Here is a 115343-nt window from a genome sequence, read left to right on the forward strand (position 1 = left end):
AGCTAAAGAAAATTGTCTCCGGAACTTTTATACTTCCGGCAGTTTTTCTTGAGATAGCAGCATTACTATGGAATTTGAATTCACTAGAAACACATTAATGGGTGAATACTACGTTAAGTGCAGTATGGGTCACGAGATCATTGGGCGGTGGCTTCAAGAAGAAATCGGTAAAGACCGAAATAAGATAGAACAGGTGATCGCGTTAATCGAGCAATCACGATCAAATATGAGTAAAGAGTATTCCTTGTTAGGAAAAGAAATTAGTTTATCGATCAATGCTGATGAAGTAACGGTTCAAGAGAACGTACTTGGGCATGACATGGAAATGGAAGAAGGCAGCGAGTTCGACTTTTACAATTGTGAAAGTACGGCTGATTGCGGCATCGATGATTTTGAGTTGTTAATGGAGCAATGGATGGATTTCCTTGGATTATAAGTAGGATCATTTTAATGATTCCCGATCTTGGGGCATTAACTTAGCGTCGCTTTAAATTAGTGAAAAGGCCGCACCATACTGGTGCGGTCTTTTTGTTTATATGGTCCAATATTTTTATTATTTATTACATATCAATGATTTAAGTGTTTGGCACGCTACTTGATTGTAATGTAACTGTTAACGGATTACAGCGTGCAGCTTAGAGGAAATGCTATGAAACTTATTAACGCCATTGTTAAACCATTTAAATTAGACGACGTTCGCGAAGCCCTAGCGGATGTTGGTATTGAAGGTATGACCGTATCTGAAGTTAAAGGCTTTGGACGTCAAAAAGGTCACACAGAGCTTTATCGTGGAGCGGAATACCAAGTCGACTTTCTGCCAAAAGTAAAACTAGAAATCGCAACGCAAGCAGAGAATGTCGATCGAGTGATTGAAGCAATTACCAAAGCGGCACACACCGGAAAAATAGGTGACGGTAAAATTTTCGTTTACGACATGAGCCAAGCGGTTCGTATTCGTACCGGCGAAATGGATGCTGAAGCACTTTAAGAATTAATGGATTAGGAGATATGAATATGGAACTTTCAGCAACAGTAACGGAATTACGTTACGCACTAGACACTTTTTTCTTCCTCATTTCAGGTGCGTTAGTAATGTGGATGGCAGCTGGTTTTGCCATGCTTGAAGCTGGGCTTGTACGCTCAAAGAATACAACAGAGATTTTAACTAAGAACATCTGCCTTTATGCTATCGCTTGTACTATGTATCTGATTGTTGGCTATAACATCATGTATGTCGACAACGGTGAAGGCGGTTGGTTGCCATCTTTTGGTACATTAATTGGTACACAAGGAGAGGGGGCCGATCACTCTTTAGAATCGGACTTTTTCTTCCAAGTAGTATTCGTAGCGACAGCAATGTCAGTGGTTTCTGGTGCTGTGGCTGAACGAATGAAATTATGGTCGTTCTTAATCTTCTCGATGGTGTTAACAGCGTTTATTTACCCAATGGAAGGCTACTGGACATGGGGCGGCGGTTTCCTTTCTGAAGCAGGCTTCAGTGACTTTGCTGGCTCGGGTATCGTTCATATGGCGGGTGCAGCAGCAGCACTTGCAGGTGTTCTACTGTTGGGGGCACGTAAAGGTAAATATGGCAAAAATGGTGAGATCTACCCTATTCCTGGTTCGAACATGCCATTAGCAACCTTAGGTACATTTATTCTGTGGTTTGGTTGGTTTGGCTTTAACGGTGGCTCTCAGTTGATGGTTTCTGACTTTGAAAACGCAACAGCGGTTGGTCAAATCTTCTTGAATACAAACGCAGCAGCGGCTGCTGGTGCAATTGCAGCACTATTTGTGTGTAAAACAACTTGGGGTAAAGCTGATTTAACTATGGTGTTAAACGGTGCGTTGGCTGGCCTAGTTGCTATCACAGCAGACCCTCTTTCTCCGTCTCCACTGTACGCAGTTTCAATCGGTGCGGTCGCAGGTGCTCTTGTTGTGTTCAGCATTATCGGTCTTGATAAAATCAAGATTGACGATCCAGTCGGTGCTATCTCAGTGCACGGCGTATGTGGCTTCTTTGGCTTGATGGTTGTACCACTAAGCAACGGTGATGCAACATTTGGCGCGCAGCTATTAGGTGCCGCTGTCATCTTTGCTTGGGTGTTCGGAGCGAGCCTAGTGGTATGGGCGGTATTGAAAGCGACTATGGGTATCCGTGTTAGTGAAGATGAAGAGCTTGAGGGGATGGATATGCACGATTGTGGTGTAGGTGCGTACCCAGAGTTTGTGACTGTAAAGTAATAGTGTGAAGTAATAAACATTTACAAAATATACACTTAAAAACCTGCCAACAAAGGCAGGTTTTTTTGTCTATGATCATTGTAATTACCTTATTGATGAATATAATAACGCAACTGATAGACATTATCATTTCGATATAAAGGACTTTACCAATGAAAAAACTGCTAACTCTTTCAGCAATTGCTTGTAGTGCAATCGCACCATCAGCGATGGCTGCAGAAGAAGTAAACGTATACTCTTACCGCCAACCATTCCTAGTTGAACCGATGTTCAAAGAGTTCACTAAAGAAACTGGCATTAAAGTAAACGTTAAGTTTGCTAAAAAGGGTCTAGCAGAGAAGTTAGCTCAGGAAGGTGAGTACAGCCCAGCTGACGTTATCCTAACTGTAGATATCAGCCGTCTTGCTGAACTAACTAGCAAAGATTTAGTTCAAGCTGTAAACAGCGACGTAATTGAAGCAAACGTTCCTGCTCAATACCAGGACACTGACAACGAGTGGTTTGCACTAACAACTCGTACTCGTTCTGTTTACTCTTCACGTGACCGTGTTGGTAAGCTAGGTGAAGACTTCACTTACGCTGATCTAGCTAAGCCAGAATTCAAAGGTAAAATCTGTACTCGTAGCGGTAAGCACCCTTACAACGTTTCTCTAGTTTCTTCTATGATTGCTCACGAAGGTGAAGCAGCGACTAAAGAATGGTTAGAAGGCGTTAAATCTAACCTAGCTCGTAAGCCTCAAGGTAACGACCGGGCTCAAGTTAAAGCTATCAAAGAAGGTCTATGTGACGTATCTCTAGGTAATAGCTACTACCTAGGTAAGATGGTTAACGATGAGAAACAAAAAGCTTGGGCTGATTCTGTTTACATCAACTTCCCTAACCAGAAGACTGAAGGTACTCACGTAAACATCTCTGGTATGGCGATGGCTAAATACGCTCCAAACCAAGATAATGCAGTTAAGCTTATGGAATTCCTTACGGGTGATGTAGCACAAAGCATGTACGCTGAAGTGAACTATGAGTACCCAGTAAAAGCAGGCGTTAAGCGTTCTGACCTAGTTGCTTCTTGGGGTGATTTCAAATCAGATAAAGTTTCTCTAGATGAAATTGCAGAGCACCACGCTGCGGCAATTAAGCTTCTAGATGAAGTGAAATTTGACCTTTAATAGAAACTAGGGGTATAACTGTACCCCTATTTTTTTAAAGGGATATGAGATGTATTTGCAGACGCATTTATATTTCATACAGCCTTGTTGTAATTAGGCTATGAAAGAAAAAAACTCTCTATTAAAAACCAGTAGTCTAAGCTTTGCTTTGCTGCTGGTTTTGCCGATCTTAGCGATCTTCTATACAGCCATCGGTGAAACTGATGAAGTATTCAGTCATTTATTATCGACGGTGATGCCAACGTATACCTACAACACCATAGTCCTTGTACTTGGTGTCATGGTGCTTTCTCTTATTCTTGGCATTCCTAGCGCATGGTTTATGGCGATGTGCCGCCTTCCTACCGAAAAATGGTTGCAATGGGCTCTTGTTCTTCCGTTGGCTATGCCGGGCTATATCATAGGTTACATATTTACCGATTGGTTTGATTTTGCTGGGCCGATTCAGGTTTGGTTGAGGTCGTTCACTGGTTGGGGACCTGGAGAATATTGGTTTCCAGATATCAGAACATTAACAGGTGCAACCTTTGTGCTGGCCTTGGTGCTGTATCCATATGTGTACCTACTGTGTCGCGCAGCTTTTATGGAACAAAATGTAACACTTTTACAATCAGCTCGATTGTTGAAATGTTCGCCATGGGAAAGTTTTCGAAGAATCTCGTTACCGTTAGTTCGCCCCTCTATGGCAGTGGGCTTGTCGCTAGTCGCGATGGAAACGATCGGTGATTTTGGTACCGTAAGCTATTTTGCGGTAAATACTTTGACTACTGCAGTGTATGACACGTGGCTAGGTTACTCTAACCTTACCGCTGCGGCTAAGATATCAGCGTTGATGCTTGTAATAGTGATCCTATTATTGAGCGCTGAGCGTTATAGCCGTAGAAAACAAAAGCTATTTCAAAGCCAATTCTCCAGCAATGAAGACTTCCGTTATGTACTGACTGGCTGGAAAAAGTGGGGTGCATTAACTTGGTGTTGGGGGCTAGTCGCGATTGCCTTTATCTTTCCGCTATTGCAGCTCATTATTTACTCGTATCATTACTTCGCACAAAGCTGGACTGCTGAGTTTCGTGAGTACGCCATTAACAGCCTATTAGTGTCGTTGGCGGCTGCAGCTATTGGTGTGTTTGTCGCGCTTGTTGTTAATTTCTATCACCGCGTGAGTCCAAGTAAGCACAGTGTCAGTTTTATGCGTTTGTCCTCTATGGGTTATGCTGTACCGGGTACAGTACTTGCGATCGGTGTTATGGTGCCGGTGATAGCAATGGATCACTTCGTCAATGACTTTGCAAAATTGATGGATTGGGGTAGGCCTGGGCTTATTTTTTCCGGTTCGATGTTTGCACTCATTTTCGCATTAGTAGTTCGTTTCTCAGCTGTAGCCATTGGCAGCGTAGAAAGCAGTTTAAGTAAAGTGTCGCCTTCTTTGGATATGGCTTCTAAGACCATGGGTTGTAACACCAATCAAATGCTGCGAAGGGTTCATTTCCCGTTGATTAAACGTGGGGCCTTGATTGCCGCGCTATTGGTCTTTATTGAATCAATGAAAGAGCTAAATGCGGCGTTGTTATTACGCCCATTTAACTTTGAAACACTAGCAACCTATGTTTATAACTATGCTTCCGATGAGCATTTGGAACTGGCAGCGATGCCTGCAGTTTTATTGGTGCTAGTTGGGTTGATCCCTTTGGTTATTGTTAACCGTTCTTTGGAGCAGAAACACTAATGAGCTGTGCATTATCAATTACAAATTTGACCTGTAAATACGAATCTCAAACAGTATTAGAGTCTCTGTCTCTTGAGGTCGCCCACGGTGAGATCGTATGTCTGCTCGGCGCGAGCGGCTGCGGAAAAACTACCTTATTAAAAGCGGTCGCAGGTTTACTTCCATTAAGTAGTGGCGTGATGAGTCTGAATTGCCAAACTATCGATGATGGTAAAAATTGGCTCCCTCCAGAGCAACGTAATATCGGTATGATTTTCCAGGATTATGCGTTGTTCCCTCATCTTACCGTTGCGGAAAACATTGCGTTTGGTCTTCGTAAAACTTCCGAAGTTAATAAAAAGGAAAAAGTGAACGAGATGCTAGAGCTTGTTCACTTAGCTGGGTACGGCGACCGGTACCCACATCAGCTTTCTGGTGGTCAACAACAACGTGTTGCGATTGCGCGTTCACTCGCGTACAAGCCAGACTTATTACTTTTGGATGAACCATTCTCGAATATTGATACTCAGGTGCGTCATGAACTGATTGCGGAAATTCGAAAGATTTTTAAAAAGCAGGGTGTGACAGCTATTTTCGTTACCCACAGCCGTGAAGAGGCGTTTGCATTTTCAGATAAAATGGCAGTGATGAACAATGGGGTTATCGAACAATACGGCTCAGCGTCTGAACTGTATTATCGACCTTCGAGTAAGTTCGTTGCAGATTTCCTAGGTGGCGGCAGCTATTTGAAAGCGAAACGTTTATCTACCCAAGAGTTTGAAACGGATCTAGGCGTTATTGAAGCGAAACCGCAAACCCATATTGAGTTAGATTCCGACTGTGAATTGTTACTGCGTCCTCAGCACATTCAAGTGACTGCAGGCGAAGAAAGCGCTATATCGGTGTTAGAGCAACAGTTTATGGGTGATCATTGTCGTTATGTCATCGAGGCAAATGGCCAAAAACTGTTGGCAACTTCTGCTGAAGCGCTTGAAGTCGGTCAACCTGTCGCGGTGAAAGTCGACACGAATGGTGTTTTAGCTTTCTAGTGAGCACAAAAAGGCCCAGTAATCGGCATCGGAACCAATTACTGGGCAAGCGCTCTTCACCTATAGGGTTCTCATAAGAGACAGGCAATGAAAGGTTCTCACTGGTTAGAGTGACAGAAATTCTTTCACTTGTTGAAGAACACGTTCAGCAGTGTCTTTGTCTGCCATTTCTGCAAAAATTCGCAGTAACGGCTCTGTTCCAGAGAAACGTGCGATGACCCAACCGCCATTCTTAAAGTAAACTTTGGCGCCATCTTCGTAACTGACTTTTTCGATTTCATATTCGAATTTTGGTAGTTGTTTCTCAACGTATATCTTGTTGTAAAGCGTCTCTTTTTCAGAAGGTTTAAAAGTGCAATCGCCTTCCGCGGTGTAGGCATAGCCATATTTCGAGTAGATCTCATCAAGTAATTCAGACAATTTCTTACCCGTTACACTGATCATCTCAACCAGTAGGCTAGATGCGAAGACTCCATCTTTACCTTTGATGTGGCCACGAATGGTTAAACCACCCGAACTTTCACCACCAATCAGAGAGTCGTCGGCTTCCATTTGCGAGCTGATATGCTTAAAGCCTACTGGAACCTCAAAGCTCTTTTCACCATGATCGGCCGCTACTTTATCGAGTAGATGAGTGGTTGCGATATTACGAACCACAGACCCTTTCCAGCCTTTGTACTCCAATAAGTAGTAGTAAAGCAGCAATAACACTTCGTTAGGGTGAATGAAGTTACCTTTTTCATCGATAATACCTAGGCGGTCGGCATCGCCATCTGTACCAATACCAATGTCGTAACCTTCAGCTGCAACCAAGTGCTTCAGGCGATATAGAGTGGCCGCGCTCGGTGACGGCATTAATCCGCCAAAATCAGGGTTTTTACCATCGTTAATAACATCCACATCACAACGACCGTTGATAAGAACGGTTTGAAGAGCATTTTTTGCCACGCCAAACATAGGGTCAATTAGGACTTTTAGATTGGCCTGCTTGATCGCATCGATATCAATAAAGTCGATGATCGAGTCAACGAACTCGTTCATTGGGTTAATAATGGTTACAGTTCTATCATTGAGGGCTTGCTCGAAGTCTACCCATCTCACGTCATTAATAGATAGGTTTGCTATCTGAGCTTCGATCTTTTGAGTGATTATTTCATCGGCGTCACGTCCACCTTCGATGAAGACTTTGATTCCGTTGTAGTCTGCTGGGTTGTGAGACGCAGTAATACATGCGGAATATGTACATCCCATCTCTTTTGCCTTAAACATGACAATGGGGGTTGGAACAAACTTATCGATGAAGCTAACGTTTACTTCATTTGCGGCTAATACTTCAGCAAACCAGCAGGCAGCCTTATCTGACAGAAAGCGACGGTCGTAACCAATAACAAAACCATTCTGTGCAGCGTTTTCCTGGTTGATGATATTTGCTAGTGCTTGAGCAACTAAACGTACGTTATCACGAGTGAACTCTTCACCAATGAAAGCGCGCCAGCCACCGGTACCAAATTTAATCATTAGAAAATCCTTTTAGTCTCTTTGCCTCAAACCTAATAGGCTTGAGGCAAGAGTGGTTGGTTAAGTGGCGTGACTAGCCTAGAACAACGACAACATCGTTCACGCTGCCTTCTGCTTGCACTGGAATTGCGCCTTCTACTGACTCACCGTTGATAGTGATAGAGGCAACCCCTTTGCTTACTGCATTCGGGTTCTGTACCGTGATGTTGTATGTCGCACCGCGCCATTGGCGAGTGACCTCGAATTCTGGCCAATCTGTCGGGATACATGGATCAACCGTTAAGCCTTCAAAGCCAGTGCGAACACCAAGAATAAAGTTGGTTACCGCAAAGTAAGCCCAACCAGAGGTACCGGTTAACCAAGGGTGGTTTGCACGGCCGTGGTCTTGGTGGTCTTTACCCATGATGAATTGCACGTACGAGTATGGTTCTGCGTAACGTGTTTCAATCATGTCGTTTTGGTTGTATGGGTTAAGTGCATCGTAGAATTTCATCGCACGGTCACCACGACCGAGTTTCGCTTCTGCTACCCAAGCCCATGGGTTCGGGTGAGAGAAGATTGCGCCATTCTCTTTTACGCCTTGGTAAACGCGAGTGACGAAGCCGATATCATCGTTTGGTGTCGCGAATGATGGAGAGTTTAAGTGCAGGCCGTATTCAGAGAATAGGTTCTCATCGACTGCATCCATCGCTTTCTCACCACGCTCTTGAGAAACCGCACCAGACAGAACGGCTAGTGTGTTTGACTCAAGGTGTACACGACCTTCTGCTTGTTGAGCAGTGCCGATCTTGTCACCATTTTTGGTTAGACCACGGATGTACCAGCCACCTTCTTCATCCCAAAGGTGTGTTTCACACGCTTCACGTACGTTCGCTGCCATTTCTGTATATTTCGCAACGTCAGCATCGTTATTGCGGAACTTAGCAAGGTCTAAGAACTCTTGTAGCGCCCAGAAGTGCAAGAATGAAACCATTGAAGATTCACCGCCACCTAGGTTCAAGCAGTCATTCCAGTCAGCACGTAGGCCTTTACAGATGCCTGTTTGACCAACGTATTCTGCAGAGAAGTTCAGTGCTGCTTTCATGTGTTCGTAGACAGTTGCTTCACCGCCGTCTGCGTAAGGAATCACTTCATCAAAGAACTCATGTTCACCGGTTTCCATCACGTATTTGATGATGGTCGGAACGATCCATAGATGATCATCAGAACAAGTATCTTCAATACCGTGGATCTTGTCGTCGTCTGATGGAGTCGGAACTACCGTTGGTGACTTCGAAGGCTTAACGTCCGCTTTCTCTGGATCGAACCAGTCTGGATCGAATAGGTGTAGACCGTAGCCTGCTTTAACTTGGCCGCGTAGTAGATCGACGATACGTTTACGAGTCATCGCTGGGTTAGCGTGAGGTACTGAGATTGCATCCTGAGCTGTGTCACGGTAGCCAAGACCTGTACGGCCGCCAACTTCAATGAATGATGCAAAGCGCGACCAAACCACACAAGTTTCTGCTTGGTATAGTGTCCAGGTGTTGATCATGGTGTCCAAGCCTTCGTTTGGAGACTTAACTTGGAACTTGTTGCAACGTTCGTCCCAGTGATCTTTGATACCTTGGAACGCAGCATCTACGTTTGTTGTGTCTTGGAATTTTTCACGTAGGCGTTCACCGTTACCTTTGCCGATACCTAGTACGTAAGCAAAACGAACTTCTTCACCCGGTTGAATGGTGAATTGCTTATGCAGAGAACCACAGTGGTTGTAACAGGTTTGAGCGCTGTTCGAACATTTACCGTTTTCGACCGCAATTGGGTTTGCTTCATCGCGGTACATGCCAAGGAAGTTGTCACGCTGACCGTCGTAGCTGTCTGGTGAGAAGGTTGATGCTAAGTAGTAGAAGCCTTCAAAGTCGTTAGTGTTGTAGTACAGATCGTATTTCAACACACCTTCTTGGTAAGACGTGCCCGCAGAGTACAGAGACATCTGGTGGTTTTGGTTGTCTGATTGAATATGACTGAACGAGAACTCTACAAATGAGAATGTGCTGATAGTACGTGGCTTATCCGTGTTGTTCTTTAGTACAACGTCCCAAACTTCTGCATCTTCGCCCTTAGGAACGAATAGCGTTTTGGTTGCGGTAATGCCGCTGTATTCACATTTGAATTTTGAGTACGAAAGGCCATGACGAACTTCGTAGTTTGCTTCATCTAGGCTCTTTGCCACTGGCTGCCAAGAGATAGACCAGTAGTCACCCGTCTCATCATCACGCAGGTAAACATAGTGCCCTGGGCGGTCAAAGGTGCCGTTCGGACGGAATTTAGTAACACGGTTGTATTCCGGAGAATTGTAGAACGAGTAACCGCCCGCATTGTGCGAAATTACAGTACAAAACTTTTCAGTACCTAGGTAGTTAGTCCAAGGTGCTGGTGCATCAGGGCGAGTGATGACGTATTCGCGATTGTCGTTATCGAAATAGCCGTATTTCATTGTCATTTCCTTTTTAACAAACTGCATCTATGCAGCTAATTTTTAAATAGTGATGCTGAGTTTTGTTGGACTGAGCATCTTAATTTGAGTCAGCTATCACTCGGTATGAGCATGCTGTGGTTTTGTTTTATTCCGCTTTCCAAGGGTTGCGGTAATCAACATTGAGTCTGTCGAGTAGCGGCAAGTGACCCTTTAGGCGAGACAGGTAATCAAGCCAGTTTCGGTTGTTTTTGTGTGTCCAACATCCTTCAGCTAAAGCGATAATTCTTGGGAATACCATGTAATCCATACGCTTTTGGTTGGTGACGATCTCACACCAGAGAGCACACTGAATTCCGCGGATCCGCTTACGAATTGGGTCGGTGTCGGATATCTCAGAAAGCGCTTCATAGGTATAAGCTTGTTCTAATGGGATAACGGCAGCCCAATCTACGCCCGGTTCTTCCGGTGCATAATCTTGGGTCATGTCGAGATAAGTAAATTGTGCCGGTTGCAGAACCACATCAAAGCCTTGGCGAGCACAGTTCACGGCGGCTTCTTCGCTGAGCCACGAGTAGATGATGGTCTCTTTGCTCACCTTGTCGCCGTGTTGTGCCTCTTCCCAGCCCACCATGCGCTTGCCTAGCTGCTTAAGTTTGTTCTCGGCATAGCGGAACAGGTGGCCTTGTAGATCTTTGCTGTCTTGGTATTGATGTTCTTTCATCAGTGCCTGAGCTGCAGGGCTGTTGGTCCACACTCCAGGTGGCACTTCGTCTGCGCCCATGTGAATCAATTCACTCGGGAAGAGTTCTGCGACTTCTTCAATAACGATATCTAAGAACTGATAAGTACCCGATAAACCTGGGTTTAGTACATTGTCGTTGTAGTGTTGAATGCTCTTGTATTGAGTGGTGTCCGCTTGCTCTACCAACATGTCAGGCAGTGATTTTATCGCGGCGCGGCAGTGTCCCGGGATATCGATCTCAGGGATCACAGTGATGCTGCGTTGCTCTGCGTATTCAATAACTTCGCGAATCTGTTGTTGTGTGTAGAAGCCACCATAATTCTCTGCAATGTGGGTATATTGCGGCTCTAATGCATGGTCAGGACCACGCCAAGCTCCTATTTCTGTTAGCTGAGGTAGTCGCTTAATCTCGATTCTCCAACCTTCATCATCGGTTAGGTGCCAATGAAAAACGTTGAATTTGTAGTGGGCGAGTTGGTTGATTAAACGCTTCACTTGCTCCACAGAGTGGAAGTGACGTGCACAGTCCAACATCATGCCGCGGTATTTGAAACGAGGTTGATCGGCGATTTTGCAACATGGCACAGAGAAGTCTTCAGCATCTTGTTGTTGAACCAATTGGATCAAGCTGGCGACGGCATGCGTGAAGCCTGATTGACTGCCTGATTCTATGACCACTTGCTCTGCTGTGATCTTTAGCTTGTACTCGGCTTCATCTAAAGTTGGGTTGCTGCGAAATAGAATGTCTCCGCTAGCTTCTGGTGATAGTTCTGTTGAAACCGCTAGCTCAAACGTAGTCAGTAATTCTTGTTGTAGCCAAGCACTGGCTTTCTCGGCCAAGTGAGACTGAACTTCAACTTTGCACGCCTTGTTCAGTGCAAAACTGCCTTGTTTCAGCTCGAATTGATTCGGTTGGGGGATCAGTGCTACCGCTGCCGCATCTACTTCTGGGATTTGGCTGCGCTCACGATATGGTGAAGCCAGCACTATTGGTGATATTGCTACTGGCAGTACCGAGGTTTCGCCTTGGTTATGCGTTTGGATAAAGGCGTCATTGAGACCATCAGAATAGAAACGGAATGGGGCACTTTGAATACTAAATTCTAGATAGTAATGGTTGTTCGCCTTTAACACGGTGGCACTTGGCTGGTAAGAACAAAAGCTTCCTACCTGAGTTAATTCGCCTTGCGACAGACTCTCTGGAAGGATGAATCGGTCAAATGCAAAGTGGAGTGACCAATCTGTAACGTCAATATCACTTAAGTTATGTACCGTAAGGCCAAATCGGCAGTTATTTTTTTGTTCAGAAAGAACAGCTAAGTCGATGCGATAATTCATATAACTTCCCTGCTAAGCCTGTTGATACAAGTTGTGTTGTGGTTTTCCGGCAAACATCAAAGCGCCTTCGATAGCGTCAAATTGAGGTTCAACGATCCATTGTTGTACCGGTGGTGATAGCCAGTTGAGAATGCGCTCTGCGATACTTCCCATTAGGCACACCTTGTCTGCACCTTTGCGATGCAGTGCTAGTACAAACATTTCGATATCAGCGGCGGTTTGCTTGAGCATCTCAATCGCGAGCTCATCGCCTTCGTTAGCCAGTTGAAAAATCACTGGCGAGAATTGACCGTAGTCTTTTGGAATGGCGCCTTTTGACCATTCGACGATGGCATCAACATCATTGCCAAAGTGGTTCATTACGTGTTGAGTCAGTGGTGTCTTGTTGCGAATGCCATCTTCTGCAAGCAGGACTTGTTGAATCAACCGAAGACCCATCACCGCGCCACCACCTTGGTCGGAAATTGGAAACTCACGGCCACCAACGACATGTTGCTCACCATCTTGTAGGTAGATGCCGCATGAGCCTGTTCCACCTATCATGATGGCGCCGTTTTGGCCGTTGTGAGCACCAATACAAGCACCGTAAGCATCTGTGTTTAAAGTCATGCTGGCGAAAGGGTGCGGTTGTGCCATGAAGTCGAACCATGCTGACTTTTGCTCAGCACCTGCCAGCGCTAGACCAACATGCATATTTGAAAAATGACTTGAATCGAGTTGCCCTTGCTGTGCCGCTTGAGTAATAGCATCGACAATTGAGCTCATCGCCACATCAACACCCAAAAGGATGTTAGCGCTGCCGCTTTTCGCTTCACCAATGAGTGTGCCTTGGTCATCGCGAATACGAGCACGACAAGAGGTGCCGCCACCATCAATACCTACGTAGTAAAGCGTCATGATTATTGCTCCTTACGTTGTGTTAGGTAATTGAATTGCGCAGCGGTTGCCAATAGGAACCATGCGCCGTGAGGGATCCATTGTTCGCCCCAGCGCCAGTTTTGAAGCATGTCATCTTTTTGGGCTGGTGGATTGAACGCAATGTCTTGATCATCTTCAAAGCCAGCGGTAATGCCGTTACAGATACCGCCTTTGGCATTGAAAAAACCAAGTTGAGGTAAGTAGTCAGGGTTGTTATGACCGTGACCATCAAGCATGCACATGTGGTAAGGGTTGAGGCCTAAGATCCAGTCGAGGCTGTTCTGTGAAAGCTGGATCAAGCGTTCCTGCAAGTCGCTATTTTGAATGTGTGGTTGAACGAGGTAAGCCATGGTTGCTATTGAACCAAGACGAGCGTTTTCGCCTTGCCACCAGTAGCCGGTTTCGTTCTTCTGAGCGACGAAGAAAGCATCGCGCTTTTCACCATCCACATTCTTAACGTATTGTCTTGGATAGCCAAATGGGTTGGTGACTTTATCGGTGATATCGATTTCAAACTGACACGCCTGCTCAACAACCGCACGAGCTTGTTCTTTCAGCTCTGCGTCAGTTTCATTATTGATGTATTCGCACAGGGCTATCACTGGTAATCCAGCTTCGGCGGCGTGGAAGTATGGGCGAGAGCCATCAGAATTAGCTGACCAGAAGTGTTCAAATGAATCATCAGATTGCTGACGGGCGCTCAATCTCGTAGCCCAAGTTCTGGCTTCTGAAAGGTATTGTTCGTCTTGTGTTACTCGGTAAAGCTCATTGGCCGCGAGTAGGGCGCAATACTCATCGATGATGTTCTCTTCACCATCGTTTAGGTACTGCAAGTTATATTCTTTTAGGTGCCAGTAACCTTTGGTCGCGGTATCAAGATAGGTTTGGCTCGAGTAGCTACCCGATATGTCTAGTTCAGACGCTGCGGCAAGTGCTGCAATAGCCACACCTGCTCCTTGTCGGTAACCGGCTTGCAAGTCTGTTGATTTATGGCCTTCTTGAGTGGAGTATGCGCAGATGTCGCGTTGATTGATATCTTTGCTCCACTTGTCGAATACAGTCATGTAGAAGTAGCCGGCCGCGTCTTGCATACGTACTAAGAAATCAGCACCGAATAGCGCTTCTTCCGTTAGTCGTGTCATAGAAAATTTAGGGAAGTCTGGGTTGTTGCTGGTTAAGCGCACGCTTTTTAGCATGTTCCAAACTACCATTGGAATCTGTTGCGGATTTAGGTAATTGCCATACGACAAGTGACTAAAGTACTTACTTACATCGCCTGATGCGTCGTACCAACCACCATGCACATCAACGTATCGGTCGGTGCCAAGAATTTGGGCTTGACGATCTTTCTTATCAAAGATGCCGCCGCAACGTTGCGACTTAAAGTAGTGAAGTACGTCAGAGAATGTGTGGTTCACTAGCAGGTTATTACCAATCTCGAACACTTCTGAACGAAGGTTGTCAAAGCGCAGGTAGTAACGACCGGGCTCGGTAACCGAGCTGAAATCGATAGTGAAGAATTGCCCTTGATGCCAGTTTGCTACACGGCCTTGTTTCTCAATGTCAAAACTTTGTACCGTGACATGATTGTCAGCACAAACCAGAAGGGCGGTATAGCTTGATAGGCGCTCTTTTCTTGTCTGCAATACAGCTTGCTTTGGTCCTTGAGATTCGTAACCGATATGATTGGTAAGTAGCAGCATCAAACTTCTCCGACAGTCCTAGTTTCTATTGGCTAGGTATCTTTTTATATTGAATTTGATGGCTAGAGCGATGGCTCACTCTAGCCAGACTTGTTGGTTAACTTTCGTGTAGATAACAACGAACAAAGTGGTTTTCACCGAGCTGGGTAACACCTGGTAACTGTTCTTTACACTTGTCGGTGGCGTGGGTGCATCGACCTGCAAATGGACAACCCGCAGATTCTGGCGTCCAAAGTGGGATTTCCCCTTTGTTGCCCGCTAGTTTCTCGTGGATAGACTTTTTAGGGTCTGGTACGGCTGAAACTAGAAGTTGAGTGTATGGGTGTTGAGGGTTTGCGATGACTTCATCAGTGTCACCCCATTCGACCATGTGACCAACGTACATTACTGAAAGGTCTTCAGCGATATAACGAGCAGTTGCGATATCATGGGTGATGTAAAGCAAAGACATTTGTTTCTCAAACTTCATCTCTTCCATTAAGTTGAGAACACCTGCACGAATAGATACATCCAGCATTGAAGTAGGTTCGTCGGCAAGTACCACTTCTGCTCCTACCGCGATGTTACGCGCAAGGTTGACACGTTGACGCTGGCCTCCAGAAAGTTGGTGCGGGTATTTCGCTGCTGTTTCTTTTGGTGGGATCAAACCAACCTGCTCTAAAAGATCGTATACACGTTCTTCAAGTTCTTTCTTGTTGCCCGGAGTGACCTTTTTATGGATCAGCAATGGACGGGCAATATGGTGAAATATGTTGTGTGTTGGGTTTAGTGAACCAAATGGGTCTTGCCATACCATCTGCACGCCTTCGCGGTAGTGCATGAGATCTTTCTTGCTTGATATTTCTTGAATATCACGACCTTTATACTCAATGGTGCCACCTGAGGGAGCGTACATTTTTGCAATCATTTTCGCGGTTGTGGATTTACCAGAACCGGATTCACCAACCACAGCCAGGCCGCGGCTTTTGTACATTTTGAAAGACACGTCATTGATTGCACGCATCATTGGGGTTTGAATAGTGGTGCTACTGATTGGAAAGTCTTTTACGACGTTCTTGCCTTCCACTAATAATTGACCAAAGTCTTTGCTCATAATTGTCTCCAGAAAATCCTTTATTACTACCAAACTTGCTTTAGTTATTTATGAGTCATCAAGCCTTTACTTGTGCTATTGGATCACCGTAAAGGTGGCAATTGGACAGGTGGCCGTGCTCTATTTGGCGTAATGTTGTTGGTACTCGTGTACACGCTTCATGCACGCGATCACAGCGAGCTTGGAAGCGGCAACCTTGCGGTATTTCAAGCAGGTTAAGTGGGTTACCAGGAATACCGGTTAGCTTGGTTTTTGGACCAACTAATGGTGGAAAAGAACTACCCAGCCCTTTGGTATATGGGTGATAAGGGTTCTCTAGAATATCTTGAGAGTTAGCAACTTCGATCAATTCACCTGAGTACATAATGCCGATGCGGTCAGAGAACTCGACCATTAACGACAAGTCGTGGGTGATGAACAGAATCGAGAAACCAAACTCTTCTTTCAATGCATAGATCTTTTGTAGGATTTCACGTTGTACAACCACATCGAGTGCCGTTGTTGGTTCATCCATGATGATCATTTTAGGGTTTAGCGCGAGAGCTATTGCAATCACAAGGCGTTGGCGCATACCCCCAGAAAATTGGTGTGGGTAGTCACTCAAACGGCTTGGGTGGATGTCTACGATTTCCAGTAAACCTTCAGCTCGTTTCTTAGCTTGTTCGCGAGTCATGTTGGTGTGACGCATAATCACGTCACAGAACTGCTCTTCCATTGGAAGTACTGGATTCAAAGCATTCATAGCACTTTGAAATACCATCGACATCTCGCTCCAGCGGAACGCTTGCATGCGTTCATCGCTGTAGTTAAGGATGTTCTCACCGTTGAAGATGACTTCGCCGCTAGTGATAAATGCTGGTGGCTTATGTAGGCGCATGAGTGAGAAAGCAACGGTTGATTTACCACATCCAGACTCACCAGCAAGACCGAACACTTCTCCAGGGGCAATATCGAAGCTTACGTTATTACAAGCGCGGACATCACCGGCTTCAGTTATGTAGTCAACGCATAAGTTGCGGACAGAAATTAGTGGTTCAGACATGATTATTTATCTCCGCTCCAAAGTGCATTTTGTGGTGGTAGTTCTGGTTCGCGCTCGTTTTTGTCTTGCGCTGCTAGCTTTTTCCAACGTTTCATACCTTTGTGTGAGCGAAGTTGCGGGTTAGCAATTTCATCTACTGCAAAGTTCAGAAGAGCTAGCCCAGTAACTAGTAAAGTCAAAGCGATACATGGAGCTAATAGTTCCCACCAAGCGCCGATTAGCATTGATGAGGAAGTTTGTACGTTGTACAGCATGATGCCCCAGCTGATGGTGTTCGGGTCGCCAAGACCTAGGAACGAAATAGTTGCTTCCATCATGATTGCGTACATCACTGAGCCAATGAAGCTTGCGCCAACGATAGAGATTAGGTTAGGTAGAATTTCAACAAAGATGATTCGGAATGAAGATTCACCTAATACTTCAGCTGCTTTAACAAACTCTTTTTCACGCAGTGCTAAGGTTTGAGAGCGGACAACACGTGCCCCCCAAGCCCAGGACGTACAACCAATAATGAGAGCTATTGTCAGTGGACCTGCTTCCCCAATAAATGCCGCGACCACGAACAACAATGGATACTGAGGAATAACTAGCATGATGTTCATTGCTGCGGTTAGGATGTCGTCGACACGTCCGCCAAAGTAACCAGCAGATACGCCGATGACAGTTGCTAAGAAACATACTGTTAGACCAGCACCGAAACCGACAGCAAGCGATACGCGAGCTCCATAAACTACTTGAGACCAAATATCACGACCCATACGAGAAGTACCTAGTACGTGATCGGCTTTCTTAGACATGATTAGAGTACGGCGGTCATCAGCTAAATTTTCAGCAATCCAACCTGTAGGGTTTGATTGAGCAGACTTCACTACGAACCCAGGGTACTCATGAGGGTTACCTGTTCTTTTATCTGGTGCGTGCTTAGTAATTAATGGCGCGGCTAGCGCGATGAATAGGAATACACTTAGAATCGAAACACCGATTAGAGCAACTGGGTTGCCCCAGATTAGTTTAAGAATACCTTTCATGATTATTTGCCTCCCTTACGTAGGCGAGGGTCAAGAACAACATAAAGCATGTCTGCTAGAAGGTTAAAGAACAGCATGAACAGCGTCATAATAAGTAACTGACCTTGAAGTACTTGGTAGTCACGAGCAGTAATTGCGTTGAAAAGTACGCTGCCTAGACCTGGGTAGTTAAAGATGATTTCGATGATAAGTTGACCACCAATTGCCATACCAAGTGACATTGATAGTGCGGTTACACTTGGAAGCATTGCGTTACGTGCTGCGTAGTTAAAAACCACTCGGTTTTCACTCAGGCCTTTGCCCTTCGCCATCGTGATGTAGTCTTCAGCTAGCAGGTTAATCATGTTGTTACGCATGTTTACTAGGAAGCCACCGATTTGAACGACTGATGCACAGAAAAGCGGTAATACAGCGTGGTAAGCGACATCTTTGATGAACTCCCAGCTAGTCCAATCAGGCATTGTACCTGCGGTATAAGCGTAACCTGTAGGGAACCACTTTAAGCCAATTGCGAAGGTAAACATCGCAATCATAGCGATTACAACTTGTGGTACGGCTTGGATAATCAACATCCCCGGGGTAACAAATGTGTCGTATTTACTCCCACGTTTCCATGCGGCGAAGATGCCCAAAATGGAGCCAATAGAGAAAGAGATGATTACCGCAGTACCTGCTAAAAATAGCGACCAACCAAAAGCGCTACCTAATAGGGCATTTACTGAAAGTGGGTAGAATTGAATTGAAGTACCTAACTCCCAGCTAAGAATGTTTTTCATGTAAGCACCGTATTGGACGAGCAAGCCGCCGTCTACGAAGCCTAAAAGTTCTTTCATTGCTGCGATACGTTCAGGTGTTACTTGAACTGAAGCATTTGCGAACATCATGGTAACTGGGTCACCAGGCATCGCTCGAGGAATAATAAAGTTTAACGTCGCTGCAACTAATAGCGCGACAAAATAAAATGACAAACGTCTTAAAAAATAACCCATAACTCACACCTTACTCACCCAGATTGTTTCCCTGTTTCTGGATTCAGGTCGTCCCTAGCGAAAATTTGGAACGAAAAACCCCCTGACGACGAGCGCCATACATTCAATATGAGTGCGGGGGATTTTTATAAGCGGCGTAAGGAAGTTACGCCGCGAGGATTGAACGATTACTTATTTAACTGGTTTTAGGTCCAGTACGTGAAGTAGACGCTCAGGGATACCAGCCCAGATGTTTGGACGGCCCTTAGGATTTTCTTCGTTCCACCAACCAGTGAAACGAGTTGTGTTGTATTGGTACATGTAAGCGCCAGACATCACAGGGATAGTAACTTGGTCTGCAGCGATGATTTGCTGAATACCGTGAGCAATTTCTAGCTGCTCGTTCTTATCTGCTGTTTTGTAGAAGCTATTTAGTAGGCCATCAAGCTCGTTGTTTTTGTAGAAGTGCATTGCGAAACGAGGCATACCATCACCAGATTGTAGTGAAGAGTTGTACGCGCTGTTCCAGTACGTGTATGGATCCGCACCGTGGAAGTAGTTCGTGTAAGCTACGTCGTACGTACCTTCAAGCATTGCTTGGTTGTACACAGAGAAATCTGGAGTACGAGCCTTCGCTTTAATACCCACTTCGTTTAGCTGCTCTACTGCTAGTTGAACTGTGTTGTTGAAGTCAGTCCAGCCGTTAGGAGATTGAATTAGAAGTTCGAAAGACTTACCTGATGGAGTGTCTACAAAACCATCTTTGTTTACATCTTTGAAGCCTGCGTCAGCAAGAAGCTTTTTCGCGCCTTCAGCGTTGTAAGTGTTGAAGCCTTTGTATTTGTTATGAGTCTTTTCATCAGACCAAGCTTCGAATGCGTAGCCAAGGCCAGATGCGAAGTCATTCACAGTACCGCCGCCGTAGAAAGCGATATCGATAATTGTTTGACGGTCAAGAGCCATAGAGAATGCACGACGGAACTCAACGTTGTTTAGTGCTTCGTTCTTCGCAGCATCAGGGTGCTTGAAGTTAACTACGAATGCTTGAGTACCTGCTGGCGGGTACCAGTAGTGGTGCTTAGGACTCGCCGCTGCGTACGTACGGTCGATGTCTGGAACGAACGAAGATGTCCAGTCCATTTCGCTGTTTACAACTTTACCTAGGAATTGGTCGTTGTTAGCAATTTGAGGTACACGTAGACAGTCAACATCTAGGTTGTCTGCATCCCAATAGTTAGGGTTAGCACACTGGATGTAAAGTTGAGCTGTGAAAGTATCGATCTCAGTGAATGGGCCTGAACCTACAGGATTTTCGTTAGTGAATGATGCTGGATCTTTTACATCTTTCCAGATGTGCTTAGGCACTACAGGTACTTTAGCGATCTCGTAAGGTACGTTTGAGTTTGCTTCAGTCAGACGGAAACGAACTTGGTAATCATTCAGTTTCTCAACACTTGATACCCAAGAGTTGATGCCGCTTTGATCTAGCTCCGGTTTCTCTTTTACTAGGTTGAAAGAGAATACTACGTCGTCAGCTGAGAACGATTCGCCATCAGACCACTTAACACCTTTACGAATATCAAAAGTAACGCTCATTAGGTCGTCAGACATTTTGAAGTTTTCAGCAAGACGGAAAACTGGAGTGTTACCATGCATTTCGTTAAATACAACTAGAGGCTCGTATAGGAAGTCTGTTGTTGTATGAAGGTTAGTAGCACCTAGGTACGGGTTAAAGTTGCGTACAAAGGTGGTGTACTCTTTAGGGTGGATAGTCAATTCACTGCGTTCTGCAGCGTTTGCTACTGATGCAAAACCTGTAGTAGCGGTTGCAATAATTGCTGTTGCTAGTGCTGTTTTTTTAATATTGGCAAGCATAGCTGTTCCTTACTATTTGCTTTCATTTCACTTATGGATGGAATGTTATCCAGTGATAACCATTCTTTAAGACCTACCTCTTGAACTACTTAATTCTAAACAAGCGGTATAGAGTGGCCTGTAGGCCTTAGGCACGACTAAGAAAACACCTTACCGAGTAAATAATCAAATTGGATTCCCGTTAAAATCGTTAAAAACTCACTTCCTCACGTTGAAAACGTTAATTTTGCCCCAGGTGTTTGTTTTTTGAACGAGTTTTATAACTTGATTCCAGTCGCAACTTTATCCCGAATAGTTTTATTTTGTTGGTAGTCACTAACTGTCTGTCTATTTAAATTAGGGCTTCCATTTCTTTTTTTATAAAAGGTAGATCCTGCTCACCCCATTGTTTTACGTTAATTTCTTATGAAAAATTAAATCTGCCGTTCTGTTGTGACCAAGTTCGCAAACTAGGACGAATAATGAACGTTAAGGGTCATCTAGCGGTAATTCTACGTTTTTATCGGAAGATTTTAACACCCTATTTTATCTTTTTTATCGCTGGCAAATAAGCGTTATGGAGGAAAGATAAGTGGAATATTGATTTCCTTATAGCCCAACCTTTAGGTAGAGCTTTAACCGATTGATTTGGTTTTTTGTGAAGGCCTGTGAACGGAAATTCGTTTTCTAGGGGTAAAAAAGCCCGCGTTAGGCGGGCTAATTGATTGAAGGGTTGTTAGCTAGTGAGAAGCTTTTGCAGCTTGTCGCGTAGCGCTTCGATATGACTGCGCTCTGGGCTCTGTTCTTTACAATGTTCGAGGATAAACTCTATAGAGCTCAGCACAGTTCGCCAGCGCGGAGTTTTAGGGAGTGTCTCGACACGTAGATATTTATCTAGAGTCCGAGTTTGCAGCGTGCTTCTGTCTAAATATACACGCCATAAGCCGCTTTTTTCTGCGAAGGTAAACTTACTTTCTCCTGTGACAGATTCCCAATATTCAATCGAATTGGTCATGGCTTCGACTAAAACTTCGCGCATGATTTCTTGTTTGTTTTTGCCTTCTCCCGCTGCTTTATCGGCGATACGCGTAAACTCACCACCAAGCTCTTTGAGTTGTTGCAGTTTATCTTTGTCACCTTCAAAGGCGTAGCTAGATAATGCTTCAATGGCAGTTTCTAGGTTATTGATGCGTGTTGCATTGATTCCGCCACCAACATTGAAAATGTACATGGCATTGAGCCCTGAGCCATCAGGAAGCTTGAGTATGTCTGTTGAGATGTGCTGACGAGTATCTTCAATGTAAATATCAATTTCACCGCAATAGTGAGGCTGTTCCACGACTAAGTATTTCGGCGCGATAATTTCATCGGCTGTTGAGCGCTTTAATTGCTCTTGGCTTCGGCGGAAGAGTTTCGCTGCCGCTTCATTAGCGAAGCGGATCTTGTGGTCATCTCTGACGCAAATGATGGCTTCTGGAGCGGATTCTAATTGTTCTAAGAGCCTGCCTTGTGTTTCTAATAAGCTGGCTTCAACGATAGCTCGCTGTTTAAGCTCTAGTTGAAGTCTATCGTTTTCAACTCTGCGCTGCTCTGCTTTGCTAGCCGAGAGGTGCGCAGTAATACGAGCAGCCAGCTCCTGTTTATTGAAAGGTTTAGACAAGTAGTCGTTTGCTCCAGACTCAAACCCTCTGACTCTGTCTTCTGCCTGGTTGAGAGCGGTAAGCATAATAATTGGTAGCTCTGCGTGGTCGTATTCTTTACGCAACGTTTCACAGACCTGATAACCGCTCATTCCTGGCATCATAATATCGAGTAACAATAGTTCAGGCTTTTCTTTCTCTATGAGTTCAATTGCTTCTGGACCGTCATTGGCTGTGCGAACTCGGTAACCTTCTAGTTTAAGGAAGCTGTCTAGGACTCGTAGATTCACTGGTTCATCATCGGCTACGACTAATAATGGGCCGTTAGGATCTTCTTCTATCGGCGCGATGTCATGATGATTACTATCGCTTGAATCAGGTGCTTGGAAGTGCGAATGCGATGTCGTGGCTTTGGTTTCGGCTATTTCCTCTGCATTAGCCAATGGCAGCGTAAAACTAAATGTAGTGCCTACCATAGGTTGGCTACTTACATAAAGTGAACCGCCCATCAACTCTATGAGCTGTCGGCTAATCGATAAACCTAGGCCCGCTCCTTGGCGGTAACGACTTGCGTCTTGCCCCGCTTGGATGAGTGGCTCAAAAATATGTTCAAGGTATTCGGCTGGGATACCTTGCCCGGTATCGACGACTTGTACACGAATGTTGTCGTCGATGATACTTGCCGAAATAACAATCTTACCTTCAGTGGTGTATTTGATCGCATTCCCGATCAAGTTATACATAATCTGTTCAAGACGTTGCGGATCGGAAGATACCAACGCCAGGTCAGTAGGTACTTGGTTGATGATTCGGATTGGCTTGGTACCCAATAAATGGTTCGATAACTCAAGAACTAGGCTAGTGGCGCTGGCTAGATCAACGGCCGACTTTTGAATGTCTAAGCTGCCGTAACGCATTTTATGGTAATCCAGTAAATCGTCGACCAAAGTGGCAAGACGCTGGCCGCTGTTAATGATGATATCCAGCTGATACTTTTGATTAGCAGGGATAGGACCATTGGCACCAGAGATCAAAGCTTCTGCAATTCCGACCATTCCATGTAGCGGTGTCCTTAGCTCATGAGAGGTCGTCGCTAGGAATTCATCTTTCAATTTGTTTGCGAGTTGTAAGTCTTCGTTTTGTTTCTGAATAAGTTTGAGATTGTCTTCCAGTTCAACATTCTGGTTTTTGATCAGCTGCATTTTTTCTCGAATGGAACGCTGCATTCGTTCAAAGCTGACTGCAAGTCGCCCAATCTCATCTTTTCGGTCTGTGTTGATCATGGTTTCATCGAGATCGCCAGCGGACACTTTTTCTGCGGCCCAGGTCAGTTTTAATAGCGGTGATGTGATGAAGTTCGATAGGTAATGCGAGGCAATGACAACCAGTATGATGGCAGTTAACATGGCAATTACGAACAGTTTTTCGAGCTGATGTATACGAGCAAAAGCTTCTTTTTCGGGTAACTCTACCACCAGAGCCCAAGTCGCATACTTAAGCTTAATTGGGGCGTACGCGGCAATGATCGCTTGGTCTAAGCTATTGCTAAAGGTGCCGACGGCTGTCTCACCGGATAGAGCTTTATCCACAACTTCTAAGCTGAGGTTAATCGCTTCTTGGTCGTGAGCAAGGCTGCGAGGTGAGTAATCACTACCAACGAGTAAGGTTTGCATGTTGGAAGATTTGTTAATTTCGGCAATCAGCTTAGTAATACCATTGATTGGTAATCTGAACATCGCGTAGCTGTGTAGGTAGCCTTGTTGGATGATTGGAGCCCCTAACCATGCGCTTTGCTTACCGTTTTCAAATGAAAAGTCGGAAACGATCACAGGGGTATAATCTTCATTGGTTTTACGTTTTTCTGTGACTTCATCGGCCAATCTTTGGAAGGTTTTTCCTAGATTGGAATCTTTATAGCGACCTGAAAGAAGGTTGGTTCCGTAGTTGTCACGTTTGTATACTGAGTAGGCAACGTTACCGTTAATATCGACCAATAAGATATCGTCAAAATCAGAGCGTTTTAATAGCTCTAAATAAGTAGCGTGATAGCGTTTGTGCAGCAGCCGGTAACGCTCACTTCCCACATAGCTACTCGATTCAGGAAGAATTGATGTTTTTATTTGATTACCCGACCCCTTAATGTAGCGCTGTTGAGCATTCTCTCGAGACTGCTCGATATCGACCCCTAAGCGCTGGAAAGCATTAACCAACCCATAAAAACGACCACCACTGGCGTTGGCTAATTCAGAGCGAACAAAGCCCATAACTTGAGACTCTTGGGCTTGTAAGTAATCTAATATTTGAGTTTGCTTAGTATCTCGAACTGACACAAGGTGAGAGGTGCTTTGTTCCTGGAGATCTTTACTGTGAGATTGAAGAAAAAAGATCGCGATAACAGTCACAGGGGTAATACTAAGTGCGAGAAACGCCATCATTAACGTGTTTTGTAGGCGTTTAAACTTCTGCTTTCGATAAAATCTAAACATAGGTGAGGTACTGCTTTCCTTAAGTGCGCTGTTCTAAGGAGGTCTAGAACAGAACTAAATAACAAATGAGACGGATCCTAATTTAACGAAATTAACGAGTTTTTTTACTTTGACAAGTAAGTGGCATTTAAAGCGTGTGCGGATACGCATTTTTGTTATTTAAAGCAGAATAACTAGGCGGGAATAGTGCAGGTTTTGGCCTGCACTAATAATAAAGTACTACTTTGCAGCGTGGTAGATAGCGAACTTAGTGGTCTTATTTAGTGTCGCGCATTTACCAAAAGCTTGTTCGATAATTGGTTGATATTTTAGGAAGCTATTTGCGACGATGATTAGCTCACCTGATGACGTTAAGTGCTTCGGAGCGTCGGCTAGTAAAGTTTCTGTCGCGCTATAGCTGGTTTCTAGGCCTGAGTGGAATGGAGGGTTGCTGATCACAAACTGGTAATTATTTGCCGTATCGGAGTAAACATCAGAGGCGAATACTTTTCCGGACAACCCGTTGGCTTGCAGAGTAGCTTGCGTAGAAGCGACAGCAAACGCACTGATATCACACATCTCAAGTTCTATGTTCGGGTTTCGCGAAGCCATTACCGCGCCTAACACGCCCGCACCGCACCCAAAGTCTAGAACTTTACCCCTAAGAGCTGGCAAAGTATCGAGCAATAGTTGACTACCAATATCGAACTCACCGTGGCTGAAAACTCCGGGCAAGCTTTTCACTGTAAGTGCTTGGTCATCGATGCTTACCGAGTAAGTTTTAAACCAATCTTGCAGAGAAAAGGCCTTAGGTTGCTCAAAGCATTGTCCCCAATAGAATGAGCAGCGGCGAGCCGAGTCATATTTGGTCACTTTCCCGTATGGGCTGAACATTTTTTCGACACTTTTAACGCCTGAGCGGTTTTCACCAACCACCACAATTTCGGTATCTTTTCCTAATTTTGCAAACAGCATGGCGAGAAGGTACTCCGCCTCAGCTTTGGCTTTTGGCCAGTACAGTAAAACTAAGTCGGCGTTCGTATCTTCGGTGAACTCTGCTCCGTAAAAGCGCTGAATCTTGCTTTGGCCTTCAAGTTGACGGTAGTAGCTGTAATTTGAAGTAAAGACTGAGACGGATTCACAATGCTTAGCAAGTTCTACAGGGAATAGATCTTCAGCTTCTCCGGCAACTAAGACATGCTTTCCTTCAAAGTAGGCTAATTGACGTTGAGCGATTTGGCTTGGAGCTATATATGCAGACATGAGAGCACTCGTGAGTGATTGGCAAAAAATGAGGGCGGATTTTCGCATAATCCGCCAAAACCTTGAAGTCTTTTAGCTGTTGTCTTGGGTATCTAAGAAGGTTTTAAACTCTTCTTCGTAGATATTAAAGAGAACGATAGTTACTGCAAAAATCAGAGGGCCATAAATTAAGCCGATCAAGCCGAATAACTGAATACCTCCGAGTAATGAGAAGAAGATCATTAGGGTATTCATGCCTGCACTGCCTTGCATCAGTAACGGACGCAGTAAATTATCGATAGAACCAACAACAGCGATACACCAAATGGTTAGAACAATAGCCCAGGTTGTGTCACCTGTTAGGAATAAATATGCGGCTGCAGGAATCCAAATCAGTGCGGTACCAACGACAGGGATAAACGATGCAAAGCCCATCATGGTGCCCCAGAATAGCCCTGGGAAACCCGCAATCCACATACCGATACCACCGGCAAAACCTTGAGCTATAGCCGTTAGAAATGATCCCATCACAGCGGATTTAGACACTTGCTCGATCTCAGACAGTAGCTTGTCTTCTTGACTACGAGATAGTGGTAAAATATGGCGTATCGCGTTAATGATCTTGTCGTGATCGCGCAGTAAGAAAAACAGCACGAATAGCATCAGGAAAAAGTCCATCAAGAAGTTGGTTGCGTCACCTAAGATCTTGGCGCTGAGAGCCACCAATTTAGAACCAAATGAGGTCGCAAATTCTCCGACTTTCTGAGCAATCGCTTGTGGTTCTATATTGTCGAACGGAAGGTAATCGTTAACGAAAGCGAGCGCTTTAACAACAAGCGGGTGTTCAAACAATGTTTGGATGCCACCGTGAGTTACCCATTGGTAAGTGTTCTGAGAAAACAATGAACCCTGCTGAACAATGGCTGCAAATACTGCGAGCAGGGGGATCACTATGATGAAAGTTAAAATAATGCACGAAAGCAGTGAAACGATATTGGCTTTGTTTGGTAGTTTCTTTTCAAGCCAGTTGTGAATTGGAAACATGAGCAGAGAGATAATGAAAGCCATGATGATCGAGTTAACATAAGGCTCGATTAACAAATAGCAGGCATAAGCGGCGGCGAGCAGCGCTACCACAATTACCCAATGGCTAGAGGTGATTTTAATTTTTTCTGACACAGTAATGATCTCTCAAGTAACGTTCTGAGTTTATAATGGCTTCAAAACAGTAAGTTAGCAATGAGGAGTTTTATATAATGGGTTGCTGTAATAAAGATGAAACGTGTTCTAAAGAAGCGGAAAAGAAAGATATTCCTTGGTTTCGGATGCTGCTAGGTACAATTATGCTGTTGGTGTTTTTACTTTGGGATTAAAAAAGGGCTGTTGAATAACAGCCCTTTGTACATCTAGTTACTCATTCTTCAACGATTACGCTTCTGCTGCAATCATTGCAAAACAACGGTCTGCGGCTTCAAGAGTCGCTTCGATTTCCTTAGAGCCGTGCGCTAAAGAAGTAAAGCTTGCTTCGAATGCTGAAGGTGCTAGGTATACGCCATGATCAAGCATTAGGTGGAAGAAGCGTTTAAAGCGTTCAACATCACACTTAGTTACATCTTCGTAGCAAGTTACCACTTCTTGATCTGTGAAGAAGAAGCCAAACATACCGCCAACTTGAGTAACAAGCAGTGGAACGCCGTGCTTATCTGCTAGCTGCTTAAAACCATCTGCAAGCTGTTTAGTTTTTGAAGCAAGACGCTTCTCATTACCTTCTTCTTTTAGAAGAGATAGACATGCATAGCCCGCAGCCATTGCTACAGGGTTACCTGAAAGCGTACCCGCTTGGTAAACAGGTCCAGTTGGGGCGATGTACTGCATTACGTCTTTACGGCCACCAAATGCGCCGACTGGCATGCCGCCACCGATGACTTTACCAAGACACGTTAGATCTGGTTTGATGTTGTAGTAAGCCTGCGCACAACCTTGAGCAACGCGGAAGCCTGTCATTACTTCATCAAAAATTAGTAGTGCGCCTTCTTGGTCACAGATTTCACGAAGACCTTCATGGAACCCTTCTACTGGTGGAATACAGTTCATGTTGCCCGCAACAGGCTCAACGATAATACAAGCGATTTCGCCTTTGTTCGCTGCGAACAATTCACGAACAGAATCTAGGTTGTTGAATGTAGCGGTTAGCGTGTGCTTTGCAAAATCAGCAGGAACGCCTGGAGAGCTTGGTTGACCAAGCGTTAGTGCGCCAGAGCCAGCTTTTACTAATAAGCTGTCTGCGTGACCGTGGTAACAGCCTTCAAATTTAAGAATTTTGTCGCGGCCAGTGAAGCCACGTGCAAGACGAATCGCACTCATGGTCGCTTCAGTACCTGAGCTAACCATACGTAGTTGTTCCATTGATGGCACCATTTCTGATACTAATTCTGCCATCTTAATTTCTAATTCTGTTGGCGCACCAAAGCTTAGGCCTCGTTGAGCTGCTTCGATCACAGCATCACGAATAGCGCCGTGGTTGTGGCCTAGGATCATTGGTCCCCAAGAACCTACATAATCAATGTATGCTTTACCATCAGCATCAAAAATTAACGGGCCATCTGCACGTTCAACAAAGATTGGTGAACCGCCTACGCCATTGAATGCGCGAACTGGTGAGTTAACACCACCTGGAATGGTTTTCTGCGCTTTTTGATACAGCTCTGCTGATTTGGTCATTGATATATCCTCTTTTGATTGTCGGACCAATTTGCTCGCATTGTACCTATCCACAATCGAACTAGGAATAATTTCACCAAGATAATCACTCGAATGTGATGTTTTAGCGGTATTGAGCAATTTAATTGTTCAGAGAAACTACGAATAAACGGAAAAAGGGTAATCCTATTGGACAATACTTGAACGTATCACTCAGGTATTAGATAATCAGACCAATATAAAAAAGAATTCAACAACTATGATCTCTGAGAATTTGTATCAGGTTGTTTTTGACACGAAGTGAGAGAGGTTGTCGTGAGCGAAGCAAATATCCCATTATCTTTTTCTGATGCAGCAGCTACCCGCGTACAAACGCTGATTGCTGAAGAAGAAAATCCAGAGCTAAAACTACGTGTTTACATTACGGGTGGTGGTTGTAGCGGTTTTCAGTATGGTTTTACTTTTGATGAAAAAGTAAACGATGGCGACACTACGATTGTAAACAGTGGCGTGACGTTAGTTGTGGATCCAATGAGCCTACAATACTTAGTGGGTGGCGTAGTGGATTACACTGAAGGTCTTGAGGGTGCTCGTTTCTTCGTAAACAACCCGAATGCGACAACTACATGTGGCTGTGGTGCTTCATTTAGCGTGTAACATTACGCGATTTAAGTCGAATTGAAGAAAAGCGCTGAACTTAGTTCGGCGCTTTTTTATTGGATGTCGTTTAATCACTACCGTATCCAAATGGAGATAAAAGTAGGTTGTTTAGTAAACGCCGTATTCATTAAACTGTCGATATCATCTCACTTTTAATAAATACAGTTCTGTTATGGTTAACTCAATGTATCAGGAAGTTACACGGATTTATTACCTGATACCGATTTAGGTTATCGCTCTGACAAGGACTGTTTATGCCGACTTTATCTTTCGGGGGCTTTTTCGCAAAGCGACCTTGGCTCGTATCTATTTTTCTTATTGTATTGCTTTCTGTGTGGCTTGGATTGGGTGCGCTGCAAGCAGAAGAAAGCACTAAGCTTACCCCGCCTTCTGTGCCTCTTGCAAAGGTTACATATCAAACCTTTGTTGCTCAAGATACCCATAAGACGATCGAATTGTACGGAAGAACTGCACCAGATCGCCATGCTCGCTTGGGGGCGGAAATAGCCGGTAAAGTGGTAAAACTGAACGTTTCTAAAGGAGATGAGGTTAAACAAGGGCAAGCTATCGCACAAATTGATAAAGGCGACCTTGAGATTCAGCTAGAACGAGCATCTGCGTTGTTAAGCCTTAAACAGAAAGAATTCAAAGCGGCACAATCGTTAAAAGACAGAGGGCTTCAAGGAGAAATTGCTTATACCTCTGCTCAAGCTTCTTTAACGGAAGCGAAAGCGATGAAGAGTAACGCTAAGCTTGCTTTGAACAACACGACCATCCGTGCTCCTTTTTCTGGGATCGTACAAGATCTGCATGTGGAACTCGGAGACTTTGTAGGTGTAGGGGATCCGGTTGCCGGTATTATTGACCTTGATCCTCTTGTCATTGAAGCCGATGTCAGTGAGCGTCACATTCAGCTGCTCACTCGTGATCAGGTTGCAACGGTACGTTTACTTGGAGGGAATATTGTCGAAGGTAAACTTCGTTATATCTCACGAGTGTCGTCAGTATCAACCAATACATTCCCTATCGAAATAGAGATCCCCAACCCCGACCGACAACTTCCTGCAGGAGTCAGTGCAGAGCTAGCCCTGAATTTAGAGACCCAACCTGCTATTAAGATCACTCCAGCGATGTTAGCTCTGGATGAATCAGGAAACCTTGGCGTCAAAACCGTATCCACCAACGGTGGTAAGCAAACAGTGTCTTTCATTGGTATTCAATTGGTTAAAGCGGAACAGGACGGAGTGTGGTTGACAGGGTTAGGCAGCCAAGCGGATATCGTCACTGTCGGACAAGGTTTTGTGCGCGATGGTGATGAAGTGCTGGCTATTCAAGCTGTGTCTGGCGCGAACTAGAAGGAGCTCACATGTATTCACTGATTGATGCTGCGATCTCCCGTGCGCGGACCATGCTGAGTTTGTTGCTACTTATCTTGATTGCTGGGATAGGGACCTATATTGCTATCCCTAAAGAATCGAGCCCTGATATTACTATCCCAATTATTTATGTGTCTGTTGGCCACCAAGGCATTTCACCATCTGATGCAGAGCGTTTGCTTGTTCGACCAATTGAACAAGAGTTACGCTCGATAGAAGGGGTTAAAGAGATGAATTCCACCGCAGCGGAGGGACATGCCTCGGTAATGTTGGAATTCAATGTCGGCGCAGACTTAACTAAAGCGATGGCAGATGTTCGTGATGCGGTTGATCTTGCCAAACCAAAATTGCCTGCAGATAGCGATGAGCCGACGGTGAACGAGGTGACACTCGCGACAGAGCAGCCTGTTTTGTCGGTGGTGTTGTACGGTACATTACCTGAGCGTTCTATTGTGCAAATCGTCCGCCAATTGCGCGATAAATTAGAAAGTTATCGTCAAGTCTTAGAGGTAGATATCGCTGGCGACAGGGAAGACATTGTGGAAATCATTGTCGATCCGCTTCTGATGGAGAGTTACAGCCTAGACCAAGCGGATATTTACAACTTAATAGCGTTGAATAACCGCGTGGTGGCAGCTGGTTTTGTTGATACAGGTTATGGACGATTTTCAGTCAAAGTTCCTTCAGTCTTTAATTCATTAAAAGATGTCCTTGAACTTCCTATCAAAGTCGACGGTAAGCAAGTGGTGACATTTGGTGATGTGGCGACGGTGAGGAGAGCGTTTCGAGATCCAGAAAGTTTTGCGCGTTTAGATGGAAAGTCAGCTGTGGTGTTAGATATCAAAAAGCGTGCTGGTGAAAACATTATTGAAACCGTTGAGTTGGTTAAAGCGGTGATGGCAGGAGCTCAAGAACGGGCGGATTGGCCAACTAATTTATTGGTCAAGTACACATGGGATGAATCGAAAGATGTGAAGATCATGCTTAATGATCTTCAAAATAACATTCTGTCAGCGATTATTTTAGTGGTGATTGTGATCATCGCTATTCTTGGGGTACGTACAGCATTGTTAGTTGGGATATCCATCCCTGGCTCTTTTCTCACCGGGTTATTAGTGCTTTCGGTATTTGGCCTTACGGTCAATATTGTGGTGTTGTTTTCTTTGATCATGGCTGTGGGTATGTTGGTTGATGGTGCAATTGTTGTTACCGAGTTTGCCGACCGAAGAATGCAGGAAGGGGAGCCAAGAAAAGAAGCGTACCGTGACGCTGCAAAACGGATGGCTTGGCCTATTACAGCGTCGACGGCGACGACTTTAGCGGCGTTTGCTCCCTTGCTATTTTGGCCGGATATAACCGGTGAGTTCATGAAGTTCTTACCGCTAACATTAATTGCAACCTTGACGGCCTCGTTGATGATGGCGTTGTTGTTCGTACCGGTTTTAGGTGGGTTAATCGGTAAGCCTCAATATGTATCTAATGCTAATCAACAGCGTATGGTTGCGTTGCATGATGGTGACTTTGGCCAGGCCAAAGGTTTGACTAAGCTCTATTTCCATACGCTCTCATTCGCAATTAAGCACCCTTTGAAAATTTTGTTTAGCGCGATATTGCTCGCGATCGTTGTTGGCTTTACCTATGCCAAGGCGGGGCTTGGAGCGGAATTTTTCCCCGAAGTCGATCCGCCTTTCTTTAACGTTAAAGTCCGATCTCATGGTGACCTGTCAATCCAAGAAAAAGATCGGATTATGAGTGATATTGAACAGATCATGTTAGGTCATGACGAGTTTGAGAGCGTATATACCCGAACTGGCGGCGATGACGGAATTGGTCAAATCTCGATTACTCCCGTTGATTGGCAGCATCGCCGCAGCGTGAAAGCAATCATTGAAGAGCTCAAACAAACGACCGATCAATATGCAGGAGTCGAGATAGAGTTTAAATTCCCAGACGCTGGCCCTCCGGTTGAAAATGATTTGGTGATTGAGCTTTCGGCTCGAGTCCCTAGCGAACTAAATGCAGCGGCGAGAGTTGTACGAGAGTGGGCAGACAATAACCAAGCGCTCAAAAACATTAGTGACACTGCCAGTAAGGATGGAATTGACTGGAAAGTTGATATTCGCCGGGATGATGCTGCTAGGTTTACCGCTGATGCTACTTTGGTTGGTAATACGGTTCAATTTGTGACAAACGGGCTAAAAATTGGTGACTATTTGCCAGATGACTCTGCAGAAGAAGTCGACATTTTAGTGCGCTATCCAGAAGACAAGCGTGATATTGGCCGTTTTGATCAGCTACGAGTGAAAACGCCTTCGGGGTTGGTCCCGATTACTAATTTCGCTCAGATTATCCCAGATCATAAGCAAGATACGATCAAACGTATCGATGGTGAGCGGGTGATTAATATCATGGCGGATATGGAAGAGGGCTATAACCTCGCACTTGAACTGCCCAATATTGAACAAGCACTTACAGAGTTAGGGCTGCCGAATAGTGTTGAGTTCAAAATACGTGGTCAAAATGAAGAGCAGGAGAATTCGTCTGCGTTTTTGCAAAGTGCATTTATGGTGGCTTTAGCCGTAATGGCGCTAATTTTAATCACGCAATTTAATAGTTTTTATCAGGCGTTCTTAATTCTAAGTGCGGTACTGTTTTCTACAGTTGGCGTGTTTGTAGGATTACTGATTTTCCAGCGCCCGTTTGGGATTGTGATGTCGGGGATAGGGGTTATTGCTTTGGCTGGGATAGTGGTCAATAACAATATTGTTTTGATCGATACATATAATCAGTTGATAAAGCGTGGCCTTGAAAAGCGTGATGCGATCTTGAGGACTGGGGTGCAGCGTTTAAGGCCTGTGATGTTAACGACGGTGACCACCATTTTGGGCTTGATGCCAATGGTACTAGAGATGAATATCGATCTAATTAACCAGAAGATTGAATTTGGTGCTCCAAGCACCCAATGGTGGTCTCAGTTAGCCACCGCGATTGCTGGTGGGTTAGCATTCGCAACGGTGTTGACGCTGGTTCTGACTCCTTGCTTGTTAATGCTCGGGCGTACCAAGCAAGCTAACGATTAGCGAGCACTCTAAAATACAAAAAAAGCGACTCCAGAGAGTCGCTTTTTATTGGTTTACTGATTGGTTGCCAGTAGCTGCCCGTACCTTTCCAACTTATCTAAACGAATTTTAGAATTGGCGACAAAGGTGCTTTTGGCTTTACCTTGAAGCGACTTGGATTGAGGTAGCTTAACGGTTCGCGCATTTTTGTGTACGCCATTAACTAAGAATTCATAGTGTAGGTGTGGACCTGTCACTCGCCCAGTTCCACCTAACGTGCCTATGGTTTGTCCTTGTTTCACGCGTTGCCCCGTTTTAACTAAGCGTTTTTTCATATGTAGGTACTTAGTAATGTAAGTATTACTATGGCGGATGAACACATAGTTGCCGTTGAATTGGTTATAACCTGACTTTTGTACGATTCCGTCACCAGCAGCCCAGATTGGCGTACCAACTGGCGCGGCATAGTCGGTACCTCTGTGGGCTCTGACTTTACCTGTTACTGGGTGTTTACGACGAGGGTTGAAGTTAGACGTAACACGACGGAAATCGATTGGTGAACGTAGGAAGGCTTTCTTCATCGCACGGCCATCTTCGTCGTAATAGTTACCACTTTTATCATCTAAAATAGCGGTAAAGGTATCGCCTTGATTTTGGAAAATAGCCGCAATGATTTTACCGCGGCCGATCACTTCACCTTCTACGACTTTTTCTTGATACAAGATTTTGAAGCTGTCTTTTTGGCGAATATCGAGTGCGAAGTCGATATCCCAACCGAAAATGCCGGCGAGTTCCATTATTTGGTTAGCAGTAAGGCCTGCGCTAATTCCTGCATTCCAGAAATTAGAAGTAATGTCCGCCTGTGCGAAATTATATTGGTAGTTCACTTCTTTTTTATCAAATTTAGACGTGAACTTGTCATCTGATTTGGTAATTCGGAAGGTTTCAAACGCACTGAGTTGACGCTTTAGCTGAATGAGGTCGTTGTTTTCATCGAACCCAAATTGCAGCACGTCTCCTGGTCGTAAGTTAGAAAGTTGGTTCTTCGTATCTTTATTAGTATTGACCAAGTTATGTAATAAACGAGGAGACAAACCAATACGTTTAAATAACACTGCTGTGCTTTCACCAGAGCGAACCGTGTACTTCTCCCACTTTAATACTGCTGTTGGAGAGACTTCAGAACCTGAAGCGAGCGCTTCGGCATTAATCGTGAGTGGGTAGTGTTCACCCACTTTAAGACGATTACTGGTATCTCGTAAGCTGTTTACGTCTGGGAGCAAAAATAGAGCGATAAAAATTACTGCACTAAAAAATGCAATAAAGGCCCGGTGCAATAGGGGAAGGCGTGCAAAAATAGACAACATGTTCCGGTTCGTTCTGTAAATATTGTGAAAATAGACAACAGAATAGTTTAACTGGTTTCAAAATGTATCGCTATTCAAGTAAGATGTCGAACTATTATATTTTTGCCAAATCTGTGGGAGTGAACAAGAATGGCGAGTATTGAAGCTGCATTAGCCGAGATCAAACGTGGCGTAGAAGAGCTGATTCCAGAAGAAGAGCTAATCGCTAAATTAAAAGAAGGTCGTCCTCTACGTATTAAGCTAGGTGCCGATCCGACAGCGCCAGATATCCATCTTGGTCACACAGTTATCTTTAATAAGCTGCGTGCATTTCAAGAGCTTGGCCATGAAGTAACTTTCCTTATCGGTGATTTCACTGCAATGGTTGGTGACCCTTCAGGCAAAAACTCAACTCGTCCTCCACTAAGCCGTGAAGACGTACTAAAGAATGCTGAAACGTACAAAGAGCAAGTATTTAAGATTTTAGATCCTGCTAAAACTCAAATCCGTTTCAATTCAGAGTGGCTATCTGAGCTTGGTGCTGAAGGTATGATTCGTCTAGCTTCTAACCAAACTGTTGCGCGTATGCTTGAGCGTGATGACTTTAAAAAGCGTTATGCTGGCGGTCAACCGATTGCTATCCATGAATTCATGTACCCACTTCTTCAAGGTCATGACTCAGTAGCGCTAGAAAGCGATGTTGAGCTTGGCGGTACGGACCAGAAGTTTAATCTTCTAATGGGTCGTGAACTGCAGAAAGCGGCAGGCCAAAAACCACAAGCAGTACTGATGATGCCACTACTTGTTGGTCTAGACGGCGTTAAGAAGATGTCTAAGTCTGCACACAACTACATCGGTATTAGCGAAGCACCAAGCGAAATGTTTGGTAAGATCATGTCTATCTCTGATGATCTAATGTGGAGCTACTACGAGCTACTGTCTTTCCGCCCGCTTGAAGAAGTGGCAGAGCTGAAAGCTGGCGTTGAAGCGGGTAAAAACCCACGTGACGTTAAAGTACTTCTGGCTAAAGAGATCATTGCTCGTTTCCACAGTGAAGCAGATGCTGATGCAGCTGAGCAAGAGTTCGTTAACCGCTTTGCTAAAAACCAAGTGCCAGATGATATGCCTGAGTTCGAATTCGAAGCGGGTCTACCAATCGCTAACGTTCTAAAAGAAGCAGGCCTAGTAAACTCGACTTCTGATGCGATGCGTATGATCAAGCAGGGTGCCGCTAAGATTGAAGGCGAGAAAGTTGAAGACAACAAACTAGTACCTGAGGCCGGTACTGCGGTTTACCAAGTAGGTAAGCGTAAGTTTGCTCGTATTACTATCAAGTAATAACGTACATCAATGATTGAATAAAAGGCATCTACGGATGCCTTTTTTATTGCCCCCTATTTATTGACAGAAAGTTGACGAAGAATTTTTTGCAGGATTGCTACACTATGCGCGCTGTCGAACTGGCAGTAATTTTGGAGATTTTTATGAACAATACCGACCATCCTCCTAGTTTGAATGGAGAAGAATAAGCTGTCTCGGTATTGATCTATTGTCCTGCCGTTCAGGTAGGGTATCTTTGTTTTCCCCCTTATTCTTTTCCACACTCTAGATTCTAACAAGTAGACACATCAGTGCTTTAAGCTCTTGGTGCGTTTAGTTATGTACGCCGATGTATAGAGTTATGCGCTCTTTACGTACACAGCTTGATGCTCTTGGACTACTCTCTATAGGCTACTTGTTTTGATGGTCGTTACCTTTGCCAATCGGGAGATTCGCCATGACGGTAATGAACAACACTTTAAATTCTATAGAACACCTATTTTCTGAAAATGATATTAGAGCGGTCGCGAACGCGTTTAAGCAGTATGAACAACCACAGCAAGCCCATTTACTGACGGTGATGCCGATCGAGGAAGCGGTAATGGTGCTGACTCAGTGCCCACTTTCTCATATTCAAAAGTTGCTACGGCATTTAGAAGAACAAGGACACGAAAAACGGTCTAGACACTTCGCACATCAACTTGGCCTGATTCATTCGGAAGTGGAACCAACTCAAGGGTATTTGACTACAGGGGTGATGGAGCACGTGCGTCAACGTATAGGGTGGATCATTGCACTTGCGTTGTTGGGGATCGTTTCAGGCTTGATTATCGCTCAATATGAAGACACGTTAAGTCAGTTGGTATTACTAGCCATTTATATGCCGGTGATTGCTGCTGCTGGTGGTAATACTGGGACACAAGCCGCCACCTTGGTGATCCGCGCTTTGGCTACTGGAGAGCTTAAAAAACGCCAATGGTTACATGTTCTTTGGAAAGAGTGCCGAGTAGCGATTTGTTTAGCATCAGCTATCGCGTTAGTGATGGTCGCTAGAATTATGATGTTTAGCGATGGAGGCTCAACAGGTGGTTATGAGATTGAATTGATTGCAACGGCAATCGCTGTGGCTTTGTTTATTCAAGTTACTATTTCAACGACTCTGGGTGGGGTACTTCCTATCATTGCACGTTTATTTAAATTAGACCCTGCAGTTCTAGTGAGTCCAGTTTTAGCGTCGATTGTTGATATTTCTGGGATGTGGATTTATTTCACGGTAGTGAACACTTTTCTGGGCATTGCGTAGAAAAGTGTTCACTCTGGAATCATCTAAATAGATTTATTGAGACTGGCTGAAGTCGATAATATCTTTATAGAATGCCTTTTCAAACTGAACGATAGGGGCGATGACAGGAATGTCGTTGTCCCTTTTTTGCGGGTGGTAGTCACTAACAAACTGCACAAATAAGCTTGTCGGTGCCCCTTGTGCATTTAATCCATACCCAGCCATGTTATAGCTTCCATATAGTGAGCCACTTTTAGCAATAATGTGCCCTTCGATTGGTGCCTTACGCATGCTTGAACGGTACTTTAGCGTACCACTTTGCCCAGAGGTTGGCATTGCACTGATTAGCCCTAATTTCTGATCGTTTTGCCAGATATAGCGTAGGACTTTGCTCATGTCTTCAGATGTCATCCGATTATTTCTTGAGAGCCCTGAACCATCAGCTAGCTGAGCATCACGAATATCTATGTTCGCCTTACTTAGTAATATTTGTTTGATTGCTTCTGTGCCGTTATTGAAGCTGCCTGATTGTATAAAGAACTTAGCTCCCAATGCTTTGGTTAGGTTATCTGCGATAAGGTTGTCCGACTTTTTCAGCATCACATCAATGAGTGCTGGCAGCTTTTCTGATTTGTGCTCAGCAATTAACGTCGAAGTGGTGTTACTTGTAAAGTGACCGATGCGAACTTCTCCCTTGAGGTCGATCCTGAGCTCTTTTATCAGTTGCTCTACAATTTTCTTGGTATAAAGCTCAGGGTTCTGAATGGCAAACTTAAGAGGGAGTGGTTTGTCGCGCTCGATTAAGCATCCAGATAGTTGATATTCGTTTTGTGGTGATGTAGTGAGCTCTAAGTCACACTGTGTAGCTTTCTGGCCTGACTTTGTCACTGTTGCAGCTTGGCTTGAAACATCAATAGGGTAATGGGCGGGTATGTAAACGCGAGTGTTACCATTCTCTTGAGTATAAATTGATGCTTGGGCGCAATTTTCATCTAATGTAATCGCAGTTGCTGGGGCACTGTAACAAACACCTAAAATATCCCATGGCCAGCCTACAGCTCGCTGGTAGCCAGTGAAAGCGCTATTATCAAGCCATACGTCGCCTTCAATTTTTCTCGAACTCTGAGTTATATAACTTTTCAGTAGTTGCTTGAGATGCTTTGTTTCAAGAGTCGGGTCACCGCTAAAGTGAATCAGAACATTGTTATTCTGCTGGGATAGTGAAGTTGAAAATTGAAAGTCATTACCTAACTCGAGCTTTGCTGCGAGAGCGGTAACCAGTTTCAAGGTGCTCGCAGGTGGGTAAAGTTGTTCGGTATTCAGTTTTATCTCAGTAGGGGATTGATTTAGCGATTCAAGCAATAAGCTTGTACGACTTCCTTGTGGGAGAAAAGATAAGGGTGAATACGCCAGTGCCGTTGTTGAAATGCAAAGCAAGGATAAAGTCGCTAGTAGTCGCATAGAATCTTTGGGGTTATGAGCATTAGTTTTAGTATACAGATATAAAAAACGCCTGCTACAAGAGCAGGCGTTATCAATTGGTCGTTAAGGTTCTAAATTAGAAGTCGTAACGTAGACCTAGAGCTAGTTCGTCTTCAGCGTCAGCCTTAGAAATGCCAGCGTCGCTAGAGCTTAATAGGTTGAAGTTGTATGAAACGTAGCCACGGAAGTTAGGCTTGAAGTAGTAAGTTGCGTCAACAGCAAAGTTGTCAGCTGCGTCAGACTTAGTACCAGAAGCGTCTTCTTCTAGGTAGTTGTAAGTAGTACTGAACACTGTTTGACCCATAGTGTACGCAGCAGCTAGTTCATAACCAGTTTTGTCTGTTTTAGTTGAACCGTCTTTGTCTGTACCTGATACGAATGTACCTGCGAAGTACAAATCGTTAAGCGTGTAAGAACCCGCTAGCATGTATTGGTCTGAAGACGCGTTTGTGTCAGTGTTTTGATCTGCGTAACCAGCACCTAGGTTGAAGCCAGTGTCACCAATTGCGTAGATACCAGATAGAGAGTAACCATCTTTATTGTTATCTTTGTATTCACCGTTTGCATCTTCGCCATCACGATCTGCAAAGCGGTAGCTTGCTTTAACGCTTAGATCTTGGAATTGACCTTTGTAAGACAACATGTTGTCAGTACGGTCAGCTACTGCTAGTTTGTATGCTGCAGAGTTACCATGGTATGCCATGATATCAGTGAAATCTGTGATTACGCCTAGTGCGCCATCATTTTTACCGTAAGTTACTTCACCGAATGCGCCACCAAGACCCGCGTAAGTGTAACGATGCTCGATGTCATTGCTGTTTGCACTGTTTGCTGCGTTGTCATTAGCATTGTATTCAGCTTCGTAGAAACCTACACCATATAGACCGTCTTGAATCTCAACTTTACCTAAGAAGTTTAAACGGATGCGGGTTCTGTCTTCTGCTTTGCCATCTTTCAGAGAAAGACGAGCTTCAGCACGACCACCCATATCTAAAGAAGTGCCATCTTGGTTGTAAAGTTCAGCAGCGTTAGCGCCAGTTGCTAGTGCAGCAGCTGAAACAGCTAGAGCGATCATAGTTTTGTTCATGTTATAAATCCTAATTACTGTCCATAAATAGTTATTATTTGCGAGTATTCTTGGGCGCAAAAAACATATTTCTCGCGCATTCTCGCCGTATTGCTCAAGTTAATCAAGTTTCATATGCAATAAGTTTTGAAAATCATAAATTTCCATCAATATGCATGAGCAATCCATGAGCTATGTTTTACTCCTAAAGTTCCTTATTAGTTAGTAAAATGATATAAATCAGACTTATGAACAGTGTTTTATTGTGCTTGGTTTTTCTGTAACTTGTTGTTTTATTTGTGTTTCTGTTTATTCTTTTGTGTCTGGGTTAAATTTGGGTTTTAGTTCTTTTTAGGTTTATTTTTCTGATTAAGCCTGATTAACGGGGTTTGGTAGGGGATGTACTTGTTAAGAAACGAGAGATAGCCAAGGCTTTCCTAAGCTTGGAAATGAATTAAGATGATTTAGATATAAAGTTTGTTTACACTAGGCCCAATATGTTTGTTATCTACTACCTAATCGTATGGTTGGGTGGGATTATTTTGTCCAAAGGTAGCTTTGGGATAGAGGTAGAAAATGGAAAAGGTTCCAATGACTGTACGTGGCGAACAACTGCTACGTGACGAATTAGAAAGATTATTAAAGTTACGCCCAGTTATCTCTGCAGCGATTGGTGAAGCTCGCGAGTTGGGTGACCTAAAAGAGAATGCTGAATATCACGCCGCTCGTGAAGAGCAGGGTATTTGTGAAGCACAGATTCGTGATATTGAGTATAAACTTTCAGTTGCTCAAGTGATTGATGTTACTCAGATGGAAAACACCGGAAAAATTATTTTCGGTACAACAGTAACATTGATTGATGTTGATACTGATGAAGAAGTGAAATATCAAATTGTTTCTGAAGACGAGGCGGATATTAAGTCTGGTCGTATTTCAGTTAAATCACCGATTGCTCGCGGGTTAGTGGGTAAACATGAAGGTGATGAAGTCGTTATCTCAACACCGGGTGGTGAAAAAGATTTTGAAATCGACAAAGTAGAATACATTTAATTGTATCTTGATAATTGAAGTATTAAAAAAGGTCGCATCATGCGACCTTTTTTCTCACCGTAGCAATAGAAACTATTACTTGCGTGGGATTTCGATCTTACGTTCTTCAGTCTGACGAAATAGTACTAACACTTTACCAATGGTTTGTACTTTTTCAGCGCCTGTTTCGCGAACAATTGCATCGATAATCAATTGCTTAGTTTCACGGTCTTCTGAAGCAACTTTAATTTTGATCAGTTCATGGTGATCTAAAGCAATTTCGATTTCCGCTAGAACAGCTTCAGTTAGTCCGTTTGCGCCCATTAGCACAACAGGTTTTAAACTGTGAGCTAGGCCTTTTAGATGCTGCTTTTGTTTGGTGCTTAGGTTCATTACGCGGCCAATTTTCTTTACTATTAGGGTTGAAAAAACCTATTTTAACGCCATCTAATGCTGAAGACTATAATTTATTAGTCATAGTATTTGGCAATTCAGTTTTTACCCACCGTTTTAGGTATCTAATGAGCAAACAGAAACACTCGGCCAGCTCTGGTCGTTGGTTGAAGGAACACTTCGACGACAAGTATGCAAATGAAGCTAGAAAAAAAGGCTATCGTTCGCGTGCTTACTTTAAAATGGAAGAAATCCAAACTAAAGACAAATTGTTATCTCCTGGAATGACGGTTGTCGATCTGGGCGCTGCTCCTGGTGGGTGGTCTCAATATGCTGCTAAAATTGTTGGTGACAATGGTCAAATCATTGCATGTGATTTATTGCCCATGGATCCGATTGCTGGTGTAAGCTTTTTACAAGGTGACTTTCGTGATGATGCAGTGCTTGAGGCATTATTAGAAAGAATCCAGCCAAGCATGGTTGATGTTGTTATGTCTGATATGGCACCTAACATTGCTGGTAACAATTCAGTTGACCAGCCTAGAGCTATGTATTTAGTTGAATTGGCGTTGGATATGTGTCGACAAGTTCTAGCCACAAATGGTAGCTTTGTTGTTAAAGTTTTCCAAGGCGAAGGGTTTGATCAATTCGTGAAAGACGTCCGTGATATGTTTAAAACCGTTAAGGTTCGTAAACCCGACTCTTCTCGAGCTCGTTCCCGTGAAGTGTTCGTCGTAGCCACTGGTTACAAAGGTTAACGATTCAATAGTTTTTGGAAAAGTTAACACTATAGCTACAGGTTACAAACTGTAGTACCCTACCTTTAATTACAATTAGTTATCGAGAGGCTGACACCTTGAGTGACATGGCAAAAAATTTAATTCTGTGGCTAGTTATCGCTGTAGTATTGATGTCGGTATTCCAGAGCTTTGGCCCTGGTGAAAGTAACGGCAGAGCAGTAGATTACACCACGTTTGTACAGGAAGTTGGCCAAGGCCAGATTCAAGACGCGCAGTTTAATAACAGTGAGATCACATTTACCCGTCGTGGTGGTGGAGCAAAGTATGTAACTTACATGCCTGTTTACGATCAAAAGCTTCTTGATGATTTAATTAACCAAAATGTTCGAGTTCAAGGTACACCACCAGAAGAGCAGAGCCTACTTGGCACTATCTTTATTTCTTGGTTCCCTATGATCTTACTGATTGGTGTATGGATTTTCTTCATGCGTCAAATGCAAGGCGGTGGCGGTAAAGGCGCTATGTCTTTCGGTAAGAGCAAAGCTCGTATGATGAGCGAAGAACAAATCAAAACGCTTTTTGCTGATGTTGCTGGCTGTGACGAAGCAAAAGAAGATGTGAAAGAGCTGGTAGATTACCTGCGTGACCCAAGTCGATTCCAGAAACTAGGTGGTAAGATCCCTACTGGTATTTTACTTGTTGGTCCTCCGGGTACAGGTAAAACGCTACTTGCAAAAGCGATTGCAGGTGAGGCGAAGGTACCATTCTTTACTATCTCTGGTTCTGACTTCGTAGAAATGTTTGTTGGTGTTGGTGCATCTCGTGTGCGTGACATGTTTGAGCAAGCGAAGAAAGCAGCACCTTGTATCATCTTCATTGATGAGATCGATGCGGTAGGTCGTCAGCGTGGCGCTGGTGTTGGTGGTGGTCACGATGAACGTGAACAAACATTGAACCAAATGCTTGTTGAGATGGATGGCTTCGAAGGTAACGAGGGTATTATTGTTATCGCTGCGACTAACCGTCCAGACGTACTTGACCCTGCGCTACTTCGTCCTGGTCGTTTTGACCGTCAAGTTGTCGTTGGTCTACCAGATGTACGTGGTCGCGAACAGATCCTTAAAGTACATATGCGTAAAGTACCGCTAGCGGGCGATGTAGAGCCTTCTCTAATTGCACGTGGTACACCAGGTTTCTCTGGTGCTGACCTAGCTAACTTAGTTAACGAAGCGGCGCTATTCGCTGCTCGCGGTAACAAACGCAACGTTTCTATGGTTGAGTTTGAATTAGCGAAAGACAAAATCATGATGGGTGCAGAACGCCGCTCAATGGTGATGTCCGAAGAGACGAAAGAGTCAACGGCATACCACGAAGCGGGTCACGCGATTGTTGGTCGCCTAGTACCTGAGCATGATCCGGTGTACAAAGTATCTATCATCCCACGTGGCCGTGCGTTAGGTGTGACGATGTACTTACCAGAGCAAGATCGTGTGAGCATGTCTCGCCAACACTTAGAATCGATGATCTCTAGCTTATACGGTGGCCGTCTCGCTGAAGAGCTGATCTACGGTAAAGATAAAGTATCGACTGGTGCTTCAAACGATATCGAGCGTGCGACAGATATCGCTCGTAAGATGGTTACTCAATGGGGTTTCTCTGAGAAACTAGGCCCTCTTTTATATGCTGAAGAAGAAGGCGAGGTGTTCTTGGGTCGTAGTGTTAGTCAAACTAAACATGTATCAGATGATACGACTAAGCTAATCGATGAAGAGATTCGTATTCTGATCGACCGTAACTACGCTCGAGCGAAGCAGATTCTTGAAGATAACATGGATATCATGCATTCAATGAAAGATGCGTTGATGAAGTACGAAACCATTGATGCAGGTCAGATTGATGACCTAATGGATCGTAAAGATGATATTCGTGAGCCAGCTGGCTGGGGTGATGAAGCTAAAGCGGAACCTACTAAAGCGGAAGCTAAGCCAGAACCTAAAGCTGATTCTGAAGATGCTCCTAAAGTTGATTCCGAAGAGTCTTCTGATACTAACAGTGATGCGTCAAACAAAGATTCTTAATTTTTGATGTTTTGAATAAAACCCTGAGGAAACTCAGGGTTTTTCTATTTGTATGCTTATAGATTTCATGAAGATGACGAAACTATGAAGATCCGAGCGAATAATAAAACTCTTACTCTTAATAAGCCTCATGTGATGGGGATACTGAATGTCACGCCTGATTCATTTTCTGATGGTGGTAAGTTCGATACGCTTGAAAATGCATTAACTCAAGTGCGAAAGATGATCGAAGCGGGTGTGTCGATCATTGATATCGGTGGTGAGTCGACTCGCCCTGGGGCGCCTGAGGTTAGTCTCGAAGAAGAGCTGAGTCGTGTTATACCAATCATTAAACTCATTCGTGAAAAGTTTGATGTGTGGATTTCTATCGATACTAGTAAAGCGGAAGTCATGCGTGCAGCGCTTAACGCTGGTGCGGACTTGATTAATGATGTCAGAGCGCTACAAGAGCCTGGTGCATTAGAAGTAGCTGCTGAATTTGATGTGCCGATATGCCTAATGCATATGCAAGGGCAACCGCGCACGATGCAAAGTAATCCACATTATGAAAATGTCCTAACCGATGTTTCGGAGTTCTTGGAAGAGCGAGTAAGTGCGTGCGAAAAGGTAGGGATCACAAAAGATCGGCTAATTCTTGACCCTGGCTTTGGTTTTGGTAAAACACTTGCCCATAACTATCATTTACTAGCTCATTTAGAGCGATTCCATACTCTAGGCTTCCCGATACTTGCGGGGATGTCTCGAAAATCTATGATATTTAAATTGTTGGATAAGAAACCAGCTGATTGTATGGTCGCAAGCGTTACTTGTGCAACTATTGCTGCTTTAAAAGGTGCTCAAATTATTCGAGTTCATGATGTTGAAGACACGCTCGAAGCGATGAAGATCATCGAAACTATGAATGAAAATATTGAGACAATATAAATAATAAGGAAAAACGCATGTCTGATAAGCGTCGTTATTTTGGTACAGATGGTGTTCGTGGCAAAGTGGGACAGTATCCTATTACTCCCGATTTTGTATTAAAGCTTGGTTGGGCCGCGGGCCGCGTACTTGCAAAGCAAGGTACAAAGAAAGTCATTATAGGTAAAGATACGCGCATCTCAGGTTATATGCTTGAATCAGCTCTGGAAGCTGGTTTGGCTGCCGCAGGGTTAAAAGCTACTTTCACGGGGCCAATGCCAACTCCTGCTGTTGCTTATCTTACTCAAACGTTTCGCGCTGAAGCTGGGATCGTAATATCAGCATCTCATAACCCTTACTATGATAATGGCATCAAGTTCTTCTCATCGGAAGGAACTAAACTACCTGATGACATCGAATTAGCGATTGAAGCTGAACTTGATAAAGATATCGAATGTGTAGAGTCAGCAGAATTAGGTAAAGCTGTCCGTTTAGATGATGCTGCAGGCCGATACATCGAATTTTGTAAGAGCACATTCCCGCACCAAATGACATTAGCGGACTTAAAAATTGTTGTCGACTGTGCTCACGGCGCTACTTACCACATCGCACCTTCTGTTTTTAAAGAGCTTGGAGCAGAAGTCATTGCAATGGGGGTTGAACCTAATGGCACTAACATTAACCATAAAGTGGGCGCGACGGACGTTAAGGCACTGCAAGAACGTGTTGTTGAAGAAAAAGCACACTTAGGTTTAGCGTTCGATGGTGATGGTGACCGCATTATTATGGTCGATGAGCTTGGCAATAAGATTGATGGTGATCAGATTGCTTATATTATTGCCCGTGATGCACTGCGCCGCGGCGAGCTTAAAGGCGGCGTCGTAGGGACACTAATGACTAACCTGGGTATGGAAAACGGCCTGAAACAGCTTGGTATTCCATTTGTACGTGCCGCTGTAGGCGATCGTTACGTTATGGAGCAGTTACTTGCGAAAGGTTGGAAAATTGGTGCCGAAAATTCAGGTCATGTAATCCTACTTGATAAGGTGACTACTGGTGATGCTATTGTTGCTGCGCTGCAAGTACTAGCGTCAGTGGTTGATAGTGAAATGTCGTTGAATGAATTATCTCAAGGGATGACGTTATACCCTCAGGTATTAGAGAACGTGCGCTTTAGTGGCGATTCGAATCCATTGGAAGCAGAAGCAGTAAAGGCTGCTGTTGTTGAAGTGGAAGCTGAACTCGGTGAGAAAGGTCGAGTTCTGTTACGTAAGTCAGGTACGGAGCCTCTGCTTCGTGTAATGGTTGAAGGTGAAGATGCTGACTTAGTTCAAAGTTCAGCTTTAAAAATTGCTGAAGCTGTAAAAGCTAACTGCTAAGTATTAGTCGAGCCGCTGGTTTTCATTTGAAAAAGAATGAATTAACCAGCGGTTATTAGTCTAATAGTAACCATGTGTTCTTTTTTTGGTCGATCAAGTCCAGCTGCACGTGTTTTTAGAAAAATTCGCTTGTCAGCCTCTTAGGGTTTCGCTAGTATTGCTCGGCCTTCAGTTAGGAGGACGCTAGCCTTGTTCTTAAAAATGTTTTTAGAACGGCGCTGGCTCAACAATTAGGAACATAGGTGGAAAAATGTTTACAGTTCTACTTGTGATTTACCTGTTGGCAGCGCTTGGTGTAATTGGCCTAGTGTTGATTCAACAAGGTAAAGGCGCAGATATGGGAGCCTCTTTCGGTGCTGGCGCTTCAAACACTGTGTTTGGTGCTAGTGGCTCAGGAAATTTCCTAACCCGAATGACTGCAATTTTTGCAACAACATTTTTTATCCTTAGCTTAGTGCTTGGCAATATGTCTACTAGTAAGACTGAGTCACAATGGATTGACCCAACTCAAGGTCAAGTTATCCAGCAAGCTGAAGATGCAGCAAGTGAAATTCCAGCGCAAGGCGATGAAATTCCACAATAAGCGATAAAAAGCTTTTGATGCCGAGATGGTGAAATTGGTAGACACGCTAGCATGAGGTGCTAGTGCCTTAGGTGTGAGGGTTCGAGTCCCTCTCTCGGCACCATATTTACAAACTTGTAAATCATCTTGTTGAGCGTATAATGCTCGCAAGTCGGACGCGGGATGGAGCAGCTTGGTAGCTCGTCGGGCTCATAACCCGAAGGTCGTCGGTTCAAATCCGGCTCCCGCAACCAATTCTTTATTATTTTATTTAGAGATTGGTAGCAAGTTTGCGCAGTGTGAACCTCACTGCGAGTTAAGTGTAAATCAATCTAGATAAACGCTTAACACATCAGGGTCCAGCAACAAAAACCCCGACTTATTCGGGGTTTTTTGTTATCTGTGCATTTGTAAATGCATATTGATAATGTTTGCTTGGAATTTAAATTGGGCTCTGAGCCCTTTTTTTGTTTCTGGAGTGGTTAAATGACTGGTTTAGAAAGACAACTTACTGAAATGCTTGACGCTCCAGTAGCGGCATCAGGTTATGAGTTAGTTGGATTAGAATTTATTCGTGCTGGTGAGCACTCAACGCTACGTATTTATATTGATTCTCCAAACGGTATCAATGTGGATGATTGTGCTGAAGTAAGTCACCAAGTAAGTGCAGTAATGGATGTTGAAGATCCAATTTCAGTGGCTTATAACCTTGAAGTGTCTTCTCCAGGTTTAGAAAGACCACTGTTCAAAGCAGAGCATTACCAACAATTTATTGGTCACGAGGTAAGCATCGTTTTGAAAATGGCAGTAGCGAACCGTCGTAAATGGAAGGGTGATATCCAGTCTGTTGATGGTGAAACTATTACGGTATTGGTTGAAGGAAAAGAAGAAGAATTCGTCCTTAGCAATATTTCAAAAGCTAACCTGATCCCTAAATTTTAGTTCTCCTAGAGAGAAGAGCTTAAGAGGCTAGATTAATGAACAAAGAAATTTTAGCGGTAGTAGAAGCTGTTTCTAACGAAAAAGCAGTTCCTCGTGAGCGTATCTTTGAAGCGCTTGAAATCGCGCTAGCAACAGCAACAAAGAAGAAAAGCGAATTTGAAATCGAAGTTCGTGTTGAAATCGATCGTAAAACTGGTGACTTCGAAACTTTCCGTCGCTGGGAAGCGGTAGAAGAAGTTGAATTCCCAACTAAGGAAATCTCAATTGAAGCTGCAAAATACGATGACGAAACAATCGAATTAGGCGGTTTCATCGAAGACGAAATCGAATCAGTTACTTTCGACCGCATTACAACTCAAACGGCTAAGCAAGTAATCGTACAGAAAGTACGTGAAGCTGAGCGTGCACAAATTGTTGAGCAGTTCATCGACAACGAAGGCGAGCTAGTAACTGGCGTAGTTAAGAAAGTTAACCGCGATACTATCATCCTAGACCTAGGTAACAACGCTGAAGCGGTTATTTTACGTGATGATCAACTTCCACGTGAAAACTTCCGTCCAGGTGACCGTGTACGTGGTTTACTGTATGCAGTTAAGCCTGAAGCTCGTGGCTTCCAGCTATTCATCACTCGCTCTAAGCCTGAGATGCTCGCTGAACTATTCCGTGTAGAAGTGCCAGAAATCGGTGAAGAGCTAATCGAACTGAAAGGTGCGGCGCGTGATCCTGGTTCTCGTGCAAAGATTGCAGTAAAAACTAACGACAAGCGTATTGACCCTGTTGGTGCTTGTGTTGGTATGCGTGGTGCACGTGTACAAGCTGTATCTGGCGAGCTTGGCGGTGAGCGTATCGATATCGTTCTTTGGGATGATAACCCAGCTCAATTCGTTATCAATGCAATGGCTCCTGCGGATGTTGCTTCTATCATCGTTGATGAAGATGCGCACTCAATGGATATCGCAGTAGAAGCGGATAACCTAGCACAAGCAATCGGCCGTAGCGGTCAAAACGTACGTCTAGCATCTCAACTAACAGGTTGGGAACTAAATGTAATGACAGTTGCTGACCTTCAGAAGAAGCACCAAGAAGAAGCTGTCGCTTCTATCGAAAACTTCATGAAGCACCTAGATATCGAGCAAGACTTTGCCGAACTTCTTGTAGAAGAAGGTTTCTCAACTCTTGAAGAAGTAGCTTACGTTCCTGTAAATGAGCTTCTTGAAGTTGACGGCCTTGATGAAGGCATCGTTGAAGAGCTACGTAGCCGTGCGAAAGATGCACTAACAACGCTTGCACTTGCTCAAGAAGAAACATTTGACGGTGTTGAACCAGCTGAAGACCTACTAGGTTTAGAAGGTTTAGAGCGTGAAATGGCTTACAAGCTAGCGTCAAAAGGTGTTGCAACACTAGAAGACCTAGCAGACCAAGGTGTTGACGAACTAGAAGGTATTGAAGGATTGACAGAAGAACGCGCTGGTGAGCTTATCATGGCAGCACGTAACATCTGTTGGTTTGGCGACGAAGAATAATTCAGCAAGGAGAGAGCGGTATGACACAATTAACAGTTAAAGCACTGAGTGAAGAGATTGGTACGCCAGTTGACCGCTTAATTGAACAACTTGCTGATGCAGGCATGAAGAAAGCTGGTTCGGACCAAGTTTCAGATGCAGAGAAGCAAACACTGCTAACTCACCTGAAAAAGGAACACGGCGACACTACTGGTGAAGCTGAACCGACTCGCTTAACTCTTCAACGCAAGACCCGCAGCACACTAAGTGTTGCCGCTGGAGGCGGTAAGAGTAAGGATGTTCAAGTAGAAGTACGTAAGAAGCGTACTTACGTGAAGCGCAGCGCAATTGAAGATGAAGCAAAACGTGAAGCTGAGGAAGCAGCTAACCGTGAAGCTGAAGAGAAAGCACAACGCGAAGCTGAAGAGCAAGCGCAACGTGCAGCTGCAGAAAAAGCACAACGCGAAGCCGAAGAAAATGCGAAACGAGAAGCGGATGCAAAACGTGAAGCGGAAGAAAAGGCAAAACGCGTACAAGCTGATAAGGCTAAAAAAGACATGAATGCAAAAAATGCGGACGCAAATACGCAAGCTAAAAAAGAAGCTGACGAACTAAAACGTCGTCAGGAAGAAGAAGCACAACGTAAAGCAGAGCAAGAAGCTGCTAAGCTAGTTGAAGAAGCTCGTAAACTAGCAGAAGAAAACGAAGCGCGTTGGACTGAAGAAGAGAAGAAGAAGAAAGAACAAGAGAAATCTGCGGATTACCATGTGACTACTTCTACTTACGCTCGTGAAGCAGAAGATGCTGCTGATCAAAAAGAAGAGAAAGCTCCTCGTCGTCGTAAAAAGAAAGCGGCACCAGCTAACCAACCTGGTAACAACCGTGGCGGTCGTAACCAACGTGGTCGTGGCGGTAAAGGTAAACTGGCTAAGCCAACTTCAATGCAGCAAGGCTTCGATAAGTCTGCAACTGTAGCGAAATCTGACGTTGCTATTGGCGAAACTATCGTAGTTTCTGAGCTAGCGAGCAAAATGTCAGTTAAAGCAACTGAAGTAATTAAAGTAATGATGAAGATGGGCGCTATGGCGACTATCAACCAAGTGATCGACCAAGAAACAGCACAACTTGTTGCTGAAGAAATGGGTCACAAGGTTATCCTACGTAAAGAGAACGAACTAGAAGAAGCAGTACTAGCAGATCGCGATAGCGATGCAGTGGCTGAAGGTCGTGCTCCAGTTGTTACTATCATGGGTCACGTTGACCACGGTAAAACTTCTACACTTGACTACATCCGTAAAGCACACGTTGCTTCTGGTGAAGCGGGCGGTATTACACAACACATTGGTGCATACCACGTAGAAACTGAAAACGGTATGATCACTTTCCTTGATACTCCTGGACACGCGGCGTTTACTGCTATGCGTGCACGTGGTGCTCAAGCGACAGATATCGTTGTACTTGTAGTAGCAGCAGACGATGGCGTAATGCCACAAACAATCGAAGCAATCCAGCACGCAAAAGCGGCGGGTGTACCTCTGATTGTTGCAGTGAACAAGATCGATAAAGAAGACGCTAACCCAGACAACGTTAAGAACGAGCTAGCTCAATACGACGTTATTCCTGAGGAATGGGGTGGCGAGAACATGTTTGTTCATATCTCTGCTAAGCAAGGTACAAACATTGAAGGTCTTCTAGAAACTATCCTTCTTCAGTCTGAAGTTCTTGAGCTAACAGCTGTTAAAGAAGGCATGGCTTCTGGTGTTGTTGTTGAATCTCGTCTTGATAAAGGTCGTGGTCCAGTTGCAACGGTTCTAGTTCAGTCTGGTACTCTAAACAAAGGCGATATCGTGCTTTGTGGTCAAGAGTATGGCCGTGTTCGTGCAATGCGCGATGAGAACGGTAAAGAAATCCAAACTGCTGGTCCTTCTATTCCAGTTGAGATCTTGGGTCTATCTGGCGTTCCTGCATCAGGTGATGAAGCGACAGTAGTACGTGACGAGCGTAAAGCACGTGAAGTAGCGAACTACCGTCAAGGTAAATTCCGCGATGTTAAACTAGCTCGTCAGCAAAAAGCGAAACTTGAGAACATGTTCTCTAACATGGCTGCTGGTGAAGTTGCTGAACTTAACGTTGTTCTTAAAGCTGACGTTCAAGGTTCTGTTGAAGCAATCGCAGATTCTCTACGTAAACTTTCTACTGAAGAAGTAAAAGTGAACATCGTTGGTTCTGGTGTTGGTGGTATTACAGAAACTGATGCAGTACTTGCAGCGGCTTCTAACGCTATCATCCTAGGCTTCAACGTACGTGCTGATGCAACTGCTCGTCGTACTGTTGAAAACGAAAACCTAGATCTACGTTACTACTCAATCATCTACCAACTGATCGATGAAGTGAAACAGGCGATGGGCGGTATGCTTGCTCCTGAATTCAAACAAGAAATCATCGGTCTTGCTCAAGTTCGTGACGTATTTAAGTCGCCTAAACTTGGTGCAATCGCAGGTTGTATGGTTACAGAAGGTCTGATTAAGCGTAACAACCCAATCCGCGTACTTCGCGAAAACGTTGTTATCTACGAAGGTGAACTAGAGTCACTACGTCGCTTTAAAGATGACGTTCAAGAAGTTAAGAATGGCTACGAGTGTGGTATTGGCGTTAAGAACTACAATGATGTTCGCGTTGGTGACCAAATCGAAGTATTCGAGATTGTTGAAGTAAAACGTACTCTTGATTAATTGACTAAAATTACTAATGTAATCTTTTATAGATAGTTGGTAATTGGTTGTTGAATACGCCATGGGGGGCTGGTTACGACCATCCCCCCATTCTTTCTATTAGTGAGAAAAGAAAATGTCAAAAGAATTTAGCCGCACGCAACGTGTGTCTCAGCAGCTCCAAAAAGAGCTTGCTTTAATCCTTCAACGTGAGGTGCGTGACTCGCGCATCGGCATGGTAACGATTTCAGACGTAGAAGTGTCTCGTGACTTAGCTTACGCAAAAGTTTTCGTGACTTTCTTATGTATTGGCGAGCAAACGCCTGAATCTTGCCTAGCTGCTCTTAAAGAGCATGAAGTGCCAATTCGTATGGCGCTAGGTAAGCGTATCCGTCACCGCCTAACACCAGAAGTTCGTTTTACTTACGACAACACTTTGGTTGAAGGTATGCGTATGTCTAACTTAGTAAGTGAAGTACTGAGTGAAGATAAGCGTAAGCAGCAAGAAGCTGGCCGTGATGAAGGTACTGAACCAAAAGGTGAAGAGTAATGGCTCGCCGTCGTAAAGGTCGCCCTATTAACGGGGTAATTCTATTAGATAAGCCAACTGGCATTTCATCTAATGATGCACTGCAAAAAGTAAAGCGTATTTACTTTGCAGAGAAAGCGGGGCACACCGGAGCTCTGGATCCTCTTGCGACTGGCATGCTGCCAATTTGTCTTGGCGAAGCAACCAAGTTTTCTCAGTTTCTTCTCGATTCTGATAAGCGTTATGTTGTGATCGCTAAGCTTGGTGAGCGTACCAATACTTCTGACTCTGATGGTGAAGTAGTTGAAACTCGTGAAGTGAACGTGACTCAAGAACAACTTGAGCGCTGCATTGAAAGCTTCAAGGGTGAAACTGACCAAGTTCCATCAATGTTCTCTGCGTTAAAATATCAAGGTAAGCCTTTGTATGAATACGCGCGTGCGGGTATTGAAGTACCACGTGAGTCGCGTAAGATCACTGTGTATTCTATTGAACTGCTTCGCTTTGAAGGTGATGAAGTTGAAATGGAAGTTCATTGTTCTAAAGGTACTTACATCCGTACTATCACTGATGATCTTGGTGAGATGTTAGGTTGTGGTGCTCACGTGACTATGCTTCGTCGCACTGGTGTAGCGAAGTACCCATACGAGCGTATGGTAACGCTTGAGCAGCTGAATGAGATCTTAGAGCAAGCGCAGGAGCAAGAGATTGCACCGAAAGAGCTGCTTGATCCACTGCTGATGCCAATGGACACTGCCGTTGAAGATTTACCAGAAGTAAACCTCAATGCAGAGCTGACTGATCTTGTTCAGCATGGTATGCCAGTTCAGGTTTCTGGTGCGCCTACTGAAGGTACGGTTCGCATGACAAGTGGTGAAGAGAAGCTGTTTGTGGGTGTGGCTCAGATTGCCGATGATGGCAGAGTAGCACCGAAACGTTTGGTGGTTTTCAGAGAAGAAGAACCACAAGCGTAATTAAGTCGATACTTAGCCTATTTGGTAAAAAGCGAATGCCGATAAATGGTATTCGCTTTTTTGTTTTATAGGGTGTTCGATTGTTATTGCACCACTTCGTAAACTTCCCTATAATCCTCGGCTCGCGTAGCGGCTGAATCAGAGATTGGCTGCTACAAATATTAAACTACTCTTATCAGGAGAGAATTATGTCTCTGAATGCAGAAACTAAAGCAGCAATCGTTGCAGAATACGCACGCGCTGAAGGCGATACTGGTTCACCAGAAGTACAAGTAGCACTACTAACTGCTTCTATCAACCACCTTCAAGGTCACTTCAAAGCACACAAAGGCGATCACCACAGCCGTCGTGGTCTTCTACGTATGGTTTCTAGCCGTCGTAAGCTTCTTGACTACCTGAAAGGTAAAGACCTTTCTCGTTACCAAGATCTAATCAAGCGTCTAGGCCTACGTCGCTAATAGCGATGTCTGCAAAGACAGTTTGAAGAAAAAGGAGCATTTATGCTCCTTTTTTTGTGCCTGCGAAACAGATATGAAATCTATGCTGTGTACAACTAGGTTTTTGGCTCTGAAAATGTCTCTTCTTAAAAAAATAGTTTATACTCTTGCACGCTCATAATTCTTTCAATTATGCGCTTTCACTTTGCTCAACAATTACAGTCACAGATGTCGGCCAATAGGTCGCGACTATTAAAAGTAGATGGCGTTATTTTATAAATAACCTCCGTCTTTTTTTACTAGTCGCGATTAGTAATTGCTGAGTACTCATTCACTAATTCTGAAGATGACTCTTCAGAAGAAGGAAATACAATGTTCGAAAAACCAGTAGTAAAAACGTTTCAGTACGGTAACCACACCGTAACTCTAGAAACAGGTGTTATTGCACGTCAAGCAACGTCTGCAGTAATGGTAACAATGGACGATACGTCAGTATTCGTTTCAGTTGTTGGTAAAAAAGAAGCGGTAGAAGGTCAAGACTTCTTCCCTCTAACAGTTAACTACCAAGAGCGTACTTACGCTGCTGGTAAAATCCCTGGTGGTTTCTTCAAGCGTGAAGGTCGTCCATCTGAAGGCGAAACATTAACTGCTCGTCTTATCGACCGTCCAATTCGTCCTCTTTTCCCGGATGCATTCAAAAACGAAGTTCAAGTTATCGCTACGGTAATGTCTGTAAACCCAGACGTTCAACCTGATATGGTAACTATGATTGGTACTTCTGCTGCTCTAGCTATTTCTGGTATCCCATTCAACGGTCCTATCGGTGCTGCACGTGTTGGCCACATTGATGGTCAGCTAGTACTTAACCCAAGCAACACTGAGCTAGAAACATCTAAGCTTGATCTTGTTGTTTCAGGTACAGATAACGCTGTACTTATGGTTGAATCTGAAGCAGACAACCTGACTGAAGAAGAAATGCTTTCTGCAGTAGTATTCGGTCACGATCAACAACAAGTTGTTATCAATGCTATCAACGAGTTTGCTGCTGAAGTTGCAACTCCTGCATGGGATTGGACTGCGCCAGAAGAGAACACAGTTCTTAATACTCGCATTGCTGAGCTAGCAGAAGCTAAGCTAGTTGAAGCGTACCAAATCACTGAAAAAATGACTCGTTACGACCGCATCCACGCGATCGCAGCAGAAGTTAACGAAGTTCTAGTATCTGAAAACGAAGAAGTGAACCTAAAAGAAGTTCACTCTATCTTCCACGATCTAGAGAAAACAGTTGTACGTCGCAGCATCATTGCGGGTAACCCACGTATCGATGGTCGTGAAAAAGACATGGTTCGTGCGCTAGACGTACGCACTGGTGTTCTTCCTCGTACACACGGTTCTTCTCTGTTCACTCGCGGTGAAACTCAAGCTATCGTTACTGCTACTCTAGGTACGCAGCGTGATGCTCAAATCATCGACGAGCTAACTGGTGAGCGTAAAGATCACTTCCTACTACACTACAACTTCCCTCCATACTGTGTTGGTGAAACTGGCTTTGTAGGTTCTCCTAAGCGTCGTGAAATCGGTCACGGTAAACTAGCTAAGCGTGGTATTGCTGCAGTAATGCCTTCTGTTGAAGAATTCCCATACACAGTTCGTGTTGTATCGGAAATCACTGAATCTAACGGTTCTTCTTCAATGGCTTCTGTATGTGGTACATCTCTAGCACTTATGGATGCTGGTGTTCCAATTAAGTCTTCTGTTGCGGGTATCGCAATGGGTCTAGTTAAAGAAGGCGACGACTTTGTTGTTCTTTCTGACATCCTTGGCGACGAAGATCACCTAGGTGACATGGACTTTAAAGTAGCGGGTACTAACGAAGGTATCACTGCGCTACAGATGGATATCAAGATCGAAGGTATCACCAAAGAAATCATGCAAATTGCTCTTAACCAAGCGCAAGGTGCACGTAAGCACATCCTTTCTGTAATGGATGAAGCGATTTCTGGTGCTCGTGAAGATATTTCTCAATTTGCTCCACGTATCCACTCAATGAAGATCAACCCAGACAAGATCCGTGACGTTATCGGTAAAGGTGGCGCAGTTATCCGTTCTCTATGTGAAGAGACTGGTACAACTATCGAGATCGAAGATGACGGTACAGTGAAGATCGCTGCAACTTCTGGTGAGCAAGCTGATGATGCAATCAACCGCATTAAAGCGCTAACTGCTGAAGTTGAAGTTGGTACTATCTACACGGGTAAAGTTGCTCGTTTAGCTGACTTCGGTGCATTCGTAACGATCCTTCCTGGTAAAGATGGTCTAGTACATATTTCTCAAATCGCTGACAAGCGTATCGAGAAAGTATCTGACTACCTAACTGAAGGCCAAGAAGTTCAAGTTAAAGTACTTGAGATCGACCGCCAAGGCCGTGTACGTCTAAGCATGAAAGAAGCAGTAGAAAAGCCAGCTGAAGACGCAGCGCCAGCAGCTGAATAATTCTATTGTGCCTGAATCGATGAGCTTATCGCTTTTTAGCGTTTTCTAGCCCATACGATTAAAAGCATGTTATAAAGGGAGCATTATCGCTCCCTTTTTTATTGCGGTCATAACAGGAGTATCTATTTGTGAAATGGTTTCAAACCGCGAGTTTGTTTTTACTCATTACATTAACTGGGTGTGCTTCCACAACAGAATCACCGAGCCAGTGGGTGTACCCTCCAATGGCGGTACCACTTCAGGCTAGCGTGCAGCAAGAAGTTCAGATTGCTCGGCTTACTCAGCTACTACAACGTACTGATTTAAAAAATGAAGTACGAGCTAAAATGCTCTTTGAACGTGGCAATTACTATGACAGTGTAGGCCTACGAGATTTAGCGCGTTTGGACTTTAATCAGTCGCTTTCGTTAAACCCTGCTCAGCCAGATATTTTTAACCTGCTAGGTGTGTACTTCACGCAAGTGGGTGAGTTTGATGCGGCTTATGAGGCGTTTGACTCAACGTTAGAGCTGGATCCGTCAAACTCTTACGCAGAGCGTAATCGCTCAATTGCACTTTATTATGGCGAGCGTTATGAATTAGCCAGCGAAGAGATGGCAAAGCATTACTCTGATGACCCAAGCGATCCATTTAGAGCCTTATGGTCTTACATTATTCAATATGAATTAGAACCAGAGCAAGCCAAGCTTGATTTACAAGCTCGCTACGCTGAACGTGATGAATCCTGGGGCTGGGTACTCGTAGCCATCATGCTTGAAGACATCACTGAAGAACAAGCCTTTAAAGCGATTCTAGCAGGTACTCGCGATAATACTTTGCTTGCACAACGACTAACGGAAACCTATTTCTACTTAGCGAAGCGCTACCACATGCAAGGAGACTTCGCGAATGCGATTTCTTTGTATAAATTGGCGTTGTCGTTTAATGTTTATGAGTACGTTGAACACCGTTACTCTTATTTAGAGTTAGCTCGTATTTTCGAACAAGTTCAAGCAGATAGAATTGCACAAGCGAAAGCACAGCAAGCCGCTGCAGAATAAGTAAAAGCTTGACTATTAAAACCGCTGCTCAGTCAGCGGTTTTTTGTTGTCCAAATTTTAATAATTGAGTAATATAGTTAGCCTTGCTAACTATATTGGGTGCGTGATGCTAGCGAAAAACTTAGAGAAAATAGAGCGTTTTGCCTCTAAAATTTGGCGCGTACACAGTAAGGAAGATCCGATTGGTCAGTTAAGCTTTAATGAATATGACTATCTTAAAGTCATACAGTCGGCTCCTGAACCTATTCGTTTAACGGATCTCGCGAAAGAAATGGAAGTGACGAAGCCTTCTGCAACCAACATGGTTCAGCGCTTAGAAAGGAAAGGGCTGGTAGAGCGTAAGGCGTGTGTGGAAGATGCACGGGCCAAGCGGGTAGCCTTGACGGAAAAAGCTGAACTAGGGCTAGAGGAAGAAAGTCGTGTATATGGAATTATGGCTCAAGGTATTGAGAAAAGACTCTCGAAAGATGAAGTGCAGCAACTGAATTTATTGTTGAACAAAGCACTCAAGTAATACATTTAATTTTTTAGTTAGCTTGGTTAACTAAATGAGAAAGAACAGAGATACGTTGATGAGTAATTCAATTTACCGCCAGTTTTGGCGTTACACAATTCCGACCGTAGCCGCGATGCTCGTAAACGGCCTTTACCAAGTAGTTGATGGTATTTTCATTGGTCGCTATGTTGGCGCAGATGGGCTAGCTGGGATTAATGTCGCATGGCCTGTGATTGGCACGATTCTAGGTTTGGGAATGATGATTGGGGTTGGTACGGGGGCTCTGGTATCGATCAAACAAGGTGAAAAGAAATCATCTGAAGCAAAGCAAACGCTAGCGACTGGCTTATTAATGTTAGTGATACTAGCACCTATTGTGGCGACGGTATTATGGTTCTTCTCCGATGACTTCTTGATCATGCAAGGTGCTGAGGGAAGGGTACTTGAATTAGGTGTTCAATATTTGGATATTCTGATCGTCGCAAGTGTGTTTTCACTAGGCTCTATCGCAATTCCTTTCTTGCTAAGAAATGATGATAGTCCGAACTTAGCGACCATTTTGATGATTGTTGGGGCAGTAATAAATATTGCACTCGACTATGTGTTCATCGCATTGCTTGATTGGGAGCTGACTGGCGCGGCGATCGCGACTGGTATTGCTCAAATGACGGTAACATTATTAGGTGTAGGGTACTTTTTCTCGAAACGAGCTAAGGTACGTTTGACCAGAAAATGTTTGGTCATGCGAACTGAGTTTGTTCCTACCATCATGACTATCGGTATTTCAAGCTTCTTTATGTACGCTTATGGCTCGATGATGGTGGCGTTACATAATGTCTTGTTCACCGAATACGGCAGTACGTTGTTGATCGGTGCTTATGCCATCATTGGATACATAGTGACGGTCTACTACCTGACTGTTGAAGGGGTTGCGAATGGTATGCAGCCTTTAGTGAGCTATAACTATGGCGCTAAAAATAGTGCCAATATTCGCAAACTTCTAAATGTGGCAATGATAACTTCAGTAGTCGGTGGAATTGTATTTGTAGTGGTGCTGAATTTATTCCCTTACCAAGCGGTATCGGTATTCAACTCTAGTGATACAGAGCTAATTGAACGTGCTGTGATTGGCCTAAGATTACATATGTTTTCATTGTTTTTAGATGGTTTCTTAGTGGTAGCTGCCGCCTATTATCAGTCAGTCAATAAAGGCAGTAAAGCGATGTTCGTAACGATAGGCAATATGTTAGTTCAGCTGCCATTCCTTTATATCCTGCCAAAGATATGGGGCATTACTGGTGTTTGGATCGCGTACCCAATTTCAAACATTGCGTTAAGCTTGGTGGTGATTGTAATGTTGATGAAAGATGTAAATAAGCTGAAATCAGACAACTTACAACCGGTAGCGGCATAAAAATAAAAGGTCTAGCTTGTGCTAGACCTTTTGCATATTGAATGTGTTAGATATTTTTGACTTCTAGGCCCGCGAGCTGGTGCCAATAGCCGTTACATTGACGGTCGTTGATTACTTGTGGGTTCTCGCCTTGCTCATTGGCTTTGAATTTATCGACTTCAGAGAAGGTATCGATGCCTAATGGACTTAGGCGAACGACATCAACAAGCTGAGACATGCTCGGTAAGTCATTAATCAAGTTATAACAGTAACCAGATTGAGTTTGGATGCCATTGAGGTTAAACACAGATTGGCCTTCTTGGCTGTCTACTTGAAGCCCTGTTGGGTATTTGATGCAGCAGGTCTCACAGTCATCCTTAGCTTTGTTTTCGGCTCTTGCGGTAAAGCAGCGCGCAGAATAAGCCAAAGGCAGATAACCATGGCTGAACACTTCAACTTCAAACTGATTGCGAATACCCAGTGTGTCACATTGCTCTAATACGTTGGTAAGCCACTCTCTTGAGAGTTCAACCGGCATGCACCAGCGGGTCATCCCTTGTTTCAAGAATAAGTTCAGTGTGTGCGCGTTGTAAGTGTTTACTGCGGGGCCCACTACAAAGGGTACTTTGTTAGTGCTTGCTAACTGAATCGCAGAGACATCGTTAGCTTCAATCGCGAAGTCGCCATTGTCGATGTATTTTTTCATGATGCTAACTTCGCTTGGTGCTTCGAGCAGCGCCATCGTGGATAGCACTACTTGTTTGCCTGAAGCGGACAGCTCTTTCGCGATATCTAACCAGTTTTTGACTTTCATTTCTCGGCGCTTAGAGCATACGGACTCGCCTAGATAAATGATATCTGCGGAACTTGATTTCGCTTGCTCATAAAAGCTTTCCACGTCTTGTTTAGGCCAAAAGTACAGAAGTGGACCTAACGCGTATTTCATTGAATTCTCCATTCTCTACCCTTATTGCCATTTACGGTGGTATGCACCGAGTGTCGTTTGAGTGCCTTCTGAGACATTCGCTAGCGCAGCATCCCATGCTTGTTCAACGTGATATTGCTCAGGATTTGCCATATAGCGATCAATAGCTGCACGCCAAGTGCGAGTGACTTGTTCTACGTAAGCGGGGCTGCGTTGACGACCTTCGATTTTAACCGAAGCAACGTTAGCTGCGAATAATTCTGGCAGCATAGATAGTGTGTTTAGGCTCGTGGGTTCTTCAAGTGCGTGATAGCGCTTACGCTCACCATCGATATCCGCTTCAAAACGGCCTTTGCATAAGGTTGGATAGCCGGCATTTTCACCCGCGGAATATTTATCAATTAAAATTTCATTGAGTCGTGATTCCAGCCCTGAATCTGTTTCTTGCCAGCGAACGTATTTGGCTGGAGAGCAGGCACCTACGGTATTCGGTGACTCACCCGTCATGTATGAAGAAAGGTAACAACGCCCTTCAGACATGATGCACAGACTGCCGAAGGCAAACACTTCTAAGTCGACATCTGAAGTGATATTACGCGATAGTTGCTTAACCTGCTGGATAGAAAGCACTCGCGGTAAAACGACACGTTTGACATTAAAATTTTGCTGATAGAAGTCTATTGCAGCGACGTTAGTGGCAGAGGCTTGCACCGAAAGGTGGAGTTCTAAGTTGGGGTATTTATTGGCAGCGTACTCTAGCACAGCGATATCGGCGACGATCAGCGCATCAACACCAAGAGCGGCTGCATTATCGACAGCGTTTGTCCAGCGCTCGAATCCATGTGGATGAGCGAATGTATTGAGTGCTACGTGAATTTTTTTATTGCGGTCATGCACGTACTGGACAGCACGGTCCAGTTTTTTACCTGCGAAGTTGAGACCTGCAAAGTGTCGTGCGTTTGTGTCATCTTTAAAACCGATGTAGACCGCATCTGCCCCGCAATCAATTGCTGTTTTTAATGCAGGTAAGTTACCTGCAGGACATAGGAGTTCCATGTGCTCACTACCAATAGGGAAATCAAGACCCGCATTTTATGAAGGATTATGAATAGCAAAATTGATGTGAGGCAGGTTTAGTTGAATAAATCGAGTTTTACTCAGTAAGAGGTAGCGTGGCGCTAGTTTTTATGGCGACGATTTTGTGCGAAGAGTTCTTCTACTTCATCTTTAGGCTGAGGGCGATAAAAGTGAAATCCCTGAATGGAGTTACAATTGAGGTTAGATAGCAGTGTTGCTTGCTCGCGCGTTTCTACCCCTTCTGCGACAACGGTTAGGTTCAGTGATTTACCTAAATTGATGATGTTTTCAATGACCGTGACTTGCTTCGGCAGAGTATCAATATCGGTAATGAATGCTCGGTCTATCTTAAGCTCATCAATCGGGAATCGTGCTAGATAAGACAGCGAAGAATAGCCCGTTCCGAAATCATCAATAGACAGTGCGAAGCCCAGTTTTTTGATGGCGTTAAGCATTTGCAGAGTATGATCGCTGTCGCTCATCACTGCACTTTCAGTGAGCTCAAACGTAATCGCGCTTGGATCAAGATCGGTGGTGCGCAGTAATTTCTCCATGTAGTCGATCAATTTTGGGTTACCAAATTGTTCTGGAGATAAATTGATGGCGACTCTGCCAGGCAGGATACCTTGCATCTTCCAACGTTTAACCGTGCTAAACACCTCGCGCATGACAACACGACCAAGGTGTTCAATTAGGCCTGCACGCTCTGCTACGGGAATAAACGCGCCAGGGCTAATGTAGCCTTCTACAGGGTGTTTCCAACGGACCAGTGCTTCTGCGCCGTTGATACTGAAATCACGAGCATTAACCTTAGGTTGGTACCACACCTCTAGGCCGTTTTGTTGTAGCGCTTTCTGCAATTCGATCTCAAGCCAAAGGCGCATACGCGCTTCTTTGTTCATTTGGTCATTGAACTTGATTAAGCGGTTACGGCCACGATCTTTGGCTTCGTACATGGCGGTATCGGCATTTTGTAACAGAATTCGAGCGTCATTGCCGTCTTGTGGGAAGAGCACACTACCGATAGAACAAGCCAGTCTCTTGCTAAAGTGGTGTAGGTCAAAAGGCTGATTAATCAAAGAGATAATTCGCTCTGCGAGCATTTCGGCCATTCGGTTGTTTTCTGGCTCAGGCAGAATAATACCGAATTCATCACCGCCTAGGTGACCAAGTACCGCGTGGCGTGGCAGTAAGCGTTTTAAGCGAGAAGAAACTTCTTTGATCACTTTGTCACCGATGTGATGACCTAATGAATCATTAATGTTTTTGAAGTTATCGATATCTAGATAGAGCATCACAACAGGAGTTTCATTGTAAATGAATTGCTCTAAGCGCTTGGTAAATCCAACACGGTTATACAGTTTGGTTAGATCATCGATATAAGCGTCTTCATTTTCTGTTGCGGCAAGCTGCTTAGGAGATTCCTGGGCATCTTGCACCAACACGATTTGTGACTCGCTGCCAAGTAGGGCGGTGGAGTCGACGTGAAGCTGGATTTTACGCTCAAAACCACAGCGTGGTCCTGTTAAACAAACCAAACCAGACTCAGTAACAATAGACCCAATTTTATTGTTAAAGACCGTTTTGGTTTGTGCATCAATAAAAAGTCTGCCTAATTCCTCGCCCACAAGTTCTGTTGCAGAATTAAAGCCGAGCAATCGTGCGGCGGCTGGGTTCGCCGACAAAATGTAATCATCTTCGACTTGCAGTAACCCATCAGGTAATAAATGCGTGAGCTTGTGAAACTTAGATTCAGATTCTTCGAGCGAGCGGATAAGAACTTGGTTCTCTGAGGTATCAATGGCGTGAAATACGATGTATTCGGTCGTACTGTCTTTATCGATTGGCGAGAGACTAAAGTGAATACTGGTTTCGAGATCCGTTTCATTGAGGGTGATTTCGGCTTCAATAGTTTCACCGTTGAAGGCGCGATCGTAGTATGGCTTGATGTGGTTGTAGAACTGTTCACCGAGGGTTTGGCTATCATTCATGCCGACCAGTTCAGCTTGGCTTAAGCCTGCAATATCACAATAACGCTCATTAACCATACAGTAGTTATGTTGAGCATCGATAACCGCGAAAAAAAATGGGCTATTAGACGTGAGTTTTGCAAACCAGTGCTGTAGTTGCTGGGGAAGCATCAAAGTACTACCAATTCTCCAAGAGCTTGAGTTTTCACCATAAGTGAAGTCGATATAAGGTAACTATAACTGTGATTTTATATATATAAAAGGGTCAATACCAAAGCGAGTTTGTTTGATTCACAACAGGAATCTAGGTTGGCATATCATCTATGATGGATCAATTGTTATTGATAAAGTTACGGATAAGTCACGTGATAAACAAGATACGCGCTCAACTAGTTCAAAATGCAGCATCAATTTTGCGATCTCCAGTCCACTTATTACCGAAAAGCGTTCAAAAAAGAGCCTTATTAGAAGGTTTGAAAACGGTATTCAAAGAAGCCTTAGAAGATGGTGATTTCGAGTTTCTTGAAGATAAGTGGTTGAAAGTTTCAATAAAAGATATGGGGTTAAATTGGTGTATTAGTTATCAGGATGAAAAACTAGTCGTAGCGGACAAAGAAGTCGCTGAAGATGTGAGCTTTAGCGGTAACTTGAACGACCTTGTTTTAATCGCTGGCCGAAAAGAAGACCCTGATACTTTATTCTTCCAGCGCCGTTTAAGCATAGAAGGTGATACTGAGCTTGGTTTAGAGGTGAAAAACCTAATGGATAGTGTTGACCTTGAGTTATTACCGGTTCCTGTTCAAAGACTATTAAATCAATTAGCTGATTTTGTGCAGAAGGGGGTACAATCCCCTCATACACAAAATGAGGTATTGAATGCTTATTCGAACTGAAGCGCCTGCTGACATTCTTGCAGTAGACCGTTTATTGAAATCTGTTTTTGAAACAGAGGCCGAAGCCAAGCTAGTCATGAGCTTGCGTGAAAATAGCCACTTAACCCTGTCATTGGTCGCTTGTGCTGATGATGGTGAAGTGATTGGCCATGCAATGTTTAGCCCAGTATTACTGCAAGGTGAAGACTACAATTGGCAAGGTTTGGCTCCGTTAGCCGTGAAAGCAGAACATCAAAACCAAGGCATTGGCGGCTCTTTAGTAAAAGAAGGCTTATCTTCATTAGCAGAATTTGGCTATCCTGGATGCGTGGTGCTTGGTGACCCAAACTACTACGGTCGATTTGGGTTTAAAGCGGCGAGCCTTTTTAACTTTGACTGTAAATGGGATGTGCCTGAAGGTGCCTTTCAAGCTGTAGAGTTAGCAGAAGGCAGTTTTTCTGGGAAGTCAGGAACGATAGAATATAGCCCTGAATTCGACGAACTGTAATTGTTCGATATGGATGAGAAATAAAGGAGCTTGATGCTCCTTTATTTTTTGTTAGTATCAGCGCGTTCAATAAGGGTCATTTTATGCCACAAACCGAGTTGCAATACTTACAAGAAATGGGAATCAGCTATTGGGAATTAGAACACCCAGAGCGATTAGCTGGTTATAACGTTCAACCATTATCTTTACCTGAGAGCTGTAAGCTTTTATTGGTGTCTTCTGAGAAGCCTAGCGGTGAGTTAGCGGTGATGTTTGAGCGGGTGTTAAAAAGTATTAAGTTAAACCTCGACCAAGCGCTGCACATCACCCCAAGTGAGTTTTCTGCCGTTGACGCAAGTTCATTGGAGTGGGTGTGGTTTGCGGGTTGCTCTGCACCGGATAGCGCATCCGGCAAAGTATTACAATCTCCTTTACTGTCAGATATTGATGGTAATAACCAACAACGCCGCGCTCTGTGGCAACAGATATGCAGTTATGACTAACCAATTTATTCCATTAACTTCTTCTCATGTCGATGCCATTTGGAGCATTGAACAAGCGGCCCACTCTCACCCTTGGAAGCAGTCTATGATTGCCGACGTGGAGAGCCGCGGAGCCTGTCATCATGTTCTTTTAGTTGATGATAAGGTGGTAGGGTATTTCTATGCGCAAAATATCGTTGGGGAAGTGACTCTACTCAATATTGCGGTCAGCCCTAATGAACAAGGAAAGGGTTACGGGAAAGCTCTGATCGAATTCTTTTTGCAAATGTGCGACAAAGCAAAAGCAGAAAGTGCGTGGTTAGAAGTACGCGAGAGTAACCAAAGCGCTTTTGGCCTCTACGAATGGGTTGGATTCAACGAAGTCGATCGCCGCCGCAATTATTACCCAACCGCTAATGGCAAAGAAGATGCTATTATCATGAGTTACATATTCTTCTAAAAAGGGACGCTAGCTGCTTTTGGCCAGTGGCGTAGAGTCGATATCATAGTGAGGTTGCAGCAAACGCTGAGTGACCTCACTGACAGGTAACGGTTTATCAAACAGGTAGCCTTGGAACTGTTTACAACCAAGAGATTTCAAGGATTCCAATTCAAAGCAATCTTCCACACCTTCTGCGATAACCTCTAAGTTCAAACGGCGCGCCGTCATGATGATGGTGTCTACCAACGCTTGGTCACTTTCATCTAAGTGCAGCTGCGTAACGAAGGAACGGTCAATTTTTAATACGTCTACCGCCAAGTGTTTTAGGTAACGCAGTGAGGAATATCCAGTACCAAAGTCATCGATAGAGATTTGCAGATTATGCTCTTTTAGCTGTGCCATTTTTTGAATGGCGTCATCAACGTTTTCTAACAGCAAGCTCTCGGTGATCTCGAGTTCAATGTGATCTCCCTTGATCCCTGCTTGAGACAAGGTATGAGTGATGTGCTCCACAAATGAATCTTGTGAAAACTGTAAAGTACTAATGTTAATCGCTAGTCGATGAAAACTCTCAGGTAGTACGCCTTGCTTTTCCCACTTCGCATATTGGAAACAGGCCTGTTCAATGATCCAATCGCCAATTTGCAGTATTTGACCTGTCTCTTCGGCGATAGGCATGAAGACACCAGGAGGTAACAACCCACGCTCTGGATGGTTCCAACGTATCAAAGCTTCAACGCCAATAATCTCGTGTTTATCATTAACCTGAGGTTGGTAATAGAGCTCTAGCTGCTCTTTACTAAGCGCTTCGTGTAAGCCTTTCTCTATGTCGAGAAACGACTCAACTTGAGCCTGCATTTCTGGCTCGTAGAACATGTATTTGTTTCTGCCAGCCACTTTGGCGCGGTATAGAGCAGTATCCGCTTGTCTCAGTACATCAATGCTGGTGGCATCGACCGATGGGAATACTGAAATGCCAATACTCACGGTGCAATACAATTGGTGGTCATCAATCGAGTACGGGTTAGAGATTAATGCGAGCAATTGTTTTGCTAAGTCAGGCGCATTTTCTGGCTTAACATTTGGCATCAAAATCGTAAATTCGTCGCCGCCGATCCTGGCGGCTAGATCCCCATCTTTTACCCACGCTTCAATTCTCATCGCGATCGCTTTGATCAAGTGGTCACCAATGGTGTGACCTAACGAGTCATTAATGGTTTTAAAACGATCAAGATCTAAATAAAACAGCGCGCCAGAAGTGTGAGATTTTACCGCCGAACTGATGGTCTCGTTTAAGGTCTTGAGCAGGAGACTGCGGTTGGCAAGACCGGTAAGTGAATCATAGTAGGCGAGTTGATTGAGTTGACTTTCAGCAGCCTCACGCGCTTGCCACAAGTTGTGGAACGAGGTAGCCAAACGGCTAAGTTCATCTTGTCGGTTCGCGGTTGGAAGTGGTAACGCGGTTTGTCTGTCTTGTAGTGATTTTACCCACTCGATAAGTGTGACGATGGGCTTCGATAATTTGTAATAGAAGAAAGCCAATAGGATAGTAGTCAGTAAGATATTACGGATTAAATCAAACAGAAGAATACGGCTTGATTTAGAAATAAAGGCTTCGGCAATCGTAGAGCCATTCACTGAGAAGCTGAGCGTACCCACAACTACGCTTGAATTTGGCTGGTGTAATTCAGCACTGTAAAAAGGAGAACTAGGGGTAAGGAAATCAGACAAAATTTGAGTAATGAGATCCTGTTGTTCGATGACTCGGTCTTTCTTCGTCAACATATCGCCAAAATCATCGACAATTTCAACGCTATAAACAGCAGTATCCATCATCAAGCTTGATGCGACTTGCTCTGCCAATAAATGGTTAAGGTGATAGGCGGCTTGGCTAGCATTAGAGTAGTTTTGTAATAGCTTAAATTGGTAGTGCTCTTCAATTCGAACCTGTTCCTGATGAAGATCCACCAAGATATGGTACAAACTAAAGAAAATGCCTAGTACCACGGATACTAGAAACACTGTTTTGGCTTGCTTAAATGCTAAAGAATGAATTTTTTTTGTATTCGTCATACCTAAAACCATAGTCCCCTATCTATTTAGTTATAGCTCATATTTATTGATAGTTTAGTAATAGACAGTATTTTCATTAACATCATGGTTATATGGTGATGATCCTTTGATCACAGACAAGTTGCCCATTGAGTAAATATAGGGGAAAATACGCCGCAATTAGATTCGCCTAGCTAGCTCTTGTGCAAACGAGCCTTCCTTGTTGTTACGGTTAGCCCACAAAGAAGATCACATTCATGTCAAATACACCATTTATTGGTGAGGTCTCTAAACGTAGAACCTTCGCCATTATTTCCCACCCAGATGCGGGTAAAACGACGATTACTGAAAAAGTACTTTTATTCGGAAACGCGATTCAAAAAGCGGGTACCGTAAAAGGCCGTGGCTCTAGCCAACACGCTAAGTCTGACTGGATGGAAATGGAAAAAGAACGTGGTATCTCGGTAACAACCTCGGTAATGCAGTTTCCATACAACGAGTGCCTAGTTAACCTTCTTGATACTCCTGGACACGAAGACTTCTCGGAAGATACTTACCGTACTCTGACAGCGGTTGATTCATGTTTGATGGTAATCGATGCCGCGAAAGGTGTCGAGGATCGTACTCGTAAACTGATGGAAGTAACGCGTCTACGTGATACACCAATCGTAACCTTTATGAACAAACTTGACCGTGATGTTCGTGACCCAATGGAAGTATTGGATGAAGTGGAAAGTGAGTTAGGTATGGCTTGTGCTCCAATTTCTTGGCCAATCGGTTGTGGTAAAGAGTTTAAAGGCGTGTATCACATCCACCGTGATGAAACGATTTTGTACGAATCAGGTCATGGTCATGAGATCCAAGAAGTTCGCACAATTAAAGGTCTAGATAACCCTGAACTTGATGAAGCTGTAGGCGCTGATCTAGCGGAAAGCGTGCGTGAAGAATTAGAGCTAGTCATTGGTGCATGTCCTGAATTTGACCATGACTTGTTCTTAGCAGGTGAATTAACGCCAGTTTACTTCGGTACCGCATTGGGTAACTTTGGTGTTGACCACATGCTAGATGGTCTGACTAAGTGGGCTCCTGGCCCTCAGACGCGCCAAGCGAATGAGCGTGAAGTTGTTGCGACGGAAGAAAAATTCTCAGGCTTCGTATTCAAGATCCAGGCAAACATGGATCCAAAGCACCGTGACCGTATCGCATTTATGCGTATCGTATCGGGCACTTACAGCCAAGGCATGAAAATGAACCATGTTCGTACTGGCAAGAACGTTAGCATTTCAGACGCGGTTACCTTCATGGCGGGTGATCGTTCTCGTGCCGAGAAAGCGTATGCTGGTGACATTATCGGTCTGCACAACCACGGTACGATTCAGATTGGTGATACCTTTACCCAAGGTGAAAACCTGAAGTTCTCAGGTATCCCTAACTTTGCACCGGAGCTTTTCCGTCGTATTCGTCTGCGCGATCCACTAAAACAGAAGCAGCTACTTAAAGGCTTAGTTCAATTGTCTGAAGAAGGTGCGGTTCAAGTATTCCGTCCGCTGCAGAACAATGACTTGATCGTTGGTGCGGTAGGTGTGCTTCAGTTTGATGTGGTTGTGGCACGCTTGAAAGCGGAATACAACGTTGAAGCGATATACGAAAGTGTGAACGTTGCAACGGCACGTTGGGTTGAGTGTGATGACGCGAAGAAGCTAGAAGAATTCAAACGTAAGAACCAAACTAACTTAGCACTAGATGGCGGCGATAACTTATCATACATCGCGCCAACTATGGTTAACTTGAACTTAGCGTCAGAACGATTCCCTGATGTAGAGTTCCGCGCAACGCGCGAGCACTAATCGTTGCGGTAACACTTAGCGTTAATTCAATAACGCTGTTCGAGTGAATTAAATACGTCTATTGTTCTGCAATAGGCGTTTTTTGTTGTTTGGAGAGTAGCTAGCATGCTGAAGTGGTTTAAAGCTTGGATAAAAAAGTACGATGATTGGTGCCAACAGCTTGGATTGACCCCTGAGAATAAGCGTAGTTGCGTGCCTTACCGAACTGATCCAGTAAAAGAAGACAAAAGCCGTGACTAGCCATGATATTGCGTCGCTTAATGTTCCTCTCTTTGACACTCATTGCCACTTCGATTTTGAGGCATTTCCTCAAGGCGCTGAACAGTATATAGAGGAAGCAAAATTAGCGGGCGTTGAAAAACTGCTGCTACCTGCAATAGGGGCAAGTAACTGGCAGCAAGTGATGGCTATCGGGAACACACATCCCAATGTGTATTTCGCTTTAGGGGTTCATCCCTATTTTCTTAATGATTATTCTTTCGATTCTTTAGAAGTTCTCGAAGCGCATTTAAAAGTGAACCCTACTAGATGCGTTGCGGTAGGGGAGTGCGGTTTAGACTTTGCTATCGATGTCGATCAATCCAAGCAAGAAGCTTTCTTTGTCCAGCAATTAGAGCTCGCTAAGCAATATCAATTACCGATTATTTTGCATGAGCGTAAATCCCACAATCGACTGATTCAATTGCTCAAACAGCATAGGTTTGAAAATGGTGGGGTGATACATGGGTTTTCTGGAAGTGAGCAACAAGCAAAAGAGTGGATCAAGTTAGGCTTTTATATTGGTGTTGGAGGAACGATTACCTACCCAAGAGCGCGAAAGACGCGCCAGACGATTGCACAATTACCGCTCAACACCTTGGTTTTAGAAACAGACGCACCAGATATGCCATTTTACGGGCAGCAAGGAAATGTTAACCACTCTAAATATTTGCTTACGTTAATAAATGAACTTTCTTTGCTGAGAAAAGATTCAAAGCAAACGATTGCATCTCAACTATGGGAAAATAGCCACAAACTATTCGGTATATGTGAATAGAATCTGAATATTTTGTTTATCGTTTGCCTGGATTTCAATGTAAAGGTGATTTGTGTCACATAAGTGTGTGAACGGCACATGAATCTTATACTAAAGTGTGAAGGCGGCATTACTTTATTGATAGGTGCATGAGTATAATTGCCTCCGCTTTATAGCTCCATTTTGTAACACGCCAATAAATAACTAATAAGGAAGTCATAAACTATGAGCCTGTTTATGAGCCTAGTCGGTATGGTTGTACTAATTGCAATCGCAGTACTACTATCTGACAACCGCAAAGCTATTAACTTTAGAACAGTGGGTGGCGCATTCGCTATCCAATTCGCACTTGGTGCATTTGTACTTTACATCCCTTGGGGTCGTGATCTACTTGCAGGTTTCTCTGCTGGTGTAGCTAACGTGATCGACTACGGTAAAGACGGTACTGGTTTCCTATTTGGTAGCCTAGTTAACTTCTCTGTTGACGGTATCGGTTTCATCTTTGCATTCCAAGTTCTACCTACTCTAATCTTCTTCTCTGCACTTATCTCTGTACTTTACTACATTGGTGTTATGCAATGGGTTATCAAGATTCTTGGTGGTGGTCTTCAAAAAGCACTAGGTACTTCACGTGCCGAATCTATGTCTGCAGCAGCTAACATCTTTGTTGGTCAAACTGAAGCACCACTTGTGGTTCGTCCGTTTGTTCCAAAAATGACACAATCTGAGCTATTCGCAGTAATGTGTGGTGGTTTAGCGTCTGTTGCTGGTGGTGTACTAGCGGGTTACGCATCTATGGGTGTACCTCTAGAGTACCTAGTTGCAGCATCATTCATGGCAGCACCGGGTGGTCTACTATTCGCTAAAATCATCAAGCCTGAAACTGACACGCCAGACGATAACATCGCTGACGAAATGGACGGCGGCGACGACAAACCAGCTAACGTTATCGACGCAGCAGCAGGCGGCGCATCAGTTGGTCTACAACTAGCACTTAACGTTGGTGCAATGCTACTAGCATTCATCGGTCTAATCGCTCTTATCAACGGTATCCTAGGTGGCGTTGGCGGTTGGTTCGGTATGGACAACCTAACTCTAGAACTTCTTCTAGGTTGGATCTTCGCTCCGCTAGCATTCATCATTGGTGTTCCATGGGAAGAAGCAACTATCGCTGGTTCTTTCATTGGTCAGAAGACAGTTGTTAACGAATTCGTTGCATACCTAAACTTCGTACCATACGTTGGTGAGAACGCTCAAATCGTTGAAGCGACTGGCCAAGTAATGTCTGTTAAGACTCAAGCAATTATCTCGTTCGCACTATGTGGTTTCGCAAACCTTTCTTCTATCGCGATTCTACTAGGTGGTCTAGGTGGTCTAGCTCCAAACCGTCGTCACGACATCGCTCGTATGGGTGTTAAAGCGGTTATTGCTGGTACTCTATCTAACCTGATGGCAGCGACAATTGCTGGCTTCTTCCTATCTTTCTAATCAAGTAGATTTAGATATATAGACGCCACTTTAATATCGCCCCGTAGCAAGAAATTGCTGCGGGGCTTTTTTGTTTTTAGGCCTGGAAAAACTTTCACAGCAGCTAGGTTTAGAAACTTTTTTGAGATACAAACCGTTTGCGTTCTAAGGAGCACTACAATTTTTTATAGAAATCTATAATGTGTAAGCTATAGGGATAGGATTCCCTTGTTGGCTTAGTGCTTGTATAGCTTGAATGCTATTCCTCATTACGATGAGCGAGCCTAGGAATATAGCCATACTTAGCTTGAGCTAAACAAGCTTTACGCTATAGATGTTAGACACAACATAACTGAATTGTTGTGCCATAGACCAAACTGGTACTGTGCGGTGACAAGGATAGCAATTGATGGCGCAAGGGTGCGTTAATCAAGTCTTCAGGGAACCAAGTCCGTTCATTTGTGACTACTGAGCATTACTAAAATATCCATCTATACTGGATGGAGGGCGAAGTAGTTAACTATTTGAATATATTGATCGGAGATAGAAATGAGCGATTTAAAAGCAGCAGCTCTACGTGCACTTAAACTTATGGACCTAACTACGCTGAATGACGATGACACGAATGAAAAAGTGATCTCTCTATGTCATGACGCTAAGACTGCAGTTGGTAACACTGCTGCAATCTGTATCTACCCACGCTTTATTCCTATTGCTAAGAAGACACTTCGTGAGCAAGGTACACCAGAAGTTCGTATTGCGACTGTAACTAACTTCCCTCATGGTAATGACGACATCGACATCGCAGTTGCTGAAACAAAAGCAGCAGTTGCATACGGTGCAGACGAAGTAGACGTAGTATTCCCATACCGCGCACTTATCGCTGGTAACGAAGAAGTTGGTTTTGAGCTTGTTAAGCAATGTAAAGCTGCTTGTGGTGACATCACGCTTAAAGTAATCATCGAAACTGGTGAGCTAAAAGAAGAAGCACTGATCAAGAAAGCTTCTCAAATCTGTATCGAAGCGGGTGCAGACTTCATCAAAACTTCTACTGGTAAAGTGCCAGTAAACGCGACTCCAGAGTACGCTCGCATGATGCTTGAAGTGATCCGTGATATGGGCGTAGCAAAAACAGTTGGTTTCAAACCTGCTGGTGGCGTACGTACAGCAGAAGATGCAGCGGCTTACCTTGCAATGGCTGATGAGCTACTTGGCGCAGAGTGGGCAGACAACATGCACTACCGCTTTGGTGCATCAAGCTTGCTAACTAACCTTTTGAATACATTAGAAGTAACAGACGAAACTGCAGATCCTGCAGCTTACTAATTTACTTGTTCTATTTGACGCTGCAGCGTCGCTGGCTTCGTAAGTTCTACCTGCTTAATTACAGAGAGCTTCTATGCTCATAGGCATGAACTTCAATTTCCTTCTTGGAAAGGCCGCTTAGCTGCAACGTTAGGTATTTGAAGTAAAACTTAAAAATAAAGTCTGTTTGGTGGAGTAGCAAACTGCTGCTCCACGTTACCTCTTTACCTTACAACCATCTCATCGCGAGTTTGGGAGGATCTAATGTCTGAAGCAAACAAAACAACTCAAACCTTCTTACCCCAAGAAATTATCCGCAGAAAGCGTGACGGCGAAGTCTTATCAGCAGAAGAAATTAACTTCTTTATTCAAGGCGTAGCGAAAAACACGGTTTCTGAAGGCCAAATTGCAGCATTTGCAATGGCGATTTTTTTCAATGAAATGACTATGCCAGAGCGTATTGCCTTGACGTGTGCAATGCGAGATTCAGGCATGGTTATCGATTGGAGCCACATGAACTTTGAAGGCCCAATCGTAGATAAACACTCTACTGGTGGTGTAGGTGACGTAACTTCATTAATGCTTGGCCCTATGGTGGCAGCATGTGGCGGTTTCGTTCCAATGATTTCTGGTCGTGGTCTTGGCCATACTGGCGGCACGCTAGATAAGCTTGAGTCTATCCCAGGCTACAACATCACACCGACCAACGAAGTATTTGGTGAAGTGACCAAAGATGCTGGTGTCGCGATCATCGGCCAAACGGGTGACTTAGCTCCGGCTGATAAACGTGTTTATGCGACTCGCGATATTACAGCAACAGTCGACAATATCTCACTCATCACCGCTTCAATCCTATCTAAGAAGTTGGCTGCAGGCCTAGATTCTCTAGTAATGGATGTAAAAGTGGGCTCAGGCGCATTCATGCCAACCTACGAAGCATCTGAAGAGCTAGCAAAATCTATCGTTGCAGTAGCAAACGGTGCGGGTACTAAGACAACAGCAATCCTAACGGACATGAACCAAGTTCTGGCTTCTTCAGCGGGTAATGCCGTAGAAGTACGCGAAGCGGTTCAATTTCTAACGGGTGAATACCGTAACCCACGTTTGCTAGAAATTACGCTAGCGTCATGCGCGGAAATGTTGGTATTGGGTAACCTTGCGAAAGACTCAGACGAAGCTCGCGACAAGCTGATGACTGTATTGGATAACGGTAAAGCGGCAGAGTGCTTCGGCAAGATGGTCACAGGCCTTGGTGGCCCAGCAGATTTCGTAGAAAACTACGATAATTACCTAGAGAAAGCAGAAGTTATTAAACCAGTGTACGCACTAGAAAGTGGCGTTGTATCAGCTATGGATACGCGTGCAATTGGTATGGCTGTTGTTGGTATGGGCGGTGGTCGCCGCGTAGCAACAGACAGCATCGATTACGCTGTTGGTTTTGACGGCTTTATTCGCTTAGGCGAAGTCGCAAGTGAAGATAAACCATTAGCAATAATTCATGCCCGCAACGAAGAGCAGTGGAATGAAGCTGCCAAAGCGCTACAAAGTGCTATTACTGTGGGTGGAGAGTACACAGCAACTCCAGATGTTTACCGTCAAATCCGCTCGGAAGACGTATAAATTACACTGGTGGAGAGAGCAATGAAAAGAGCATTTATTTTAGTTTTAGATTCATTTGGTGTAGGTGAAACTGCAGACGCTGACAAATTCGGTGATGTGGGTTCAGATACGATGGGTCACATCGCAGATCATTGTGATAAAGGTTTAGCAGATAACGCGGATCGTAAAGGACCACTAACATTGCCAAACCTGTCAAAGCTAGGTCTAGCGATGGCGCATAAAGAGTCGACAGGTCGCTTTGCTCCAGGTATGGATGCAGATGCGGAAATCATTGGCGCTTACGGTCACGCAGCAGAGCTATCTTCAGGTAAAGACACACCATCTGGTCACTGGGAGATCGCAGGGGTTCCAGTATTGTTTGACTGGGGTTACTTTACCGATAAAGAAAACAGCTTCCCTAAAGAGCTGACTGATCGAATCTTAGAGCGCGCGGGCTTGTCTGGTTTTCTAGGCAACTGCCATGCATCAGGCACTCAAGTACTGGACGATCTAGGTGAAGAGCACATGAAGACTGGTTTGCCGATCTTCTACACTTCTGCAGATTCGGTTTTCCAAATCGCTTGTCACGAAGAAACTTTCGGCTTACAGAACCTATTGGATCTTTGCCAGATCGCTCGTGAAGAGTTAGAAGAGTACAACATCGGCCGTGTAATCGCTCGTCCGTTCATTGGCCCTGGTAAAGGCCAATTCGAACGTACAGGTAACCGTCGTGACCTTTCTGTTGAACCACCTGCAGCAACGATTCTACAAAAGCTGGTTGATGAGAAAGGTGGTCAAGTCCACTCGATCGGTAAGATCTCTGATATTTACGCTGGTTGCGGTATCACGAAGAAAACAAAAGCGACGGGTATTCCTGCACTATTTGAAGCCACTAAAGATGCAATCAAAGAAGCTGGCGATAACACCATTGTTTTCACGAACTTTGTAGATTTTGACTCAGCTTATGGTCACCGTCGTGATGTGGCTGGCTACGCTGCTGCATTAGAGTACTTCGATGGTCGTATCAATGAAGTGATTGAACTGATGGAAGAAGATGATGTTCTTATTCTAACGGCTGACCATGGTTGTGATCCAACGTGGCCTGGCACTGACCATACGCGTGAGCACATTCCAGTGATCGTTTACGGTCAGAAAGTACCTGCTGGCTCATTAGGTCGTCGCGATACATTCGCTGATATTGGACAAAGCCTTGCAGAGCACTTTGGTACGTCACCAATGGAATATGGCAAAAGCTTTCTATAATGTTTTTAAATAGAGAGGCTTGCCTCTCTATTTTTTTCTATTTGATATAAAGGATATTTTCAATGGCAACTCCACATATTAATGCTGAAATGGGTGCATTTGCAGATGTTGTGCTAATGCCGGGTGATCCGCTACGTGCTAAGTACATCGCTGAGACGTTTCTCGATGATGTCGTTCAAGTGTGTGATGTTCGAAATATGTTTGGTTACACTGGTACTTACAAAGGCCGTAAGGTATCGGTAATGGGACATGGTATGGGTATTCCATCATGTTCAATTTACGCTACTGAACTGATTAAAGATTTCGGTGTGAAAAAAATCATTCGTGTCGGCAGTTGTGGTGCAGTGAGCGAAGATATCAAAGTACGTGATGTCGTGATCGGCATGGGTGCATGTACTGACTCTAAAGTGAATCGCATTCGTTTTAAAGGCCATGACTTTGCAGCTATCGCTGACTACAAAATGGTGCGTGCGGCAGAAGATGCGGCAAAAGCACGCGGTGTCGATGTAAAAGTAGGAAACCTTTTTTCTGCTGAATTGTTCTACACGCCAGATCCAGAAATGTTCGAAGTGATGGATAAATACGGCATTGTTGGCGTAGAAATGGAAGCGGCGGGTATTTATGGTGTGTGTGCAGAATACGGAGCTAAGGCTCTTACAATTTGTACCGTATCAGATCACATCAAAACGGGTGAGCAAACCACTTCGGATGAACGCCAAACTACGTTCAACGATATGATGGTTATTGCGTTAGACTCGGTATTACTCGGTGATGACGAGTAACCTTATAACGATTTTGATACAAAAAAGCCCGAACTGATGCAGTTCGGGCTTTTTTATGAGTGGTATTAATTGGCTTTCTTTAACAATAAGTTCTCGCCGGATTTCTTTTCCTTTTTCCGTAGCACTAATACAAACAACATTCCACCAACAAAGCTCATCAGTAGCATTAGCAGCATATATCGGTCACTTTTTCGGTAGTGGTGATCGGAAATTGCAGTCACTTTACCCGTTTCAAAAGTAATGCGAACAAACCCGATGATGGATTTTTCTGGTGAGAAAATTGGTTCAACAAGTTGTTGCCTGCCAATACTTGCGGTCGCTAAGGGGGTGTCTAGGCCTAGAACCTCGCGTACCGATTTAGCTTGATCACTAGAAGCAAGGCGAACCCCTTCGGCATTGTAAATAGTGGCATCCAATACCAAACGATCGTGAGCAAGTTGGTTAGTAAGTAGAAGTAGTCGCTCTTGATCTTGTTGAGCGATCATTTTACTGGCAGATAATGACGCTTGAGAGATCAAAACCTTGGTAAGCGTTTCTAATTGCTTCGCTTGTATTTGTTCGTTGCCTTTACTGATCACAACGCTGTTTCTTACCGTAGTAAAAAACATGGCACCTAAAATAATTAGGGCGACAATGCGTAGCGCATTGCGTAAAGAGAAGAGAGATTCGTTCATGAGTACCTGCATGTCGGGTGAACAAATTTAATGATAAGACATATTGAGACTTGCGTTTTTAAATTGCAATAGGTTAACGTCTAGCTAGGTTATTTAGGAAATTATAAACATGGAAGCGCAAAAACAGTTGCCAATTAAAAGGCATACGTCACTTGTTACTCGATTACCAGAGACTCGATATGCTAGCCAGTTGGCTAAATCGAAGGCTAACTGGATCGTATTTGGTGAATATTTATCACCTAAGCATTTTGATGATATCGACTTTTTTACTGGGTTGTACAACACAGTATTGGACACATGGAAAGTTGGCCACTACGAAGTGGCGCTGATGTCGGGAGAGTTAACTCCAGCACATGAAGAAATTCTGCAAGGCTTAGGGTTAGATTACGCCAACCTTAGTGAGGTACCAGATCTTTCTAAGCCAGGACTCATCGTTATGGATATGGATTCCACTGCGATTCAAATTGAATGCATCGATGAAATTGCCAAACTTGCGGGTGTTGGAGAGCAAGTTTCTGAAGTGACAGAAAGAGCAATGCAAGGCGAACTCGACTTTGAGCAAAGCTTACGTCAACGAGTCGGTGCGCTCAAAGATGCAGACGAAGCAATCCTTGAGCAAGTGCGTTCAACACTTCCGTTCATGCCTGATCTCGCTGAGCTTGTGAACACGCTCAAAGCGTTGGGTTGGAAAACCGCGATAGCATCAGGCGGCTTTACTTATTTTTCTGATTACTTGAAAGATACGCTAGGGCTCGACTATGCACAGTCTAATACTTTGGAAATCAAAGACGGAAAACTAACCGGCCAAGTGATTGGCGATGTAGTGTCTGCTCAAACAAAAGCGGATATTCTTGTTGAATTAGCGGACCAATACGAAGTTGAAGTTCACAACACTGTCGCGGTTGGTGATGGTGCCAACGATTTAGTCATGATGGGGGCTGCTGGTTTGGGTGTTGCTTATCATGCTAAACCTAAGGTAGAGCAGCAAGCGCAAGCTGCGGTTCGTTACTCAGGCTTAGGTGGCGTGCTGTGTATTTTGTCTGGCGTTCTTGCCAAGCAGCAGAAAGTTAGCTGGCAGGTTAAGCCTTAATCGACAATTGATAAAATCAACAAAAAAAGCAGGCGTAATGCCTGCTTTTTTTGTATTTGAGGTTGTTCGGCTAGGTGAGTTCTAAACGAATTAACACTTCATCGGTAATGTCTTCCATTTCCCCGTACCCAATTAAAGAAGTGATTTCTTTTTCTAACTTACGGGCTTGATGCATGCTAATTTGAGACAGCTCTTCTAAGTCAGATTGGAAGAGAGTGGTCAGCGCTTCAAATATCGGAGCGGTGGAAATTCGAAGTACATAAATTTCACCCATTTGCTGGGCTTTCTTTATGAACATGATTCTTTCTTTTACCGAAGCAAAATCGTGAGTCAGCTTGGTATGAATCGACTGCACCTTGTTACCGAATTTGATTGCAGCGATGTAGACATCATGGTGTTGAGGCTCAGCTCCATCAATTCGCTTCAATGGCACGGCAAGTAAAGTATTTGAGCGGCCTTTGAAAATCGGCTCTAAGGAAATGTTTTGCTCATGACCTAGTTTAGCAAGCAGCATTAAGTGGTTAGCTAACGGGAAGTTCACGCCAATGACTTTGGTACGTAATGTCGAGCCAGGTTTGTCGATAAAAATCGGGCTGCTGACTACTTTACTAAGCAAAATGTTATGTAATGCTTCAAGTAAATCGTCATTCGGAAGCAGCTCCGCTTTCTTCATTAACTTGTCTTGGTTGTTATCAATCAAGCCATTTAAGAAGGCGATGGTTCGTATGGTCTTACTGGTTTCTTCAATAACCAGCTGAATGTTACGACCGTTTGGGCTGACACGGACTACTTTGTAAGGCACTGCGCTGAGTGGTAGCTTTTTGTCATAAAGCTGCAGTTCACTAAAGTTGACGAAAACAGGGTCATCAATCTTCAATACTAACGGTTGTTCCAGCGTCAAACTTAAGCCGCGTTTCGACAAATCAATGGTGTAACCGGCGGCTTTTTCATTGCGGGGGCTCGTTAACTCAAGTGGTGACTTGAACTTATATCTTGGTTCTTTACGGCGAGATTGGGAATCAAAGTAAATACTTTGCAGCTTACCGACGACTTTTCTGGAGTGGCGGAATTGGTTTAGTTCACTGCTCGCTAAGCGTGGTTTTTCTGTAAACAGGTAATCACTGGCTGTTTGATAGTCGCCAATTTCTTGCAAAATACCGCAGTGAGTTAAATCTTCTGAAGTGTTTGCAAGATCGGAATTGTGATGAGCCAACGCTTCTTTCTCATCTTGGGATAACTCAAACACTGAAAACTTAAAGGCCTTCCAACTTTTACGTTTTGCACCGACATGCCAGAAGAGCTGTCTTTGTTCGCGTGATGCTTCGGGTAGCATCATGGAATAATAGAGCGTTTTATCTTGGTGCGAATGGGTGAACGAATAAATAACATTACTGGTGCCTTTAACACCGGGCTTTGTCAGTAAATCCATCCGCTTTTCATTGAATAGGGTACCGAAAGCTTGTTGGTTACGCTCATCGTGCCAGTATTGCCACAACGGATGGTTGTTGTCGGTCAATAGCGCGAGTTTTAGTTCATTACCGCTGAAAAAGAGTGGCAAATTACAGGTATGTTTTAAAAAGGTATGCTCAAAGCCACGAGTTCTAGCGCGAATGATTTTATCTTGGTTATCGTGTTTGGCTTTATTACTGGAATTTTTGACCGAATCATCAATTAAGCGTGTGATGAGGTCGGTTTCCGTAAGTTTTAAGGTTCTTAAGAATTTAACAGCGTCATTTTCATAAGATTCATCGACCGCCAACACTCGAAACTCAACTTCTTGATCGACACCAACAAGATCAGATTTTTGCGCTAACTCGGTAAAAGTGACAGTAATAATCTCGCCAAGATTGTAATCAAAGGCGCTAGGGACTTTGAATTTTGCACCAGAACTCGACAAATCTATGGTTAAACCATGTAGAATTTGGCCTTTCGGCATTTTGATTTCTACTTGAGTAGAGAGCTTTAAACGATTTTCTTGACGTTTGAGGTCGTAACCTAAAGTAATAGGCTCGGATTCATAGGAGCTATTGGCGCTCGTCAGTTCTTGAGTGGCTTGACCTTGGTTACGGTTACCAAGTACGCGGAAGTTATTTTTGGTATTAGCTAGAGATTCCCATACGCCTTCGGTGTAGCCTCTAAATTTCTTTGTGCCTTTGTGGTAGGCATTGAAAGCGACGTCATCGAGCCAGTGTTTACGGCCGTCAAGAATGTATTCTCTGCACTCACCTTGCACACGGCCTCGTAAATCAATGCTCTTTGTACACGGAGCCATGATACGATTGAGTTCCATCTTTACTAGCAGTTTAAGCGATGGCGATTCCCCTTCAGTCATTTGAGCTAAAAGGTAATCAAAGTCATCGGCGTGATAGGCGGGTATTAGCCGCTCTGCAAGAGATAGAATTTCAGATTGCTGCATACATTTTTGTTTAAGTGAAAGTGTCTTTTTTGTTATCGACTAGTTGTGTTTGATCTTTAAGTATAAGTTATATTTGTTCAACTTATATTTTCTGGCATACGGTTAACTATGTCACAGAGTTACAATTATTTGAGGTTATATGGCTAAGGCAAAACGAGCATACGTTTGTAATGACTGTGGAGCAGATTTTCCACGTTGGCAAGGACAATGTAACGCATGTGGTGCGTGGAATACGATCACAGAAGTTCGTTTGGCGGCTTCACCGCAAGTAGCTCGTAATGAAAGACTTTCAGGTTATGCTGGTGGGGCAACAGAATCCAGCGTTCAGACCTTGTCTGAGATTGACTTGCAAGAAGTTCCTCGCTTTAGTAGTGGCTTCAAAGAGCTCGACCGCGTACTTGGTGGCGGAGTCGTTCCAGGAGCGGCTATTTTGATCGGTGGTAACCCAGGAGCGGGTAAGTCGACTTTGCTATTACAAACGATGTGTTTGTTATCGTCTCAACTCCCTACCTTGTACGTCACGGGGGAAGAATCGTTACAACAAGTAGCGATGCGTGCCTCTCGCTTAGGTTTACCTAAAGAGCATTTAAAAATGCTGTCTGAAACCAATGTCGATAAGATCTGTCAGGTCGCAGAGAAAGAGCAGCCAAGAATCATGGTTATCGACTCGATTCAGGTTATGCACGTTGCCGATGTTCAGTCCTCGCCAGGTAGTGTTGCGCAAGTACGTGAATCCGCTACAGCATTAACCCGTTATGCTAAGCAGAATAATGTTGCGGTATTCTTGGTAGGGCACGTGACTAAAGACGGTACGCTTGCGGGTCCGAAAGTATTGGAACACATTATTGACTGTTCGGTACTGCTTGATGGTGGCACTGATAGCCGCTTTAGAACTTTGCGTAGTCACAAAAACCGCTTTGGTGCTGTGAATGAGCTTGGCGTGTTTGCAATGACAGGACAGGGGCTAAAAGAAGTGTCTAACCCTTCGGCTATTTTCCTTTCTCGTGGTGAAGAGGAAACTTCAGGTAGCTCTGTCATGGTGGTGTGGGAAGGTACGCGCCCTCTATTAGTAGAAATACAAGCACTGGTTGATTATTCGCAGCTCGCGAACCCGCGCCGTGTGGCTGTCGGCTTAGAGCAGAATCGCTTGTCTCTATTATTAGCTGTTTTGCATAAGCACGGTGGCTTACAAATGGCTGACCAAGATGTATTTGTAAATGTAGTGGGCGGCGTAAAAGTAACCGAAACTAGTGCCGATCTGGCATTAGTTATGGCATTATTGTCGAGCTTTAGAGATCGAGCACTACCAAAAGATGTGGTGGTGTTTGGTGAAGTAGGCTTGGCTGGGGAGATTCGTCCTGTACCAAGTGGGCAAGAAAGACTGAATGAAGCCTTTAAGCATGGCTTTAAGAAAGCCATCGTTCCAGCGGCGAACATGCCGAAAGGGGGAATCCCAGGAATGCAAATCCATGGAGTTAAGAAGCTATCAGAAGCGATTAATGCTTTTGATGAGTTGTAATCACATTAACTTCAGCTACTCTATATCTCAGTAATTCGATTAAGGTAGTGAGTGAATGCTTGCTACCTTAATTTATTAATAAACAATAAGTTATATTGTTTGTATAGAATGCCTTTTCTCATTTACAGGGAAAAGGTAAAGTTTTTTAATCTCAAATGCATGCAAAGCTATCAGTCTTCACAGATTGTGATATACTCTGCGCGCATTTTATATCCTATTAACAGAGTAAGACAATGGCAGATTTATCGAAATACAGAAACATTGGTATTTTCGCGCACGTTGATGCGGGTAAAACAACTACCACTGAGCGTATCCTTAAGCTAACTGGTCAAATCCACAAGACTGGTGAAGTACATGATGGCGAATCAACTACTGACTTCATGGAACAGGAAGCTGAGCGCGGTATTACTATCCAGTCAGCAGCTGTAAGCTGTTTCTGGAACGATCACCGTTTAAACGTTATCGATACTCCTGGACACGTTGACTTCACAGTTGAAGTATACCGTTCACTTAAAGTACTTGATGGCGGTATCGGTGTATTCTGTGGTTCTGGTGGTGTTGAACCACAATCAGAAACTAACTGGCGTTACGCTAACGAATCAGAAGTATCTCGTCTGATCTTCGTTAACAAACTAGACCGTATGGGTGCTGACTTCTACCGCGTTGTTGACCAAGTTAAGAACGTTCTAGGCGCTACTCCTCTAGTTATGGTTCTACCAATCGGCCGCGAAGACGAATTCGTTGGTGTTGTAGACCTACTAAGCCGTAAAGCATACGTTTGGGATGACACTGGTCTTCCTGAAAACTACGAAATCAAAGATGTTCCAGCGGACATGGTTGATGACGTTGAGCAATACCGTGAAGAGCTAATCGAAACTGCTGTTGAGCAAGACGATGATCTAATGGAAGCTTACATGGAAGGTGAAGAGCCTTCTATCGAAGACATCAAGCGTTGTATCCGTAAAGGTACTCGTGACCTAGCGTTCTTCCCAACATTCTGTGGTTCTGCATTTAAGAACAAGGGTGTTCAAATCGTTCTAGACGCAGTTGTAGACTACCTACCTTCTCCAACAGAAGTAGATCCTCAGCCTCTAACTGACAAAGAAACTGGTGAGCCAACTGGTGAAGTTGCAACAGTATCTGCTGATGAGCCACTACGTGCTCTAGCATTTAAGATCATGGATGACCGCTTCGGTGCACTAACATTCATCCGTATCTACTCTGGTGTAATGAACAAGGGTGACACAATCCTTAACGCTGCTACAGGTAAAACTGAGCGTATCGGCCGTATGGTTGAGATGCAAGCAGACGAGCGTAACGAACTTACTTCTGCACAAGCTGGTGACATCATCGCTGTTGTAGGTATGAAGAACGTTCAAACTGGTCACACTCTATGTGATGTTAAGCACGAGTGTACTCTTGAGCCAATGATCTTCCCAACTCCAGTAATCTCTATCGCTGTATCTCCAAAAGATAAAGGCGGTTCTGAGAAGATGGGTGTTGCTATCGGTAAAATGGTTGCAGAAGATCCTTCTTTCCAAGTTGAGACTGACGAAGAAACTGGCGAAACTATCCTGAAAGGTATGGGTGAGCTTCACCTAGACATCAAAGTAGACATCCTTAAGCGTACTTACGGTGTAGACCTTGTTGTTGGTGCTCCTCAAGTAGCTTACCGTGAAACTATCACGCAAGCTGTTGAAGATAGCTACACGCACAAGAAGCAATCTGGTGGTTCTGGTCAATTCGGTAAGATCGATTACCGTATCAAGCCAGGCGAAGCTGGTTCAGGCTTCACGTTCTCTTCATCTGTTGTTGGTGGTAACGTTCCTAAGGAATTCTGGCCTGCAGTTGAGAAAGGTTTTGCATCTATGATGGAAAACGGTGTTCTTGCTGGCTTCCCAACTCTAGACGTTGAAGTTGAGCTATTCGACGGTGGCTTCCACGCAGTTGACTCATCTGCAATCGCATTTGAAATCGCAGCGAAAGGCGCATTCCGTCAATCTATGCCTAAAGCGGGTGCACAACTTCTTGAGCCAATCATGAACGTTGACGTATTCACTCCAGAAGATCACGTTGGTGATGTAATCGGTGACCTTAACCGTCGTCGTGGTATGATCAAAGACCAACAAGCTGGTGCTACTGGCGTACGTATCAAAGCTGACGTACCTCTTTCAGAAATGTTTGGTTACATCGGTCACCTACGTACAATTACTTCAGGCCGTGGCCAGTTCTCAATGGAGTTCCTACAGTACTCTCCATGTCCAATGAACGTTGCTGAAGAAGTAATCGCTAAAGCTAAAGAAGAAAACAAGTAATTGTTTTAGTCTCTAAAAGCTAAAATAAAGCCCCGCAAGTGAAAGCTTGCGGGGCTTTTTGTTATTTGATGATCTTACTAAGACTAAGACTAAGACTAAGACTAAGACTAGCCTTGCTTCAATTCAATGTAGATAGATTCTACTTTGGTTCGTGCCCACTCTGTTTTACGTAAGAACTTCAGGCTAGATTTAATGCTCGGATCTTTCTTAAAGCAGTTAATGTTCACCATGTAGCTCAACTCTTCCCAGCCGTAGTGTTCCACTAACTCTGTAAGAAGTTTCTCTAACGTGATCCCGTGTAGAGGGTTATTCGCTTGTGTCATGTTTCGATCTCATATTGAAAGTAGGGGCAGTATAGCAGTTAGCTTAATCATCGTGACCCCATTTCAGAGAGTAATCGGTGTCAAGAATATCGAGTTCATCTCGGCCTGTGTCGCCAAACAATTCGACTTGCTGATACATCCATTTGCAAAACAGTTGGATTTTTTCACGATTAAAGTAACCAGATGGCGCACATAAGAAATAATTGTATTTGGGACGAAGTGCGATGTTACTGATCCTTACGAGCTTATTTTCTTGTATATACCGGTAAGCCAAGCTGTGTTTAACCAGCGCTACACCTTGGACTGACAACGCAGCTTCTAACACGAAATGCGAACCATCAAACTGCAAAGTCGTGTGACCAGCTTTTGCACCGGCAGCATCAAGCCAAAGGTTCCAGTCCATGTCTGGCCACATATCTTCTATTAACTCTGCTTTGTGTAAATCGTCAACACTGTAAATTCCGTGTTTCTCTTGGTAGAGCGGGTGACATACAGCGTAGATAACCTCATCCATCAGCCAGCGTGACTCGATATTCGGGTAATTTCCCACGCCATAACGAATACAAATATCGACACTAGAGTCTTCAAAGTTGATGAGTTTATTTGTCGGTTCAATGAGCATTGACATATCAGGATGATGCTCACGAAAATCGCCGATTCTGGGTACGAGCCAACGCTGTGCAAATGAAGGTGAAGTAGAGATGGAGAGCTGATTTGGCGTTGGATCTTGGTTGATTAAGCGAACCCCATCTTGAATGTGTGCAAAGCCTTTTTGGGCTTGATTAAACAAGATATGGCCTTCGGGGGTGAGAGTGACTTTACGATGCTGACGAACAAACAGCGCCGTACCTAGCCATTCTTCAAGTAAGCGTATTTGCTGACTTACTGCTGCTGCTGTGACAAATAGCTCTTCTGCAGCGGACTTAAAACTACCTAGCTGCGCTGCCTTGTAAAAATAGAATAAGCCTTGTAGAGGTGGGATTCGTTCTTTCACATTAGTTTTCCTTAACTCAATGCCAAAACCTATCGTTTGTCGATGAGGTATCGTTGAGCGATTATTGAACATGTTAAGACGATAAATCAAGAAAGAGGTCAATTATGAATACAATGTCAGCTCGAAACTGTGAAATTGGTGTGGGGCGCCCAACTCATTTAATTAAGTTATTCTTTTCTAATTTGAAGCGCTATCACCAGAATATTCGCACTCGTTATCACTTGTCTCAATTGCCAGAACATTTATATCAAGATATAGGTGTACCCAAAGAGCAGATAAAAAAAGAGCTAAATAAACCGTTTTGGAAGTGATTATGACAGCGCAATATCACATCAGTAATGAGCCGATACCGGGTGATATCGGCTCCCTGTCTATAGCGCCACGAATGAGGGATTCTGTCTCACCTTTGAGACGATAGGGGTATTTAACTGTGCAAATTAGCTCCCATATTAAGAATCATGCTCACATTTAAATTGAATGAAAAGATAGGCTTACTCTATTAGATCTTGTTGCATATTGTTTGCTCGAATCTAAATGAAATCCCCCCGATCTCTATCTAATATATTGGAAAGTCGCGTTTTTCTTACGACACCTTCCCTCAAAAGTATCTCGATATACGCTTTAAATTACCCATCTGAATAAAACTTGAATTTCTCATTTTTGAATTCTATAGATCTCTATATTCAAATTTTGTCAATATTGAATATTATTTTTTTGATCTTTTTGTGTCAGCTTTAGGTTAAATTTATGCTGCGCCCACTTGCCTAAGAATGTGGTTGAGTTATGAGATGTATTTCAACAGGCTTCAAGCGCCGATATCGCAGTAGCCCGAAAAATAAGAATAAAGGGATGGCCGTTATTGAGTTTTCGGTTGTCGCGAGCTTTTTTTTCTTATTACTTTTTACGGCTGTAGATCTTGGAATATTTGGTTACGTAAAGCTAACGATGCAAAATTCGGTAAGAGAAGGCGCACGATACGCGATTACTGGTCGTTCTGATTTAGACCCAGATGAAGAGAGTAACCGCGAAGCGGCCATATTAGAAAAAATATCTCTAGCTTCGAACGGTTTGCTCGAAAAGGTTATGGATGTTCAGGATATACGTGTTGAGGATGTCTACGGCAATGCGGTGACGGGTTTTGGCGGGCCTGGAGAAATTATCGCGATCCATCTTGATTGTGAGTGGTCAACGACTAGCCCTTATATGTATCCATTGTTGGATGGCGGGAAATACAAATTTACCGTGAGCGCAGCCATGAAAAACGAAGCATTTTAAGGATCATGTATGGGTTCTTATAGAAGGTTATCTAGACGCAACAAAGGTTTTGCAGCCGTTGAAATGACAATGGTTGCTCCCATTTTCTTACTATTAATTGTCGCCGCTTTTGACCTTACACAAGCGATTCAAGCCAATCATATCATCATCAGTATTAGCCGAGAGGGGGGAAACATTGTCTCTCGTAGCAGCACTGAAACACCACAAGAGATTATGGATATCATTTCTGTTACTTCGGGCAATCTCGATCTCAGTGAAGACGGGGCGATATACATTACAGAACTGATCGGTCAAGAAGATGAATCGCCTTATGTGAATAGTCAATATAAGTGGAATCAGTCCGGGTTGGATAAAGACAGCGTTATTTGGCCCAGCTGTAGCAGTTGGGATGCGGAAGGGGCATGCAATGATATTGATGAAAACGACCCTCCTGAAGTTGATGATTTAAGCATTGAATTAGAGGCGGGAGAATCTGTTTATACCGTTGAAATTTTTTATGACTACTCGCCGATTTTTAACCTAATTTTGGGTGAGTCACATTTACTCAGCGATGTCACATACATGTAAGGCTGGTAAGCATATGATGAAATATTTCCCTAGGAGTTGGCGACGTAATAAAGGTCTTGTGGCTATTCTGTCGGTGCTTTCTTTACCTTTTTTACTAATGATTGTGGGTTTATCTGTTGATACCGGAAGAGCTTACATTGTTAAGTCTAAATTGTTGTCAGCAGTTGACGCGGCCAGTATTGCCGCGGCAAGAGCCGTCGCTAACGGTGAAGCCGCTGGTGAAGCTGCCGCCGAAAAATATTTTGCAGCCAATATGCCAACAGGCTTTTATTCGTCCACTTCTACTTTAGATAGCGTTGCTTTTGATTATGATGAGTTCGGAAATATCTCGATTGATATTTCTGCGACCGCGCAAATATCAACGATATTCTTATCTCTCTTAGGCTTTGACAGCTTCAACCCCACAGCCGTTGCGCAAGCAGTAAGACGGCCTGTCGATCTGGTGTTAGTCATTGATAATACAACCTCTTTAAGAATTGGGAGTATTGGAGATGTCACACAAGACGTTATTGATCGTTCAAAAGATTTTGTGGAGAACTTCCATGAAGGGTTTGATCGTATATCGTTAGTTAAATTCGCTTTCGGTGCAGAAGTCCCTGTGGAGTTTACGAGCACAAGAGGCCATGACAGGAGTGATATTACATCCGAGATCGATAGCTTTAATTTCGGCAGTATATGGAATGCGCAATACACCAACGCTTCGGAAGGCTTTTACCGCGCTCTGGATGAACTACGGACGGTGAATGATCCTGCTAATCTAAAAGTGATCGTTTTCTTTACGGATGGCGCCCCAAATACTTTTGCGAGTACTTTTGATTTTGAAGGTGGCGGTAGTCATACGGGGTCTATTCGTTCGAGTGATACCAGCAGTGGTACGCCGAGAGGTTTATGGCGCTACGATTCGATTGCAACCACCCTTTCTGGAGGCTATGAAGGAAGTGACATTGATGACTATATTAGCGAAATGCCCGACTACTACACTACTCATGATTCTAGTGCCACCGAGTTTAATATTTTAAACCCGCTCCATGCGGTGAGACCTGTTGAGCAATACGATCCTGATACTCACTCTGCAGGTGATCTCTATAATCGAGTGAATCGAGTATCTCGAAATCTTGTTGAAGATATGGCGAAGGCTGCCCGGAGTGAAGATATCTACGTTTTTACGCTCGGTTTAGGCTCTTCGTTAACCTCAGCTGCTGGCCCTGATGATGAGTTTGGAGAAGATTTATTACTGCGGATGTCCAATTCACCAGCCATGTTATCTGATCCTGACTTGAGTGGGGATTTTGATCCCGACCAATTGCAAGGTGTGTATTGTCATGCGGTTGATGAAGAGGCTCTGGGGCCATGTTTTGATGAGATGTTAGATGTCATTATCCGTTTAACCTTATAGTCGAATTCGATAAAAAAGGGAGCCATTGGCTCCCTTTTTATTTCGTTTATTCTTCCCAGACAACTAATTTATCTTTTGGCCAATTGTGGCCAATTTCGTGATATTTCTGCTCAAGAATATGACGTTTAATTTTCAGTGTTGGTGTTAACACGCCATTGTCGATACTCCAAGGTTCTTTGATCATCAGGACGCCTTTAATTTTTTCATGAGACGCTAACTGGGCGTTCATTTTTTCAATAACGCGCTTAGTCGTACGTTCATAGCGATCGCGATCAAAGTTCGGGAAGTCGTGTGGAACGACAAGTAATATCGGCCCTGGAAGCCCTAACCCAATCAAACACATCATTTCAACGCGGCTGTATTCAAACAGCTTGTTCTCAATTGGTACTGGTGCAACAAACTTACCTTTCGCCGTTTTGAAAGTATCCTTCTTACGACCTTGGATAGTTAAGTAGCCTTCGTCATCAATTTTTCCGATATCGCCGGTATGCAGCCAACCTTCAGCATTAAATGATTCTTGAGTAGCGATATCATTCTTGTAGTAGCCAGAGAATAAGCCTTCACCGCGAACTAAAATCTCATCGTCCTCTGCAATTTTGAGTTCAATCCCTGGGCCAGCATTACCTACAGAGCCAATTTTGTCGGCTCTGAATGGGTAGTTTAAGGTGCTGTAAGCGAAAGACTCTGTCATGCCCCAAGCTTCGGTTATGTTTAAACCGACACTGTGGTACCAATCAAGTAATGCCGGGGAAACTGGTGCAGAGCCACAACCTAATACGCGAGCTTGATCTAAGCCTAACCCATCAGCAAGTTTCTTCTTAATCAAAGAATTAATGAATGGAATTTTGAGAAGGATGTTCAGTTTCTTTTGCGGCAACTTGTCTTGGATACGCTGTTGGAACAATGTCCATAAACGAGGTACAGAAATGAACAGTGTTGGTCGCTGCATTTTTACATCTTCGATGAAAGTATCTAAAGACTCTGGGAAGGCCGTTGGAACTCCTCCCATAACCGAAGAGCCAAAGATGTAAACACGCTCTGTGATATGAGCGAGTGGCAAATAAGAGAACAAGCGGTCATTCTTTTCAATGCCGATGTGGTCGATCAACCTTTGAACCGACCAGGTGAATGCGCCGTAAGTGAGCATTGCCCCTTTTGGTAAACCAGACGTTCCCGAGGTATACACTAAAGACATCAACTTTTCGTCATGATGCTCTGGTCGCAAGGTGCTTGGCTCGTGTTTCTCGATTAAGTCATTAAAAGTGAACTGGCATTTAGCTGAAGTATCATAAGGTAGCGAGATGCTGGTTACGTTAGGCAATGAATCGAGTACGCTTTGTGTTGCAGCCGCGTCATCCAGTTTGCCTGAAATGACGATCTTACTTTCACTGTGGTTGATACAGTATTCGATTGTATCGGCACCAGCGGTAGGGAAAATAGGAACGCTTACAAAGTCACCAAGCATAATTGCAAGATCACAGATAAACCATTCAGCACAGTTTTTTGATATCAATGCAATTCTATCACCGGGTTGAGCACCCAGATCTTTCAGTGCACTGGCTAGTCGAAGCGCTTTATCAGCCACCTCTTGATAAGTAAACTCGACGAACTGGCGGTTAATAATTTGTTTAAGATAAACCTCATTTGGGCGTTCCTCTGCCCACTTTAAGATCATTTCGTTTGGTGGCGGGAGAGCGCATGTTGGTTTGCTTAACTCGTTAGGCTGAATCATTCTCTAACTCCGTGTTATTGGCAATATAGTTTATTGTTTTTATGTTAATTTAATGTTAACTCTAGCATGGCTTTGTGGAGACATAAAACGCGAAGATCTCACTTTTTGAGAGAATATTGGTTAAAAATCAGTGTATTTGACGAAACATTCCTGGAGTCATACCTGTTTTCTTCTTAAATATTCGCGAGAAATATGAGACGTCCTGATAACCACACTGATACGCAACAACCGACACTTTTGTTCCTCGATCCCGGAGTAGGATTTTTTTCGCAAGGTTAATCCTTTTGTTGCATACATAATCTCGAAAGCTTATCCCAATGATACGATGGAAAACTTTAGAAAAATAAGTAACTGAATAATGGCATCGAGATGCGATATCTTCTTCTCGAATGTTCTCTGAAAGGTGGTTTTCTATATAGCGGAGGGTTTCGATAAAATCTTGACTGATATTGGATTTCATTATCAATGGCTCTGAGGCTTTTCTTTCTAAATACTCCTTGTTGGAAGAGAAGCTGAGGTGAATTTTCGAAGCCACCATATTTACCCATCGTTCAAAATCTTCTTTATATATATCTTGTTTGTCGTAAATCGCATGGTTAAGAGAAATAGAGCGCTCTAACTCACCTTCATATAATAAAATCAGGTGCTTACCTAGGTTATTGCATATATTTAATGCGGAGTGCAAAAGTTGATTATTAATTTCTGGTGTTAAATAAAAAAAACAGAAATGAATATCAAAATCACTCAATATTGAAATGTCTTCACCATGCTCAACAATATGAAAATGAGAGCGCAAAATGTCAGAAGTTATTGAAGGTAAATCGGAAATTGGTCTTCCAAGCCAATGCCCTATATGTGGCATATCCATATGGCACACTCTTATATCAAACTAAAGGATTATTTACTTTTATAGAAATAGCTTAGGAGAGTGACATAAAAGTGCAAGATGATAGCAAAATAGTCCTAACGCTTATTGATAGAAGACTCTACATTTAAAGGGCACTCAAATAGTGCTGCATTTGGAAGGAGACCAAATTATGAATAAATTTATTAATAATGTTAAAGCGTTCATGAACGATGAAGAAGGACTATCCGTAGTTGAATACGTTGTAGGTGCAGCCTTACTTGTTGGCGCATTGAGTGCAGTGTTCAGTACTCTAGGTACTTCACTAACTTCTGAGTTGAGTTCAGCTCTATCCAGTATTTAGATTGCTAATATATTAATTGTACCGTGATAGTTTAGATTCCTGATGGGGGCTAAACTATCACGCGTTGCTATATGAGGGCAAAAAAGTGAATATTGTAAAAATAACACTCGATTTTGTTGAAGATGAACAGGGGCTTAGTGTTGTTGAGTATGTTGTAGGAGCGGCATTTTTGGTGAGCGCCTTGACATTATTTTTCTTTAATTACGATACAACATTGACGAACTCCCTATCGAATACATTGGGGAAAATATAATAGTGATTATATTTATATGGTCGATATTACTTATTATTTCTGTGTACGACCTTAGAGATAACCGTATACCTAACATATGGCTATTACCTCTTATTATTAGCTCAGTGGCTCACCATGTAATGATATCAGGGTGGAACGCTGGGCTTTTGGCGTTGGCGGCTGGAGGGGTTGCTTTTCTATTTGGTTTAACTCTTTATTTTATAAAGGCAATGGCACCAGGTGACGTTAAATTAATTGGTGCAGTCGGCGTATTTATTGGCTGGGGTAACCTTTTGGCTGCCTGTTATTGGATTATTATTGGCGCCGGTGTTGTGGGTATTTTATTTTCACTTCAATTTTTTGCTACCCGAACACAAGAATCTAAACTAGCTTTAAATAAGTACTCTCAATTGTTCCTTTATGGTAATGGCAAAGCGCTGTATTCGTCACCTCATACAGATAATAAATTGAGAATGCCTTTTGCTCCATCTGTGGTAATAGGCTTGGCACTTTATAGCTATTTTTAGACTCTCACTCTTCATAAAAGAGGCCCTCTATGGAAATGATCAAGGATGCCAAACATAGAGATGTTCTTACACCCCAAGCTAGCGCTCCCATTGTACCCACATCTCTCGATGCACTAAAAGTACCCGCTGCCGTTGTTGAAAACTTATTACTTAAACAGCTCGCGGCTTATCCCAAATCAGACATTCTTACGTTGACCCGATTAATGGGGATCAACAGCCACATGATTGAAGATCTTATCGCGGCACTACGTAAAAAGTCATTAGTGGAAGTTTTTCAAGCATCGACGTCGAATTTTGGCGCGGAATCGACAGGGCATGTTAGGTATGCACTATCCGAAAGTGGAATGTCAGAAGCCGACGCCGCTTTTGCTAAAGATGCGTACCTAGGTCCTTGCCCAATCTCGTTAGGCGACTACAAGAAAATGGTTGAAGCTCAGGATGTCAGGGCGCAATTAGTGAATCGCCAAGATGTTTCTTACGCACTTTCTGATGTACTCGGTGCCGATAGAATGGTTTCCGTTCTCGGGCCGGCTATTAATTCCGGACGTGCTTTATTGCTCTATGGCGATGCAGGTACAGGGAAAACCTATGTCGCGACCCGTTTGCTCAACTCGTTAAACACCTCGGTTTATATTCCATACGCTGTTTTCGCAGCAGGAAACATAATTAAAGTATTCACCGGGCAGCACCATAAGCGAGTGGACGATAATCATGAGTCTCAAGCTCTGTTGTTTAAAGAACAATACGATAGACGCTGGGCATTATGTGAGCGCCCTAGTATCCAAGTGGGCGGTGAGCTTACCATGGACATGCTTGAAGTTAACCACACTGAACATAATCGGGTGTGGATGGCTCCACTGCAAATGATGGCAAACAATGGCATCTTTATCATTGATGATTTGGGCAGGCAGCCCATGCCGGTAGATACTTTGCTTAACCGTTGGATTGTGCCAATGGAGTATTTTTACGATTACTTGTCTTTGCCTAACGGTCAGCAAATATCAGTGCCATTCATTCTTACTTTGGCATTTTCAACCAACCTTAGCCCCGAGAAGATCGCCGACCCAGCGTTCCTGCGTCGTCTAGGTTACAAAATTCAATTCCAACCCCTACAAGAGCAAGAATACAAAGACTTGTGGGAAATTATGGCATCGAGTAAATCGCTTACTCTAGATGCTTCGTTATTTGATTGTTTATTAAATCTTCACCGCCAACATAATGTTGGATACTACCCTTGTTTGCCGAAAGATATTGTAGGGATCAGTCGAGATATTGTCGCATTCGAAGAAGTTGAACCCGTTATTTCTGCCGCTGTATTGGAAAGAGCTTGGGAAGTTTACTTTACTGCCGATGGCAAAGGAGGAGGCGCGCGATGAGTAGAAATCAGATCATTTTATTGTTCTTGTTATCTATCGTATTTGGGTTAGCTGCCGTATTTTTCGCAAAACAATGGATGGACCGACAATTGCAACCTCAGGTTGAAGTTGAAGTGGTAGAAAGAGAGCCGGTCGTAGTTGCCGCGCAAGAGATCCCCGCAGGTAGTGTCATCGAAGAGCAGCACTTAACGACCAAACTGCTCGAAAAGGCTTGGCGTAATGAAAACCAATACTCGCTCCAAGAAGAACTCGTGGGCCAAGTGGTGGCTACTTCGATTTATCAAGGTGAAATCGTCTCTAAGCTGCGTTTAACCATTCCAGGTGAAGGCTCTACATTAGCAGCTCTGATCCCTGAGAATAAAAGGGCGGTGACCATTCGAGTCAATGATGTAATAGGCGTGGCAGGTTTTCTATTACCGGGTAATAAAGTCGATATCTTGAATACCATTAATTATGGGAAAGGTTCGGCTATCACTAGAACCGTATTAAAAGACATTAAAGTGCTTGCTGTCGACCAAACGGCAAAAACACAAGAAAACAAGCCGATAATTGTACGGGCGGTCACTTTGGAAGTGTCACCAGTGGAAGCAGAGAAACTGCTTTCAGCAAAAAGCAAAGGCGAAATTCAACTTACCCTTCGTAACCCTCATGAACCTGAAGAAAAAATCGGTAAAAGATATGTGGCTCCACGAGTCACCATTATCAAAGGTACGGAAACTTCGAACGTTAGGGTTAAGGACTGAGGTTTACTATGAAAATAATAATAGCAATCATATTTTCTTGGGTGGTGTGTAGCAGTTCTGTGTTTGCCTCAACACAAACAGGGAAAGTTGTAAAAGTTCCTCACCATAAATCCACACACGTTGCTTTATCAGCAAAGGCGAAACGAGTATCGCTGGGCGATCCTGAAGTCCTCGATATTGTGATGCTTAAGTCTGATGAGCTTTTCTTGATTGGTAAAAAACTGGGTTCGACCAACCTTATGGCTTGGGACAGCCGTGGGCGTTTGATTGAATCAATCAATATTGAAGTCACCCACGATCTTAATAGCTTAAAAGCCAAGTTATATGAGTTTTTGCCAGATGAAACCATTGAAGTGCACAGTGCTCAAGATCGCTTGATCCTAAGTGGCCAAATAAGCTCTCAAGAGAAAATGAACGTCGCTTTGAGGGTGGCGGAAACGTATTCTGCAGGTGAAGAAGCCGATAAAGCAGAAGGTTCTTTGAGTGAGCAAACTGAAAAAACCGGTGTGATTAACTTAATGTCCATTGGTGGTGCTCAACAAGTGATGTTGGAAGTGACTGTGGCTGAGGTTCAACGCAGCTTAGTACGACGCTTTGACGCAAACTTCCATTTCTTTGAAAACAACGGAAGCTTTTCTTGGGGCGCCACTTCTGCCGGCGGAATCATTGATGACGTTACGGGCGGTATCGGCCCCATATTTAACGCGCCATCCATTGAAACAACCGGGTTACTCAGCACCTTTATTGATAGCGATACGCTGTTTACCTTTGCTCTAGATATCGCAAAAACCAATGGCGTAGCTAAGGTATTAGCAGAACCAAACCTAACGGCATTAAGCGGGGCTAAAGCCGAATTCTTGGCCGGGGGGGAGTTTCCTATTCCTGTTCCTGATGAAGATGGTATCACCATTGAATACAAGGAATACGGGGTGGGGCTGAAGTTTATTCCAACCGTTCTTAGCGATAAAAAGATCAATCTAAATTTGGCGATTGATGTCAGTGAGATTGCTGCAAGTACCAGCTTGACGTTAAGTCCTGGTGGAACCAACGGTACATATGTGATCCCACCAATTACTCGTCGTAGTGCTTCTTCTACATTGGAGCTGGCAGATGGCCAAACCATAGGTATAGCAGGATTGATCAGTGAGAATGTTCGAGACTCAATAAGTAAGATGCCTGGCTTCGGTGATATCCCAGTGCTTGGGCAACTTTTTAATAGCCAAGAATATATCTCGGGCGAGACTGAATTGGTGATATTAGTGACTCCAAGGCTGGCTCAACCAATTGACAGAAATGCAGTGACGCTACCTACGGATGCCTTTGTGGAACCCACAGATCTTAAATACTACTTACTGGGTCAAGGGGCGTATTTAGACTCTTCCGTTCAAGCGCCTTCAGTTCAAAAACAAAGAGACCCACAGTTTTTGGATAACTCTCAAGGGGGCTCAGAGGGCTCCTTTGGACATAGTTTGTAAAGGGAATCAGTGATGAAACTACATGTAATTACAGTCCTTTGTTCAGCAGTCGTACTCGCTACTGGCTGTGTTAATGACGCTCGCTTGGGTACGCACGTTGCAAAGATTAAGCAGCAGCAAACCTATAACCCGAATGCCTCACAAGAAAACCTATCGGTTATTCCTAGTGGTAATGGCGAGCGGATGGAAGGCACTTATCAAGTGTATACAGGGAAAGAAGTGGATTCGTTAGCTGGGAACGAAAGCCAAGTTTTGCAAAATATTAATTAGGTTGGAGTTTATCCGTAGGTTTACTGATGAATGAATTTGCTAATACTAAAGGCCCAAAATAGAAGTATTGAGTCAGTGTTCAAAGCTCGGACTATAATTACCGAGAGACGTGAATGGTTGTGATGACGTCGCACGCATTGATTGAATGACAGACTATTGGAGAGCCTTTAATAAAACTAAAAAATGCAGATGTAGCAATACGGATTGCTAAGGGGATTAGCTATGGGAGAAGCTGTGAAGCTTACAAGGAATGATGACACCGCGATTAGATTGAAGACCAATATCCATATTTGGGTTCTGTATTCGAGCGATCGTTTCCAGCTGCATATGGGAAATGAGCTCGCCAAATGTAAGAACATTTCTTTCGATACAATTGCTTTGGCTGGTTTGAACGTCGAGCAACTCTCTAGTCACTTACCTCCTGATCTTATCTTTGTGGAAACTGGGCCTAATTGGGCTCAGAAGGTCGTTTCCCTCCAAGACTATGAAGCGCCTTCGGATGATTTTGAGGCATCACTGATTGTGTTTGGTAATGAAGCCGACAATGGTGCACTGAAGATAGCACTTAGGATTGGTGCGGCAGATTTCGTCTCAGAGAAAGCCTCGATTAGTGAGCTAATGCCTCTACTAAAAAATATGGCTGAAGAGAAGATTGCCAGCCGTAGTATGGGAGAACTTTATGTTTTCTTAAATAGTAAAGGTGGGTGTGGCGCTTCAACTTTGGCTTTGAATACCGCGTTACAAATAGCGCATGAAAACGATGAAGAAGTGCTGTTGCTCGACCTCGATCTGCAATTTGGGGTGATCTCAGATTACCTCAATGTTAACCCCACCTATGGGATGTCCGATGCCATTGAAAGTGTCGCCGATCTGGATGAAGTGTCGCTCAATAGTATGGTGACTAAGCACAGTTCTGGCTTACACATGCTGAGCTTTAGGCACGAAAACAACAGCGAAGATTTTGAGCAAGCCAAAAATTTAGGCAAGTTATTGCCTACGCTTCGAGAGTTTTATTCCTACGTAATTATCGACTTATCTCGTGGGATAGACAATGTGTTCTCTTCCGTTTTAGCTCCCGCGACTAAGGTGTTTCTTATTACGCAACAAAACTTAGTGGCGATAAAAAACTCGACCCGTATAGCTAAGGTACTAACGTTTGAGTATGGCTTACCTAAAGAGCATATTGAGCTGATTATTAACCGTTATGAAAAGCGGCAGTCGATAAAAATTAAAGACATAGAACAAACGATTGGTGGTGTCACGATTCACGTCATCCCCAATGATTTTAAAGTAGCAATTGAAAGTGCCAATTTAGGCAAGCCATTCATTGAATCACGAAAAAGCAGTTCGATCTCTAAATCGGTGATTGAGTTTTCTCACACGATTTCTCATGTAGAAGACGAGAAAAAAGGTTGGCTCAAGCGAATGTTTTCTTAGGAAGTAAAGGTTAGTAAGAAAGTAAAAGGAATATTTATGTTCTTCAAACGAAAAAACGTTAACCCGGAATTTCAAGATAAAGTTCAGACGTCAGATGAACAAGAAAATGAATTCTTTATAGAAGAAGAGCCAGTCAGCACTGAAAGTGGGAATTCCCCGCTTGAGAAAAAAATTAAAGCGGCTGAAGAAAGAGATAGAGAAGTAGAAGAGTCACGCAAGCAGTTAGAACAAGAGCTTGAAATTAAGCACTACTACCATCAACGTCTACTCGAAACATTAGATTTGGGATTGCTGTCGAGCTTAGAGCAAGACAGAGCCAAGCAAGATCTTCACGAAGCCATCATTCAAATCATGGCGGATGACCAATCTCGTCCTATGAGTGCGGAAGGTCGCAAACGTGTGGTTCAGCAGATTGAAGATGAAGTTTTTGGTTTAGGTCCTCTTGAGCCACTACTTAATGATAAAACCGTTTCCGATATTTTGGTCAATGGGCCGAAAAATGTGTTTGTAGAACGACGAGGAAAGCTAGAAAAAACGCCTTATACCTTTCTCGACGATCGTCATTTAAGAAATATCCTTGATCGAATCGTAAGCCAAGTGGGACGTCGTATCGATGAAGCCTCCCCAATGGTAGATGCGCGTTTATTAGATGGTTCTCGTGTGAATGCCATCATCCCTCCTTTAGCCCTAGATGGCCCATCCGTTTCAATTCGTCGTTTTGCGGTAGATAAATTGAATATGGAGAACTTACTTGGTTTTAATTCTTTGTCTCCGCAAATGGCCAAGTTTGTAGAAGCTGCGGTAAAAGGTGAGCTGAACATCTTGATTTCTGGCGGTACCGGTTCAGGTAAAACCACCACGCTTAATATTTTTTCTGGTTTTATTCCGAGTGATGACCGAATCATCACCATAGAGGATTCGGCCGAGCTTCAATTGCAACAACCTCATGTGGTGAGGTTAGAAACGCGTCCTGCCAACCTTGAGGGGAAAGGAGAAATCACCCAGCGTGAGTTGGTAAAAAACTCTCTGCGTATGCGACCAGATAGAGTGGTGCTTGGGGAGGTAAGGGGCAGTGAGGCAGTAGATATGCTAGCGGCCATGAATACAGGGCATGATGGTTCACTGGCAACAATACACGCCAATACTCCGCGTGATGCGTTAAGTCGTGTAGAAAACATGTTCTCGATGGCGGGGTGGAATATCTCGGCGAAAAACTTGCGCTCTCAAATCGCTTCTGCGATTCACTTAGTCGTGCAAATGGAGCGCCAAGAAGACGGTAAACGTCGCATGGTGAGCATCCAAGAAATTAATGGTATGGAAGGTGAAATCATCACTATGTCGGAGATCTTTAAGTTTCAACGACAAGGTTTAGATGAAGATGGCAACATCATTGGTTATTACACCGCAACAGGTGTCGTTCCTGGGTGTCATGATCAACTTTCTAAGCGTGGTTTAGATTTACCTTTTGAGTTGTTTAACGAAAGTCAGCCGTAGAGGATAGGTATATGGAAGACGATATTACCTATTTCTTTATCTTACTTTTCTTTGCAGTAGTGTTTATTTCACAAGCTCTGATTCTGCCTGCGGCAGGGAGCAAGGTGAAGCATAAAGAATTAGCCGATAGACTAAAAGAAAGCCAGTCGACATTAGATGAAGAAAGCCGTTCGCTATTACATGAACATTATTTACGTAGTTTAAGTCCAATCGATCGAAAGCTGGTGAAAATAGAGTTGTTTTCATCCCTCAAGCGAGCGATTGAGCTGTCGGGTTACGACTGGGAATTAGGCCAAACCTTATTAGTTACCTCAATTATTAGTGTGTGTAGTGCGTTACTAATATTGGTTCTAGGACAGGCTTGGTACCTAGCTGCTGCCGCTGCTTTTGCGGTATGGTTTATTTTGCACTTCACTTTACAAAATAAGATCTCAGGGCGCCTTGCGAAGTTCGAAGAACAGTTGCCGGATGCACTCGATATTATTAAAAGGATGCTCCAAGCCGGGCAGCCCGTTACTCAAGCGTTTAATGAAGTGGGGAACGAGATGCCAGCGCCAATTGGCATTGAGTTCAAAAACACCTTTAATCTTTTGAATTATGGCTACGATATGCGCCTTGCAATCATGCAAATGGCGGAGCGTACGCCAACCATTTCTATGCTTGCCTTTTCCAGTGCGGTGCTTCTCCAGAAGGAAACGGGCGGTAATCTTTCAGAAAACTTAGACAAAGTTTCTAAAGTGCTTCGTGCACGGTTCAAACTGACTCGAAAAATTAAAACTATCTCTGCTGAAAGCCGAATGTCGGCTTGGATATTAGTGTTGTCACCCTTTGTTCTCTTTGTTGGCTTATTGTTCGTTAATCCAGAATACGTAGCGCCACTCTATGAAGATCCTCGCGGGATCACTATTGTGAGTATGGGGATAGTGAGCTTGTTTATTGGGTCTGTATGGATTCGTAAGATCATTAACTTCGAGGTGTGATATGGAAACAATTCTAGATTTCTTCACTTCGATTAAGTTGGACGAGCAAACGTTTATTCTGCTTGCTTTAATGGTGGCTACTACTTTATTGATCGCGAGTGTGGTCTTAATAACTGTTGGGGCGAAGAATCCGCTAAAGAGAAAGCTGGAATCGATCAAAGAAGACAGCACGGTCTCTAGGCTGAAAAAGGGTGGGACTCGCTTAGATTCAACTCTTGAATCCTTAGCGCCGATAGTGACCTCTAAAGACAGCAAAGAGAAAGAGAGTATTCGCCATAAGTTGATGCATGCTGGTTTCCACGACAGTAATGCGCTCACGATTTTCTACGCGGTGAAGGTGTTTAGTGTGGTGATCGGTGTGGGTATCGCGACAGGCTTGTACTACTTGTATCCAGACATGAGTCATTTGAATTTAGCGATGTTGTTAAGTGTTGGGGCCGGCTTTTTTACTCCGAACATGGTGCTAGAACAATTTGTCAATAAACGTCAGAGCCAAGTGAGAGGCGGGGTTCCGGATGCCTTGGACTTGCTGGTGGTATGTACGGAATCAGGGCTTGGTTTTAACGCGGCGCTTAGGCGAGTAGCGGATGAGTTAATGATTTCTCATCCCGATTTTGCTGATGAGCTCGACACTGTCTGCGTAAAAATTAAAGCGGGTATAGAAATGTCGGATGCGTTCGAAGATTTGATAGAACGCACGGGCTTAACTGAAATTACAGGGCTAGTAAACATGCTCTCTCACGCATCACGAGTCGGTGGTAGCTTGTCTCAAACATTAAGGGATTACACCGAAGATTTTCGTGATAAGCGTAATCAAGAGGTGGAAGAAATCGCAGCAAAAATTCCAACGAAAATGATTTTCCCTCTATTGTTATTTATATGGCCTTGTTTCTTCATTGTTGCGGTTGGGCCGGCTTTGCTAGCACTTTCCAATTCCTTAGGGTAGGAGATATTATGAACAGGACGTTATTGGCATTAATGGCTTCTTTGATTATCGCTGGCTGTGCCAGTGAGCCTGAAAAAGAGAGTTTCGATAGTGTGCTTTATGATGGGAGACCCGTCGACACACTGACTTCCGAGCTTGCGCCGTTGACTGAGACCGAGGCTATCACGCGTGGTGATATTGCGTTATCAAACGGCAATACCGATTTAGCACTGTATGAGTATATTCGAGCGATCGAATTCCCCGATGCACAACATCAAGATCAGTCCCTCTATACGATTGGCCGTATTCATTATTCTCGCGGCAATTTGGCGTTGGCCGAAAAGGCTTATTTGATGTCAATCGACTACAATCCGAATAATGTGAAAGTACTGGAGCATTTAGGTGCAATGTACAGCAAGCAAGGGAACGTAGAGCAGGGTAAAAGTTACTTTTTCCGCGCTCTTAATGCTGACCAAGTACGCTTAAATAACCCTAAAATGCTCGATGGTGATGTAGTCACAGTACAAGGGGTGAAGGCATTACAAGTGGATAATGAATCTCCAGCTTTGGCGTATATGGGGCTAGGGGTACTCTATGATGTTGAAGCTAAGCATGATGTTGCGAAAGCGCTGCTGCACAAAGCGTTAAAGATAAAATCGACTTCTGTTAAGGTGCTGATTAACTTAGGTTACTCCTATTACATGAGTGGCGATTATGTAGATGCTCAGCGTTATACCTTAGCGGCGTTGGAGAAAGATCCAACCAATGAGAAAGGTCAAAATAATCTAGCGCTTATCTATTTAGGGAAAGACGAAATTAAGCGTGCGATTAACGTGTTTATGCGTCATATGAGCGCGCCAGAAGCGCTTAATAATGTGGGGTACTTTTTGATCCTACAAGGTAAACCAGACAAAGCGATTCCATACCTACAGCAAGCGATAGATAAGCAGGCGTCTTACTATAAGGTCGCCAATGAAAACTTAGAACGGGCATTGGCTGAGGTGAGAGAGAAAGACATTCAAATGAAGAAAGAGACAGTGCAGTAAGTCCGTTTTTCTACCAACACTAAAAGAGCCAGCAATTGCTGGCTCTTTTTAATTAATTCAGATGATGGGTGTTACCTTTTAGCTTTCGAATTAAACCAAGGTTAATGCAGCCCCCGCTAACGCGAAGAAGCTAACTAAGTACACAATCGGTAACTGCCTTTGCTTTAGTAAATAGAAACCCGTTACAACTAAAGCCATGTCGACCGCAGAGAACACTGCGCTACTAAACACTGGGTTGTACAGTGCCGCAAGTAATAAGCCTACTACCGCAGCATTTACGCCACATAGTGCCCCTGCAATTTTGGGTACACCAGCAAGCGCTTGCCAATTTTTGAGTACGCCTAGTAGCAGTAAGAAGCCGGGTAAGAACACAGCTAATGTCGCTAATAGAGCACCTGCAATTGGCGCTTGTGGAAGTAATTCATAGCCAATGTAGGTTGCAAAGGTGAACATTGGGCCTGGTACCGCTTGAGCCGCAGCGTAGCCAGTTAAGAACGCATCTTGTGACAGTTGGTCACCAACAATGTTTTGTAGCAATGGAAGTACAACGTGGCCACCACCAAACACTAAGCTACCCGCTTGATAAAACTCAGAAAATAGCTGAACGGAATCATTCATCGATGCCGCTAGCGGCAAACCGACAAGTAATGCGACGAAAATCAGCAATGGTGTGTAAGACAGTTCAGATGCCTTGAAGCTTGATGCTGTTCCTTTTGCTAAATAAACGCTACCTAATACACCCGCTACCACTAAGACTCCGATTTGAGTCAAAATACTAGGTGCAACTAATAATGCGACAGCGGTAAAGGCACACAGAGCAACCGTTAATTTGTCCTTACAAAAGTTCTTGTACATTCCCCATGTGGCATCGGCGACAACGACGACGGCTAACAATTTTAGTCCATGGATAATGTTTTGAAACAGGGTCGATTCTGTAAATTGGCTGCTGAGCACCGCAAGCGCCAACATTAAAATCACAGAAGGCAAAGTAAAGCCAATAAAGGCTAGAATCCCGCCTAATAACCCACCTCTTTTATAACCTACCGCAAAGCCGACTTGGCTAGAGCCAGGGCCTGGTAAGAACTGGCTGAGTGCGACTATCTGAGCGTACTCTTCATCGCTTAGCCATTGGCGCTTTTCAACAAATGCATTACGAAAATAGCCAATGTGAGCAGCAGGGCCACCAAAGCTAATCCAACCTAATAGGAAAAAAGTTTTGAATAAGGAAAACATCTCAGTTTACTCATGGGTTATCAGTTTCAGCGCTAGAGTACGAAATGCATTATAATGATTCAAATTGATAGTTTTGATATCTACTATGAGCAATATTAATTATGAGTGAATTCAACTGGAAGGGCGTCGACTTAAACTTGCTAGTGGCGTTCATGGCACTGTATGAAACGGGCAGTGTGACAGCCGCTGCAGACCGTGTGTTCGTTAGCCAGTCTGCAATGAGCCACAGCTTATCTAGGTTGAGAGACCTTCTGAAAGATAAGCTGTTTGAACGTAAAGGGCACAAGATGCAACCGACAGAACGGGCAGAGCAAGTGGCGCCTATCGTGCAACAGGTTCTTACGCAATTACAGTTTGAAGTGTTCACCGTGGAAGAGTTTTACCCGGACAAGTATCAAGGTGTCTGCAAAATTGGCTTAACCGATTACGCAGAGCAAATTTTTGCTCCGGCTATTTTTGATGCCATTAATCACTCATCACCGCTCGCTAAAGTCAGCTTTATTCATGCCAATCGCCATAATTATCAACAGCTGCTTAGCGATGAAAATGTCGATGTGATCATCGGAAGTTTCCCATCACCTGATAATCAACTCGTGGCTGAACATCTTTATACTGAAAGGCATGTGTGTATGTACGATCCACAGCAAATTGAGTTGCAAGAGCCATTCGGCGTGGATCAATTTGTCCAATATCCACACGCTTTAGTGAGCCCTGATGGAAAGCTGAAAACGCAAGTCGATGCCGTGATTGGTGAACAAGGACTTGCGCGCCGGGTTGCGGTTGCCTCTCGAAATTTCATGACCATACGTAGTTTGATTTCTGGTCGGCAGTTAATGTGTATCGTGCCCGAACTAATGGCAAAGATTCAGTTTGAACATCAGAGCTTAGCGACAACAGCGCCGCCGTTAAATGTTGCAGACTTTGATATCTCGTTGTTGTATCGAAGAGATTTTGCTTCTTACGAAAAAAATATTTGGTTGCGTGAGCTGGTCAAAGTCACTCTTTCTGAGCAGCTTGCTCAGCTAAAGGCATAGTCGGTTGTAGGCGTGCTAAGCGCCCGCAAGCGAACCAGATGATACAAGTTAAAATAAAGCTCATATAACCATCGACCGCATAGTGCCAAGCTAAATGGACAGAGCCAATTTGAATGATGATAGCAAACAGCCACATAACATAGCCAAGGTAACGATTTACCTTAGATAAGCTGAGCGCCATCAATACTGCGATCGCAACGTGCATACTCGGCATTGCTGAAATACCAGCCCATGTTCCTCCAGTATTTTCTAGGTAGCTTTGCCACAGCATATCTTGGACCCCTAATACCCATAATGGCAAAAATCCGTCTGCGACTAGCTCGTTACTTTGTGCGTTTAGTCTATCGAGTAAGGGCTGGTAATAAGTAAAATCTGGGCTGATTAAGTGGAGATAGCAAGGGCCTGCAGATGAAAGTAATACGGCAAATACGCCACCAGTGATTAACCAAGAAGAGAGAAAGCTGAGTAAAAATTGTGTTCTTAAGTGACTGAGGTTTTTATTGAAGATAAAGACCAAAACCGTTCCCCACATAATGAAAAACCATAAGTGGTATAAGAAGTTGATAACAAAGCTGCTCCATGGCGTCGAAAATATCGCATGGGTTATTTCCCAAGGAGAAACACCGAAATGCAGCATTTTGTCTAACTGGTAAAAGCTGACGTCCCAAGAAAAGTAATGAATGTTGGGAATTAATGCTTTTATGTAGGTGTAACAAGAGAAGGTAAGGTTTAGAGCCAGTAACAATAGCAAACAACCGAATAGACGATAGGGCGGAAACACAAACGACTTCACCTTGGCATAAAACTGTCTCATGGGATGCGGGTGGCGACGGACTAATAGGTAAAAATAGTAATATACACACCACGCGGTCAGGGTGACGTAGCAGGTTTCAAGCAGCACTTTTAAGTATAAAAAGAGATTGTAATCAATATGGATTTCGGCAAAAAACACCTTGGAAATGACGAACACAAATAGGCTTGAAACAAAAATAAAAGAGTACAAAAGGCTCTCTCGCTTAACCTCCGATTGCATCTTCTGCCACACTTCCCCCCATTCCGTTTTCGGCATTGATAACTCCTTTATCAACTTCGGTCAGTACTTAAAGAATTATGGTACACATTTGGCGCAAAGCGAGCCGTACCCCAGTAGTTATGCTTGAATGAGCATATTGGTACTCTGGGAAACTTCACCGTTAGCAAGATCTAGCTCAAATAATAGTAGTGAAATTTTAGTTAATAATTTTCTTACTTTTATCGAATTTGGTGATGGCTTGCACAGTGTGCTTATTTTTAGCGGTACTTTAAAAAAAACTGCGTTCCATCTCTAATTTTAATCACTTTTGAAGTGATACTTTTATTTGTGTAAACGTTTCCATGAAACTGTTACTCCTACATAAAATAAGAGAATAAAATTATGAAGAAACAAATGGTCAAAGGATTAATCGCAACTGCCGTGGGGATGGCTTGTTTCAGTAATTCAGCGCTTGCTGAAGAGATTACTGTTTGGGCGTGGGATCCCAACTTCAATATCGCGATCATGGAACAAGCGGCTGAGGAGTATAAAAAAACAAACCCAGATACGACTTTCAAAATTGTGGATTTCGCTAAGGCTGATGTAGAGCAGAAATTACATACAATGCTAGCTTCAGGGGTGACGTCAGCACTGCCTGATATTGTTCTTATCGAAGACTACAATGCACAAAAGTACCTACAATCTTACCCGGGTTCATTTGCTCCAATGACCGACGCTGTTGATTACAGTCAGTTCGCCCCATACAAAGTCAGCCTAATGACAGTAAAGGATGAAGTGTATGGCTTGCCGTTTGATACGGGTGTGACGGGGATGTACTACCGCACCGATATTCTAGAAAAAGCCGGCTTTACAGCCAAGGATATGGAAAACATCACTTGGCAGCGTTTTGTTGAAATTGGTAAGCAAGTCAAAGAAAAAACGGGCATCTCGATGCTAGGTACAAATCCAGATGATCTTGGACTAGTGCGTGTCATGATGCAATCGGGTGGAGAGTGGTATTTCAATAATGATGGTTCTCTTAACATTAAAGATAATGAGTCTTTAAAAGAGTCTCTGCAGCTATTCAAAGACTTACTAAATCCTGATGTTTCTCGCCCAACCATTGGCTGGTCTGAATGGGTGGGTTCAGTGAATCGCGGTCAAGTGGCAACGATTACAACTGGCGTGTGGATCACCGCTTCGGTAGAAGCTGGGAAAGACCAATCTGGATCTTGGGCAATTGCCCCGACACCACGTTTAAGCAGTGAGCAATCCGTTAACAGTTCTAACCTAGGTGGTTCTAGCTGGTATGTGTTGAACGCATCAGATGAAAAACAAGAAGCGATCAAGTTTCTTAACCAAACGTTCGGTACCAATGCAGCTTTTTACGAAACCATCTTGAAAGATCGCGGCGCTGTAGGCTCCTACATGCCAGCGTCGGAATCAGACGCTTATCAATACAGCAGTGATTTCTTTAGCGGCCAGAAAATCTACTCCGACTTTTCTAACTGGTTAGTGCAAGTGCCTGAAGTGAACTACGGCATGTACACCTATGAAGTCGATGCGGCACTAAGCTCGATGCTGCCAGCCATTGTCCAGGGTGCTCCGATAGAAAAAGTATTAGCTGACGTAGAACAACAGCTGCAATTCCAACTTCGTTAATCCGTCGATAAGGCTCTTAGAACCCTAAGAGCCTTCACTTCTCATTTTAGTCTTGGTTACTCTTATGGATACCTCTACTGCTCTCGAAAATAAAGAGCCAACGAAGAAGAAAAGCTTCCATCGTTTTTACGATATTAACGGTTGGGGTTTTGTGTTACCTGCCGTGATCTTGGTGGCTTTATTTATGATTTACCCAATCGTGAACTCGCTATGGATGTCGATGCATTCTGGGCGCGGTGTCATGATGGAGTTTGTGGGTTTTGATAATGTCATCCGCTTATTTAATGACCCGTTTTTCATTAAATCTTTAACCAACACCTTTATCTTCTTGATCGTGCAAGTACCAGTCATGATCTTGCTGTCTTTGGTGTTGTCATCTTGCTTGAACGCGCCAAATCTTAAGTTTCGTAGTCTGTTTCGCTTAGCGATTTTCTTACCGTGTGTCACGTCACTCGTGGCTTACTCAATCTTGTTTAAAAGTATGTTTTCGTATGAAGGCATCATCAATTCATTCTTATTGTGGTCGCACATTATTAGCGAGCCTATTCCGTGGTTGTCGGACCCTTTCTGGGCCAAAGTCACCATCATCATCGCCATTACGTGGCGCTGGACTGGCTACAACATGATCTTCTTCTTATCGGCGATGCAGAACATCGATAAATCGATTTATGAAGCGGCAAGAATTGAAGGCGTCAGCCCAATTAAGCAGTTCTTTTTTATCACCGTCCCCTTGCTCAAACCGGTCATCCTGTTTACCACAGTGATGTCGACAATTGGTACGTTGCAGTTGTTTGATGAAGTGATGAATATCACCGCTGGTGGCCCTGCAAATGAAACCATGACGCTGTCGATGTACATCTACAACTTGTCGTTTAAGTTCGTCCCGAACTTTGGTTATGCGGCTACCGTGTCTTATGTGATTGTGTTCTTTGCTGCGGCGCTTGCCATTTTGCAATTTAAGATCGCTAAGGATAAATAATGAGTAATCAAAACAAATTATTACGTTTAGCGATGTATGGATTTCTAACCTTGATGTCGCTCGTCTCCCTGTTTCCTTTCTATTGGATGCTGGTTTCGAGCACCAACACCACCACAGAAATCAACAAAGGTAAGTTTACGTTTGGCGACCAACTGTTTACTAACATCGCTAAGTTGAGTGAGCAAATCGATTTAGGGCTAATTTTCTGGAATACCTCGAAAATCGCCATCATCAGCACCTTGTTCACTTTGTTGATTTCCTCGATGGCAGGCTATGGGTTTGAAGTCTACAAAAGCAAAATTCGTGACCGTGTCTATGGCGCTTTGCTTCTGACCATGATGATCCCATTTGCGGCTCTTATGATTCCACTCTTTACGCTGATGGCAAAAGCGCAGCTACTGGATACCCATTTAGCGGTCATGCTTCCGACGATCGCATCGGTATTTATCGTGTTCTATTTCCGCCAATGTACTAAAGCCTTCCCTCATGAGTTGATTGATGCGGCACGGGTTGATGGCGTGAAAGATTGGAAAATTTATCTGTATATCTACATGCCTGTGATGAAAACCACTTACGCCGCGGCGTTTATCATCGTGTTCATGGCATCGTGGAATGCCTTTTTGTGGCCACTTATCGTGCTGCAATCTGCAGAGCTGAAGACCATAAACTTGGTGCTTTCTTCGCTTTCATCGGCGTACTTCCCAGATTTTGGCACCATCATGATTGGCACTGTGATTGCCACGTTACCAACGCTTGCCGTGTTCTTCGCAATGCAAAAACAGTTTGTTGCGGGCATGACGGGTTCAGTGAAATAGTGTTAGGAAAAATAAAGACAATGAAAACATTTTCTCAAGTGATTGCTGCCCGTGAATGGGAAAACCAGCATGTCGTTCATCATAATGTTTTAGAAGCTCATGCGCCTTTACATGCGTTTCACTCTGCGCTTGCAGCGAAAGAAAACCAAGCTTCAGAAAACCAAGTGAGTCTAAATGGTGACTGGAAATTCAAGCTGTTTGATAAACCGGAAGTCGTTGATGAAAGTGCCGTCGAATCAAAATTCAATGATAGAGATTGGGATAGCATCTCTGTTCCAAGCAATTGGCAGCTGCAAGGTTATGACAAAGCGATATACACCAATGTGAAGTATCCGTTTGCTGATACTCCGCCAGTGGTTCCAAGTGATAACCCAACCGGCCTGTATCGACTGCGCTTTGACCTCCCGAACCATTTTGAGAACAAGCAGCACATTCTGACGTTTGATGGTGTGAATTCTGCGTTCCATTTGTGGTGCAACGGCGTTTGGGTAGGCTATTCACAAGATAGCCGATTGGCTGCGGAGTTTGATTTAACAGAGCACCTTCAATCTGGTGAAAACCAAATTTCCGTCATGGTGATTCGTTGGTCTGATGGCTCTTACTTGGAAGACCAAGACATGTGGTGGCTAAGCGGTATTTTCCGTGATGTGACCTTGACGGCCAAGCCTCAGCTATCGATTCAAGATGTGCAGATAGTGACTGAACTCGACGCTTGCTATCGCGATGCGTGTTTAAAAGTCTCGACCAAACTTTCTCATAAAGACTCAGAGAACCAAGTGCGGCTCGAACTCTTTGATGCACAAGGTGATGCGGTATTTGAGCCAAAATCAGCTCAATGCGGCGCTCGAATCATTGACGAAAAAGGCCCTTGGTTAGAGCTCGCAGAACACAAAGTGATGATCGATAACCCGCATAAGTGGAGCGCGGAATCTCCGTATTTGTACCGCTGTGTCGTGAGCTTATTGAACGCGGAAGGGGAAGTCGTCGACTGTGAAGCGTACAACGTTGGTTTCCGCTCGGTTGAAATTAGCGATGGGCTACTTAAAGTGAACGGGAAAGCGATTCTTGTTCGCGGTGTAAACCGTCACGAGCATCACCCAGAACTTGGTCATACAATGACTCGTGAAAGCATGATTGAAGATATTAGGTTGCTCAAGCAGCATAACTTCAACGCGGTGCGCACGGCTCATTATCCGAACCACCCTATGTGGTATGAATTGTGTGATGAATATGGCTTGTACTTAGTCGACGAAGCCAATATTGAAACTCATGGCCAGTTTCCAATGTGTCGTCTGTCTGACGATGCGACTTGGCTGAATGCGTACATGCGCCGCATGACGCGTTTAGTTGAACGAGACAAAAACCATCCATCGATCATCATTTGGTCGTTAGGCAATGAATCGGGGATCGGCGGTAACCATCACTCGATGTACCAATGGACGAAGCAACGCGATCCATCACGCCCTGTTCAGTATGAAGGGGGCGGCTCAAACACCGCAGCGACAGACATTATTGTGCCGATGTACGCCCGTGTCGATAGCGATCAAACCCATCATATTGATCCATCCGTGACGCCAAAATTCTCGTTAAAGAAATGGTTGGGAATGCCTAATGAGCAGCGTCCGCTTATCTTGTGTGAGTATTCGCATGCTATGGGCAACAGCCTAGGTTCGTTTGATAAATATTGGAAAGCGTTTCGTGATTACCCGCGTCTACAAGGTGGCTTCATTTGGGATTGGGTCGATCAAGGGATTACCAAAACGGACGACAAAGGCGAGCAGTACTGGGCATATGGTGGCGACTTCGGAGACGAGGTTAACGACCGTCAATTCTGTATTAATGGCTTAATTTTCCCTGACAGAACCGTGCACCCAACCGTGCTAGAAGCGAAACAAGCTCAGCAGTTTTATCAGTTTAAGTTGTTAGATACTAAGCCTCTGCTGATTGAAGTGACCAGTGAGAACTTATTTACCGACAGTGATAACGAGCGCTTGTGTTGGACCATCACTGAAGACGGCCACATTATTCGCCGCGGTGAGATTGAGTTGTCGGTCGGTGCAGAACAAAGCGTTCAAATTCAGTTAGATGAAAGTTTACCAAGTGCACAACTAGGTAAGCAGTATCACCTTAATTTACATGTGGAGCTCATCCATAGCACGGCGTGGGCGAAAGCAGGCCACGTGACTGCGACAGAGCAATTACCACTGCCGAATAAGTTGGGCATTGAGCTTAGCGCGATTAAGCCTTTGGGTATTTTTGAAGTCGACCAAACTGACGCACAGCTTATGGTACATGGTGCTCAGTTTGATATCACATACGATAAGTCGAGCGGCGTTATCTGCGATTGGAAGGTCAACGGTGAAGAGAAACTGCTCGCAGGCCCCCGTGATAACTTTTATCGCGCGCCGCTAGATAACGATATCGGTGTCAGTGAAGCCGATCGAATTGACCCTAATGCGTGGTCGTCGCGCTGGGATATGACGGGTATTTCAAAATTAGAAGCCGAGTGTATCGATTTCTCACTAATCGAGTTGGCGGAACATGTTGAAGTGCGCAGCCGCTTTGCCTATCAGCATCAAGGCAACGTATTACTACTGAGTGAATGGCGCTATCAAATTTTGGCTAATGGCGAAGTCACCATAGATGTCGATGTACAGGCTGCACAAGGGTTACCTTCGTTACCACGCATTGGTGTGGAGTTGGCGTTACCTCAGCAATCCCAAACTATTAATTGGTTTGGTCGAGGCCCTCATGAAAATTACCCAGACCGACTCGCGTCAGCGCATATCGGGCAATTTGAAGCGACTCAACAAGACATGCATACCCCATACATTTTCCCGTCCGACAGTGGACTACGTTGTGATGTACAAGAGTCACAGGTCGGGGATTTGAAAGTAACAGGCGAGCACTATTTGTCAGTCAGCCGCTATGAGCAAAGTAATGTTGCCCAAGCCAAGCATACCAACGAGCTAAAAGACAGCGGCAAACTCTTTGTCCGCTTAGATGGCTACCACATGGGAGTGGGGGGCGATGATTCTTGGACACCAAGTGTGCACGAAGAATTTAAGTTAGTGCAGCAGCGCTACCGCTACCAGTTAACGCTAAGTTTTTGCTAACGACGTAACCAAGAGTTAAGGAACAAATTATGGCTGATATTAATTTAAAGAACGTCGTTAAAAGCTACGGCGATACAAAAGTGATTCATGGTGTTGATCTCGACATTAAACATGGCGAGTTTGTGGTGTTTGTTGGGCCATCAGGCTGTGGTAAATCAACCTTACTTCGTTTGGTGGCAGGGTTAGAAGAAATTACCGATGGCGAGCTGTCGATAGACAACAAAGTCGTTAACCACGTTGATCCTGCGGAGCGTGGTATCGCGATGGTATTCCAATCGTATGCGCTATACCCGCACATGACAGTGGAAGAAAATATGGGCTTTGGCATGAAGATGAATGGTTTCCCTAAAGAGGAGATCAAACAGCGTGTCGACCGTGCCGCGAAAGCCCTTCAACTCGATCACTTGATGGATCGTAAGCCCAAAGATATGTCGGGCGGTCAGAGACAACGTGTGGCCATTGGGCGTGCGATTGTCCGTGACCCGAAAGTGTTTTTGTTCGACGAACCGTTGTCGAACTTAGATGCTGAGCTGCGTGTGGACATGCGCCTACAGATCTCTAGCCTGCACCGAGAACTGGCAACCACCATGATTTATGTTACCCACGATCAGGTCGAAGCGATGACGTTAGCTGATAAAATCGTTGTGCTGAGAGACGGGCGCATTGAGCAAGTAGGCTCGCCATTGGAGCTCTACAATCGACCGGCGAACGAGTTTGTGGCCGGATTTATTGGCTCGCCAAAAATGAATATGTTACCTGCGCATGTGGTGGATATTGGTGAATCAGCGGCGACATTACGCTTGCCTGATGGACAACAACTGTCGCTGCCTGTCGATGTCACTCAAATCAAGCTCGACGACAAAGTGACATTTGGTCTTCGACCTGAACATCTAATGTTAGACGACAGTGGTGAAGCGAAGCTGCATTTCAAAACAGATGCTGTAGAGCGGTTAGGGAACAGTACCTATTTATTTGGTCAGGTCGGGGGCTTTGAAAACTACAAAGTGCATGTGTCTGGTGACAAAGAAGTCTCTCGCGGCCAAGAGCTGAACTTGAGCTTTAACCTCGCGGACTGCCATATCTTTAATGATGGTGTGTGCATTTCGAACCTGTAATTCAGTGCCTCGAAAACGCCAGCGTTTGCTGGCGTTTTCCTTTCTCTCTTTCCACCGTTTTTCTAAACATCCATTTACCACCACACCTTAGAACCATCGCTAGGACTCTTGTATGCTGCAACCTTTTATTCAATTACACAGTCAATCCACCAGTTTGATCATCAAGTTAATGCCCGCTCCGGAAATCATTTATTGGGGCGAATGTTTACCTGAACTCACGGATAGCGACTTTGATGCCTTGTGCCCTGCGATAGATCGCGGGGTGATGCAAGCGCGAATAGATCATGATGTGCCAATTACTTTGTGCCCGGAGTTAGGGCGCGCTAGCTACGGTTCTCCAGGCATAGAAGGCCACCATCAGGGGGAAAACTGGGCGCCGATTTTTCAATACGTGAGTCATCAGCAGATGGGGCAAAAGGTGCTATTGAGTTGCCATGATCCGATTGCTCAATTGAAGTTAGAGATCGACATATCGTTGGATGTCGAAAGTGGAGTGCTCTGCAAAAAAATACAAGTGACGAACGATGCAGAGCGGCCTTATCAATTGGATAAATTAGCGTTGACGATTCCAGTGCCTTATCGCGCGCAGGAAGTGGAGTCTTATTCTGGGCGTTGGAGCCGAGAGCTACAGGCTCAGCGCAGTAAGATCGAACATGGTGTCTTTACCCAAGAAAACCGCCGTGGCCGTACTTCACATGAATACTTTCCCG

Annotated in this window: 94 protein-coding genes and 2 tRNA genes (1 of these 96 cut by a window edge); 66 read left to right on the forward strand and 30 right to left on the reverse strand. The window is 44.0% G+C overall.

The window, feature by feature from the left end; genetic code table 11:
* Nucleotides 1-67: 67 nt before the first annotated feature.
* From ELZ11_RS00565 to ELZ11_RS00590, 6 genes are all read left to right on the forward strand, one after another.
* Nucleotides 68-436, forward strand: a complete 369-nt coding sequence (locus ELZ11_RS00565; RefSeq protein ID WP_137355424.1) for a YacL family protein — start codon at nt 68-70, stop codon at nt 434-436.
* Nucleotides 437-649: 213 nt separating this feature from the next.
* Complete coding sequence (locus ELZ11_RS00570; protein WP_137355425.1) at nt 650-988, forward strand: P-II family nitrogen regulator; 339 nt, start codon at nt 650-652, stop codon at nt 986-988.
* A gap of 26 nt (nt 989-1014) precedes the next feature.
* On the forward strand, nt 1015-2244 hold the full coding sequence (locus ELZ11_RS00575) for an ammonium transporter (RefSeq protein ID WP_137355426.1): 1230 nt from the start codon (nt 1015-1017) through the stop codon (nt 2242-2244).
* A 152-nt stretch (nt 2245-2396) separates the two neighbouring features.
* Complete coding sequence (locus ELZ11_RS00580; RefSeq protein WP_137355427.1) at nt 2397-3410, forward strand: Fe(3+) ABC transporter substrate-binding protein; 1014 nt, start codon at nt 2397-2399, stop codon at nt 3408-3410.
* A 100-nt stretch (nt 3411-3510) separates the two neighbouring features.
* Nucleotides 3511-5136, forward strand: a complete 1626-nt coding sequence (locus ELZ11_RS00585; protein ID WP_137355428.1) for an ABC transporter permease — start codon at nt 3511-3513, stop codon at nt 5134-5136.
* On the forward strand, nt 5136-6164 hold the full coding sequence (locus ELZ11_RS00590) for an ABC transporter ATP-binding protein (protein ID WP_137355429.1): 1029 nt from the start codon (nt 5136-5138) through the stop codon (nt 6162-6164). Before ELZ11_RS00585 ends, ELZ11_RS00590 begins: the two co-directional genes overlap by 1 nt.
* A gap of 105 nt (nt 6165-6269) precedes the next feature.
* On the opposite strand, the gene ELZ11_RS00595 is transcribed toward ELZ11_RS00590, so the two are convergent.
* From ELZ11_RS00595 to hemL, 14 genes are all read right to left on the reverse strand, one after another.
* Nucleotides 6270-7682 carry a phosphoglucomutase/phosphomannomutase family protein gene (locus tag ELZ11_RS00595; protein WP_137355430.1) on the reverse strand — a complete coding sequence of 471 codons (1413 nt, stop codon included), beginning with the start codon at nt 7680-7682 and terminating at the stop codon, nt 6270-6272.
* 73 nt (nt 7683-7755) lie between these two features.
* On the reverse strand, nt 7756-10161 hold the full coding sequence (locus tag ELZ11_RS00600; protein WP_137355431.1) for a glycoside hydrolase family 94 protein: 2406 nt from the start codon (nt 10159-10161) through the stop codon (nt 7756-7758).
* A gap of 127 nt (nt 10162-10288) precedes the next feature.
* A complete protein-coding gene (locus ELZ11_RS00605; protein WP_137355432.1) occupies nt 10289-12223 on the reverse strand; it encodes a beta-N-acetylhexosaminidase in 1935 nt (644 codons plus the stop codon).
* A gap of 12 nt (nt 12224-12235) precedes the next feature.
* Nucleotides 12236-13120, reverse strand: a complete 885-nt coding sequence (locus ELZ11_RS00610; protein ID WP_128159475.1) for a glucosamine kinase nucleotide-binding domain-containing protein — start codon at nt 13118-13120, stop codon at nt 12236-12238.
* Between the two features lie 2 nt (nt 13121-13122).
* Nucleotides 13123-14844 carry a glycoside hydrolase family 9 protein gene (locus tag ELZ11_RS00615; RefSeq protein ID WP_137355433.1) on the reverse strand — a complete coding sequence of 574 codons (1722 nt, stop codon included), beginning with the start codon at nt 14842-14844 and terminating at the stop codon, nt 13123-13125.
* 97 nt (nt 14845-14941) lie between these two features.
* Complete coding sequence (locus ELZ11_RS00620) at nt 14942-15937, reverse strand: ABC transporter ATP-binding protein (protein WP_137355434.1); 996 nt, start codon at nt 15935-15937, stop codon at nt 14942-14944.
* A 58-nt stretch (nt 15938-15995) separates the two neighbouring features.
* Entirely contained in the window at nt 15996-16979 is a 984-nt protein-coding gene (locus ELZ11_RS00625; RefSeq protein ID WP_137355435.1) for an ABC transporter ATP-binding protein, read from the reverse strand.
* 2 nt (nt 16980-16981) lie between these two features.
* Nucleotides 16982-18007 carry an ABC transporter permease gene (locus ELZ11_RS00630; protein WP_137355436.1) on the reverse strand — a complete coding sequence of 342 codons (1026 nt, stop codon included), beginning with the start codon at nt 18005-18007 and terminating at the stop codon, nt 16982-16984.
* Nucleotides 18008-18009: 2 nt separating this feature from the next.
* Nucleotides 18010-18996, reverse strand: coding sequence for an ABC transporter permease (locus ELZ11_RS00635; RefSeq protein WP_137355437.1), 987 nt, complete (start codon nt 18994-18996; stop codon nt 18010-18012).
* A gap of 171 nt (nt 18997-19167) precedes the next feature.
* Nucleotides 19168-20850: an ABC transporter substrate-binding protein gene (locus tag ELZ11_RS00640; protein ID WP_137355438.1), complete on the reverse strand. Its 1683-nt coding sequence runs from the start codon at nt 20848-20850 to the stop codon at nt 19168-19170.
* A 715-nt stretch (nt 20851-21565) separates the two neighbouring features.
* Nucleotides 21566-24955, reverse strand: a complete 3390-nt coding sequence (locus tag ELZ11_RS00645) for a response regulator (RefSeq protein WP_137355439.1) — start codon at nt 24953-24955, stop codon at nt 21566-21568.
* A 219-nt stretch (nt 24956-25174) separates the two neighbouring features.
* A complete protein-coding gene (rsmC, locus tag ELZ11_RS00650) occupies nt 25175-26197 on the reverse strand; it encodes a 16S rRNA (guanine(1207)-N(2))-methyltransferase RsmC (RefSeq protein ID WP_137355440.1) in 1023 nt (340 codons plus the stop codon).
* 72 nt (nt 26198-26269) lie between these two features.
* Entirely contained in the window at nt 26270-27355 is a 1086-nt protein-coding gene (locus ELZ11_RS00655; RefSeq protein ID WP_137355441.1) for an AI-2E family transporter, read from the reverse strand.
* 249 nt (nt 27356-27604) lie between these two features.
* Nucleotides 27605-28897 (reverse strand): glutamate-1-semialdehyde 2,1-aminomutase, encoded by a 1293-nt coding sequence (gene hemL, locus ELZ11_RS00660; RefSeq protein WP_137355442.1) that lies wholly within the window; start codon nt 28895-28897, stop codon nt 27605-27607.
* A gap of 294 nt (nt 28898-29191) precedes the next feature.
* On the opposite strand from hemL, the gene erpA reads away from it, so the two are divergent.
* From erpA to ELZ11_RS00675, 3 genes are all read left to right on the forward strand, one after another.
* A complete protein-coding gene (gene erpA / locus ELZ11_RS00665) occupies nt 29192-29533 on the forward strand; it encodes an iron-sulfur cluster insertion protein ErpA (RefSeq protein ID WP_137355443.1) in 342 nt (113 codons plus the stop codon).
* Nucleotides 29534-29790: 257 nt separating this feature from the next.
* Complete coding sequence (locus tag ELZ11_RS00670; protein WP_137355444.1) at nt 29791-30891, forward strand: efflux RND transporter periplasmic adaptor subunit; 1101 nt, start codon at nt 29791-29793, stop codon at nt 30889-30891.
* 11 nt (nt 30892-30902) lie between these two features.
* Entirely contained in the window at nt 30903-33992 is a 3090-nt protein-coding gene (locus ELZ11_RS00675) for an efflux RND transporter permease subunit (RefSeq protein WP_137355445.1), read from the forward strand.
* A gap of 53 nt (nt 33993-34045) precedes the next feature.
* On the opposite strand, the gene shyC is transcribed toward ELZ11_RS00675, so the two are convergent.
* Entirely contained in the window at nt 34046-35338 is a 1293-nt protein-coding gene (gene shyC, locus ELZ11_RS00680) for a peptidoglycan DD-endopeptidase ShyC (protein WP_137355446.1), read from the reverse strand.
* 129 nt (nt 35339-35467) lie between these two features.
* Between shyC and tyrS the strand changes: the two genes are divergently transcribed.
* Nucleotides 35468-36655, forward strand: coding sequence for a tyrosine--tRNA ligase (tyrS, locus tag ELZ11_RS00685; protein WP_137355447.1), 1188 nt, complete (start codon nt 35468-35470; stop codon nt 36653-36655).
* A 439-nt stretch (nt 36656-37094) separates the two neighbouring features.
* Nucleotides 37095-37940, forward strand: coding sequence for a magnesium transporter (locus ELZ11_RS00695; RefSeq protein WP_137355449.1), 846 nt, complete (start codon nt 37095-37097; stop codon nt 37938-37940).
* Nucleotides 37941-37973: 33 nt separating this feature from the next.
* Here the strand turns inward: ELZ11_RS00695 and dacB are convergent, their stop codons facing one another.
* Both dacB and ELZ11_RS00705 read right to left on the reverse strand, forming a co-directional pair.
* Nucleotides 37974-39380 (reverse strand): serine-type D-Ala-D-Ala carboxypeptidase, encoded by a 1407-nt coding sequence (dacB, locus tag ELZ11_RS00700; protein WP_137355450.1) that lies wholly within the window; start codon nt 39378-39380, stop codon nt 37974-37976.
* 97 nt (nt 39381-39477) lie between these two features.
* The gene (locus ELZ11_RS00705; protein WP_137355451.1) at nt 39478-40488 is read right to left on the reverse strand and encodes a porin; all 1011 of its coding nucleotides are present in this window, start codon (nt 40486-40488) and stop codon (nt 39478-39480) included.
* A 555-nt stretch (nt 40489-41043) separates the two neighbouring features.
* Between ELZ11_RS00705 and greA the strand changes: the two genes are divergently transcribed.
* Complete coding sequence (gene greA / locus ELZ11_RS00710) at nt 41044-41517, forward strand: transcription elongation factor GreA (RefSeq protein WP_137355452.1); 474 nt, start codon at nt 41044-41046, stop codon at nt 41515-41517.
* A gap of 75 nt (nt 41518-41592) precedes the next feature.
* On the opposite strand, the gene yhbY is transcribed toward greA, so the two are convergent.
* Nucleotides 41593-41889: a ribosome assembly RNA-binding protein YhbY gene (gene yhbY / locus ELZ11_RS00715; RefSeq protein ID WP_137355453.1), complete on the reverse strand. Its 297-nt coding sequence runs from the start codon at nt 41887-41889 to the stop codon at nt 41593-41595.
* Nucleotides 41890-42017: 128 nt separating this feature from the next.
* Here yhbY and rlmE point away from each other — a divergent pair, with 128 nt between their 5' ends.
* From rlmE to ELZ11_RS00800, 17 genes are all read left to right on the forward strand, one after another.
* Nucleotides 42018-42647 carry a 23S rRNA (uridine(2552)-2'-O)-methyltransferase RlmE gene (gene rlmE, locus ELZ11_RS00720; protein ID WP_137355454.1) on the forward strand — a complete coding sequence of 210 codons (630 nt, stop codon included), beginning with the start codon at nt 42018-42020 and terminating at the stop codon, nt 42645-42647.
* A 107-nt stretch (nt 42648-42754) separates the two neighbouring features.
* The gene (gene ftsH / locus ELZ11_RS00725) at nt 42755-44707 is read left to right on the forward strand and encodes an ATP-dependent zinc metalloprotease FtsH (protein WP_244291586.1); all 1953 of its coding nucleotides are present in this window, start codon (nt 42755-42757) and stop codon (nt 44705-44707) included.
* 84 nt (nt 44708-44791) lie between these two features.
* Nucleotides 44792-45631 (forward strand): dihydropteroate synthase, encoded by an 840-nt coding sequence (gene folP, locus ELZ11_RS00730; RefSeq protein ID WP_137355456.1) that lies wholly within the window; start codon nt 44792-44794, stop codon nt 45629-45631.
* A 17-nt stretch (nt 45632-45648) separates the two neighbouring features.
* Complete coding sequence (glmM, locus tag ELZ11_RS00735) at nt 45649-46989, forward strand: phosphoglucosamine mutase (RefSeq protein WP_137355457.1); 1341 nt, start codon at nt 45649-45651, stop codon at nt 46987-46989.
* Nucleotides 46990-47239: 250 nt separating this feature from the next.
* Nucleotides 47240-47572 carry a preprotein translocase subunit SecG gene (gene secG / locus ELZ11_RS00740; protein ID WP_137355458.1) on the forward strand — a complete coding sequence of 111 codons (333 nt, stop codon included), beginning with the start codon at nt 47240-47242 and terminating at the stop codon, nt 47570-47572.
* Between the two features lie 19 nt (nt 47573-47591).
* A tRNA-Leu gene (locus ELZ11_RS00745) sits at nt 47592-47675 on the forward strand.
* Nucleotides 47676-47728: 53 nt separating this feature from the next.
* Nucleotides 47729-47805 (forward strand) — tRNA-Met (locus ELZ11_RS00750).
* Nucleotides 47806-48037: 232 nt separating this feature from the next.
* Nucleotides 48038-48493 (forward strand): ribosome maturation factor RimP, encoded by a 456-nt coding sequence (gene rimP, locus ELZ11_RS00755; RefSeq protein ID WP_137355459.1) that lies wholly within the window; start codon nt 48038-48040, stop codon nt 48491-48493.
* 35 nt (nt 48494-48528) lie between these two features.
* A complete protein-coding gene (gene nusA, locus ELZ11_RS00760) occupies nt 48529-50016 on the forward strand; it encodes a transcription termination factor NusA (protein ID WP_137355460.1) in 1488 nt (495 codons plus the stop codon).
* 20 nt (nt 50017-50036) lie between these two features.
* Nucleotides 50037-52727, forward strand: a complete 2691-nt coding sequence (gene infB, locus ELZ11_RS00765) for a translation initiation factor IF-2 (RefSeq protein ID WP_137355461.1) — start codon at nt 50037-50039, stop codon at nt 52725-52727.
* A 115-nt stretch (nt 52728-52842) separates the two neighbouring features.
* Nucleotides 52843-53256 (forward strand): 30S ribosome-binding factor RbfA, encoded by a 414-nt coding sequence (gene rbfA / locus ELZ11_RS00770; RefSeq protein ID WP_137355462.1) that lies wholly within the window; start codon nt 52843-52845, stop codon nt 53254-53256.
* Entirely contained in the window at nt 53256-54209 is a 954-nt protein-coding gene (gene truB / locus ELZ11_RS00775; RefSeq protein ID WP_137355463.1) for a tRNA pseudouridine(55) synthase TruB, read from the forward strand. The genes rbfA and truB overlap by 1 nt, the downstream gene beginning before the upstream one ends.
* Before the next feature lie 188 nt (nt 54210-54397).
* Entirely contained in the window at nt 54398-54667 is a 270-nt protein-coding gene (rpsO, locus tag ELZ11_RS00780) for a 30S ribosomal protein S15 (protein ID WP_004728948.1), read from the forward strand.
* Nucleotides 54668-55018: 351 nt separating this feature from the next.
* Nucleotides 55019-57139 carry a polyribonucleotide nucleotidyltransferase gene (gene pnp / locus ELZ11_RS00785; RefSeq protein ID WP_137355464.1) on the forward strand — a complete coding sequence of 707 codons (2121 nt, stop codon included), beginning with the start codon at nt 55019-55021 and terminating at the stop codon, nt 57137-57139.
* Nucleotides 57140-57267: 128 nt separating this feature from the next.
* On the forward strand, nt 57268-58179 hold the full coding sequence (gene nlpI, locus ELZ11_RS00790) for a lipoprotein NlpI (RefSeq protein WP_137355465.1): 912 nt from the start codon (nt 57268-57270) through the stop codon (nt 58177-58179).
* Nucleotides 58180-58285: 106 nt separating this feature from the next.
* Nucleotides 58286-58693 (forward strand): MarR family winged helix-turn-helix transcriptional regulator, encoded by a 408-nt coding sequence (locus ELZ11_RS00795; protein WP_137355466.1) that lies wholly within the window; start codon nt 58286-58288, stop codon nt 58691-58693.
* 58 nt (nt 58694-58751) lie between these two features.
* Nucleotides 58752-60089 (forward strand): MATE family efflux transporter, encoded by a 1338-nt coding sequence (locus ELZ11_RS00800; RefSeq protein ID WP_137355467.1) that lies wholly within the window; start codon nt 58752-58754, stop codon nt 60087-60089.
* Nucleotides 60090-60135: 46 nt separating this feature from the next.
* Here ELZ11_RS00800 and ELZ11_RS00805 read toward each other — a convergent pair whose 3' ends face one another.
* The 3 genes from ELZ11_RS00805 to ELZ11_RS00815 all read right to left on the reverse strand — a co-directional run bounded on the left by ELZ11_RS00805 (nt 60136) and on the right by ELZ11_RS00815 (nt 64211).
* A complete protein-coding gene (locus ELZ11_RS00805; RefSeq protein ID WP_167494606.1) occupies nt 60136-61014 on the reverse strand; it encodes a U32 family peptidase in 879 nt (292 codons plus the stop codon).
* Nucleotides 61015-61035: 21 nt separating this feature from the next.
* Complete coding sequence (gene ubiU / locus ELZ11_RS00810) at nt 61036-62049, reverse strand: ubiquinone anaerobic biosynthesis protein UbiU (protein ID WP_137355469.1); 1014 nt, start codon at nt 62047-62049, stop codon at nt 61036-61038.
* A 122-nt stretch (nt 62050-62171) separates the two neighbouring features.
* Nucleotides 62172-64211, reverse strand: a complete 2040-nt coding sequence (locus tag ELZ11_RS00815) for a bifunctional diguanylate cyclase/phosphodiesterase (RefSeq protein WP_137355470.1) — start codon at nt 64209-64211, stop codon at nt 62172-62174.
* A 194-nt stretch (nt 64212-64405) separates the two neighbouring features.
* On the opposite strand from ELZ11_RS00815, the gene ubiT reads away from it, so the two are divergent.
* The 4 genes from ubiT to rimI all read left to right on the forward strand — a co-directional run bounded on the left by ubiT (nt 64406) and on the right by rimI (nt 66341).
* Nucleotides 64406-64933: a ubiquinone anaerobic biosynthesis accessory factor UbiT gene (gene ubiT, locus ELZ11_RS00820; protein WP_167494607.1), complete on the forward strand. Its 528-nt coding sequence runs from the start codon at nt 64406-64408 to the stop codon at nt 64931-64933.
* Complete coding sequence (locus tag ELZ11_RS00825; RefSeq protein ID WP_137355472.1) at nt 64917-65420, forward strand: GNAT family N-acetyltransferase; 504 nt, start codon at nt 64917-64919, stop codon at nt 65418-65420. The genes ubiT and ELZ11_RS00825 overlap by 17 nt, the downstream gene beginning before the upstream one ends.
* An 83-nt stretch (nt 65421-65503) precedes the next feature.
* Nucleotides 65504-65902 carry a DNA polymerase III subunit psi gene (locus ELZ11_RS00830; protein WP_137355473.1) on the forward strand — a complete coding sequence of 133 codons (399 nt, stop codon included), beginning with the start codon at nt 65504-65506 and terminating at the stop codon, nt 65900-65902.
* Nucleotides 65895-66341: a ribosomal protein S18-alanine N-acetyltransferase gene (gene rimI, locus ELZ11_RS00835; protein ID WP_137355474.1), complete on the forward strand. Its 447-nt coding sequence runs from the start codon at nt 65895-65897 to the stop codon at nt 66339-66341. The genes ELZ11_RS00830 and rimI overlap by 8 nt, the downstream gene beginning before the upstream one ends.
* Before the next feature lie 9 nt (nt 66342-66350).
* Here rimI and ELZ11_RS00840 read toward each other — a convergent pair whose 3' ends face one another.
* Nucleotides 66351-68396 (reverse strand): putative bifunctional diguanylate cyclase/phosphodiesterase, encoded by a 2046-nt coding sequence (locus ELZ11_RS00840; RefSeq protein WP_137355475.1) that lies wholly within the window; start codon nt 68394-68396, stop codon nt 66351-66353.
* Between the two features lie 236 nt (nt 68397-68632).
* On the opposite strand from ELZ11_RS00840, the gene prfC reads away from it, so the two are divergent.
* From prfC to deoD, 8 genes are all read left to right on the forward strand, one after another.
* Nucleotides 68633-70222, forward strand: a complete 1590-nt coding sequence (prfC, locus tag ELZ11_RS00845) for a peptide chain release factor 3 (protein WP_137355476.1) — start codon at nt 68633-68635, stop codon at nt 70220-70222.
* Between the two features lie 105 nt (nt 70223-70327).
* Nucleotides 70328-70462, forward strand: coding sequence for a DUF5363 family protein (locus tag ELZ11_RS23710; RefSeq protein ID WP_167494608.1), 135 nt, complete (start codon nt 70328-70330; stop codon nt 70460-70462).
* The gene (locus ELZ11_RS00850) at nt 70455-71258 is read left to right on the forward strand and encodes a TatD family hydrolase (protein WP_137355477.1); all 804 of its coding nucleotides are present in this window, start codon (nt 70455-70457) and stop codon (nt 71256-71258) included. The genes ELZ11_RS23710 and ELZ11_RS00850 overlap by 8 nt, the downstream gene beginning before the upstream one ends.
* Before the next feature lie 204 nt (nt 71259-71462).
* On the forward strand, nt 71463-72725 hold the full coding sequence (locus tag ELZ11_RS00855) for a NupC/NupG family nucleoside CNT transporter (protein ID WP_137355478.1): 1263 nt from the start codon (nt 71463-71465) through the stop codon (nt 72723-72725).
* Nucleotides 72726-73253: 528 nt separating this feature from the next.
* Nucleotides 73254-74030 carry a deoxyribose-phosphate aldolase gene (deoC, locus tag ELZ11_RS00860; RefSeq protein ID WP_137355479.1) on the forward strand — a complete coding sequence of 259 codons (777 nt, stop codon included), beginning with the start codon at nt 73254-73256 and terminating at the stop codon, nt 74028-74030.
* A gap of 243 nt (nt 74031-74273) precedes the next feature.
* Nucleotides 74274-75629, forward strand: coding sequence for a thymidine phosphorylase (gene deoA / locus ELZ11_RS00865; RefSeq protein WP_137355480.1), 1356 nt, complete (start codon nt 74274-74276; stop codon nt 75627-75629).
* A gap of 21 nt (nt 75630-75650) precedes the next feature.
* Complete coding sequence (locus ELZ11_RS00870) at nt 75651-76871, forward strand: phosphopentomutase (RefSeq protein WP_137355481.1); 1221 nt, start codon at nt 75651-75653, stop codon at nt 76869-76871.
* A 62-nt stretch (nt 76872-76933) separates the two neighbouring features.
* Nucleotides 76934-77653 (forward strand): purine-nucleoside phosphorylase, encoded by a 720-nt coding sequence (deoD, locus tag ELZ11_RS00875; protein WP_137355482.1) that lies wholly within the window; start codon nt 76934-76936, stop codon nt 77651-77653.
* Nucleotides 77654-77718: 65 nt separating this feature from the next.
* Here the strand turns inward: deoD and ELZ11_RS00880 are convergent, their stop codons facing one another.
* On the reverse strand, nt 77719-78327 hold the full coding sequence (locus ELZ11_RS00880) for a YtjB family periplasmic protein (RefSeq protein ID WP_137355483.1): 609 nt from the start codon (nt 78325-78327) through the stop codon (nt 77719-77721).
* Nucleotides 78328-78436: 109 nt separating this feature from the next.
* On the opposite strand from ELZ11_RS00880, the gene serB reads away from it, so the two are divergent.
* Nucleotides 78437-79417, forward strand: a complete 981-nt coding sequence (gene serB, locus ELZ11_RS00885; protein ID WP_137355484.1) for a phosphoserine phosphatase — start codon at nt 78437-78439, stop codon at nt 79415-79417.
* Between the two features lie 70 nt (nt 79418-79487).
* On the opposite strand, the gene ELZ11_RS00890 is transcribed toward serB, so the two are convergent.
* Nucleotides 79488-81833: a PilZ domain-containing protein gene (locus ELZ11_RS00890; protein ID WP_137355485.1), complete on the reverse strand. Its 2346-nt coding sequence runs from the start codon at nt 81831-81833 to the stop codon at nt 79488-79490.
* 139 nt (nt 81834-81972) lie between these two features.
* Here ELZ11_RS00890 and radA point away from each other — a divergent pair, with 139 nt between their 5' ends.
* Both radA and fusA read left to right on the forward strand, forming a co-directional pair.
* Nucleotides 81973-83352 carry a DNA repair protein RadA gene (radA, locus tag ELZ11_RS00895; RefSeq protein WP_137355486.1) on the forward strand — a complete coding sequence of 460 codons (1380 nt, stop codon included), beginning with the start codon at nt 81973-81975 and terminating at the stop codon, nt 83350-83352.
* A 233-nt stretch (nt 83353-83585) separates the two neighbouring features.
* The gene (gene fusA, locus ELZ11_RS00900; protein ID WP_137355487.1) at nt 83586-85667 is read left to right on the forward strand and encodes an elongation factor G; all 2082 of its coding nucleotides are present in this window, start codon (nt 83586-83588) and stop codon (nt 85665-85667) included.
* 107 nt (nt 85668-85774) lie between these two features.
* Here fusA and ELZ11_RS00905 read toward each other — a convergent pair whose 3' ends face one another.
* Nucleotides 85775-85990, reverse strand: coding sequence for a VF530 family protein (locus tag ELZ11_RS00905; RefSeq protein WP_137355488.1), 216 nt, complete (start codon nt 85988-85990; stop codon nt 85775-85777).
* Nucleotides 85991-86033: 43 nt separating this feature from the next.
* On the reverse strand, nt 86034-86984 hold the full coding sequence (locus tag ELZ11_RS00910) for a LysR substrate-binding domain-containing protein (protein WP_137355489.1): 951 nt from the start codon (nt 86982-86984) through the stop codon (nt 86034-86036).
* 104 nt (nt 86985-87088) lie between these two features.
* Here ELZ11_RS00910 and ELZ11_RS00915 point away from each other — a divergent pair, with 104 nt between their 5' ends.
* The 4 genes from ELZ11_RS00915 (at nt 87089) to ELZ11_RS00930 (ending at nt 90222) form a co-directional block, all read left to right on the forward strand.
* On the forward strand, nt 87089-87295 hold the full coding sequence (locus tag ELZ11_RS00915) for a DUF1127 domain-containing protein (RefSeq protein WP_137355490.1): 207 nt from the start codon (nt 87089-87091) through the stop codon (nt 87293-87295).
* Nucleotides 87296-87767: 472 nt separating this feature from the next.
* The gene (locus ELZ11_RS00920) at nt 87768-88259 is read left to right on the forward strand and encodes a TadE/TadG family type IV pilus assembly protein (protein ID WP_137355491.1); all 492 of its coding nucleotides are present in this window, start codon (nt 87768-87770) and stop codon (nt 88257-88259) included.
* Between the two features lie 9 nt (nt 88260-88268).
* Nucleotides 88269-88826, forward strand: a complete 558-nt coding sequence (locus ELZ11_RS00925; RefSeq protein ID WP_137355492.1) for a TadE/TadG family type IV pilus assembly protein — start codon at nt 88269-88271, stop codon at nt 88824-88826.
* A 13-nt stretch (nt 88827-88839) separates the two neighbouring features.
* Nucleotides 88840-90222: a vWA domain-containing protein gene (locus tag ELZ11_RS00930; protein WP_244291587.1), complete on the forward strand. Its 1383-nt coding sequence runs from the start codon at nt 88840-88842 to the stop codon at nt 90220-90222.
* 46 nt (nt 90223-90268) lie between these two features.
* Here the strand turns inward: ELZ11_RS00930 and ELZ11_RS00935 are convergent, their stop codons facing one another.
* A complete protein-coding gene (locus ELZ11_RS00935; protein ID WP_137355493.1) occupies nt 90269-91954 on the reverse strand; it encodes an AMP-binding protein in 1686 nt (561 codons plus the stop codon).
* Between the two features lie 127 nt (nt 91955-92081).
* Nucleotides 92082-92822, reverse strand: a complete 741-nt coding sequence (locus ELZ11_RS00940; RefSeq protein WP_137355494.1) for a helix-turn-helix transcriptional regulator — start codon at nt 92820-92822, stop codon at nt 92082-92084.
* A gap of 169 nt (nt 92823-92991) precedes the next feature.
* Here ELZ11_RS00940 and ELZ11_RS00945 point away from each other — a divergent pair, with 169 nt between their 5' ends.
* The 11 genes from ELZ11_RS00945 (at nt 92992) to ELZ11_RS01000 (ending at nt 103667) form a co-directional block, all read left to right on the forward strand.
* Complete coding sequence (locus ELZ11_RS00945) at nt 92992-93162, forward strand: Flp family type IVb pilin (RefSeq protein ID WP_137355495.1); 171 nt, start codon at nt 92992-92994, stop codon at nt 93160-93162.
* 255 nt (nt 93163-93417) lie between these two features.
* Nucleotides 93418-93921 (forward strand): A24 family peptidase, encoded by a 504-nt coding sequence (locus ELZ11_RS00955; RefSeq protein ID WP_167494609.1) that lies wholly within the window; start codon nt 93418-93420, stop codon nt 93919-93921.
* 35 nt (nt 93922-93956) lie between these two features.
* Nucleotides 93957-95297 carry an AAA family ATPase gene (locus ELZ11_RS00960; protein ID WP_374939799.1) on the forward strand — a complete coding sequence of 447 codons (1341 nt, stop codon included), beginning with the start codon at nt 93957-93959 and terminating at the stop codon, nt 95295-95297.
* Nucleotides 95294-96040 (forward strand): Flp pilus assembly protein CpaB, encoded by a 747-nt coding sequence (cpaB, locus tag ELZ11_RS00965; RefSeq protein WP_137355499.1) that lies wholly within the window; start codon nt 95294-95296, stop codon nt 96038-96040. The genes ELZ11_RS00960 and cpaB overlap by 4 nt, the downstream gene beginning before the upstream one ends.
* An 8-nt stretch (nt 96041-96048) precedes the next feature.
* On the forward strand, nt 96049-97515 hold the full coding sequence (locus ELZ11_RS00970; RefSeq protein ID WP_137355500.1) for a type II and III secretion system protein family protein: 1467 nt from the start codon (nt 96049-96051) through the stop codon (nt 97513-97515).
* Between the two features lie 12 nt (nt 97516-97527).
* Nucleotides 97528-97785 carry a hypothetical protein gene (locus ELZ11_RS00975; protein WP_137355501.1) on the forward strand — a complete coding sequence of 86 codons (258 nt, stop codon included), beginning with the start codon at nt 97528-97530 and terminating at the stop codon, nt 97783-97785.
* Nucleotides 97786-98007: 222 nt separating this feature from the next.
* Nucleotides 98008-99222: an AAA family ATPase gene (locus ELZ11_RS00980; protein WP_137355502.1), complete on the forward strand. Its 1215-nt coding sequence runs from the start codon at nt 98008-98010 to the stop codon at nt 99220-99222.
* Between the two features lie 36 nt (nt 99223-99258).
* Nucleotides 99259-100716 carry a TadA family conjugal transfer-associated ATPase gene (locus ELZ11_RS00985; RefSeq protein WP_137355503.1) on the forward strand — a complete coding sequence of 486 codons (1458 nt, stop codon included), beginning with the start codon at nt 99259-99261 and terminating at the stop codon, nt 100714-100716.
* Between the two features lie 11 nt (nt 100717-100727).
* Entirely contained in the window at nt 100728-101696 is a 969-nt protein-coding gene (locus ELZ11_RS00990; RefSeq protein ID WP_137355504.1) for a type II secretion system F family protein, read from the forward strand.
* Nucleotide 101697: 1 nt separating this feature from the next.
* Nucleotides 101698-102642 (forward strand): type II secretion system F family protein, encoded by a 945-nt coding sequence (locus tag ELZ11_RS00995; protein WP_137355505.1) that lies wholly within the window; start codon nt 101698-101700, stop codon nt 102640-102642.
* Nucleotides 102643-102650: 8 nt separating this feature from the next.
* Nucleotides 102651-103667: a tetratricopeptide repeat protein gene (locus ELZ11_RS01000; RefSeq protein WP_137355506.1), complete on the forward strand. Its 1017-nt coding sequence runs from the start codon at nt 102651-102653 to the stop codon at nt 103665-103667.
* A gap of 90 nt (nt 103668-103757) precedes the next feature.
* Here ELZ11_RS01000 and chrA read toward each other — a convergent pair whose 3' ends face one another.
* Nucleotides 103758-104900: a chromate efflux transporter gene (gene chrA / locus ELZ11_RS01005; RefSeq protein WP_137355507.1), complete on the reverse strand. Its 1143-nt coding sequence runs from the start codon at nt 104898-104900 to the stop codon at nt 103758-103760.
* A 101-nt stretch (nt 104901-105001) separates the two neighbouring features.
* Between chrA and ELZ11_RS01010 the strand changes: the two genes are divergently transcribed.
* Nucleotides 105002-105934 carry a LysR family transcriptional regulator gene (locus ELZ11_RS01010; protein ID WP_137355508.1) on the forward strand — a complete coding sequence of 311 codons (933 nt, stop codon included), beginning with the start codon at nt 105002-105004 and terminating at the stop codon, nt 105932-105934.
* Here ELZ11_RS01010 and ELZ11_RS01015 read toward each other — a convergent pair.
* Nucleotides 105897-107003: a phosphatase PAP2 family protein gene (locus ELZ11_RS01015; protein ID WP_137355509.1), complete on the reverse strand. Its 1107-nt coding sequence runs from the start codon at nt 107001-107003 to the stop codon at nt 105897-105899. The genes ELZ11_RS01010 and ELZ11_RS01015 overlap by 38 nt on opposite strands.
* A 345-nt stretch (nt 107004-107348) precedes the next feature.
* On the opposite strand from ELZ11_RS01015, the gene ELZ11_RS01020 reads away from it, so the two are divergent.
* The 6 genes from ELZ11_RS01020 to ELZ11_RS01045 all read left to right on the forward strand — a co-directional run.
* Entirely contained in the window at nt 107349-108608 is a 1260-nt protein-coding gene (locus ELZ11_RS01020) for an ABC transporter substrate-binding protein (protein ID WP_137355510.1), read from the forward strand.
* A gap of 64 nt (nt 108609-108672) precedes the next feature.
* Nucleotides 108673-109587, forward strand: coding sequence for a carbohydrate ABC transporter permease (locus ELZ11_RS01025; protein ID WP_137355511.1), 915 nt, complete (start codon nt 108673-108675; stop codon nt 109585-109587).
* Complete coding sequence (locus ELZ11_RS01030) at nt 109587-110402, forward strand: carbohydrate ABC transporter permease (protein WP_137355512.1); 816 nt, start codon at nt 109587-109589, stop codon at nt 110400-110402. Before ELZ11_RS01025 ends, ELZ11_RS01030 begins: the two co-directional genes overlap by 1 nt.
* A 20-nt stretch (nt 110403-110422) precedes the next feature.
* Nucleotides 110423-113518: a beta-galactosidase, LacZ type gene (gene lacZ / locus ELZ11_RS01035; RefSeq protein WP_137355513.1), complete on the forward strand. Its 3096-nt coding sequence runs from the start codon at nt 110423-110425 to the stop codon at nt 113516-113518.
* A 29-nt stretch (nt 113519-113547) separates the two neighbouring features.
* Nucleotides 113548-114633, forward strand: coding sequence for an ABC transporter ATP-binding protein (locus ELZ11_RS01040; protein ID WP_137355514.1), 1086 nt, complete (start codon nt 113548-113550; stop codon nt 114631-114633).
* 115 nt (nt 114634-114748) lie between these two features.
* A protein-coding gene (locus ELZ11_RS01045; protein ID WP_167494624.1) for an alpha-galactosidase crosses the window boundary here: on the forward strand, nt 114749-115343 show its beginning. It continues 1538 nt past the right edge of the window; only the first 595 of its 2133 coding nucleotides appear in the window; its start codon is at nt 114749-114751; the stop codon falls past the right edge of the window.

Source organism: Vibrio profundi (assembly GCF_005281835.1).
GTDB lineage: Bacteria > Pseudomonadota > Gammaproteobacteria > Enterobacterales > Vibrionaceae > Vibrio > Vibrio profundi.

Coding starts and splice junctions, on each gene's coding strand:
- ELZ11_RS00565 (WP_137355424.1), top strand. CDS start 68: ATGGAATTTGAATTCACTAGAAACACATTAATGGGTGAATACTACGTT.
- ELZ11_RS00570 (WP_137355425.1), top strand. CDS start 650: ATGAAACTTATTAACGCCATTGTTAAACCATTTAAATTAGACGACGTT.
- ELZ11_RS00575 (WP_137355426.1), top strand. CDS start 1,015: ATGGAACTTTCAGCAACAGTAACGGAATTACGTTACGCACTAGACACT.
- ELZ11_RS00580 (WP_137355427.1), top strand. CDS start 2,397: ATGAAAAAACTGCTAACTCTTTCAGCAATTGCTTGTAGTGCAATCGCA.
- ELZ11_RS00585 (WP_137355428.1), top strand. CDS start 3,511: ATGAAAGAAAAAAACTCTCTATTAAAAACCAGTAGTCTAAGCTTTGCT.
- ELZ11_RS00590 (WP_137355429.1), top strand. CDS start 5,136: ATGAGCTGTGCATTATCAATTACAAATTTGACCTGTAAATACGAATCT.
- ELZ11_RS00595 (WP_137355430.1), bottom strand. CDS start 7,682: ATGATTAAATTTGGTACCGGTGGCTGGCGCGCTTTCATTGGTGAAGAG.
- ELZ11_RS00600 (WP_137355431.1), bottom strand. CDS start 10,161: ATGAAATACGGCTATTTCGATAACGACAATCGCGAATACGTCATCACT.
- ELZ11_RS00605 (WP_137355432.1), bottom strand. CDS start 12,223: ATGAATTATCGCATCGACTTAGCTGTTCTTTCTGAACAAAAAAATAAC.
- ELZ11_RS00610 (WP_128159475.1), bottom strand. CDS start 13,120: ATGACGCTTTACTACGTAGGTATTGATGGTGGCGGCACCTCTTGTCGT.
- ELZ11_RS00615 (WP_137355433.1), bottom strand. CDS start 14,844: ATGCTGCTACTTACCAATCATATCGGTTACGAATCTCAAGGACCAAAG.
- ELZ11_RS00620 (WP_137355434.1), bottom strand. CDS start 15,937: ATGAGCAAAGACTTTGGTCAATTATTAGTGGAAGGCAAGAACGTCGTA.
- ELZ11_RS00625 (WP_137355435.1), bottom strand. CDS start 16,979: ATGTCTGAACCACTAATTTCTGTCCGCAACTTATGCGTTGACTACATA.
- ELZ11_RS00630 (WP_137355436.1), bottom strand. CDS start 18,007: ATGAAAGGTATTCTTAAACTAATCTGGGGCAACCCAGTTGCTCTAATC.
- ELZ11_RS00635 (WP_137355437.1), bottom strand. CDS start 18,996: ATGGGTTATTTTTTAAGACGTTTGTCATTTTATTTTGTCGCGCTATTA.
- ELZ11_RS00640 (WP_137355438.1), bottom strand. CDS start 20,850: ATGCTTGCCAATATTAAAAAAACAGCACTAGCAACAGCAATTATTGCA.
- ELZ11_RS00645 (WP_137355439.1), bottom strand. CDS start 24,955: ATGTTTAGATTTTATCGAAAGCAGAAGTTTAAACGCCTACAAAACACG.
- rsmC (WP_137355440.1), bottom strand. CDS start 26,197: ATGTCTGCATATATAGCTCCAAGCCAAATCGCTCAACGTCAATTAGCC.
- hemL (WP_137355442.1), bottom strand. CDS start 28,897: ATGACCAAATCAGCAGAGCTGTATCAAAAAGCGCAGAAAACCATTCCA.
- ELZ11_RS00670 (WP_137355444.1), top strand. CDS start 29,791: ATGCCGACTTTATCTTTCGGGGGCTTTTTCGCAAAGCGACCTTGGCTC.
- ELZ11_RS00675 (WP_137355445.1), top strand. CDS start 30,903: ATGTATTCACTGATTGATGCTGCGATCTCCCGTGCGCGGACCATGCTG.
- shyC (WP_137355446.1), bottom strand. CDS start 35,338: ATGTTGTCTATTTTTGCACGCCTTCCCCTATTGCACCGGGCCTTTATT.
- tyrS (WP_137355447.1), top strand. CDS start 35,468: ATGGCGAGTATTGAAGCTGCATTAGCCGAGATCAAACGTGGCGTAGAA.
- ELZ11_RS00695 (WP_137355449.1), top strand. CDS start 37,095: ATGACGGTAATGAACAACACTTTAAATTCTATAGAACACCTATTTTCT.
- dacB (WP_137355450.1), bottom strand. CDS start 39,380: ATGCGACTACTAGCGACTTTATCCTTGCTTTGCATTTCAACAACGGCA.
- ELZ11_RS00705 (WP_137355451.1), bottom strand. CDS start 40,488: ATGAACAAAACTATGATCGCTCTAGCTGTTTCAGCTGCTGCACTAGCA.
- greA (WP_137355452.1), top strand. CDS start 41,044: ATGGAAAAGGTTCCAATGACTGTACGTGGCGAACAACTGCTACGTGAC.
- yhbY (WP_137355453.1), bottom strand. CDS start 41,889: ATGAACCTAAGCACCAAACAAAAGCAGCATCTAAAAGGCCTAGCTCAC.
- rlmE (WP_137355454.1), top strand. CDS start 42,018: ATGAGCAAACAGAAACACTCGGCCAGCTCTGGTCGTTGGTTGAAGGAA.
- ftsH (WP_244291586.1), top strand. CDS start 42,755: ATGGCAAAAAATTTAATTCTGTGGCTAGTTATCGCTGTAGTATTGATG.
- folP (WP_137355456.1), top strand. CDS start 44,792: ATGAAGATCCGAGCGAATAATAAAACTCTTACTCTTAATAAGCCTCAT.
- glmM (WP_137355457.1), top strand. CDS start 45,649: ATGTCTGATAAGCGTCGTTATTTTGGTACAGATGGTGTTCGTGGCAAA.
- secG (WP_137355458.1), top strand. CDS start 47,240: ATGTTTACAGTTCTACTTGTGATTTACCTGTTGGCAGCGCTTGGTGTA.
- rimP (WP_137355459.1), top strand. CDS start 48,038: ATGACTGGTTTAGAAAGACAACTTACTGAAATGCTTGACGCTCCAGTA.
- nusA (WP_137355460.1), top strand. CDS start 48,529: ATGAACAAAGAAATTTTAGCGGTAGTAGAAGCTGTTTCTAACGAAAAA.
- infB (WP_137355461.1), top strand. CDS start 50,037: ATGACACAATTAACAGTTAAAGCACTGAGTGAAGAGATTGGTACGCCA.
- rbfA (WP_137355462.1), top strand. CDS start 52,843: ATGTCAAAAGAATTTAGCCGCACGCAACGTGTGTCTCAGCAGCTCCAA.
- truB (WP_137355463.1), top strand. CDS start 53,256: ATGGCTCGCCGTCGTAAAGGTCGCCCTATTAACGGGGTAATTCTATTA.
- rpsO (WP_004728948.1), top strand. CDS start 54,398: ATGTCTCTGAATGCAGAAACTAAAGCAGCAATCGTTGCAGAATACGCA.
- pnp (WP_137355464.1), top strand. CDS start 55,019: ATGTTCGAAAAACCAGTAGTAAAAACGTTTCAGTACGGTAACCACACC.
- ELZ11_RS00795 (WP_137355466.1), top strand. CDS start 58,286: ATGCTAGCGAAAAACTTAGAGAAAATAGAGCGTTTTGCCTCTAAAATT.
- ELZ11_RS00800 (WP_137355467.1), top strand. CDS start 58,752: ATGAGTAATTCAATTTACCGCCAGTTTTGGCGTTACACAATTCCGACC.
- ELZ11_RS00805 (WP_167494606.1), bottom strand. CDS start 61,014: ATGAAATACGCGTTAGGTCCACTTCTGTACTTTTGGCCTAAACAAGAC.
- ubiU (WP_137355469.1), bottom strand. CDS start 62,049: ATGGAACTCCTATGTCCTGCAGGTAACTTACCTGCATTAAAAACAGCA.
- ELZ11_RS00815 (WP_137355470.1), bottom strand. CDS start 64,211: ATGCTTCCCCAGCAACTACAGCACTGGTTTGCAAAACTCACGTCTAAT.
- ELZ11_RS00825 (WP_137355472.1), top strand. CDS start 64,917: ATGCTTATTCGAACTGAAGCGCCTGCTGACATTCTTGCAGTAGACCGT.
- ELZ11_RS00830 (WP_137355473.1), top strand. CDS start 65,504: ATGCCACAAACCGAGTTGCAATACTTACAAGAAATGGGAATCAGCTAT.
- rimI (WP_137355474.1), top strand. CDS start 65,895: ATGACTAACCAATTTATTCCATTAACTTCTTCTCATGTCGATGCCATT.
- ELZ11_RS00840 (WP_137355475.1), bottom strand. CDS start 68,396: ATGACGAATACAAAAAAAATTCATTCTTTAGCATTTAAGCAAGCCAAA.
- prfC (WP_137355476.1), top strand. CDS start 68,633: ATGTCAAATACACCATTTATTGGTGAGGTCTCTAAACGTAGAACCTTC.
- ELZ11_RS23710 (WP_167494608.1), top strand. CDS start 70,328: ATGCTGAAGTGGTTTAAAGCTTGGATAAAAAAGTACGATGATTGGTGC.
- ELZ11_RS00855 (WP_137355478.1), top strand. CDS start 71,463: ATGAGCCTGTTTATGAGCCTAGTCGGTATGGTTGTACTAATTGCAATC.
- deoC (WP_137355479.1), top strand. CDS start 73,254: ATGAGCGATTTAAAAGCAGCAGCTCTACGTGCACTTAAACTTATGGAC.
- deoA (WP_137355480.1), top strand. CDS start 74,274: ATGTCTGAAGCAAACAAAACAACTCAAACCTTCTTACCCCAAGAAATT.
- ELZ11_RS00870 (WP_137355481.1), top strand. CDS start 75,651: ATGAAAAGAGCATTTATTTTAGTTTTAGATTCATTTGGTGTAGGTGAA.
- deoD (WP_137355482.1), top strand. CDS start 76,934: ATGGCAACTCCACATATTAATGCTGAAATGGGTGCATTTGCAGATGTT.
- ELZ11_RS00880 (WP_137355483.1), bottom strand. CDS start 78,327: ATGAACGAATCTCTCTTCTCTTTACGCAATGCGCTACGCATTGTCGCC.
- serB (WP_137355484.1), top strand. CDS start 78,437: ATGGAAGCGCAAAAACAGTTGCCAATTAAAAGGCATACGTCACTTGTT.
- ELZ11_RS00890 (WP_137355485.1), bottom strand. CDS start 81,833: ATGCAGCAATCTGAAATTCTATCTCTTGCAGAGCGGCTAATACCCGCC.
- radA (WP_137355486.1), top strand. CDS start 81,973: ATGGCTAAGGCAAAACGAGCATACGTTTGTAATGACTGTGGAGCAGAT.
- fusA (WP_137355487.1), top strand. CDS start 83,586: ATGGCAGATTTATCGAAATACAGAAACATTGGTATTTTCGCGCACGTT.
- ELZ11_RS00905 (WP_137355488.1), bottom strand. CDS start 85,990: ATGACACAAGCGAATAACCCTCTACACGGGATCACGTTAGAGAAACTT.
- ELZ11_RS00915 (WP_137355490.1), top strand. CDS start 87,089: ATGAATACAATGTCAGCTCGAAACTGTGAAATTGGTGTGGGGCGCCCA.
- ELZ11_RS00920 (WP_137355491.1), top strand. CDS start 87,768: ATGAGATGTATTTCAACAGGCTTCAAGCGCCGATATCGCAGTAGCCCG.
- ELZ11_RS00925 (WP_137355492.1), top strand. CDS start 88,269: ATGGGTTCTTATAGAAGGTTATCTAGACGCAACAAAGGTTTTGCAGCC.
- ELZ11_RS00930 (WP_244291587.1), top strand. CDS start 88,840: ATGATGAAATATTTCCCTAGGAGTTGGCGACGTAATAAAGGTCTTGTG.
- ELZ11_RS00935 (WP_137355493.1), bottom strand. CDS start 91,954: ATGATTCAGCCTAACGAGTTAAGCAAACCAACATGCGCTCTCCCGCCA.
- ELZ11_RS00940 (WP_137355494.1), bottom strand. CDS start 92,822: ATGGATATGCCACATATAGGGCATTGGCTTGGAAGACCAATTTCCGAT.
- ELZ11_RS00945 (WP_137355495.1), top strand. CDS start 92,992: ATGAATAAATTTATTAATAATGTTAAAGCGTTCATGAACGATGAAGAA.
- ELZ11_RS00960 (WP_374939799.1), top strand. CDS start 93,957: ATGATCAAGGATGCCAAACATAGAGATGTTCTTACACCCCAAGCTAGC.
- cpaB (WP_137355499.1), top strand. CDS start 95,294: ATGAGTAGAAATCAGATCATTTTATTGTTCTTGTTATCTATCGTATTT.
- ELZ11_RS00970 (WP_137355500.1), top strand. CDS start 96,049: ATGAAAATAATAATAGCAATCATATTTTCTTGGGTGGTGTGTAGCAGT.
- ELZ11_RS00975 (WP_137355501.1), top strand. CDS start 97,528: ATGAAACTACATGTAATTACAGTCCTTTGTTCAGCAGTCGTACTCGCT.
- ELZ11_RS00980 (WP_137355502.1), top strand. CDS start 98,008: ATGGGAGAAGCTGTGAAGCTTACAAGGAATGATGACACCGCGATTAGA.
- ELZ11_RS00985 (WP_137355503.1), top strand. CDS start 99,259: ATGTTCTTCAAACGAAAAAACGTTAACCCGGAATTTCAAGATAAAGTT.
- ELZ11_RS00990 (WP_137355504.1), top strand. CDS start 100,728: ATGGAAGACGATATTACCTATTTCTTTATCTTACTTTTCTTTGCAGTA.
- ELZ11_RS00995 (WP_137355505.1), top strand. CDS start 101,698: ATGGAAACAATTCTAGATTTCTTCACTTCGATTAAGTTGGACGAGCAA.
- ELZ11_RS01000 (WP_137355506.1), top strand. CDS start 102,651: ATGAACAGGACGTTATTGGCATTAATGGCTTCTTTGATTATCGCTGGC.
- chrA (WP_137355507.1), bottom strand. CDS start 104,900: ATGTTTTCCTTATTCAAAACTTTTTTCCTATTAGGTTGGATTAGCTTT.
- ELZ11_RS01010 (WP_137355508.1), top strand. CDS start 105,002: ATGAGTGAATTCAACTGGAAGGGCGTCGACTTAAACTTGCTAGTGGCG.
- ELZ11_RS01015 (WP_137355509.1), bottom strand. CDS start 107,003: ATGCCGAAAACGGAATGGGGGGAAGTGTGGCAGAAGATGCAATCGGAG.
- ELZ11_RS01020 (WP_137355510.1), top strand. CDS start 107,349: ATGAAGAAACAAATGGTCAAAGGATTAATCGCAACTGCCGTGGGGATG.
- ELZ11_RS01025 (WP_137355511.1), top strand. CDS start 108,673: ATGGATACCTCTACTGCTCTCGAAAATAAAGAGCCAACGAAGAAGAAA.
- ELZ11_RS01030 (WP_137355512.1), top strand. CDS start 109,587: ATGAGTAATCAAAACAAATTATTACGTTTAGCGATGTATGGATTTCTA.
- lacZ (WP_137355513.1), top strand. CDS start 110,423: ATGAAAACATTTTCTCAAGTGATTGCTGCCCGTGAATGGGAAAACCAG.
- ELZ11_RS01040 (WP_137355514.1), top strand. CDS start 113,548: ATGGCTGATATTAATTTAAAGAACGTCGTTAAAAGCTACGGCGATACA.